The organism is Hymenobacter cavernae, assembly GCF_014641455.1.
Lineage (GTDB): Bacteria > Bacteroidota > Bacteroidia > Cytophagales > Hymenobacteraceae > Hymenobacter > Hymenobacter cavernae.
The window spans coordinates 169,745-283,401 of the sequence record NZ_BMHT01000002.1 but is presented as its reverse complement, the minus strand read 5'-3'; the positions used below and the strand labels follow the sequence as shown (position 1 = coordinate 283,401).

The 113,657-nt window shown below is 56.5% G+C and carries 101 protein-coding genes and 1 tRNA gene (2 of these 102 running past the window's edge); 50 read left to right on the top strand and 52 right to left on the bottom strand.

What is annotated here, in order from left to right:
- The 3 genes from prfA to IEX74_RS05640 all read left to right on the top strand — a co-directional run.
- Positions 1 to 91 carry the final stretch of a peptide chain release factor 1 gene (gene prfA, locus IEX74_RS05650; RefSeq protein ID WP_188811952.1) on the top strand. 980 nt of this gene lie to the left of the window's left edge, so only the last 91 of its 1,071 coding nucleotides appear in the window; its start codon lies off the left edge, out of view; it ends in the stop codon at positions 89 to 91.
- A 130-nt stretch (positions 92 to 221) separates the two neighbouring features.
- Positions 222 to 1,760, top strand: coding sequence for a hypothetical protein (locus IEX74_RS05645; RefSeq protein WP_188811949.1), 1,539 nt, complete (start codon positions 222 to 224; stop codon positions 1,758 to 1,760).
- 78 nt (positions 1,761 to 1,838) lie between these two features.
- Entirely contained in the window at positions 1,839 to 2,264 is a 426-nt protein-coding gene (locus tag IEX74_RS05640) for a secondary thiamine-phosphate synthase enzyme YjbQ (protein ID WP_229755128.1), read from the top strand.
- Positions 2,265 to 2,290: 26 nt separating this feature from the next.
- Here the strand turns inward: IEX74_RS05640 and IEX74_RS05635 are convergent, their stop codons facing one another.
- Positions 2,291 to 2,875: a hypothetical protein gene (locus IEX74_RS05635; RefSeq protein ID WP_188811947.1), complete on the bottom strand. Its 585-nt coding sequence runs from the start codon at positions 2,873 to 2,875 to the stop codon at positions 2,291 to 2,293.
- Complete coding sequence (gpmI, locus tag IEX74_RS05630) at positions 2,868 to 4,424, bottom strand: 2,3-bisphosphoglycerate-independent phosphoglycerate mutase (RefSeq protein ID WP_188811945.1); 1,557 nt, start codon at positions 4,422 to 4,424, stop codon at positions 2,868 to 2,870. The genes IEX74_RS05635 and gpmI overlap by 8 nt, the downstream gene beginning before the upstream one ends.
- A gap of 154 nt (positions 4,425 to 4,578) precedes the next feature.
- On the opposite strand from gpmI, the gene IEX74_RS05625 reads away from it, so the two are divergent.
- From IEX74_RS05625 to IEX74_RS05600, 6 genes are all read left to right on the top strand, one after another.
- On the top strand, positions 4,579 to 4,983 hold the full coding sequence (locus IEX74_RS05625) for a DUF4783 domain-containing protein (protein WP_188811943.1): 405 nt from the start codon (positions 4,579 to 4,581) through the stop codon (positions 4,981 to 4,983).
- A 137-nt stretch (positions 4,984 to 5,120) separates the two neighbouring features.
- Positions 5,121 to 5,981: a carboxylating nicotinate-nucleotide diphosphorylase gene (nadC, locus tag IEX74_RS05620; RefSeq protein WP_188811941.1), complete on the top strand. Its 861-nt coding sequence runs from the start codon at positions 5,121 to 5,123 to the stop codon at positions 5,979 to 5,981.
- 142 nt (positions 5,982 to 6,123) lie between these two features.
- Complete coding sequence (locus IEX74_RS05615) at positions 6,124 to 6,744, top strand: YcxB family protein (RefSeq protein ID WP_188811939.1); 621 nt, start codon at positions 6,124 to 6,126, stop codon at positions 6,742 to 6,744.
- A gap of 133 nt (positions 6,745 to 6,877) precedes the next feature.
- Positions 6,878 to 7,249 (top strand): hypothetical protein, encoded by a 372-nt coding sequence (locus IEX74_RS05610; protein ID WP_188811936.1) that lies wholly within the window; start codon positions 6,878 to 6,880, stop codon positions 7,247 to 7,249.
- A 9-nt stretch (positions 7,250 to 7,258) separates the two neighbouring features.
- Positions 7,259 to 7,543, top strand: coding sequence for a heavy metal-binding domain-containing protein (locus tag IEX74_RS05605; protein ID WP_188811934.1), 285 nt, complete (start codon positions 7,259 to 7,261; stop codon positions 7,541 to 7,543).
- Between the two features lie 120 nt (positions 7,544 to 7,663).
- The gene (locus IEX74_RS05600; protein WP_188811932.1) at positions 7,664 to 8,398 is read left to right on the top strand and encodes a ZIP family metal transporter; all 735 of its coding nucleotides are present in this window, start codon (positions 7,664 to 7,666) and stop codon (positions 8,396 to 8,398) included.
- Positions 8,399 to 8,501: 103 nt separating this feature from the next.
- Here IEX74_RS05600 and IEX74_RS05595 read toward each other — a convergent pair whose 3' ends face one another.
- From IEX74_RS05595 to IEX74_RS05585, 3 genes are all read right to left on the bottom strand, one after another.
- Positions 8,502 to 8,837 (bottom strand): chaperone modulator CbpM, encoded by a 336-nt coding sequence (locus IEX74_RS05595; protein ID WP_188811923.1) that lies wholly within the window; start codon positions 8,835 to 8,837, stop codon positions 8,502 to 8,504.
- A 49-nt stretch (positions 8,838 to 8,886) separates the two neighbouring features.
- Positions 8,887 to 9,816, bottom strand: coding sequence for a DnaJ C-terminal domain-containing protein (locus IEX74_RS05590; RefSeq protein WP_188811921.1), 930 nt, complete (start codon positions 9,814 to 9,816; stop codon positions 8,887 to 8,889).
- 154 nt (positions 9,817 to 9,970) lie between these two features.
- Positions 9,971 to 10,309 (bottom strand): DUF3140 domain-containing protein, encoded by a 339-nt coding sequence (locus IEX74_RS05585; RefSeq protein WP_188811919.1) that lies wholly within the window; start codon positions 10,307 to 10,309, stop codon positions 9,971 to 9,973.
- A gap of 173 nt (positions 10,310 to 10,482) precedes the next feature.
- Here IEX74_RS05585 and IEX74_RS05580 point away from each other — a divergent pair, with 173 nt between their 5' ends.
- On the top strand, positions 10,483 to 10,890 hold the full coding sequence (locus IEX74_RS05580; RefSeq protein WP_188811917.1) for a DUF6799 domain-containing protein: 408 nt from the start codon (positions 10,483 to 10,485) through the stop codon (positions 10,888 to 10,890).
- Positions 10,891 to 10,998: 108 nt separating this feature from the next.
- Here IEX74_RS05580 and IEX74_RS05575 read toward each other — a convergent pair whose 3' ends face one another.
- The 3 genes from IEX74_RS05575 to IEX74_RS05565 all read right to left on the bottom strand — a co-directional run bounded on the left by IEX74_RS05575 (position 10,999) and on the right by IEX74_RS05565 (position 12,518).
- Positions 10,999 to 11,193, bottom strand: a complete 195-nt coding sequence (locus IEX74_RS05575) for a hypothetical protein (protein WP_188811914.1) — start codon at positions 11,191 to 11,193, stop codon at positions 10,999 to 11,001.
- Between the two features lie 72 nt (positions 11,194 to 11,265).
- Positions 11,266 to 11,646, bottom strand: a complete 381-nt coding sequence (locus IEX74_RS05570) for a septal ring lytic transglycosylase RlpA family protein (RefSeq protein WP_188811912.1) — start codon at positions 11,644 to 11,646, stop codon at positions 11,266 to 11,268.
- Positions 11,647 to 11,690: 44 nt separating this feature from the next.
- Positions 11,691 to 12,518, bottom strand: a complete 828-nt coding sequence (locus tag IEX74_RS05565; protein WP_188811910.1) for a glycoside hydrolase family 25 protein — start codon at positions 12,516 to 12,518, stop codon at positions 11,691 to 11,693.
- Positions 12,519 to 12,667: 149 nt separating this feature from the next.
- On the opposite strand from IEX74_RS05565, the gene IEX74_RS05560 reads away from it, so the two are divergent.
- Both IEX74_RS05560 and IEX74_RS05555 read left to right on the top strand, forming a co-directional pair.
- Positions 12,668 to 12,949, top strand: a complete 282-nt coding sequence (locus IEX74_RS05560; protein WP_188811908.1) for a VF530 family protein — start codon at positions 12,668 to 12,670, stop codon at positions 12,947 to 12,949.
- 101 nt (positions 12,950 to 13,050) lie between these two features.
- Positions 13,051 to 13,374: a hypothetical protein gene (locus IEX74_RS05555; RefSeq protein WP_188811906.1), complete on the top strand. Its 324-nt coding sequence runs from the start codon at positions 13,051 to 13,053 to the stop codon at positions 13,372 to 13,374.
- An 89-nt stretch (positions 13,375 to 13,463) separates the two neighbouring features.
- On the opposite strand, the gene IEX74_RS05550 is transcribed toward IEX74_RS05555, so the two are convergent.
- From IEX74_RS05550 to IEX74_RS05535, 4 genes are all read right to left on the bottom strand, one after another.
- Complete coding sequence (locus tag IEX74_RS05550; RefSeq protein ID WP_188811904.1) at positions 13,464 to 13,847, bottom strand: Hsp20 family protein; 384 nt, start codon at positions 13,845 to 13,847, stop codon at positions 13,464 to 13,466.
- A 258-nt stretch (positions 13,848 to 14,105) separates the two neighbouring features.
- Entirely contained in the window at positions 14,106 to 14,744 is a 639-nt protein-coding gene (locus IEX74_RS05545) for an Hsp20/alpha crystallin family protein (protein WP_188811902.1), read from the bottom strand.
- 144 nt (positions 14,745 to 14,888) lie between these two features.
- Complete coding sequence (locus tag IEX74_RS05540; protein ID WP_188811900.1) at positions 14,889 to 16,691, bottom strand: PAS domain-containing protein; 1,803 nt, start codon at positions 16,689 to 16,691, stop codon at positions 14,889 to 14,891.
- A gap of 592 nt (positions 16,692 to 17,283) precedes the next feature.
- Positions 17,284 to 17,694: an acyl-CoA thioesterase gene (locus IEX74_RS05535; RefSeq protein ID WP_188811893.1), complete on the bottom strand. Its 411-nt coding sequence runs from the start codon at positions 17,692 to 17,694 to the stop codon at positions 17,284 to 17,286.
- Between the two features lie 144 nt (positions 17,695 to 17,838).
- On the opposite strand from IEX74_RS05535, the gene IEX74_RS05530 reads away from it, so the two are divergent.
- On the top strand, positions 17,839 to 18,609 hold the full coding sequence (locus tag IEX74_RS05530) for a PPK2 family polyphosphate kinase (RefSeq protein ID WP_188811891.1): 771 nt from the start codon (positions 17,839 to 17,841) through the stop codon (positions 18,607 to 18,609).
- A gap of 159 nt (positions 18,610 to 18,768) precedes the next feature.
- Here the strand turns inward: IEX74_RS05530 and IEX74_RS05525 are convergent, their stop codons facing one another.
- The gene (locus IEX74_RS05525; protein WP_188811889.1) at positions 18,769 to 19,623 is read right to left on the bottom strand and encodes a pirin family protein; all 855 of its coding nucleotides are present in this window, start codon (positions 19,621 to 19,623) and stop codon (positions 18,769 to 18,771) included.
- 290 nt (positions 19,624 to 19,913) lie between these two features.
- The gene (locus IEX74_RS05520) at positions 19,914 to 20,132 is read right to left on the bottom strand and encodes a hypothetical protein (RefSeq protein WP_188811886.1); all 219 of its coding nucleotides are present in this window, start codon (positions 20,130 to 20,132) and stop codon (positions 19,914 to 19,916) included.
- Positions 20,133 to 20,514: 382 nt separating this feature from the next.
- Between IEX74_RS05520 and IEX74_RS05515 the strand changes: the two genes are divergently transcribed.
- Positions 20,515 to 20,772: a hypothetical protein gene (locus IEX74_RS05515; RefSeq protein ID WP_188811884.1), complete on the top strand. Its 258-nt coding sequence runs from the start codon at positions 20,515 to 20,517 to the stop codon at positions 20,770 to 20,772.
- Between the two features lie 24 nt (positions 20,773 to 20,796).
- Here the strand turns inward: IEX74_RS05515 and IEX74_RS05510 are convergent, their stop codons facing one another.
- From IEX74_RS05510 to IEX74_RS05495, 4 genes are all read right to left on the bottom strand, one after another.
- Complete coding sequence (locus IEX74_RS05510; RefSeq protein WP_229755127.1) at positions 20,797 to 21,876, bottom strand: hypothetical protein; 1,080 nt, start codon at positions 21,874 to 21,876, stop codon at positions 20,797 to 20,799.
- A 229-nt stretch (positions 21,877 to 22,105) separates the two neighbouring features.
- Complete coding sequence (locus tag IEX74_RS05505) at positions 22,106 to 22,651, bottom strand: DUF4136 domain-containing protein (protein WP_188811881.1); 546 nt, start codon at positions 22,649 to 22,651, stop codon at positions 22,106 to 22,108.
- Between the two features lie 149 nt (positions 22,652 to 22,800).
- Positions 22,801 to 23,091, bottom strand: coding sequence for a hypothetical protein (locus IEX74_RS05500; RefSeq protein ID WP_188811878.1), 291 nt, complete (start codon positions 23,089 to 23,091; stop codon positions 22,801 to 22,803).
- A 178-nt stretch (positions 23,092 to 23,269) separates the two neighbouring features.
- The gene (locus IEX74_RS05495; protein ID WP_188811876.1) at positions 23,270 to 27,664 is read right to left on the bottom strand and encodes a hybrid sensor histidine kinase/response regulator transcription factor; all 4,395 of its coding nucleotides are present in this window, start codon (positions 27,662 to 27,664) and stop codon (positions 23,270 to 23,272) included.
- A 504-nt stretch (positions 27,665 to 28,168) separates the two neighbouring features.
- Between IEX74_RS05495 and IEX74_RS05490 the strand changes: the two genes are divergently transcribed.
- From IEX74_RS05490 to IEX74_RS05460, 7 genes are all read left to right on the top strand, one after another.
- Positions 28,169 to 29,299, top strand: a complete 1,131-nt coding sequence (locus IEX74_RS05490; RefSeq protein WP_188811874.1) for a glycoside hydrolase family 88/105 protein — start codon at positions 28,169 to 28,171, stop codon at positions 29,297 to 29,299.
- A gap of 170 nt (positions 29,300 to 29,469) precedes the next feature.
- The gene (locus IEX74_RS05485; RefSeq protein ID WP_373285544.1) at positions 29,470 to 30,714 is read left to right on the top strand and encodes a DUF2264 domain-containing protein; all 1,245 of its coding nucleotides are present in this window, start codon (positions 29,470 to 29,472) and stop codon (positions 30,712 to 30,714) included.
- Between the two features lie 108 nt (positions 30,715 to 30,822).
- Complete coding sequence (locus IEX74_RS05480) at positions 30,823 to 31,779, top strand: glycoside hydrolase family 43 protein (protein ID WP_188811869.1); 957 nt, start codon at positions 30,823 to 30,825, stop codon at positions 31,777 to 31,779.
- Between the two features lie 159 nt (positions 31,780 to 31,938).
- Complete coding sequence (locus tag IEX74_RS05475) at positions 31,939 to 33,984, top strand: glycoside hydrolase family 127 protein (RefSeq protein WP_188811867.1); 2,046 nt, start codon at positions 31,939 to 31,941, stop codon at positions 33,982 to 33,984.
- A gap of 165 nt (positions 33,985 to 34,149) precedes the next feature.
- The gene (lacZ, locus tag IEX74_RS05470; RefSeq protein ID WP_188811865.1) at positions 34,150 to 37,305 is read left to right on the top strand and encodes a beta-galactosidase, LacZ type; all 3,156 of its coding nucleotides are present in this window, start codon (positions 34,150 to 34,152) and stop codon (positions 37,303 to 37,305) included.
- Between the two features lie 131 nt (positions 37,306 to 37,436).
- Positions 37,437 to 38,273: a glycoside hydrolase family 16 protein gene (locus tag IEX74_RS05465; protein WP_188811863.1), complete on the top strand. Its 837-nt coding sequence runs from the start codon at positions 37,437 to 37,439 to the stop codon at positions 38,271 to 38,273.
- A 211-nt stretch (positions 38,274 to 38,484) separates the two neighbouring features.
- Positions 38,485 to 39,804, top strand: coding sequence for a BNR repeat-containing protein (locus IEX74_RS05460; RefSeq protein WP_188811861.1), 1,320 nt, complete (start codon positions 38,485 to 38,487; stop codon positions 39,802 to 39,804).
- Between the two features lie 69 nt (positions 39,805 to 39,873).
- Here IEX74_RS05460 and IEX74_RS05455 read toward each other — a convergent pair whose 3' ends face one another.
- Together IEX74_RS05455 and IEX74_RS05450 are read right to left on the bottom strand one after the other, a co-directional pair.
- Positions 39,874 to 40,284, bottom strand: a complete 411-nt coding sequence (locus tag IEX74_RS05455; protein ID WP_188811859.1) for an STAS/SEC14 domain-containing protein — start codon at positions 40,282 to 40,284, stop codon at positions 39,874 to 39,876.
- Between the two features lie 145 nt (positions 40,285 to 40,429).
- On the bottom strand, positions 40,430 to 40,873 hold the full coding sequence (locus IEX74_RS05450; protein WP_188811856.1) for a hypothetical protein: 444 nt from the start codon (positions 40,871 to 40,873) through the stop codon (positions 40,430 to 40,432).
- Positions 40,874 to 41,085: 212 nt separating this feature from the next.
- Here IEX74_RS05450 and IEX74_RS05445 point away from each other — a divergent pair, with 212 nt between their 5' ends.
- Entirely contained in the window at positions 41,086 to 41,712 is a 627-nt protein-coding gene (locus IEX74_RS05445) for a NanQ anomerase/TabA/YiaL family protein (RefSeq protein WP_188811854.1), read from the top strand.
- Between the two features lie 84 nt (positions 41,713 to 41,796).
- Here IEX74_RS05445 and IEX74_RS05440 read toward each other — a convergent pair whose 3' ends face one another.
- Complete coding sequence (locus IEX74_RS05440) at positions 41,797 to 43,119, bottom strand: TPM domain-containing protein (RefSeq protein WP_188811852.1); 1,323 nt, start codon at positions 43,117 to 43,119, stop codon at positions 41,797 to 41,799.
- 251 nt (positions 43,120 to 43,370) lie between these two features.
- Here IEX74_RS05440 and IEX74_RS05435 point away from each other — a divergent pair, with 251 nt between their 5' ends.
- The 3 genes from IEX74_RS05435 (at position 43,371) to IEX74_RS05425 (ending at position 44,949) form a co-directional block, all read left to right on the top strand.
- Positions 43,371 to 43,814 (top strand): hypothetical protein, encoded by a 444-nt coding sequence (locus IEX74_RS05435; protein ID WP_188811850.1) that lies wholly within the window; start codon positions 43,371 to 43,373, stop codon positions 43,812 to 43,814.
- A 180-nt stretch (positions 43,815 to 43,994) separates the two neighbouring features.
- Positions 43,995 to 44,396 carry a nuclear transport factor 2 family protein gene (locus tag IEX74_RS05430; protein WP_188811848.1) on the top strand — a complete coding sequence of 134 codons (402 nt, stop codon included), beginning with the start codon at positions 43,995 to 43,997 and terminating at the stop codon, positions 44,394 to 44,396.
- Between the two features lie 193 nt (positions 44,397 to 44,589).
- Entirely contained in the window at positions 44,590 to 44,949 is a 360-nt protein-coding gene (locus tag IEX74_RS05425; RefSeq protein ID WP_188811846.1) for a hypothetical protein, read from the top strand.
- Between the two features lie 87 nt (positions 44,950 to 45,036).
- Here the strand turns inward: IEX74_RS05425 and IEX74_RS05420 are convergent, their stop codons facing one another.
- On the bottom strand, positions 45,037 to 45,633 hold the full coding sequence (locus IEX74_RS05420) for a carboxymuconolactone decarboxylase family protein (RefSeq protein ID WP_188811844.1): 597 nt from the start codon (positions 45,631 to 45,633) through the stop codon (positions 45,037 to 45,039).
- A gap of 519 nt (positions 45,634 to 46,152) precedes the next feature.
- Here IEX74_RS05420 and IEX74_RS23330 point away from each other — a divergent pair.
- From IEX74_RS23330 to IEX74_RS05410, 3 genes are all read left to right on the top strand, one after another.
- Positions 46,153 to 46,284 (top strand): hypothetical protein, encoded by a 132-nt coding sequence (locus IEX74_RS23330; RefSeq protein ID WP_262892024.1) that lies wholly within the window; start codon positions 46,153 to 46,155, stop codon positions 46,282 to 46,284.
- Between the two features lie 387 nt (positions 46,285 to 46,671).
- Complete coding sequence (locus tag IEX74_RS05415; RefSeq protein WP_188811842.1) at positions 46,672 to 47,199, top strand: hypothetical protein; 528 nt, start codon at positions 46,672 to 46,674, stop codon at positions 47,197 to 47,199.
- A 484-nt stretch (positions 47,200 to 47,683) separates the two neighbouring features.
- Complete coding sequence (locus tag IEX74_RS05410) at positions 47,684 to 48,142, top strand: CHRD domain-containing protein (RefSeq protein WP_188811841.1); 459 nt, start codon at positions 47,684 to 47,686, stop codon at positions 48,140 to 48,142.
- Between the two features lie 113 nt (positions 48,143 to 48,255).
- Here IEX74_RS05410 and IEX74_RS05405 read toward each other — a convergent pair whose 3' ends face one another.
- The 5 genes from IEX74_RS05405 to IEX74_RS05385 all read right to left on the bottom strand — a co-directional run bounded on the left by IEX74_RS05405 (position 48,256) and on the right by IEX74_RS05385 (position 54,960).
- Positions 48,256 to 48,816, bottom strand: a complete 561-nt coding sequence (locus IEX74_RS05405) for a glycosyl-4,4'-diaponeurosporenoate acyltransferase CrtO family protein (protein WP_188811839.1) — start codon at positions 48,814 to 48,816, stop codon at positions 48,256 to 48,258.
- A gap of 377 nt (positions 48,817 to 49,193) precedes the next feature.
- Entirely contained in the window at positions 49,194 to 49,487 is a 294-nt protein-coding gene (locus tag IEX74_RS05400; RefSeq protein WP_188811837.1) for a hypothetical protein, read from the bottom strand.
- A gap of 130 nt (positions 49,488 to 49,617) precedes the next feature.
- On the bottom strand, positions 49,618 to 51,159 hold the full coding sequence (locus tag IEX74_RS05395; protein WP_188811835.1) for a hypothetical protein: 1,542 nt from the start codon (positions 51,157 to 51,159) through the stop codon (positions 49,618 to 49,620).
- A gap of 95 nt (positions 51,160 to 51,254) precedes the next feature.
- On the bottom strand, positions 51,255 to 53,633 hold the full coding sequence (locus IEX74_RS05390; RefSeq protein ID WP_086592346.1) for a ribonucleoside-diphosphate reductase subunit alpha: 2,379 nt from the start codon (positions 53,631 to 53,633) through the stop codon (positions 51,255 to 51,257).
- Positions 53,634 to 53,997: 364 nt separating this feature from the next.
- On the bottom strand, positions 53,998 to 54,960 hold the full coding sequence (locus IEX74_RS05385; RefSeq protein WP_188811833.1) for a ribonucleoside-diphosphate reductase small subunit: 963 nt from the start codon (positions 54,958 to 54,960) through the stop codon (positions 53,998 to 54,000).
- Between the two features lie 482 nt (positions 54,961 to 55,442).
- Here IEX74_RS05385 and rplU point away from each other — a divergent pair, with 482 nt between their 5' ends.
- Together rplU and rpmA are read left to right on the top strand one after the other, a co-directional pair.
- On the top strand, positions 55,443 to 55,748 hold the full coding sequence (gene rplU / locus IEX74_RS05380) for a 50S ribosomal protein L21 (RefSeq protein ID WP_188812981.1): 306 nt from the start codon (positions 55,443 to 55,445) through the stop codon (positions 55,746 to 55,748).
- 111 nt (positions 55,749 to 55,859) lie between these two features.
- The gene (gene rpmA, locus IEX74_RS05375) at positions 55,860 to 56,150 is read left to right on the top strand and encodes a 50S ribosomal protein L27 (RefSeq protein ID WP_188811831.1); all 291 of its coding nucleotides are present in this window, start codon (positions 55,860 to 55,862) and stop codon (positions 56,148 to 56,150) included.
- Positions 56,151 to 56,342: 192 nt separating this feature from the next.
- On the opposite strand, the gene IEX74_RS05370 is transcribed toward rpmA, so the two are convergent.
- From IEX74_RS05370 to hemW, 4 genes are all read right to left on the bottom strand, one after another.
- Complete coding sequence (locus IEX74_RS05370) at positions 56,343 to 57,113, bottom strand: cyclase family protein (RefSeq protein WP_188811829.1); 771 nt, start codon at positions 57,111 to 57,113, stop codon at positions 56,343 to 56,345.
- A gap of 24 nt (positions 57,114 to 57,137) precedes the next feature.
- A complete protein-coding gene (locus IEX74_RS05365; protein ID WP_188811827.1) occupies positions 57,138 to 57,821 on the bottom strand; it encodes an alpha/beta fold hydrolase in 684 nt (227 codons plus the stop codon).
- Positions 57,822 to 57,835: 14 nt separating this feature from the next.
- A complete protein-coding gene (locus IEX74_RS05360) occupies positions 57,836 to 58,261 on the bottom strand; it encodes a hypothetical protein (RefSeq protein ID WP_188811825.1) in 426 nt (141 codons plus the stop codon).
- A gap of 103 nt (positions 58,262 to 58,364) precedes the next feature.
- On the bottom strand, positions 58,365 to 59,507 hold the full coding sequence (hemW, locus tag IEX74_RS05355; RefSeq protein WP_188811823.1) for a radical SAM family heme chaperone HemW: 1,143 nt from the start codon (positions 59,505 to 59,507) through the stop codon (positions 58,365 to 58,367).
- 172 nt (positions 59,508 to 59,679) lie between these two features.
- Here hemW and IEX74_RS05350 point away from each other — a divergent pair, with 172 nt between their 5' ends.
- The 4 genes from IEX74_RS05350 to IEX74_RS05335 all read left to right on the top strand — a co-directional run bounded on the left by IEX74_RS05350 (position 59,680) and on the right by IEX74_RS05335 (position 64,703).
- Positions 59,680 to 61,548 carry a BamA/TamA family outer membrane protein gene (locus tag IEX74_RS05350; protein WP_188811816.1) on the top strand — a complete coding sequence of 623 codons (1,869 nt, stop codon included), beginning with the start codon at positions 59,680 to 59,682 and terminating at the stop codon, positions 61,546 to 61,548.
- Positions 61,549 to 61,696: 148 nt separating this feature from the next.
- Positions 61,697 to 61,769: transfer RNA gene (locus IEX74_RS05345), tRNA-Met, on the top strand.
- Between the two features lie 618 nt (positions 61,770 to 62,387).
- On the top strand, positions 62,388 to 63,785 hold the full coding sequence (locus tag IEX74_RS05340) for an undecaprenyl-phosphate glucose phosphotransferase (RefSeq protein ID WP_188811814.1): 1,398 nt from the start codon (positions 62,388 to 62,390) through the stop codon (positions 63,783 to 63,785).
- 183 nt (positions 63,786 to 63,968) lie between these two features.
- Positions 63,969 to 64,703, top strand: a complete 735-nt coding sequence (locus IEX74_RS05335; RefSeq protein ID WP_188811812.1) for a WecB/TagA/CpsF family glycosyltransferase — start codon at positions 63,969 to 63,971, stop codon at positions 64,701 to 64,703.
- A gap of 121 nt (positions 64,704 to 64,824) precedes the next feature.
- Here IEX74_RS05335 and IEX74_RS05330 read toward each other — a convergent pair whose 3' ends face one another.
- Complete coding sequence (locus IEX74_RS05330) at positions 64,825 to 67,521, bottom strand: T9SS type A sorting domain-containing protein (protein WP_188811810.1); 2,697 nt, start codon at positions 67,519 to 67,521, stop codon at positions 64,825 to 64,827.
- A 1,474-nt stretch (positions 67,522 to 68,995) separates the two neighbouring features.
- On the opposite strand from IEX74_RS05330, the gene IEX74_RS05325 reads away from it, so the two are divergent.
- Positions 68,996 to 70,105, top strand: a complete 1,110-nt coding sequence (locus IEX74_RS05325) for a glycosyltransferase family 4 protein (RefSeq protein ID WP_188811808.1) — start codon at positions 68,996 to 68,998, stop codon at positions 70,103 to 70,105.
- 50 nt (positions 70,106 to 70,155) lie between these two features.
- Here IEX74_RS05325 and IEX74_RS05320 read toward each other — a convergent pair whose 3' ends face one another.
- The 10 genes from IEX74_RS05320 to IEX74_RS05275 all read right to left on the bottom strand — a co-directional run bounded on the left by IEX74_RS05320 (position 70,156) and on the right by IEX74_RS05275 (position 83,652).
- Complete coding sequence (locus IEX74_RS05320; protein WP_188811807.1) at positions 70,156 to 71,445, bottom strand: hypothetical protein; 1,290 nt, start codon at positions 71,443 to 71,445, stop codon at positions 70,156 to 70,158.
- A gap of 11 nt (positions 71,446 to 71,456) precedes the next feature.
- Positions 71,457 to 72,296 carry a glycosyltransferase family 2 protein gene (locus tag IEX74_RS05315; protein WP_188811805.1) on the bottom strand — a complete coding sequence of 280 codons (840 nt, stop codon included), beginning with the start codon at positions 72,294 to 72,296 and terminating at the stop codon, positions 71,457 to 71,459.
- A gap of 46 nt (positions 72,297 to 72,342) precedes the next feature.
- Positions 72,343 to 73,629, bottom strand: a complete 1,287-nt coding sequence (locus IEX74_RS05310) for a glycosyltransferase family 4 protein (RefSeq protein WP_188811803.1) — start codon at positions 73,627 to 73,629, stop codon at positions 72,343 to 72,345.
- Positions 73,626 to 74,663, bottom strand: coding sequence for a nucleotide-diphospho-sugar transferase (locus tag IEX74_RS05305; protein ID WP_188811801.1), 1,038 nt, complete (start codon positions 74,661 to 74,663; stop codon positions 73,626 to 73,628). The genes IEX74_RS05310 and IEX74_RS05305 overlap by 4 nt, the downstream gene beginning before the upstream one ends.
- Positions 74,664 to 74,708: 45 nt before the next feature.
- A complete protein-coding gene (locus IEX74_RS05300) occupies positions 74,709 to 75,938 on the bottom strand; it encodes a glycosyltransferase family 4 protein (protein WP_188811799.1) in 1,230 nt (409 codons plus the stop codon).
- A gap of 88 nt (positions 75,939 to 76,026) precedes the next feature.
- Positions 76,027 to 77,322, bottom strand: a complete 1,296-nt coding sequence (locus IEX74_RS05295; RefSeq protein WP_188811797.1) for an O-antigen ligase family protein — start codon at positions 77,320 to 77,322, stop codon at positions 76,027 to 76,029.
- Between the two features lie 53 nt (positions 77,323 to 77,375).
- Entirely contained in the window at positions 77,376 to 78,635 is a 1,260-nt protein-coding gene (locus IEX74_RS05290) for a glycosyltransferase family 4 protein (protein ID WP_188811795.1), read from the bottom strand.
- Entirely contained in the window at positions 78,635 to 80,239 is a 1,605-nt protein-coding gene (locus IEX74_RS05285; protein WP_188811783.1) for a lipopolysaccharide biosynthesis protein, read from the bottom strand. Before IEX74_RS05285 ends, IEX74_RS05290 begins: the two co-directional genes overlap by 1 nt.
- 198 nt (positions 80,240 to 80,437) lie before the next feature.
- Positions 80,438 to 82,819, bottom strand: a complete 2,382-nt coding sequence (locus IEX74_RS05280) for a GumC family protein (RefSeq protein WP_188811781.1) — start codon at positions 82,817 to 82,819, stop codon at positions 80,438 to 80,440.
- Positions 82,820 to 82,866: 47 nt separating this feature from the next.
- Positions 82,867 to 83,652 carry a polysaccharide biosynthesis/export family protein gene (locus tag IEX74_RS05275; protein WP_188811779.1) on the bottom strand — a complete coding sequence of 262 codons (786 nt, stop codon included), beginning with the start codon at positions 83,650 to 83,652 and terminating at the stop codon, positions 82,867 to 82,869.
- 655 nt (positions 83,653 to 84,307) lie between these two features.
- Between IEX74_RS05275 and IEX74_RS05270 the strand changes: the two genes are divergently transcribed.
- From IEX74_RS05270 to IEX74_RS05260, 3 genes are all read left to right on the top strand, one after another.
- On the top strand, positions 84,308 to 86,431 hold the full coding sequence (locus IEX74_RS05270) for a M13 family metallopeptidase (RefSeq protein WP_188811777.1): 2,124 nt from the start codon (positions 84,308 to 84,310) through the stop codon (positions 86,429 to 86,431).
- 307 nt (positions 86,432 to 86,738) lie between these two features.
- On the top strand, positions 86,739 to 88,694 hold the full coding sequence (locus IEX74_RS05265) for an endo-1,4-beta-xylanase (RefSeq protein WP_188811775.1): 1,956 nt from the start codon (positions 86,739 to 86,741) through the stop codon (positions 88,692 to 88,694).
- Positions 88,695 to 89,004: 310 nt separating this feature from the next.
- Entirely contained in the window at positions 89,005 to 89,766 is a 762-nt protein-coding gene (locus tag IEX74_RS05260) for a TerC family protein (RefSeq protein ID WP_188811773.1), read from the top strand.
- Positions 89,767 to 89,787: 21 nt separating this feature from the next.
- On the opposite strand, the gene IEX74_RS05255 is transcribed toward IEX74_RS05260, so the two are convergent.
- From IEX74_RS05255 to IEX74_RS05235, 5 genes are all read right to left on the bottom strand, one after another.
- Entirely contained in the window at positions 89,788 to 90,753 is a 966-nt protein-coding gene (locus IEX74_RS05255; RefSeq protein ID WP_188811772.1) for a cation diffusion facilitator family transporter, read from the bottom strand.
- Positions 90,754 to 90,911: 158 nt separating this feature from the next.
- The gene (gene leuB, locus IEX74_RS05250) at positions 90,912 to 92,030 is read right to left on the bottom strand and encodes a 3-isopropylmalate dehydrogenase (RefSeq protein WP_188811769.1); all 1,119 of its coding nucleotides are present in this window, start codon (positions 92,028 to 92,030) and stop codon (positions 90,912 to 90,914) included.
- Positions 92,018 to 92,614: a 3-isopropylmalate dehydratase small subunit gene (leuD, locus tag IEX74_RS05245; RefSeq protein WP_188811767.1), complete on the bottom strand. Its 597-nt coding sequence runs from the start codon at positions 92,612 to 92,614 to the stop codon at positions 92,018 to 92,020. The genes leuB and leuD overlap by 13 nt, the downstream gene beginning before the upstream one ends.
- A 65-nt stretch (positions 92,615 to 92,679) precedes the next feature.
- Positions 92,680 to 94,071 (bottom strand): 3-isopropylmalate dehydratase large subunit, encoded by a 1,392-nt coding sequence (leuC, locus tag IEX74_RS05240; RefSeq protein WP_188811765.1) that lies wholly within the window; start codon positions 94,069 to 94,071, stop codon positions 92,680 to 92,682.
- Positions 94,072 to 94,197: 126 nt separating this feature from the next.
- Entirely contained in the window at positions 94,198 to 95,364 is a 1,167-nt protein-coding gene (locus IEX74_RS05235) for a 2-isopropylmalate synthase (protein WP_188811763.1), read from the bottom strand.
- Positions 95,365 to 95,519: 155 nt separating this feature from the next.
- Here IEX74_RS05235 and IEX74_RS05230 point away from each other — a divergent pair, with 155 nt between their 5' ends.
- Both IEX74_RS05230 and IEX74_RS05225 read left to right on the top strand, forming a co-directional pair.
- Positions 95,520 to 97,064 (top strand): hypothetical protein, encoded by a 1,545-nt coding sequence (locus IEX74_RS05230; protein ID WP_188811745.1) that lies wholly within the window; start codon positions 95,520 to 95,522, stop codon positions 97,062 to 97,064.
- 270 nt (positions 97,065 to 97,334) lie between these two features.
- Complete coding sequence (locus IEX74_RS05225; RefSeq protein WP_188811743.1) at positions 97,335 to 99,185, top strand: NPCBM/NEW2 domain-containing protein; 1,851 nt, start codon at positions 97,335 to 97,337, stop codon at positions 99,183 to 99,185.
- A gap of 244 nt (positions 99,186 to 99,429) precedes the next feature.
- On the opposite strand, the gene IEX74_RS05220 is transcribed toward IEX74_RS05225, so the two are convergent.
- Positions 99,430 to 100,371, bottom strand: coding sequence for an NAD(P)-dependent alcohol dehydrogenase (locus IEX74_RS05220; protein WP_188811740.1), 942 nt, complete (start codon positions 100,369 to 100,371; stop codon positions 99,430 to 99,432).
- Between the two features lie 296 nt (positions 100,372 to 100,667).
- Here IEX74_RS05220 and IEX74_RS05215 point away from each other — a divergent pair, with 296 nt between their 5' ends.
- A complete protein-coding gene (locus IEX74_RS05215) occupies positions 100,668 to 101,168 on the top strand; it encodes a cupin domain-containing protein (protein ID WP_188811738.1) in 501 nt (166 codons plus the stop codon).
- Between the two features lie 6 nt (positions 101,169 to 101,174).
- On the opposite strand, the gene IEX74_RS05210 is transcribed toward IEX74_RS05215, so the two are convergent.
- On the bottom strand, positions 101,175 to 102,155 hold the full coding sequence (locus tag IEX74_RS05210) for a helix-turn-helix transcriptional regulator (RefSeq protein WP_188811736.1): 981 nt from the start codon (positions 102,153 to 102,155) through the stop codon (positions 101,175 to 101,177).
- Between the two features lie 456 nt (positions 102,156 to 102,611).
- On the opposite strand from IEX74_RS05210, the gene IEX74_RS05205 reads away from it, so the two are divergent.
- From IEX74_RS05205 to IEX74_RS05180, 6 genes are all read left to right on the top strand, one after another.
- A complete protein-coding gene (locus IEX74_RS05205; protein WP_188811734.1) occupies positions 102,612 to 103,502 on the top strand; it encodes an AraC family transcriptional regulator in 891 nt (296 codons plus the stop codon).
- Positions 103,503 to 103,569: 67 nt separating this feature from the next.
- Complete coding sequence (locus IEX74_RS05200) at positions 103,570 to 104,307, top strand: SDR family oxidoreductase (protein WP_188811732.1); 738 nt, start codon at positions 103,570 to 103,572, stop codon at positions 104,305 to 104,307.
- A gap of 175 nt (positions 104,308 to 104,482) precedes the next feature.
- Positions 104,483 to 105,082, top strand: a complete 600-nt coding sequence (locus IEX74_RS05195) for an RNA polymerase sigma-70 factor (protein ID WP_188811730.1) — start codon at positions 104,483 to 104,485, stop codon at positions 105,080 to 105,082.
- A 78-nt stretch (positions 105,083 to 105,160) separates the two neighbouring features.
- The gene (locus IEX74_RS05190; protein WP_188811728.1) at positions 105,161 to 105,883 is read left to right on the top strand and encodes a head GIN domain-containing protein; all 723 of its coding nucleotides are present in this window, start codon (positions 105,161 to 105,163) and stop codon (positions 105,881 to 105,883) included.
- 86 nt (positions 105,884 to 105,969) lie between these two features.
- Positions 105,970 to 107,028 (top strand): FecR family protein, encoded by a 1,059-nt coding sequence (locus IEX74_RS05185; protein ID WP_188811726.1) that lies wholly within the window; start codon positions 105,970 to 105,972, stop codon positions 107,026 to 107,028.
- A 30-nt stretch (positions 107,029 to 107,058) separates the two neighbouring features.
- The gene (locus IEX74_RS05180) at positions 107,059 to 108,798 is read left to right on the top strand and encodes a DUF4974 domain-containing protein (RefSeq protein WP_188811724.1); all 1,740 of its coding nucleotides are present in this window, start codon (positions 107,059 to 107,061) and stop codon (positions 108,796 to 108,798) included.
- A gap of 134 nt (positions 108,799 to 108,932) precedes the next feature.
- Here the strand turns inward: IEX74_RS05180 and moaA are convergent, their stop codons facing one another.
- Positions 108,933 to 109,943: a GTP 3',8-cyclase MoaA gene (moaA, locus tag IEX74_RS05175; protein WP_188811722.1), complete on the bottom strand. Its 1,011-nt coding sequence runs from the start codon at positions 109,941 to 109,943 to the stop codon at positions 108,933 to 108,935.
- A gap of 150 nt (positions 109,944 to 110,093) precedes the next feature.
- Here moaA and IEX74_RS05170 point away from each other — a divergent pair, with 150 nt between their 5' ends.
- Together IEX74_RS05170 and IEX74_RS05165 are read left to right on the top strand one after the other, a co-directional pair.
- Positions 110,094 to 110,336 (top strand): MoaD/ThiS family protein, encoded by a 243-nt coding sequence (locus IEX74_RS05170; protein ID WP_188811720.1) that lies wholly within the window; start codon positions 110,094 to 110,096, stop codon positions 110,334 to 110,336.
- Between the two features lie 134 nt (positions 110,337 to 110,470).
- On the top strand, positions 110,471 to 110,887 hold the full coding sequence (locus IEX74_RS05165; protein WP_188811718.1) for a molybdenum cofactor biosynthesis protein MoaE: 417 nt from the start codon (positions 110,471 to 110,473) through the stop codon (positions 110,885 to 110,887).
- 70 nt (positions 110,888 to 110,957) lie between these two features.
- On the opposite strand, the gene IEX74_RS05160 is transcribed toward IEX74_RS05165, so the two are convergent.
- Both IEX74_RS05160 and moaC read right to left on the bottom strand, forming a co-directional pair.
- Positions 110,958 to 112,151 carry an NTP transferase domain-containing protein gene (locus IEX74_RS05160; RefSeq protein ID WP_229755126.1) on the bottom strand — a complete coding sequence of 398 codons (1,194 nt, stop codon included), beginning with the start codon at positions 112,149 to 112,151 and terminating at the stop codon, positions 110,958 to 110,960.
- Positions 112,141 to 112,629, bottom strand: coding sequence for a cyclic pyranopterin monophosphate synthase MoaC (moaC, locus tag IEX74_RS05155; protein ID WP_188811715.1), 489 nt, complete (start codon positions 112,627 to 112,629; stop codon positions 112,141 to 112,143). Before moaC ends, IEX74_RS05160 begins: the two co-directional genes overlap by 11 nt.
- Positions 112,630 to 112,770: 141 nt before the next feature.
- Here moaC and IEX74_RS05150 point away from each other — a divergent pair, with 141 nt between their 5' ends.
- Positions 112,771 to 113,657, top strand: partial view of a molybdopterin molybdotransferase MoeA gene (locus IEX74_RS05150; protein WP_188811713.1) — the 5' portion only. Its footprint extends 334 nt past the window's final position; the window shows 887 of its 1,221 coding nt (coding positions 1–887); its start codon is at positions 112,771 to 112,773; its stop codon lies beyond the right edge, outside the window.

The following is a 113,657-nucleotide window of genomic DNA, read 5'->3' as shown; positions in this document are numbered from 1 at the left end:
GTCGAGTGTGATGGACGGCAACATTGACGAGTTTGTAGAGCAGTTGCGTATCGCCGAGAGCGCCGAGCGTTTGAAGGAAGGCGTAGCGTAAGCGTAGAAAGTGTAGCGTGCGCCGCATCATCGAAGTACTTTCGGTGGTGCGGCGCACGTTTGTGTTCAGGTTCTCTTATTTGTTGCGCGGCCTGATTGGTGCAGCGTAACTTACTACCTAGGTCTGGTTTATGCGCTACTTTTTACCCGTTCTATTTCTCTTTGCCTGCGCGCTTTGCCTGCTGCCCGGCTGCGAGCCGAAAGAAGACATCGTTACAAAAGATGGCGGAGCCAAGCTAGCATTCTCGACGGATACTGTCTTCTTCGACACGGTATTCGTGCAGACGGGCTCCGTAACGAAGCGGCTTTGGGTGTACAACCGCAACAATCGGGCAGTGAAGGTAGAGCAGATAGGGCTAGGTGCACCGACCAACTCGCCTTATACGCTCATCATTGGTGGGCAACAAGGCACTGCCGTGCAGAACGTTGAGATTCGCGGCAAGGACAGCTTGCTGGTGTTGGTACGCACAAGCATTACGCCGGGGCAGGAGGATAAACCCTTTGTAGTGGAAGACCAGCTGCGCTTTCGTACGAACGGCAATGATCAGGACGTGAAGCTGTTGGCGTATGGCCAGAATGCTTATTTTCACCGTGGCCTTGAGTACGTAGCCTGCAACAGTGTTTGGCGCAGCGATAAGCCACACGTTGTATTAGACACTGTGGCTGTCGGGCAGGGCTGTACACTTACTATCGCGGCCGGGAGCCGAGTGTACTTTCACGCCAATGCGGCTATTGTGGTGCAAGGTCGGCTATTAGTAAATCCGGATTTTAATCCGGGCACAGATTCAGTCGGCGAGAACAACCCCAACATCGTGCGCTTTGCCGGCGACCGGCGCGAACCGTACTACAACGATATTCCAGGTCAGTGGCGTGGTATTCAGTTCGATGCGACGAGTCGAAACAATGTGGTGCGTTATGCTGAGATAAAAAACGCTTCCTTCGGCTTGCTCATTTTCAATCCTAAGAACCTAGCTCATCCAAAAGTAAGGGTTGAAAATACGGTCATTAAGAATATATCGGGGGCTGCCATTTCCTTTGCTAATGGTAAAGAAGGCTTCGACGGCGCGGGTATCTTCGGAATCAGCGGCGACTTCGACCTGGTAAATACGGTGCTGACTAACTGCGGCGAGTACGCCATCAGAGCCATAGGTGGCGGCGAGTACAACCTGAACTTTTGCACTGTTGCTAACTATACACCACAGTTTAAGCGCGAAACTGCCTCGCTTCGCTTCAGCAACGCGTCCTTTTTGCAGGAGGTAAAAGACCCATTGCCCATGCGAATTGATATTCGCAACTCGATCATTTGGGGGATTAATTCGGGGTTTGTAAAGGATGAGCTGCTTTTTGAAGGGAGCGACAACTACAAGAATAGCCTCAGCGTCCGTAATAGTCTGCTTCGTACCACCGCCTACCAGGCTGCTACCGACGCACCTGACAAGCCCGGCCTAGGTCGCGCCGACTACCAGAACGTGCTGAACCAACCGCCTAACTTCAAGCGCGCCTCCGACAGCGAAATTCCGGCCTATGACAAGCTTGATTTTCGTCTTAACACGCCTTCGCCGGCCAGCAACCGCACCGCTTACGAGTCCATCATCGCCCGCGACTTGCGCAACAATCTACGCGACCCGAAGCTGCCCGACTTAGGTGCCTACGAGCAGGTAAACCCCTAAGCAAGTAACAGAGTAAAGGAGTAACTGAGCAATATCCTGAACAGATCACTCAGTTACTCTTTACTCCGTTACACTTTTATGATTTGGCTTCAAAAAAGATTGCGCTTGCCGGCGGTGCGTCGGGGCTTTCACCTCATCACCGACCTGCTCACGGCCGAACTGCCGGAGCTAGAACAGATTAAGGTAGGAACGGCGCACTTCTTCATTCAGCACACCTCCGCGAGTCTGAGCATCAACGAGAATGCCGACCCCACTGTGCGCCATGATTTCGAGGAGTTCTTCAACCGCACGGCACCCGAGAATGCGCCGTACTTTCACCATAACTCAGAAGGTCCGGATGATATGCCAGCGCATCTAAAAGCTGCCATGCTAGGTACTTCCGTCACGATTCCTATCACGAATGGGCAGCTAGCCCTAGGTACCTGGCAAGGCGTGTACCTAGGTGAGCACCGTAACCACGGCGGGCGGCGCTGGGTGGTTGCTACGCTGATGGGGCAACAGTAGGCTTCGCAGAAAAGTATGCGCCGCTTTTACTGCGCTTGTACCCGAACGGCAGCCGAATAGCGAAGCGTATCGAACAGGATCAGCTTCTGCACGCCATTCACTTGGTAATTGTTCAGCAGGCCCTGAGCAGCCCGCAGAAGTAGGTCTTTACGTGAGAAGAACAAAGCATTGTTCTGGCTAAGCGTTGCCGTTACCTCGCGCACACCTTGCGGATCAGAAAGCACCGTCAGCCGCTCCACGGCGTTTTCAACGTCAGGTTTGCGCCTGTAGGTTTGTCGCTGTAAACCACCGGCAACTTGCACGGGCGGCTCAATGGTGTACGCTCCACGCAAAGCCGACTTGTTGATGTCGGCCTGATAGAAGAGCTGCAGCTCCTTGCGCCAATCGGTGTGGGGAACCTTAGCGGTTTCCTGCTGCCCGGTCCGTAGCTGCACCTGCTTCACCACTACCGGGTTGCGGCGGCTGAGTAGCTGCGTCTGCGTGTCCAGGAACCCCTTCAGATCGAAGTACAGTGGCTTGCGCCTAGCCGCTGCTGACTGACTGGCACCACCGTCGGAATCGCACGCGGCAACGGCTACTAGCAGCAGACCTAGCAGCCAGCAGTTACGCATTAGCAGCTAGGTTTAAAACAGGAGCGGGCTGCAACAACGACTGGCCGTTCATCTCAGCCGGCTGCGGAATGCCCATCAAGGCCAGCACCGTCGGGGCAATGTCACCTAGCTTGCCATCAGCCAGCGTACCACGGTAATCGTTATCCGCCAAGATGCAGGGCACCAGGTTAGTAGAGTGGGCCGTGTTAGGCGAGCCGTCCGGGTTAAGCATCACGTCCGCGTTGCCGTGGTCGGCGATGATGATGCAGGCGTAATTGCTGGCCAGAGCCGCTTCTACCACGTCCTGGGCGCAGGCATCTGTGGTTTCGACTGCTTTTACCACCGCATCAAAGACGCCCGTATGGCCCACCATGTCGGGGTTAGCGAAGTTGAGCACCACGAAATCCGCGGATTTCTGCTGTAGCTCCGGCACCAGGGCGTCGCGCAGGTCGCCGGCGCTCATTTCGGGTTGCAAGTCGTACGTAGCAACTTTGGGTGAAGCACGCATAATGCGGTTTTCGCCCTCAAACTCATTTTCGCGGCCACCCGAGAAGAAGAACGTAACGTGCGGGTACTTTTCAGTTTCGGCAATGCGAATCTGTGTCTTGTGATGCGCCGCTAATACTTCGCCCAATGTATTTTCCAGGTTGTCCTTGTCGAAAATCGGGGTGACGCCAGCGAACGTGGCGTCGTAGTTCGTCATGGTCAGGTAGTGCAGGTTCAGGCGGTGCATCTGGAAGGCGTGGAAATCCTGCTGCGTCAGGGCCTGCGTGATTTCCCGGCCCCGGTCGGTGCGGAAGTTAAAGCAAAGCACCACGTCGCCTTCCTGGATGGTGGCCAAAGGTTGCCCATCAGCACCTACCTTCACGATTGGCTTCATAAACTCATCGGTCACGCCCTCTTTATAGGAGTCGAGCATGGACTGAATCAGGTTCTGCGAAGGCGTGCCTTTGCCGTTTACCAGCAAGTCGTAGGCTACTTTCACCCGTTCCCAGCGGTTGTCGCGGTCCATGGCGTAGTAGCGGCCCACGATAGAGGCAATCTTGCCGCCGTTGCGCTCCAGGTGTTTTTCCAGGTCGTTCACGTAGCCGACGCCGCCCTTAGGATCCGTGTCGCGGCCATCGGTGAAGGCGTGAATGAATACTTTATGTACATCTGCGTCGTGGGCCAGCGTACAAAGTGCTTTAAGATGGTCGATGTGGGAGTGAACACCACCATCCGAGAGCAGGCCCATCAGGTGCAGGGTCTTACCGTTGGCTTTGGCGTAGTCGAAGGCTTTGGTCAGCGCTGGGATGGTACCTAGCTTCCGTTCCCGGATGGACTTGTTAATACGCACCAGATCTTGGTACACCACCCGGCCGGCGCCAATATTCATGTGGCCAACTTCGGAGTTGCCCATCTGGCCTTCCGGCAAACCCACTGCTTCGCCAGAAGCCTGTAGCCGGCTGTGGGGAAAACGTTGGATAAGCGAATCGAAAAACGGCGTTTTAGCATGATCAATGGCAGAAATCTCCTTGTTCTGCCCAAGACCCCAACCGTCCAAAATTACCAGCAATACCTGTTTGTTCATGACTGCAAAGATAGGCGGTGCGCCCGGAATGACTGCATTTCGTCTGTGTACGTTCAGTGTAACTTAAGGTAGAATAAATTGTGCGGTAACCTTTTTTTATAATCAGTAGTTGGCATAATTTTAGCAAACGATATGACGCATTCTCTACTCTAGTATGAAACCTACTTTATTACAAACCCTTGCCATTGCGTGGCTGATGCTGCTGTCCGTAGTTGTTCAGGCCCAGGGTGAGGCATTTGGGCCTCTCGGCGGTGCGATCCGTAACGGTTCGTCCAAAGATCTGGCTCAATATTTCAGTTCCTCTGTCGAGTTAGGCTTCGATGGCGACAAGCAAAGCTACAGCGCCACCCAGGCTGAATTCGTGATGAAAGACTTCTTTGCCAAGAATCCACCGGCTACTTTCGACTTTATCCACTACGTTAATGGCGCCGAAGGTGCGAAGCTGGCGGTGGGCAAGTACAACGGCAAAAATGGGGCATACCGCGTGTTTGTGAAGGTAAAGCCCGATCATGGCACGCTGGTCATTGATGCCATTGACTTCACCAAAGGCGGAGAGTAAATCTTGATCCTAATAGTAGCTGTTTGATATAGAAGCACTTACCAACGACTGACAGCTATTGCTTCACTCGCCTTTCTATTCTTATAGCCTGAAAAAAGGTCCCGGCGGAAGTCGGGGCCTTTTTCTATTTTTGCATCGTGCAAAACACCTCCTATCTTACACCAGAAGCGCTTTCTACCTTCATCCGTGCGGCTTTGGCCGAAGACGTCGGAAATGGTGACCACTCATCGTTAGCGGCCATCCCGGCCGAAGCCCGCAACCGCGCCAAACTCCTGGTGAAAGGCGAAGGGGTGCTGGCCGGTGTAGAGCTGGCGCAGCTGATCTTTCGGGAGGTAGATGCGACCCTAGGTATGGAGCAGCTGCTCGCCGATGGGACCCGCGTAAAATACGGTGATGTAGCTTTTATCGTAGAAGGACCCGCCCGTAGCATTCTGACGGCGGAGCGCCTAGTGCTCAACTGCATGCAGCGCATGAGCGGCATTGCCACTCACACGGCCTACCTCACGACCTTGCTAGGTGATACGCACGCCAGACTGCTCGACACCCGAAAAACCACTCCTAATTTTCGGATTTGCGAGAAATGGGCGGTACTCATCGGGGGCGGCGTGAATCATCGCTACGGCTTGTTCGACATGATTATGCTCAAGGACAACCACGTAGACTATGCCGGTGGTATTCGGGCGGCTATTGAAGCAACGCATGCTTATCTGGCGCGTACGAACCGTGACCTAGGTATCGTCATTGAAACCCGGACACTGGCCGAGGTGCAGCAGGTACTGGAAACGGGTGGCGTCGACCGGATTATGCTGGACAATATGCCCGCCGAGCAGCTGCGCGAGGCAGTGGCCTTGATAAACGGCCGGTTCCCGACGGAAGCCTCTGGTGGCATCACGGAGCAGACGATTGCCGCCATAGCCGCCAGCGGCGTAGACTACATTTCCGTGGGGGCCCTGACGCACTCCGCCGGCATTCTGGACCTGAGCCTGAAAGCGTTTTAAATGTGCTGATTCATGAACGTGTTGATGTCCTGATTGTACCTAGGTAGCGGTTATTTATTCCCGGTAAGTCCCATCAGCACATCAGTAAGTCAACACAGTAGCCCATCAACACACCAGCCTTTAAGAAATCAGTACATCAACTATGATGCAGCCTAATCAACGTGGATTCCGGCAGGCGCAAGGGCCTTCTCCTCTCGCTATCCGGACCAAGAAATATCAGCTTGACACAAATACATACACCCGCATGGCCATGGCGCAAGTATGGCGCAAGGAGTGGCCATATGCCCTTATTCCGCTGGCGCTGGGGCTAGCTCCGGCACTCATCTGGCACTCGTGGTGGTGGGTGCTGCTAGCTATTGTGCTGGTGTTGCTGTTTGTGCTGCTGCGTTCGGCTCAGATAACCGGCGTAACGCAGATGGAGCAAAGCAAGCCGCTGTTTGAGCGCCTGAGCTATGAAATCGATCAGCGCCAGATCCTGATGCGCCGTAATGAGCGGGAAGGCATGAACCTGACCTGGGATATGATTGCGCGGGCCGTGCGCGAGCCGGATGCGTTTGTGCTGTACCTGAAGCAGGGCGAAGCGCCGGCAGAGCTAGCCGGCTGGCGTCGTTGGATAGCCACCACGTTCGATGTGCCGGTATTCTTGCACCTGCCGCTGCGCATCTTCAACTCGCCGAACGATATCAAGCTGTTCGACTCGATGCTGCGGCGCAAGAGCTTGCTGCCTGCCATTGAGGCTACGGCTGGGTCAACGCCCGCGTAACTTTCAAGCGACACGGGTGGTATCTCTAACTGGTTGAATGGCTGAATAGCAGACAACGACAAGTTGCACCTAGCTTTATTCGCTAGTTAACGCCCGACCACTGAATAATTTAACCATTCAACATTTTTTACTAATGACTAAGAATCTTCTGCTCTCTGGATTGGCTCTAGCTACCCTGGCACTGAACGCATGCAGCAGCGAACCTTCCGATTGGCGTCCGGACAAGAAAGTTTCGGTAGATATGGTAGCGCCCGGTACCCGCACCGACGAAGACTTTGACAAGGGCTCTGATCACGAAACAAATCAGGCCAGGGGCGGCGCTATTGCCGAGCCGATCAGCTCGCACGCTACCTTGGATGCCCGGCCTAAGCCTTCGGCGGAGCAGGCGACTTCCGCCAACGCAGAAGAAGTGATGCGCACCAAAGACAAGACCGACGCGGGTAAGCGCCAAGCTAAACCTAGCCAGGAGGATACGACTGCGGGCGGCCACGAAGTGCAGCGTTAATATAGGAAAATGCTCGTAAATAAAATGAAGCTAGCCATCGTCGGTAGTATGCTGGCGGCGGCTACGACTTTAGCCGGATGCAGCTCGCAACCGGCAGGCACGGCAGAAAAAGCGGAAGCTCCAGCCGGGCAAGCTGCTGGTAGTCAGGGCGCTGCTATGGCTTACCGCTGCCCGATGGGGTGCGAAGGTAGTGCCAGCAACAAGCCCGGCAAATGCCCGGTGTGCGAAATGGAGCTAGAGCGCAACCCCGGCTACAAGCCAGCCGCTGGCACCGCCGCTACCGACTCTCTATAAGGCATAGGTCATCTGATAAGCGGCTTTTGTGTAACATTGTTGCATAAAAGCTGGTTATCCGGTGACCTGTGTTTTTGCCGGGCCTCATCCTGGCTAGTGATTTACCTAATAGTTAAGTACATGTGGTTTGCCGTTCTGCTGTTATTTTGCACCGTGTTGGGCGCTGGTTGGCTCACCCGGCTGATGCCAACGGCACGTACCACCTGGATGAAGCCGTTGCTGGCTTTCAGCGGGGCCTACCTTTTCACGCTTACCATTACGCACCTGCTGCCGGAAGCGCTAGTGTTATCATCTGATCATCACCGAATTGGGTACTTCATCCTGGCTGGCTTTTTCGGACAGCTGCTGCTGGAGGTGTTTTCGCAAGGCGTGGAGCACGGGCATGTGCACCATCATACCAGCCACGCCGGGCACGTACCGTTTCTGCTGCTCTTCTCGCTGGTTATTCATTCCTTTCTCGAGGGTAGCATCCTGGTGCCGACGCCGGCTACAGGCGAGGTGAGCGAGAGTTTTTACGCTATTCTGGCAGGCATTGCGCTGCACCATATTCCGGCGGCCTTTGCCCTAATGGCCGCGTTGCTGCTGCGCCTGGGCAGTTTCCGGCGCGCGTTGCCTTACCTGGTGCTGTTTGCGCTAGCGGCGCCGGCCGGTGTCGTTGCCAGCAACTATGTGGTGCTATCGGAGCTGTTGCAGGGCGGCTGGTACGCGGCGTTGCTGGGCTTGGTAGCGGGCAATTTTCTGCACGTTTCCACTACTATTTTATTCGAAACCAGCCCGGAACACCGACTCAACCTACCCAAGCTTACTGCTACCTTGGCTGGTATGCTGCTGGCGTTAGCCGTTGATTTAGTTTAAAAAAGCTGTTAGCTAATAGCTGTTGGCTGGTAGCTTTTTTCATCACTCTAAGCCAATCTAGGTTTAACCATCAAAGTATATCCTACCAGCTACCAGCTACCAGCTACCAGCTCAGCCAGTCGTCGGCTTCGAGGGTGGGGCCGGAATTGTGCAGGTTGCGTTCCAGCTGTGTGGCGCGGGCGGTCTGATGCGCGAGTGCCTGCTGTAAGTGTAGCAAGCGGCGGCGCATTGCCAGAATAATGTCAATGCCTTCCTTATTGATACCTAGGTCGTGGTGCAGGCGCGCAATGCGTGCCAGCTGCTCGGGTTCCTCGCGCAGAGAATCCGGCGCTTCCGCGGCGCGCAGCAAACCTAGGTCTACAAACTCGCGCAAATCCTGCTCGCTCAGGCCATACGTCGCGGCACACTCGCGGTAGGTGATGGTGATATGCGTTTCCATAGCCGATAATTCTACGTTCGGGTCGTGGACTCAGCTGCTGCCTGGCTATCTACTCGCCACGGAGAGCCGCCAACTGCTTGATGAGTTCTTTCTCCTGCGTGGTGAGGTTTTGGGGTAAAGCTAGGTTCAACCGGAGGTATAAGTCGCCGAACTGGTCTGCCTGTTTGTAGACGGGGAAGCCCTTGCCACGCAATCGTAGGCGCGTACCGTTCTGAGTTTCAGGCTTAATCTTGATCTTAACCGGGCCGGACAGCGTTTCGACCACTTGCTCACCGCCGAGCAGGGCTTTGTAGATGCTCACCGGCACATCCATCGTCAGGTCGTTGTCGGTGCGGGTGTAGCGCGGGTCGGGCAGAATGCGGAACGTGATGTACAACGAGCCGTGGGGCCCACCGCTACGGCCGGGGCCGCCCTGGTCGCGCAGGCGGATTGTTTGGCCGTCTTCTACGCCGGGTTGCACGGTCAGGCGCAGGTTTTTGCCGTTGACGGTAATGGTGCGCGGGCCGCCGCGGTAGGCTTCTTCCAGCGTCAGCTCTAGGTCGGCCTGGTAGTCTTGCCCGGCGCCGGCACGGGTGCTGCTCGCACGCCCACTGCCCATACCGCCGAAGATATTGCTGAAAAAATCGGAGAAGTCGGCGCCCTCGAAGCCACCGGCATCACTGAAGCCGCCAAAGCCACCGCCCGCCGGACTGCCCTGCGCGTACTGCGACCAATCGAAGCCACCAGCGCCACGGCCGGCGCCGGCTTGCTGGTAGCGCTGCCAATCGGCGCCGAGCTGGTCGTACTTCTGGCGCTTCTCGTCGTCGCTAAGAACTTCGTGCGCCTCATTTACTTCCTTGAATTTTCGTTCAGCCTCCGGATTATTGGGGTTCACATCAGGGTGGTACTCCCGCGCCAACTTGCGGTAAGCCTTTTTGATCTGGTCTTTTGTGGCCGATTTATCGAGCCCCAAAATCTTGTAATAGTCTTTATAGTCCACCGGTGGCGAGTTGATGGGTTAACGTGCTGATTGAGTGATGTGCTAGTGTGCTGATGAGTTAATGAAAAGATGAGGTATTTTACCCAATAGCGTGTTCTGGCTAAGTATTTAGATCAGCAGCAAATTAACGCATCAGCGCACCAGCCTATCAACGTCATTTTTTAAGCGGGTCGTGGCCCCAGTTCATAAGCGAATAGCGCCAGCGGGAATGCTCCACATCGTGCGCCGGACCTTGGGCCAGGTGGCGGCTAATGTAGGAGTGTACCTTGTGCATGTGCGCTTCGTCGGCTTCGGTGAGGTCAGCTTTCTTTTTACGCAGAATCTCGATGATGTGCTCGCCCGACTTGTGGCCGATGCTTTCCCCGTCGCCACTGTCCTGGCCTACCGACCTAGATTCCTCAGTCGTCAGCCATTTCTCTAGCTCGGCCGCCGTCATGTTTACCTGTTGCTTGAATTCAGCGTAAATAGTATCCGGTGTCTCTTGGTTGCTCATGGCTGTGGTAGGGAGTACGAGCGCTCTTCAGTGAAGAAGGCTGTTCTGGATTCTACTACTTAACGAATGCCTGACCATAGGGGTTGCTAGCTCCTGGCAGTGAGCCTCGTACACTGACCCGACTACTTGTTTCGTTGCAAGAACAGTTCACTCCCACCCAACCGTTTTGTTCTATGACACACCCCATTTTACGGAGCATTATCCTGCTGCTGACGCTCGGCAGTGTAGCCGCGCAGGCCCAAACTAAAGTGCCCGCTCGTAAGCCCGCCTCCCCCAAGCCACGTATGGTAAGCAACGGCGCTACCATGAAGGACGGCGTAATGATGAAGGACGGCAAAGTGCTGCTGACTCAGCAGGGCCTCACTAATCCTTTAACGCAAGATCTGACCCTCACCAACGGTACCAAAGTCAGCCCGGTGGGGGCCGTGACGTTGGCAAATGGCACGACCACGACACTGAAGGAAGGCGACATGATGTCGTTGAGTGGCCGCATTACAACCGCCACCATGAAAGCCGAGCAGGATAGCCTGCTGACGGCCAGCAAAGAGCCGGGCAAAGGCAAGGCGAAAAAGAAAAAATAGCTACTTCAGCTAACCCACGCGCCGCGGGCGCACAGCAACCTAGGTTGTTGTGCGCCCGCGGCGCGTGGGTTAATCGGATAGGCTAACCTAGGTTTAACTAGCTGCGCTTCAGTGCTGCGTATAGTCTTGCAGGATGACGGCGGCTTCGGCATCGTCGGCCGCCTCCACGATTTCATTCATCACAAACTGGATTTCGGCTTCGGTCCAGCCCTGCGCTTCCGCTGCTTTTACGAACAGCCCCAGGGCCTCAAACCGGCTGGCAGCGGCAGGCAACGGCCACTTTACTTTCTTTCGGATTCGCATAGTTGATAGGTTAGGAAGAAAGCCTGGTTATTGAGTCTGAAAACCTAGCTTTCAATACAGTATAAAGCACAGCTACCGCGCCGCGCGCACTACTTTGAGCTGCACGGGCGCAACACCGGCTTGTACCAAGCCAATTTTGCGGGCGGCTTTGCGCGAAAGGTCGATAACACGGCCCTTGGCGTGCGGGCCGCGGTCGGTGATTTTTACTTTAACGGACTGATGGTTCCGGGGATTCGTGACGCGCACAATGGTGCCGAATGGCAGCGTGTTGTGGGCTGCAGTTCGTTTGCTGGGTCGGTACGTGCTGCCGCTGGCTGTTTTCTTTCCTTTGAACTTATCAGCGTAGTACGAGGCCTGACCCGACTGAGTGAAGGCATTGCGCCCGGTGCCGCAGCCCGCGAGCAGCAGCCCACCGACTAGCAGCAAACAGCGAAAAGGAAGCAAAAACGTCATTAAGGGCGGAAACAGGGGAAAGGTGAGGGGGAAAGCTAGCTAGGTTAGTTGCGCGGCGCGTCAGCCTTTGCCGGAATACGCAAGGAAAGCAGATTCTGAAAATTGCCCTGAAACACGTTGAAGTCGACGGTGCCACGGATGCCGGGCACGTATGATTCGTCGCTGTGCTGCCAAATGATCCATTTTTCCTTAGGCAACCTGGGGCTAGACACCTCATAGTGCGCCAGCCACAACGGGTATTTGTCGAAGTGGCCGGCCAGGTGGCGCTGGTAGAAGCTGTAGTTAGAGTACAGAATAGGCCGCACGCCGTAATGTCGTTCCATCAGCCGCAGCCAGGTAGCTACGTTGCGCCGCATAAGGGCTACATCATGAAATTCAGGCGCTTCTACGTCGAGCACGGGTGGCAAGTCGCCGGGCAGTAGCGGCACAGTGCGGGCAAATAAGTTCGCCTGCTTAGCGCCGCTGTAGTTGGGCTGAAAGTAGTGGTACGCTCCGCGCACGATGCCGGCTTCGTGCGCTTTGTGCCAGTTGCGCTGAAAGCGAGGGTCGCGCAGCGTAACGCCTTCGGTTGCTTTGATAAACGCAAACTGCACCTGATGGCTGGCCACCAGCTTCCAGTCGATGTTGCCTTGGTAGGCCGAAACGTCGATGCCGTGCACGGAGTAGCCCGGCAGCAGCGGCGATTTTTCCCGACCCGTGAGGCGGCTGCTGGTGAGGCTGGCGTAGGTGCGGCGCACGTAGCGGTTGAACTGTCGCCAGTGCCGGCCATAGTAGGCCAGCCCCGCCAGCAAAAGCACCAACAAGGCGAGCGGAAGCAAGCGGCGCGGAGTGGCGGCGCGTTGGGGGGGAACGGAGCGGCGAGGTTGATTCATCAGCTTTACCATCCCAAAGATAACGTACGGTATCCGGCCCATGGTGCCTGCCGCACAGCAAAAGCTAGGTTATACGCGTAAAAACTTGGATAAAAACCGCGCGCCTACGTACTTTTTCTGACCTTTGCCTACCTAAAACCTCCGTTCGCATGGCCACTCCCACTAATCTGTCCGACGCCCGCGACGAATCCGGGCACCTCATCCGCGAGCTGCACGGCGTGACGCTGGCGCAGATTCTGGAATACCTAGTGGCTCGCTACGACTGGACCGAGCTGGACCGGCGCATCCGCATCAACTGCTTCGCCGTGAGCCCCAGCATCAAGTCCAGCCTGACCTTTCTCAGGCGCACGCCCTGGGCCCGCGCCAAAGTCGAGGAACTCTACATCCACACCCGTTCGGAGGAAGTATTACGGAAAGCAAACAGCAAATAGTCAGCGTGTAAACCCGTGAATAGCTGCCTGGCTTGACTGGCCCCACTCACTCATTTATAACTTGACGAACTCACCACCTCACAAAATCACCATCTCACTGCATGGCTGATGTCGCACAAAAGTCGAGTGGCGCCGCACTGGTTGTGGGCTTGCTGCTGTTCTTGGCCTTCGAAACGGTGACGTACTACGTGCTGCGCTTTGCCACCTCTGGCCTAGGTATGCCCGATCAAATGCAGCCGGAAAATACCATCGTCAGCAACTGGGTCAAGACGGTGGTGTTTCTGTTGCTGCACTTGCTGCTGGTAGTGGTGGCCGTGCTCATTCTCAGCAACCGGCTGCCCCGGCGCTACCGCGGGCAGGTGATGGGCTGGTTTTACTTATCACTGCTCACGGGTTTCTTTCTGCTCATTCCGCTGTTTGGCTAGCCTTAAAATGGAAAAGCCACTGCGGGGCAGTGGCTGTGATGGAACAAAATGGCCGGTCGGTCCCGGCGTTATATATAAAAGAGAACAGCTTAGCGCTGTTTGATTTCAATTTCGCGCTGCTGGCTGGCGGCGTCTTTGTAGGGGATGCGCACGCGCAGCTCGTTGGCTTCGTGCACCGCATCAATTCGAGCTAGGTCGAGGTTGGCGGGCAGATCGATGGTCTGGGCAAACAGCGGAGCGGCTAGCTCGTCGCCGGGCTCGTGCCGGTACTCGCAGTACACCGTCAGGCGGTTATTGTTGAGTACCACGTGGAAGTTTTCGGGGCTGACCGAAGGAACGGCCACGCGCACTACCACGCCTTTGTCACGCTTATCGACGCGCAGCATCGCCTGCGCCGTACCGCCGCCCAGGGTATTGAGCAGGTCGAGTTGCGGAGCGATGTTGCGGATAAATTCTTGGCTGATCAACTTCATGGCTTTCTTCTCTCTTGTGATTGGTAAGTGCTTAAAATCAAACGACGTACCAACCTCTGAAACGGTCTTTTAGGCCTCTTTTAGCGTCATATTGTCGGTGCTTTCAGCTGCGGTTTATGCCGTTTTTAGCCATAATGGCAGTAGCCGCTAACGACTGAAAAATGCGCTTCACCGAGTGACTTTCAGGCTATAAATACAACAAAAGGCACCCGCTTTGGGTGCCTTTTGCAAGGGAATTAAAAGAGTGATAAACCTAGCTTAGGAGCCAACGCCGGAGCCGTGCATCGTGGTGCTCACGCTGCCTTGTCCGTTAGGCTGAGTAGGCTGACTGGCCGGATTGCTGTTGGGCGAATTAGTGCTGTCATTTTGCTGGCCACTGTCTTGCTGCACCGGAACATCGGTGGCTTGCTGACCTAGGTGGTCGGAGAGCTGACCGTTTTGGCTGCTGCCACTTTGGCTGCCGCGCACCTGAATCTGGTGGCGCATCGTTTTCTGCTCGTCCTTGGGCACCGTTACGTGCAAAACGCCGTCTTCAAACGAAGCCTCAATCTTGCTCGGATCAACGGTGTCCGGGAGCTGGAACGAGCGCTGGAACGAACCGTAAGAGCTTTCCACGACGTGGTAGCGTCGCTGGTCTTGCTCGTTGCGGAACTGCCGCTCCCCCGAGATGGTCAGGCGGCCCTGGTGGAAGTCAACCTTGATGTCTTCCCGCTTCATGCCGGGTAGGGCGGCTTCTATCTCGTAGCCCTTCTCGGTTTCGTAAGCATCGACCTGGGGCGAGAAGCTGGACGCGCGGCCACGGGCAGCCAGCGAGTCATTGAAGAAGCGGTCGAGCATGGAGCTGAAGCTTCCCGGCATCATGTCGGAAAACGAATCCTGATACTTCTGAATAGCCATGATAGTAGGTGTATTTAGAGGTTAAAACAGGTTGTCGACTGACAGGCCATCTTACTAATTCTATTACACCTAGGTTTCAAAAAACAGCGTTTCAAGCTCGTGAGTGCTATTTTTTCTGTAGAAGCGGGGCGTTTCCTGTGCTGCTCAGGCCCCAAAATCGGGGGTGGTCAGACCTGGGTTGCCAAGTAATGGCGGGGCTTTGCGAGTGGTCAGAACGATCAGCGCTTCTTCCGCGTCGAGCGGCGTGCACCGCACTTGGTACGACAGCAGCAAACCGTCGGTCTGTGGTAGGCTGAACGACGTTTCGGTGCGCTGACCGGTGCGCAACATCTCCGTGAGACTGGCTAAGATGGGCTCAGCGGCGGCCTGCGACAGTACATCGGCCAGGTGATTACCAATGAGCTGGTCGGCGGCCTGGCTGAGCAGCGAGTCGTCACCTAGCTTAGCGTCGTGCACAAAGCCCATGCGGCTCGTCACCAGAATAGTATCGGGCAGGGCCGTGAGCAGGGCCCGCACCCGGTGCTCGCTGGCGCGGATGCGGTCTTCGGCCTGGCGCCGGGCCGTAATATCAGCGCCATAGCCAATGACCATCTCTAGGTGGCCGTCGGGTCCAAACACGGGGTAGAAGTAGTGCAGCGAGTAGCTCAGGGTGCCATCCGGCCGCGGCGTGGTTTCCTCCCAACTCATCTGGCGGCGGTTGCGCACGGCTTCTTCAAACAGGAAGTGCCGCTGCTCGGCGGTAGTGCGACTCCGCTGCTGGCGCAGGAAGTACTGAAAATCATCTTTGCCAATGAGCCACTCGCGCAGTTCCGGGTCGCGGATGGCTTGGGGGTTGATGTAGCGGTAGCGGTGGGCCGCGTCGAACACGGCAATATCGGCCGGCATGTGGTTCAGAATCGCCGCGTAAAATGCTTCCTGCTCCTGAATGCGTTGTCGCGCAACTTCCTGATCGGTAATATCTATGCTGTGCCCAATGACGAGTTGCAGCTGCCCGGCGGCATTCCGGATGGGCTGTAGCGTACGAAGCAGGTAGCGCGTAGCATCCGTGCCGATAATCGTCTCGGTCCAGTGCACGCGTGCGCCGGTAGCCACCACCTGCTCGAAGTAGCGTTGCCGCTGCTGCGGTAAGCTACCTAGGTTGGCTGGCTGCGCGGGGTGCTTGCTGCCGAGCAGGCCCTCGCGCAACGTGGGTTGCGCTTCTGCCTGGGGATTCAGGAAGTTGTACTGATTGGTCGTTGTATCTATGGCGAATACTTCGGCGGGCAGCTGGTTCAGAATGGCTTCGTGGAAAGCGCGCTCCTGCTGCTGCTGTTGTCGCTGGCGATGCGCTTCCGTGACATCGCGCAGCCGCAGCAGAAAGCCAATGGAGGCCACAGCGCCGGGCGCGGCTTCGCTGGTGGGCAGGTAGTCCCATTCCAGCACGCGGCCATCGAGCATGAGCAACTCCTGACCTAGCACGGCCTGCCCACCCTGCCACAATCCTTGCACATTGTGCTGAAAACCAGTTGGGTCGGCTGTCTGCTCCTGCAACCAGTTGGCAATGTTGCGCACCGAGTAGCCTAACCAGTTGCTGGCGGGCAGAGGCAGGCCGAACAAGTTGCAGCAGTGCTCGTTCAGCAGCGCGATGGTACCTCGCGGGTCAACCATCAGCAGACCCTCGGGCAAGTAGCTCGCAAACGTAGCGAGCCGGGCCGTAGCCGTTTGGGCGGTGTAATTGGCCTCATCCAGCGCCCGCCGCAATTCGGCGTTGCGCATCTCAGCCTGTACTAGCGCGGCCTGGCTGCGGGCCAGCTGCTCGGCCAGCGAGCCAGGCACAGAAGCAAAGGAATGACCGGACGAGGGAGCGCCAGCAGCTGAAGCCAGAGAGGGCGGCTTAACGGTTCCCATCTGCGGCCGCACATCCGCCGGAGAAGCATCCGGAATGGAAAATGGGCGATGCTGATCCATTGGTGTTGCGTAAACCAAATAGGTGGTACTAAATAGGGCAGGACAAAAGAGCGCGGGGTAATCTGGCTGGTAGTAGGGGAGCTAGCGTCAGACTTCGGGCTAAGGTTGCAAGAGCCACTCAAGGAAGTAGGATGAGGCATAGCAAAAGGTAGTCAGTAGCGAGGCACTCGTTTGGGTTCAGGCTTGGGCAAAGCCAAACAGATCAAACGTAAGCAGTTTATAAAAGAATTTAGGTATTAATTAGGATAACACAAATTAGCGTTAAAAATCAATTAATATATATAGATGTTTTATATACAAAGATGAGATAAGCAAAAAGTAGAATTGCTGGTAGCTTGACGAGTTAAAATCACCACTGGAATAGGAGGCGCTTGGAATTAGACAAAGTTAAGACTGGATGTTGATCTGCAAGCACGTTTGAAGCGGGAACTTATAATGAAGCTTAACCATGATGTGGCAGAAAACATGGAAGCGTTAGTTGTCCAGGGGCTAGTAAGCAGATGGTTACGAGCCGGTCTAGGCTGCCACGCAGGGACCAGAACCTAGCCCACAAAAGGCTAGGTTCTAGGTTCACGCAAAGTGTGCTGTGCTACTAAGACAGGATTTTAACCGGCTTCTTGTCCTGGTCGATGGCGACGAAGGTGAACAGGCCGGTTACGGCTTTCTCGCGCTCCTCGGAGTACATCTGCTCCACGAACAGCTCCACCCGCACTTGCAGGCTGCTGCTGCCCACGCGCACAACCGTGCCGATCAGCTCGACGAGCGTGCCGCCGGGAATAGGGTGCGTGAAGTCGACGCGCTCGGAGGAGACCGTCACCATCTTCAACCGGCTGAAGCGGGTAGCCGTGATAAAGGCGACCTCATCCATCATCATCAGCGTTGTGCCGCCGAACAGGGTATCGTAATGGTTAGTGGTATTAGGGAAAACTGCCTTAAAAATGCGGGTTTCCGAGCGGGCAACTCGTTCAACGAGGGCGGGCAAAGTAAGGTCAGTTTCAGCCATAGGGCAGTAAAATGGGTGAAAAATGGTTCAGCTTGCACAAGCACAAAGAGGCCTAACTAGTTTGGTCGGGCATGAAGAAAAAGAGGGGAGAGCAGCCTTTTGCAGGCTAGCTTCGTACGCTAAGGCTTTCAGCTACGCCGCCGTATGAAAACTCCCGACGCCTACGATCTGCTCAAAGTCCCGACCCGCTCGCCCAAAGATTGCCGGAAAGAGCCTACACTCCGCGAAACCGAAAAAATTCGACAGGAGCTGGTGGAGCTGCAAGAGCGCCTCTACGCCGAAAACCGCCGCAGCGTGCTGGTGGTGTTGCAGGGCATGGATGCCAGCGGCAAAGATGGGCTGATTCGCAAAGTATTCAGCGGCCTCAACCCGCAGGGCGTCACGGTGCACGCCTTCAAAGAGCCTACCGATGAGGAGCTGGCCCACGATTTCCTGTGGCGCGTCCACGCCCAGATGCCGCGGCACGGCATGATCCAGGTCTTCAATCGCTCCCACTACGAAGACGTGTTGGTGACGCGCGTAAATGGCATCATCACGGATAAGGAGGCCAAACGCCGGTTTGCTCACATTAATGCCTTCGAACAGCTGCTGCAAGACGCCGGCACAACGGTTCTGAAATTCTACCTGCACGTATCGGAGGAAGAGCAGCGCAAGCGCTTGGCTGAGCGCATCAACGACCCAGCCAAGCAGTGGAAATATGAGGCCGGCGATGAGGATAAGGCCAAGCAGTGGCCCCAGTATCGCGAGGTCTACGAAGACGTATTCAAGCATTGTAGCCCTGAGTCGTGCCCTTGGCAGCTCGTCCCATCCGATCAGAACTGGTACAAAGCCTACTTCGTGGCGCAAGCCCTCCGCGACGCCCTGCGCAAGCTCGACCCACAGTTTCCGCCTTCCAAACACGAGCGGCCTTCTTAGTAAACCTAGGTTGGGGCAGATAGGACGCCGAAAAGCCGTCATGCTGAGCTTGCCGAAGCATCTCTACCGCCAAAGTAAATGATGTTACTACTGCGGGCGAGATGCTTGGACAAGCTCAGCATGACGTTCTTTTAACTCACTTCTGCCAGATTACCTAACCTAGCTTTTCCAGGTGCCGAACTTGCCTGCCTGGTACTCGCGGTAGGCTTGCTGAATCTCTTCCTGCGTGTTCATCACAAAAGGGCCGTACGCCACGATCGGCTCTTCGAAGGGCTTGGCATGACCCAGCAGCACTACGGCATCCGTGTGAGCTTCCAGGTGCAGGTCGTCGCCGTCGTAGTTGAACTCCGTCAGGCGCAGGGCTTCTGTTTCCTGGCCATTCACGCGGAGCTTGCCCCGGATAGTGTAAAAGAAGATGGTATGGTCGGCCGGAATGATAAGATCGAGCTTGCCGCCGGCTTGCAGGTTGATGGTAGCCAACTGAATATCCGCCAACGGCTGCACGGCGCCCTTCGTGCCGCCCCATTCCCCCGATACCGCGTGAATCTGTGCCCGGCCTTCGTCGAGCGTTACGGTTGGAATCTCGGGTTCCTGGAGGCCGATGTAGCGCGGCGCGGTGAGCTTGTCTTTCGCGGGCAGATTGACCCACAGCTGCAAGATCTCCAGGTCGCCGCCCGTGCGCTTGAAGGCTGGCGACGATACCTCGGCGTGAATCAGGCCGCTGCCGGCCGTCATCCACTGAATACCACCGGCTTCGATGATGCTTTCGTGGCCGCCCGTATCCTGGTGCATGATGTCGCCGGCCAGGATAAACGTGACGGTTTCGAAGCCCCGGTGCGGGTGCGGGCCAAACGGCAGCCCACGGTTATTGGGACTATAGTGCTGCGGACCATGATGATTGAGAAAAAGAAACGGGTCGAGGTGCTCCACCGATTGCGTTGGAAGTGCCCGGTACGTAATTAGGTCGGCTATGGGGGCGCTAACGGCGCGGTGTTGCTGCTTGATGGTGCGCATAAAAGGGTGGACTTAGTGGCAAGTGAACCTAGGTTATGCCAATACTACCGACCTGCCCGGATAGTTTTGACTCTCCCGCGAGAGGTGCTCAGGTATCAACTTGTTTCAGGTATTACTACAAGCTAGGCTACAACTGGCGGCGGTGCTACAAGGAAGCCGCTTGAACGCAGCAGGCCTGCGCTTCTCAGCTGTTACTTGCTGAAAAAGCGCAGGCCTGCTGCGTATGAAAGAACTCCGTGGGTTTACTCAGGCAGGTGCGCGCATCTTGCCTGAAAACCAAATGCCGGCCGCTACTTGGCTTCGGTGGCGTAGACTATTTCCAGGGAGTAGCTAAAATCCTGCTCAGCAGAGACCGAAACATAATTTTGCCATGAATCCTGGCTCGGCTGCTCCTGGCTGCTCCGGCTCAGCGCTTTGGTCTCAAGATGCAGCGCAACCAGTACAAACAGCGAGAACAGGCTACAATAGGTCCAATAGGAGGTAGCCAGGAGTAGGAGGACGTTCATCATGTTACAATAATACAAAAATGAGCGTGAGCAGCAAGAATATCCTACTTAAAATTTTCAGGTCTTGGTAAGTGTAAATTAATTGTGCTTTAGTAAGAGGATAGGAAATAGCGCTTTACGAGTTTCATACTACTCATAACGCTCTTGGAAAGCTAGGTTAGCAGACTATTAAATACTGAAATAGTTAAATTAAGCTGGACTGGTCAACCCAGCCTAATTATCTTTCAGAAGCTATAGATGCAAATAAAAAGCTGCTTCAGAACCCATGCAGCACCGAGAAGCTAATGGCAACCAGCTTCATTGGTTCAGACAGCTATAGCGTGTTGGAAGCTGTGGCGCTTGGGTACGCATTTTGCCTGATCCCGCGCACTTCATTTCAACTCGTATGTATAGAATCTTGTTACTGTTTTGGGCGCTGCTTGTACTGGCGTCTTCCTCCTTGTTGGCTAAACCGGGCACTCCTTATGCCCGCGCAAAAGCCAAGGGCCGCGTGTATGTGCACCGACCCAGCTACAAAACCTACCGCGGTTCGCGGCATCGGCGGCGCCGCACCCACGTATTTAAGCGGACCAGCCACAAAAAACGCCGTACTACTACACCGGTGCAACATCGCAAATCAGGCCACACAACCCTAGGTAGGTAACAAAACCTAGCCTAGCAAGCTGGGCTAACGGGAGTTGGCCGCCATCAGGGCGCGTAGCTCATTATCAATGGTACGGTTCCAGCGCTCCTGCGCGGCGGGGTTGCCGTGCGTTTCATCATCGTATTGATCCTGCAGTCGGTTCATCTCCCGAAACGACTGCAGGTATTGATACTGTAAGTTGCCCTGATAGTAGTCCACGTTCATCAGCGAATCGGCCTGCACGCGCTTCTTGAAGCGCTCCACCACCAGCTTCACGATATCGAAGTGGCGCTGCTCGTGGTTCAGGTTGTAAGCGTCGCGGCCGGTGGGGCCCACCCAGGAGGAGCTGCGCACCACAAAAACCTTCATCTTGACATCCAGGCGGAGCTTGCCGTGCGCCAGCGTTGGCAAGCCCTGGTAGGCAAAGCTGGAGTACACGACGGCCGCGGCCTTGCCGGGGCGGGGCGCGCCCCGAAAATCATCCCAGGTCAGCGGGCGCTTTGGGTCGTAGAATACGGTGTCATCCTCGGTGTTATCCGTGTAGTCGGAAAAGGAAAGCTGGAGGCCGGTCGCCAGCCGTAGGCTGCGTGGGGCTTCCTGGTTCATCCAGGTATTCAGGTAGTTAAGCGCTGACACTAAGGACTGCCGTAGCACCGGCTCCACAAGCACGGCTTGCGTTGCCGGCCGCACATAGCGCGCCGAACCCTGGTAGTCGGTGAGGTGGATCATCTTGCCGCTGCGGGGCCATTCGAAGCTCATTTTCAGCGTAACCTTACCTTCAACCTGCCCCGTAGCACCCGGCACTAGCGATTCTTTGAGCTGGTATTCCCGCAGGCGGATCGTGAGCGGGCGCAACGATTTATCAGCCGGAAGACTTTGCCGGATGAACTGCTGAATGGCCGCATGCGCGCCGCCTTGAAGGTCAACAGGTTGCGGAGTAGCGGCAGGTGTCGTGAGCGGCACGGGCAGCAGATACGCAACCGCTTTGCGGTCGGGGCGCTCATCTACTATGTTGGCTACGTAAAACTCTTTAGGCGTGAAAGCCAGGGGCGCGGCGCGCAACACAATAGGCGTTGGGGTAGCCGGCCGACCCGCCGCCAGCAAACCCAGGCCTGCGAAAGTCAATAAAACGCAATAACCAAAGCGGAGCCAGGTCCAGCCGAATTCCACCCGGCGCCACAAACGGACTGTTTTTATAAAGCTAGCTGCCAATGAATTGAAAGCTTAAGAAAGGATGTGTACACTGTGGCTTTGTAACACATCCTGGCCTGCTACTAGTGCAATGGCCAGCTAACTTTTCGTGGCATTCCCACCTAGGTTGAGCAGGCGCCTGGTGCTGGCTTATACCTAGGTTTTACGGCTTCGGTGGCACGGGGTACTTGTTGAATAAGCTTTGCATGGCCTCATTGATGCGCTTTTCGAGCTTGTCGCTGTTGCGCGTGATGGTGCTGGCCACGGCTCCACTCCAGATTCGCTCGTTGCGGGCCGCATCCACCAGCTCGACCGTTGCGGTGCCTTCTTCGTACTGATTTACAACTACTTCCTGGCTTTGCCAATGGTAGTTGCGCTGCCCGATGTAGCGGGGCGCATCCCGGATGTTAGTTTCGCGCGTCTGCACGCGGTCTTGCACCACCACCCCAATATTCACCCACAGGTCGGGTTGCGCCGCCTGCTGGTAGCCGCGTCGCTGAAGCTGCGCCGCGACGGCCTCTTTCAGCTGGTACGTAACGCCGCCGGGCCCCGGAAGCGCGGCCTCACTACGAGCCGTCACATCCAGGAAGTTGTAGGTTTTGTAGGACGAAAAATCGACGCCCGGTTGCACATCCGTGGAAACAACCCGCACCGGAGCGCAGGCCGCGACGGTAAGCAGGAACAAAAGCGGAAGCAGCACCTTTTTCATAAGCAGCAAATAGGGTAAAGGCTTGCAAAGCAACACGTAACGCGCTACGTGCTTTCCCTGTCCTAACGTTTGCGGCCCGGCGGGCGTTGCAAACGCCAAAAGCTAGCTACTACTGGCAGCTAGCTTTTGGCGTTAATGAACACAGCAATTTATTCCGCGTATTCAGCTTCTATGCACTCCACCTGCAGCAGCAGATTGTACAAGCCGCTGGAAAGCTTCAGGATGGAATCAGGATCGGCTTCAACCTCCTTGAACTGGTCGAGCACGTTGTTCATGATGCCCATGAGCGCATTTACAATCAGGGGTTCGTGCTTGCTGAACTTCTTAGCTTCTAAGGTTTTGCGAATGATGGTGCAGGAAAACTGATGGTAGTCCTGGTTTTTGAACTGGGTGACCAACGTGGAGGATTCGCGTTCGTCGAATAGTAGGCTTGGTGTCATGGAGAAGAGAGTGGCGGTTGTCATGTAAAGATACGGACAATAATTTGTACTTATTATATGATTAAATAGTTACATCGTTATTCTTGAAATAACCTGCGAATACAAAAAAATCGTCTGAGACTGTAGTCCCAGACGATTAGAGAAGTGCCGCAGCTAGAAAAGGTATTTTTATAAAAGCTTAGTACTCAATATGCTCGGGCGTGCTGCTCGTCCGATGCTGCTTCGCGTACTCGGAAGGGGCCATGTTGTAGATTTTTTGGAAAGTCTTGCGGAAATACTTGCTGTCGTCGATGCCGACCTGATAGGCTATTTCAGAGATGCGCAATTGCGTGTGGGCTAAAAGCTGGGCGGCGCGCTTCATACGCACATCACGGATAAACTCAACCACCGACTGCCCCGTGATGCCCTTGAGGCGCCGGTAGAACACCGATTGGCTCATGCCCATTTCGCGCACCAGCACCTGCACGTTGAACTCCGGCTCGGCCAGGTTGGCTTCGGCGATGCGCATGGCTTTTTCCAGGAAGGCTTTATCGGCGTCCGGCACGGTTACTTCGGTCGGTTCTAGCAAAATCTGTCGCTGGTAGTACTCGCGCATCTTGTCGCGGTTTTGCAGCAGCGTTATCACCTTCACCTGCAATAACTTGGCGTTGAAGGGCTTGGCAATGTAGTCGTCGGCGCCGTGCTCCAGGCCTTCCTGCTCGTGCATGGCCGCCGTGCGGGCCGTGAGCAGCACCACCGGAATGTGCAGCGTCTTGGGGTGCTGCTTGACTTTGCGGCACAGCTCCAGGCCGTCGCTGTGTGGCATCATCACGTCGCTGATAATCAGGTCGGGGAGCAGCGTAAGGGCTTTTTCCCAGCCCTCCAGACCGTCGGCGGCGGTTGTCACGACGAAGTCAGTCTCGAAAAGCTGTTGCAGGTAGCGGCGCACTTCGTCGTTGTCTTCGACCAGTAGCAGCTGACAAGGCCCTTGCCCGCTGGCCGATAGCGGTATCGGCGGCAGGGTAGCAGTGCCGTCGGACTGAGAACCTAGGTCGACTGTGAAGCTGGCATCAGCCATAGCCAGGTCGGAATCCGGCGTGTCGGTTTGCAGGTCGGCGGGCGCCAGGTGGGCGCGGCCCAAGGGCAGGTGGAGCGTGAAGGTGGTGCCCACGCCTTCCTGGCTTTGCACCAGCACATGGCCCGAATGCCGCTCGACAAACTGCTTCACCAACGACAGCCCGATGCCGGTGCCCACCATGCGCAGGTTCTCGGTTTGGGGTGCCTGAAAGTACACGTCGAAGATCTTGTCCAGCACCTCGGGCTTCATGCCCATGCCGCAGTCCTGCACCTCGATACGCAGGTAGTTATCCAGCAAGTTGCCTTGCCGGATAACGGCATTCTGCTGGGCACTGCCTACTACCTGCATCGCCACGCGCACCTTGCCGCCTTCCGCCGTGTACTTGAAAGCGTTGGCCAGCAGGTTGGTAAGCACCACTTCCAGCTTGCTGCGGTCGAAATACAGGCTGATGGCTTCGTCGGGTGCTTCCAGCGTGTAGTCGAGGTGGCGCTCTTCGGCTTTCAGCCTGAAAATCAGAAACACTTCGGTCAGGAAGCTGACCATATCGCCGTAGCTGGCCCGCAAAGGCACCTTGCCTGATTCCACTTTGCGGAAATCCAGCAACTGATTCACCAGGTCGAGGAGCTTGCGCGTCTGGCGGTGCATGAGCATGACTTTGTTGCGCTGCCCATCCACCGGGCGCAGGGCGCTTAGCAGCTCCTCCATTGGACCTAGGATGAGCGTGAGCGGCGTGCGCAGCTCGTGCGACACGTTGGTGAAGAAATCCAGCTTCAGATCGGTCAGCTCTTTCTCCTTCTCTACCAGCGCTTTCTCCAAAGCTAGCTTGTTCTGCAAGGCCTGCTGTGCCATTTCCATGCGCCGGTAGAAGGCCAGCGTACCCACCACCACGGTAGCGTAGAGCAGGTAGGCCCACCACGTTTTCCACCACGGCGGCAGCACCACAAAGTGCAGCACGGCCGGCTGCTTCGACCACACGCCGTCGCCGTTGCTGGCTTTCACCATAAAGGTGTAGTCGCCGGGCGGCAGGTTGGCGAAGCTGGCCGTGCGCTGCCCGAGGGCGGGGTACACCCAACTGCCGTTGTAGCCTACCAGCCGGTAAGCGTAGCGGTGCTTCCTGGGGTTGGCGTAGTTCAGGCCAACGAACTCGATGGCGAAGTCATTCTCATTGGCCTTAATATCAATGGTTTGGGCGTTGGTAAAGGCTTTAGTCAGCAGCACGCGGCCGTTGATGGTATCACCCACCACTACGGGCTGATTGGTAATGCGCAACCCGGTAATCTGCACCACCGGCGGGAAAGGATTTGGCTTGATGGCGCGCGGATTCAGGTAGGTAATGCCATTGATGCCGCCAAAGTACAGGGTGCCATCCTGGGCCCGGCAGGCTGAGCCGATCTTAAACGAGTTGCTTTGTAGGCCGTCGGCTACATCGTAGTGCAGATACTGCCGGGTGGTGGGGTTGAAGCAGTAAAGCCCCATGCCACCTAGCCACAGGTTGCCGTCTTCATCGGGCAGGATGCTTTCGATGTCGCTTTCGGGGAGCCATTGCTTGTCACGCTGAACGACTTCCTGCCCGCGCGCATCGGTGGCAAGGTGGTGCAGTCCGCCGCCGATGGTGCCAATCCAGAGCGTGCCTTGGCGGTCCTGAAAAAGCGGCCAGGTGTAGTTCACGCTGAGGCTATGCGGGTTATTGGCTTCATACTGAAACTGCTTCAGCAGCACCAGCGAGTCGGCCGAAACGCGCAGCTTCAGCAGACCGGCATCGCGGGTGCTGGCCCACAGCACATCCTGCGTGCGGTCGTAGAGGAGGTAGGTGAAGGAGTTGGTCGGCAGGGCGCTGTTGCCGGTGTGATAGTGCTTGCGAAACTGTCCCGTGGAGCTGAACTGGCTGATGCCAGAGCCGAAAGTGGCAACCCACATAGTGCCGTGGCGGTCTTCGGCCAGGTCTTCCACCACGGCATTTTTCCAACCTAGGTTTGCCGGCAGCGCCGGGAAGGTCTTGAGCGAATCGTGGCCGCGGTGGCGCTCTAGGCGGGTTACGCCATTGTTGCGGGTGCCAAACCACAGCGCGCCGTCGGAGGCCTGTGTAATGGTGGATACATCGACGCCGCTGGTGCTGGTCGGGAGCTTCCAACTCAGATACAGGTAGTTACGGTACGTCTTCTTGGCCGGATCGTAGCAGGAGAAGCCGTTACGGGTACCAATCCAGAGCAGATTGTGCGCCTCTTCCTTGTAGATGGCGTTGATGTAGTTGTTGGGCAGCGTCGGCTGGTCGGTCTGCTGGCGGCGGAGGTAGCGGAAGGGCTTTTGGTACAGATCTACCTTGTTCAGTCCGCCCGCCGAGGCCGCCAGCCACAGAATATGGTTCTGATCTTCAAATACTTGGTGTACGCGCTCGGAGTTGATGCTAAACGGAGCATTATCGAGTGGCAGGAGTAGCGTCGGCTGGTTGAGCCGGATAGGCGGGGCGGCAGCCTGCGCCGGAGCCGCGGCCCACACATGCAGGCCGAAATTGGTCCCGATCCACAGCCGCCCGAATGAATCCAGGTAGATGGTTTGCAGCTCCTGGTAGGTTTGCGGCAAGGCGTAGCTGGCACCTAGGTTCCCGGCTCGCCGGTTTTGGGCCGACACCCAAAGCACCTGCTGATCGGCGCCAAGCCACAGGTCGCCGCGGCGGTCGAGGTGCAGGGCCAGGATGGGCGTATTAGCCAGCGCTGTTGGTTGGGCCAGCAGCGCCGAAGGCAGCGTGCGCGACGCGGTCAGGGTTCGGAGGCCGGCGTCGGAGGTGCCGAGCCACACCTGGCCTTGCGCATCCACGCCCAGACTGGTGACGTGGTAAGCAGTAGATTTAGTGCCGGCAAGTGGTATCTGGCGGATAGTCAGCTGGTCGGCCTGACCTAGGTCGAGCACGAAAGCACCCTGCCGGGCAGTGCCGATCCAGAGGCGGCCGAGCGAATCGGAGGCGAGAGCCGTCACGTGGGACTGACCCAGCACGCGGAGCAGCTGGCGGGAGACAGGCGTAGCGTAGTGGGCACTGACATTCACGAAGCGGTCATGATCGGCGTCGTAGAGGCTGAGCCCGGCGCTTTCGGAGCCCACCCATAGGTGCCCGGCCCGGTCGACGTGCAGCACTTTGATGCGGTTGCTTGATAAGCCGTTCAGCGTATTTACGGGCAGAAAATACTTCTTCAGCCCGTAGCCATCGTAGCGGTCGATGCCGCGGTTCGTGCCCACCCAGATGAAGCCCGCGTGGTCCTGCGTGACGGTCATGGCGTCGCTGTGCGAAAGCCCGTCGTTGACGGTGAGATGCTCGAAGCGAAACTCGGCCGGGTCGCATTGCGCCAGGGCAGGCTGATGGTGCCAGCCCAGCAACAGCGCGCAGACAACCCGCACAAACACCCAGGCCAAACGCTGCGGGGAGGCCTCAGGCTTGTGCTCAGCGGAAAGGCTCAGGGAGCTATGTGCAAACGTTTGCACTTGTTGCTCAGAAGAAAGGAAGTAGCTATTGCCCAGACACATTGTGCAGTAAATGGCTGTGGGAGAAGCAGCAAAGAGAAGAACAAAGGGGCCGGAAAAGCCTGCTGCCTTTTTTACTAGGAGACTAATTTACTCCCTTTTTTCGACTAAAAAAGCCCCCGCCGGTGCTATCGGCAAGTTCTACCTTTAAACTATTCAAATAGTGCTTGTAACAGGCTGACGAAAGCGGGCAAGAAATCATGACGTAAATCCAGTGACCAGGCTCCGGCTCAGCCCGCCGAAAACCTAGGTTGCGCTGGCAACATTCAGCCCGTAGCTATTGCTGAAAATCGTTCGCCGGAGTGTGGGATGCCGGTGCAGCGAGCGTGGTAGTGCCAATCGTCGTGAGGGGTTGGTACTACCACAACCAGCACTTTTTCTGCTCCCCGCGTGAGTTGATCTGATGATTAAGGTTAGCATTGCACGCGAAATGCTTCGGCCGGCGCCTCAGCATGACGTTCTTTTCTAAGTTCCGCTGTCTGCTCTTCCCACACTTCATCTCACAACATGACTGTTCTTTCCCTAAAATCGCTGCTGCGCGCTGGCGGTCTGAGCCTCTTGCTAATCACGAGTGCGGCGCACGCCAAAGACGCCAAGCCGGCCCCAGACGACAAGCAGATTTTTAGAGCCAAGTACATCAAAGCTAGGTTGTTACAGGTCACGCAGTGGCAGCTGGCTCACTCCAAGCATACCCTTGTCGATTGGACGAATGGTGCCTTTTACTCGGGCGTATTTGCCGCCTATGAGACCACCAAATCGAAGGTTATCCTGGATTCGCTTATGGCTATGGGGGAGCGGACCAAGTGGCAGCCCGGTAAGCGCTACGACCACGCCGACGATATTGCCATCTGCCAAACCTACCTGAACCTCTACCGGCTGAAAAAGGATAAGCGCATGATCCAGCCGACCATCGACGTGGTGAATAAATTTCGTCGGGAGCCGGGGCCGGAAACGCAAAACCACAACATTGCCTGGTGGTGGTGCGATGCCTTGTTTATGGGTCCGCCCGTGCTGCTTAAGCTAGGTGGTATCCTGAATCAGCCAGCGTATTACAAGACCAACGACTCGCTTTATCAGCAGACCTACAAGCTGTTATATAATCAGCAGGAGCACCTGTTCACCCGCGATGCGTCTTACCTCTGGAACGAAGCAGGGGAGGGCAAAAAGGAAAGCAACGGGCAGAAGATTTTCTGGTCGCGGGGCAATGGCTGGGTGATGGGCGGCCTAGTACAAATCCTGAGCGAGCTGCCCAAAGACTACCCCAACCGCAGCTTCTACGTCACGCTGTTTCAGCAGATGAGCGCCCGCCTGTTGCAGCTTCAGCAACCCGACGGCCTGTGGCGCTCCAGTCTGCTCGACCCCGGCGCGTACCCCGGCGGCGAGGGCTCCGGCTCCGGCTTCGATTGCTACGCCATGGCCTGGGGCATCAACCAAGGTATCCTGGATAAGCAGCAATACCTGCCCGCCGTGCAAAAAGCCTGGGTTGCCCTGAACAAGCTGGTTTCGCCGGAAGGCCGCGTGGGTTGGGTGCAGCCCATCGGCGCCGACCCCCGCCGCGACTTCTCCGCGGATAGCTGGGAGGTATACGGCACCGGTGCATTTCTACTGGCTGGCTCTGAAGTGATTAAGTTGAAGTAATTGTTTGACTGATACCATTTTATATAAACCGTTTTCATCCTGACGAAGGAAGGGCCTATTGCCCGGCGCGCAGTTCTTCGCAATGATTCCGTTCAACTGGCAGTAGGTCCTTCCTTCGTCAGGATGACAGACGGCTTCCCAATTCCTAACTCCTAGCTTCTCCCCTAATGATAAAGCGCCGAACGTTTTTCTACCAAAGCGCTTCTTGCTTGTCCGTGCTGGCATTGCCGGGAATAGCCAGCGCCGAAAGCAGCGCCGCACCAACAGCCGCGCCCGCCAACGACCGCGCTTATTGGCTGCAAACTCTGCTCAAGATCGTAGACCCGGTACTAACAGCGGCGGCCCGCGGGCAGCTGAAAGCCAACATGCCCATAGAAGCCGCCGCTGGGCAGCTGGAAGGCCGCAAAGCGGTGTCGCACCTGGAAGCGCTGGGCCGCACGTTGGCCGGGCTGGCTCCCTGGCTCGAACACTCGGCTAGCTCCGAAGCGGAAAAGGCTCAGCAACAGCGCTATGCCGTGATGGCGCGGCAAGCTATTGCGCTGGCCGTCAACCCGGAGTCACCGGACTTTTTGAACTTCAACCAGGGAGGGCAGCCGCTGGTGGATGCCGCGTTTCTGGCGCACGGACTACTGCGCGCACCCACCCAATTGTGGAGCCAGCTGCCGGCCGCCGCCCAGGCGCAGGTCGTGCAAGCATTGCAGAGCAGCCGCGTCATCAAGCCGGTATACAGCAACTGGCTGCTGTTTACGGCGATGGTGGAAGCGGCGCTGCTCAAGCTCACCGGCACTGGCGACGTCGTGCGAATGGACTACGCCATCAAGCAACACCTAGCCTGGTACAAAGGCGACGGCACCTACGGCGATGGTCCTGATTTTCACTGGGATTACTACAACAGCTACGTCATTCAACCGATGCTGCTGGATGTGGTGCGCACCTTGGTAGATGCCAAGAAAGAATCGCCGGCTTTGCTGGAAACCCTGGTGGCACGGGCTCGCCGCTACGCCGTCGTGCAGGAGCGCCTGATTGGGCCGGATGGCTCCTTCGCGGCGTTTGGGCGGTCGTTGGCGTATCGGTGCGGAGCATTTCAATTGTTAGGGCAAATGGCTCTGCAGCAGCAGCTTCCGCCGGAGCTAGGTGCCGGACAAGTGCGGAGCGCCCTCACCGCCGTCATCCGGCGCACGATGGAGCCTAAGGGCACGTTTGATGCGAAAGGCTGGCTCCAGATCGGCTTGTGCGGCCATCAACCTTCCATTGGCGAAACCTACATTTCGACGGGCAGCCTTTACCTCTGCACGGTAGCTTTTCTGCCCCTAGGTCTGCCCGCCACGGATGCGTTCTGGACCAGCCCCGCCGCCGACTGGACCGCCCGCAAAATCTGGTCGGGGCAGGATGTGAAAACGGACCACGCGCTTTAGCCTAGGTCGTCAGAGCGAGGGCGAACCGGATGGAGCAGGATGCACCCGCCCGCGGCCGTGTTTACCTTCCGGCCGGGTTCCGTTCTTACTCCTTTCGATTACTGCTATATGCTTACTAATCTGCGACAAACGCTGTGCGCCGGGGCGCTGCTCTTCAGCTCTTACGTGAGCTTGGCGCAGCAGCCGCTGAAGAAAAACGAAGTGCTGCTCTTTGCTTACTTCAAAGGCAACGGCGAAGATGGCCTGCACCTGGCCAGCAGCCCCGACGGCTACAAGTGGACGCCCCTGCACAATGACAGCACCTTCCTGCGGCCCACCGTGGCAAACGATAAGCTCATGCGCGACCCCTGCATTATTCGCGGTGTTGATGGGCAGTTTCACATGGTCTGGACGGTGAGCTGGAAGGATAAAGGCATCGGCTATGCCAGCTCCAAAGACCTGATTCACTGGTCGGAGCAGCAGTTTTTACCCGTAATGGCGAAGGAAGAAGGCACCCGCAACACCTGGGCACCGGAAATCACCTACGACCCGGCCAGCAAGCAGTACATGATTTATTGGGCCAGCACCATCACCGGGCGTTTTCCCGAAACCCAAACCTCCGCCGACGCCAGCTACAACCATCGCCTTTATTACGTCACGACCAAGGACTTTAAAACGTATTCGGAAACGAAGCTGCTCTACAATCCCGGCTTCAACTCCATCGACGCCACCATCGTGCCCGATGGCAAGCGCTACGTGATGTTTCTAAAAGACGAAACCCGCGAACCGGCTCAGAAAAACCTGCGCGTGGCAATCGGCAACCAGCTAACCGGCCCCTACGAGCTGGCCGCGACACCCATCACGGGCAAGTACTGGGCGGAAGGACCAACGGCGGTGAACCTAGGTGCTAAGTGGCTGGTTTACTTCGATAAATACACTTTGCACAAGTACGGCGCTATTCAATCGACGGACCTGAAAAACTGGACTGATGTCTCCGATCAGGTGCACTTCCCGGCGGGCGCCCGCCACGGCACCGTGCTGCGCATCACGAAAAAGGAGCTGGATAAGCTAAATAAGAACATGTAGCGCGAACCCAAGGAAGGCGTAAGCCAAGCTCCCGCTTCGCGCATCGTTGAACGACTTGCACCTAGGTTTTCAGACGTCATCGTTCAACGATACGCGAAGCGGGAGCTTCGCGCTACAACCTGCTAATCCCATCCCAAAAGCAACCAACCTCGCTCTTTCATGAAATCCACCCTTCTTACCGCCTTCACGCTGACCCTAGGTCTGAGCACGGCCGCGCTGGCGCAGCACTCCGATTACCCGATTCAGGCGGTGTCGTTCACCAAGGTGAAGCTCACAGATAACTTCTGGCTGCCCCGTCTCAAGACGAATACCGACGTTACGATTCCGGCTTCTTTTCAGCGTTGCCAAGCCACGAACCGGGTGAAGAACTTTGAAATGGCGGCGGCGAAGAAAGGGAAGTTTGCCACCACTTTCCCCTTCGACGACACCGACATCTACAAGACCATCGAGGGCGCTTCGTATTCGATGAGCTTGTACCCGGATGAAAAGCTAGGTGCTTACGTCGATGCGCTGATTGCGAAAGTGGCGGCGGCGCAGGAACCCGACGGCTACCTCTACACGGCCCGCACCATCGACCCGGCGCATCCGCACGCCTGGGCGGGGAAGGAACGCTGGGAAAAGGAGCGTGAGCTGAGCCATGAGCTGTATAATTCAGGCCACCTTTATGAAGCGGCAGTGGCTCATTATCAGGCTACTGGCAAGAAGAACTTTCTCAACATCGCCCTGAAAAACGCCGACTTGGTGTGCTCGGTTTTTGGGCCAGGCAAGCGTAGCGTGGCGCCCGGCCACGAGATTGTAGAAATGGGTTTGGTGAAGCTCTACCGCGTGACGGGCAAACCTGAGTACCTGAGCACGGCCAAGTTCTTTCTTCAGCAGCGGGGTACCTACAAAGGCTACGACCCCAAGAGCCCGGATGTATGGAAAAACGGCTCTTACTGGCAGGACGACAAATCGGTGTACGACCAGCGCGAAGCCATCGGCCACGCCGTACGCGCCGAATACCTCTACTCGGCTATGGCCGACGTAGCTGCGCTGACCGACGACAAGCGGATGCTAGCTTCCGTGGATAGCATTTGGGAGAACATGGTTTCGAAGAAGTTCTACGTGACCGGCGGCACGGGTGCGGTGCCTGGTGGGGAGCGGTTTGGCAAAAACTACGAGCTGCCCAACACCACCGCTTACAACGAAACCTGCGCCTCCGTGGCCGATGTGTATTGGAACCAGCGCATGTTCCTCTTGCACGGCCAGTCGAAGTACATCGATGTGATGGAGAAGGTGTTATACAACGGCCTGATTTCGGGTGTGGGGCTGGATGGCAAGTCGTTCTTCTACTCGAACGCCATGCAGATTAAGAACAGCGCCAGCTTCCCGCAGACGGAGCCTGCTCGCGCCGGCTGGTTCGACTGCTCCTGCTGCCCCACGAACCTAGCTCGCCTGTTCCCGTCGCTGCCCGGCTACGTGTACGCCCAGCGCAGTAACGACGTGTTTGTGAACCTGTTCGTGAGCGGCAGCACCGAGCTGCTGGTCAACAAAAAGAAGGTGCAGCTCACTCAGCAGAACAACTACCCGTGGGATGGTGGTCTGAAGTTTACCGTGAACCCCGCTTCGGCGACCAACTTCAACCTCCGGGTGCGCATTCCCGGCTGGGCTCGTGGCCAAGCCATGCCTTCCGACCTCTACACCTTCGCCGCGCCTTCCGAGAAAACGGTGACCATTCGGATCAACGGCAAGCCGCAGCAATACTCCGTGCAGGATGGCTACGCGGTGCTAACCCGCAAGTGGCAGAAGAACGACGTAGTGGATGTGGAGCTGCCGATGGAAGTGCGCCAGGTGGTAGCCAACCCGCTCGTGCGAGACGACCTAGGTAAGGTGGCTATCCAGCGCGGCCCTATCGTCTACTGCGCCGAGTGGACCGACAACAGTGGCAAAACCAGCAACCTCATCGTGCCATCTAACACCGCCTTTACGGCCGCCTACAAGCCCGACGTGCTGAACGGCGTAATGGAGCTGACGGCCAAAGTGCCGGCCATCAAAGTGGATGCGGCCAGCAACTCCGTCAGCACCGTGTCGCAGACCATGACCGCTATTCCATACTACGCCTGGGCTAACCGTGGCAAAGGTGAAATGACCGTGTGGTTTCCGCGTCAGGTTCTGGACATCGACCTGATTACGCAGCCGACAGCGGAAGTGACAGTTGGTAAGTAGGCGCGCTATAGCGCGAAGCTCCCGCTTCGCGCTATAGCGCGCTACATTTCTGCTCCGACGAATATACACCTGCTAATCTCCTAAAATCACCCCCTGCCGGGCGCGCAGCGCAGCCTATTATTGTACCTGTTCAATAAGGCCTGTTCTTACTTACTATTCCACCCAATGCGCGTTCCTAAATTCCTGGCTTTTATTCTATTATGCTCGCGGCAGCTTCTGGCGCAGACTACGCCCAGCGAGTGGGAGAACCCGCGGGTGTTCGAGCAAAACAAGGAGAAGCCCCACGCGAGCTTCATGGTGTACGATAAGGTTGCTGATGCCAAAACCAACGACTATCACCGCTCACCTTACTATCAGTCGCTGAACGGCACCTGGAAATTCAACTATGTGGATCGGCCCGCCGATCGACCGCTGGACTTCTTCCAACCTAGCTTCAACGACGCCGCCTGGAAACCCATTCCGGTGCCCTCGAACTGGGAGCTGGAGGGGTTCGGCATTCCGATTTACACCAACATCGTTTACCCTTTCCCGAAGAACCCGCCCTTCATTGATGGGCGCTATAATCCCGTCGGGAGCTACCGGCGCACCTTCACGGTGCCGGCGGGTTGGGCTGGCCGCGAGGTGCTGCTGCACTTCGGCTCGATTACCGGTTGCGCGTTCGTGTATGTGAACGGGCAGCGCGTGGGTATGACCAAAGCATCTAAGTCGCCCGCCGAGTTCGACGTTACCTCGTACCTGAAGCCCGGCGAAAACCTGCTGGCTGTTCAGGTAATGCGCTGGCACGATGGCAGCTACATGGAGGATCAGGACTTCTGGCGCCTCACCGGGATTGAGCGCGACGTGTTTATGACGGCCCTGCCCAAGCAAACGGTGTGGGACTTCTTCCTCAAAAGTGACCTAGACCCTAGCTACAAAAACGGCGTCTTCAATGCCGACGTGACCTTGCGCAACTTCGCCAAGGCTCCTACTGCCGCCACCCGCGTAACGGTGGAAGTGCAGGATGCGAGTGGCAAAACCGTGCTGCGGCAGCAGCGGCCGGTGCCGACTTTTGGCGCCGCTACCACCCAAGTCATAAACCTGGGTGGTACCGTGAAGAACGTGCGGCCGTGGAGCGCCGAAGCGCCGAACTTGTACCAGTGCATCCTTACGTTGGAAGATGCGCAGGGCAAGCCGCTGGCCGTGACGAGTGCCAAAATTGGCTTCCGCAAAGTCGAGATAAAGAATGCGCAGCTGATGGTGAATGGCGTAGCCGTGGAAGTGCACGGCACCAACCGCCACGAGCACGACGATGTGCACGGCCACGTTCCGAATGAGGAGCTGATGCGCAAGGATATTCAACTCATGAAGCAGTTCAATATCAACGCAGTACGCACGAGCCACTACCCGAACGCCGAGCGCTGGTACGAGCTCTGCGACGAGTACGGCCTGTATCTGGTTGACGAGGCCAACATCGAAACGCACGGCATGGGAGCTAGCTTGCAGGGTCGCTTCGATGAAAGCAAGCACCCTGCTTACCTGCCCGAGTGGGCGCCCGCCCACCTCGACCGCATCGAGCGGCTGCTGGAGCGCGACAAAAATCACGCATCCGTCATCATCTGGAGCATGGGCAACGAGTGCGGCAACGGCCCCGTGTTTCACGACGCCTACAAGTGGCTGAAGCAGCGCGACCCGAGCCGCCCCGTGCAATTTGAGCAAGCCGGCGAAGACGTGGACACCGACATCGTGTGCCCCATGTATCCGGGCATGAACTCGATGAAGAAGTACGCCGAAGCTACCGATAAGAAGCGCCCTTATATCATGTGCGAATACTCGCACGCCATGGGCAACAGCAACGGCAACTTTCAGGAATACTGGAGCTTAATCCGCAGCAAGCCGCACATGCAGGGCGGCTTCATCTGGGACTGGGTTGACCAAGGCATCAAGACCAAGGCTGATAACGGTCAAACCTTCTGGGCCTATGGCGGCGACCTAGGTGGCTACAACCTGCAAAACGACGAGAACTTCTGCGCCAACGGCTTAGTAGCCGCCGACCGCACGCCGCACCCTGGCCTGTACGAGGTGAAGAAGGTGTACCAGGACATACGTTTCAGCGCAGCACAGCCGACTACGGGCCGCATTACCGTAATCAACGGCTTTGCTTTCCGCAACCTGGATAACTACGCCTTTCGGTGGCAGTTGGTGAAGAATGGAAGTGTGGTGAAGGAAGGCAACTTCACGGTGAAGCTAGCTCCGCAGCAGCAGAAAGAGGTAAAGCTGCCGCTGCCGAACCTAGCTTCGGAGCCGGGCGCGGAATACGTGCTGAATGTATTTGCGCAAACCAAAGCGGCCGCTCCTATGATACCCGCGGGGCATGAAGTAGCGCGTGAGCAGTTTGTGCTGAGCAAAGGCAATACCTACTTCGCTAATCGCACTTCGGCAGCCAGCAATAGCTTGCAAGTCAAGCGCGAAGGCGACAAGCTGACCTTCACGGCCGGCAACGTGAGCGGCGAATTCAACACGGCGCAAGGGCGGCTGAGCAACTACCGCCTGCGCGATAACCAAGTTATCAACCAGTACCCTGAGCCCTACTTTTGGCGCGCGCCCACTGATAATGACTTCGGGAGCGGCATGCCTCAGAGCCTAGGTGTGTGGCGTACGGCACACGCCAACCGCAAGGTGCAGCGTGTGAGTGTAGGCGAGCAAACGCCTGCGGGCCTGCCCATTAAAGTAGAATACCTGCTGGCCGACATTGGCGTGCCATACACTGTGGCGTACCTCATCGGCAACGACGGCGCCGTGCAGGTAATGGCTTCTATCGATATGACCGGCAAAGAGTTGCCGGAGCTACCTAGGTTTGGAATGCGCATGGAGCTGCCCGGCCGCTACGACCAGCTGCGCTACTATGGCCGTGGCCCCTGGGAAAACTACAGCGACCGGAACACGGCTTCTTTCCTGGGTACGTACCAGGACTCGTTGAGCCGCCAGTTTACCTACAGCTACATCCGGCCGCAGGAAAATGGCTACCGCACCGATGTGCGTTGGGTGTCGCTGACAAATGCCGCCGGCCAGGGCTTGCGGATCGAAGGGCTGCAACCCATCTGCTTCAGTGCCTTGCACGCCCGCTCCGAGCAGATGGACCCCGGCCTGACCAAGAAGCAGCAGCATCCCACCGACGTAAAGCAGAACCCTAATATCTACCTGCAAGTGGACCTGAAGCAGCGCGGCGTTGGCGGCGACAACAGTTGGGGCGCCTTGCCGCACGATCCTTATCGTCTGCTCGACAAAACGTATTCCTACAGCTACACTCTGCGGCTGATTGATGAGAAAAGCCCGCAGCTATGATCAACTGTAGAGACGCGACACTTGGCTTACGCCTTCCTTCGGTTCGCGACTCCTCTTTGAACGGCCTACCTAGGTAAACAACATCAGCAATGACGAGACGCAAAGTATTGCGTCTCTACAGCCCTAACCTTATGAAGCTTGCACTTGCTGCCCTGCTCGGCGTTCTGTTTGCTCCTGATGACCTAGGTAGTCCTCCGCAAACTACGCCTGCTTGGAAGCTGGTGTGGGCCGATGAGTTCAACACCAACGGCGCGCCCGACCCGAAAAACTGGCGCCAGGAAACCGGCTTCGTGCGCAACCATGAGCTGCAATGGTACCAGCCCGATAATGCGTGGTGTGAAAACGGCATGCTCATCATTGAGGCGCGCAAAGAGCATCGGGCTAATCCTAACTACCAAGCAGGCAGTACCAACTGGAAAACCAGCCGCGAGTTCATCGACTACACGGCGGCTAGCCTGAACACGGGCGGCGGGCTGCACCAGTGGCAGTACGGTCGCTTCGAAATGCGGGCCCGCATCAACACCAGTCCCGGCATGTGGCCCGCTTTCTGGACCCTAGGGGTAAGCCGGCCCTGGCCCAGCAACGGCGAAATCGACATTATGGAGTATTACCAAGGCAAGCTGCTGGCCAACGTAGCGGTTGGTACGGGCACGCCTTACACGGCTAAGTGGTTCAGTACCAGCAAGCCTCTGGTTTCATTCGCAACCCCTGACTGGGCGAAAAGCTTCCACATCTGGCGTATGGATTGGGATGCGCAGGCTGTCCGGCTGTACGTAGATGATCTGCTGCTCAACGAAGTAAAGACGAGCGAAACCGTCAACCAGGATGGTACCGGCTTCAACCCCATGCAGCAACCGCATTACATGCTACTGAATCTAGCTATTGGCGGCGACAACGGCGGCGACCCTGCCGGAACGACCTTTCCCAACCGCTACGAGATTGATTATGTGCGGGTATATCAGCATTAATCAGCCTGCTCTAGTAGGGCTCAACAGAAAATAGGGCGTCATTTCGGCCAGCGGGAGAAATATCGCGTGCTGACGCTAGAACGTCATTTCGACCAGCGGGAGAAATCTCGCGGGCAATGGTAACTCTAATCGCCAGGGTTTACCATTGCCCGCGAGATTTCTCCCGCTGGTCGAAATGACAGTTTGAAGGTGTTGTTTTTAAATGCGAAATATGAAATCCACTATTACTTCCCGGAGCCTGCGTCTACTTTGCTGGCTATTCGTTATTAGCCTTTTAGACCTAGGTCGGGCCGCTTACGCCCAAACGCCTGTGGGGCTAGGTTGGGCCAAAAACAACGTGAACGGCGCTGTCTTTCGCAAGAACTCGGTGGTGTCGCATAAGAATGAGCAGTACACCGCTTTCTATGATTCAGTGGGTTATGTGGTGCTGGCTAAGCGCGTACTGCCCGCCGGTAGTTGGCAAGTGCAGCGCACCAAGTACAAGGGTAAAGTAGCTGATGCTCATAATATTATCAGCATCATGGTGGATGGCACTGGGTACCTGCACCTGGCTTTCGACCACCACAACAACCCGCTGCACTACTGCCGCAGCGTGGCGCCCGGCTCGCTGGAATTGACCGACATGATGCCCATGCTAGGTCAGCAAGAAGGCAAGGTGTCGTACCCGGAATTTTACCGTTTCCCGAGCGGCGACCTGCTGTTCCTTTACCGCGACGGCGGCTCCGGCAACGGCAACCTGGTCATCAACCGTTACGACGTGAAGACCAAGCAGTGGACTCGCCTGCACGACGTGCTGATTGATGGGGAAGGTCAGCGCAACGCCTACTGGCAAGTGGCGCTTGATGCGAAAGGCACCATTCACGTCTCGTGGGTGTGGCGCGAAAGCCCCGATGTGGCCTCCAACCACGACATGGCCTACGCCCGCTCCCTGGACGGCGGCCGCACCTGGCAGAAAAGCACCGGTGAAACCTACAAGCTGCCCATCACGGAAAGCTCCGCCGAGTACGCTTGGCGCATTCCGCAGCGCAGCGAGCTGATCAACCAAACCGCCATCAGCGCCGACGCGGAAGGCAACCCCTACATTGCTACCTACTGGCGCCCCGCGGGCACCGCCGTGCCGCAGTACCAGCTGATTTATAAAACGGGAAAGCAGTGGCAGGTGACGCAGGTATCGAAGCGCACAACGCCCTTCAGCCTAAGCGGCGGCGGTACCAAAAAAATACCGATTTCGCGCCCGCAACTCGTTGTGCGTAAGCAAGGTAGCAAAACAGGTGCCTACCTCATCTTCCGCGACGCCGAACGCCAGGACCGAGTATCATTGGCCCAGTGCCCCGACCTGCGCAAACCCAGCTGGTCCATCACGGACCTGACCACAACTTCCGTCGGCAACTGGGAACCTAGCTACGACACGGAGCGCTGGAAAAGCGCGGGCATTCTGAACCTATTCGTGCAGCGCACCGGCCAAGGCGACGGCGAAACCCTGGAAAACCTAGCTCCCCAGCCCGTCTACATCCTGGAGTGGAAGCCGTAAGGAGTATTGAATGTTGAATTAGCGGATGAGAATCGCTGAAAAAGAATTATTCAACATTCAACACTCTCTTTACTCCCGCGAAAACTGCCGCAGCCAGGCTTTGGCAGCATCAAGATCCGAGAATACTTCGGCCTTGAATGCGGTAAGCTTCTCGTAGAAAGAAATAGCGGAGGTGTCGGCCATAGAAGCGGGCGTGACCACCATGGCAAAGTGCTTGAGGCCGGCCGCCGCCGCATTCGGAGCCCATTCGTTTACCACCCACTCGATGGAGTGCTCCCAGGGGCCGATAACGCCACGTGTGTCGTTGAGTACGCAGCTGTAGTTGGCCTTGGCCAAGGCCTCGGTGTAGGCCAGCGCGCCGGTCTTTATGTTTTCGGCGGTCAGGTAACCGCGCCAGTCGACGTGAATCCAGCGGTTCGCTGGGTCCGGTTCAATGGTTAAAAATGCCCGGCCCAAGGAGCTTTTGAGTTCTTGCTTCATAGTAATGTTGTATGCCAGTGCTCTCAGAAACAGGAAGTAGAGAAAAGCGTGAGATGCAGATGAGAGCAGGCGAAGTAGCTGTTGGTAATACGAAATAGAAAATGCGTGAAGTTGCCTGACAAGGCCCGCTGTAGAACCCGGCAACCTAGGGCTGAGTCGTCGGCAGCACTTCTTGCAGCCATTCTTTAGTTTCCTGCGGGGAAGAAAAGTTGCGTGTTTCGAACGTGTAGCCGTCGCTGTGGAGCACGTTGGTCACGTACTGCTGCACCGCAATCTTGCCGAAGATGCTCTCCGGAATCACGATGCCGATGTGGCGGATACCGGCCGCATAAGCGCGCGGGTTCCAGTCAGTATCGCACCAGTTCTGGTCATCGGGGGTGAGGGCGCTGAGCTGACGCGAGTCGGCTATCCAGCCCAGCGGCCGGGGGTGGTGCGCTAGTTCCGTCTGGTAGGCCACCAAAGCCCGGTCCATGAGCGAGCGAAACTGCTGACGATTAGCGAAACTATGCCACTGAATGGTGATGCACGGCACCGCGGGAGTAAATAGAATAGACCCGTAAGGTTCCGAGATAAGCGTAATATCAGTCATGAGAAAGACAGGAGTAGAATAGGGGCGGCCCCCTTCATCATTACGGAGCCAGCAACCGCAGGTTCTGACAGTAAACAGGTCACCGGAAGTGCCCGATTTGCCAAACCTCCTGTGCAAGCTAACTTAAATCATCGGCTCAGCGGCCGCAAAGAACCGCAAATACCGCTCGCCTGCCTATTTTTACGCAACACCACTCCCATTCCAGCTCTACCATGAACCACTACGCTGCTATGCCGCTGACGCTCCTGCTCGGAGCGGCTCTGTTTGCTTCCTGCTCGCTCAAAATGGCGACAACCACCCACGATGGAACCACCAAAAGCGCCGAAAAATGGGTGAAAGGCGGCACCTGGAAAAACGGACTGAAGCTGGACGTATACGCCGACGTAGATGCCGTGGAGTTTGCCCGCGAGTACCAGGCCAACAAAGCCATCTGGGACCAGGCCTTCGCCTACATGCGCGACCACGACCTGGCTTCTTTGCCCAATGGCTCCTCCAAAATCGACGGCGACCGGCTGACGCTTTCCGTTACCGAGCCGACCTCCAAGGAATTCGACAAAACACAATGGGAGTCGCACAAGAAGTATATTGACTTACAATACATTGTGCGCGGCAAGGAAAGGATGGGCGTGGAAGAGTTTCCCAAGCTCACCGTCACGGACCCCTACAACGAAACCAAAGACGTGGCGCACTACAGCGGCAGCACCGGCAAATACTATGTCGCGGAACCCGGCACGTTCTACCTGTTCTTCCCCCGCAATGCTCACCGCCCTTCCATCAAAGTAGAAGGCTACGACGTCGTGAAAAAGGTGGTCTTCAAAATCCGGGTGGCCGGAACCTAGGTTTTCCTTCTTGCTACAACCAAAACGGAGCCGCCGGCACTGCCAGCGGCTCCGTTTGCTTTTAATGGCAAGCTCTTCAGTGGTTTACCACGAGCCGCTGTTGTCGCTGTCATCGTCGAAGCCACCGCCGCCGGTGTCATCCGACGACTGGTCGTCGTAAGAGCTGTTGTCGTCGGCGGAGAAATAGTCACCGGAGTCGTCGGCGGCATAGTCGCCCGAGAAGTAGTCGGGAGCAGCGTTGTCGCCGCTAAAGTCGTTGCCCGCAGCACCACCCAAAGCCGGAAACTCACCGGAAGGCGTGCCGCTGTAGTTGGTCGGCGGATCGAGATTGTTGTTGGCAGCACCTAGGCCAGCCTGTGACAAACCATTGCCGGCTGTGTCATGATCGTTGCCCGAGGCCATGCGGTTGCCTAGGTAAGCGCCCGCCGCCGCCGCCGCGCCCGTAGCCAGGATGCCGCCAATGCCGCTGCCACCACCACCCATGTTGCCCATACCGCCCATCATACCGCCGCCCGTAGGCTGGTTGGGGTAGAAGTTTGGCGCCGAACCATTGCCCTGCGGCCCCGCTGGACCGCGATTGTAGCCGCCACCGGTGGGCCCGTTGCCCCGGTTAGTATAAAAGTCAGGCGTGTTGCTGGGGGCGTTGCCGTAGGGAGTATTCGGGGTGGAGGTTGCACTACGATTGCGGAACATCCGTACCAAAAACCAGATTACGCCACCAATAAGCAGCGCCCCGATGAGCAGCGTGCCAATACCAAGGCCACCTAAGAGTGTAGAAGGTGCCGGCGTGTACGGATCTGCTTGTGGCGCCGGAGTAGTCGTTGCCAAGTCGTTGTTCAGATCAGCGTTGGTGGTTGCGGCACTGCCCATCGCCGTCGCCGGGGCAGTAGCGGGCTGCGTTTTAGGTGGGTTCGGATCGGCCGCGGCCATCAGCGTATTCAGGCCCTTGCGCAGGCCCGCGAAGTAGTTGCCCTGCTTGAAGCTAGGGGTCATGTCCTGGTTGATGGCCCGCGTGATTACGTCCGGCGAAATCTTGTTCTGAAGACCGGAGCCGACCTGAACGCTTACTTTGTGCTCCTGCCCGGCCAGCAGTAGCACCACGCCATTGTCTTTGCCGCGCTGCCCCACACCCCACGCTTCGCCCAGGCTGCGGGCGTAGTCGGCTACGTCGCGGCCGCCCAGGGTGGGCACGGTCACCACCACGATCTGGGTGCCTTTATCGTCGGCGTAGTGGCGCAGGCCATTTTCCAGGGTTTTCGCATTAGCCAGACTCAGCAGTTTGGCTTCATCGGTCACGAAGCGGAAGGGCGAAGGACGAGCCAGCACCCCATCGGCGGGCGCCGCCGCGGCCGGCCAGCCTAGCCCGGCCGACACAAGCAGCAGGAAGAAAAACAAGAAACGGTGCATGGTAGAAAGGTGTAGTGGGAGAGTAAAACGAATACAACTGCCTTGTACGTTTCTCACTATCAGTTGGCTACATTTCATCTTCGGGAAAAAGGAAGTGCCGGCCCGAGCACGACCATCAGAGCGCCGCTGCTCACCAGCAACTGCCACCTAGGTTTGGCAAGGCGAGCTACCAGCAGAAGCCGCGAAATTATGCTTGACAACCAGTGAAAAACACCCTTGGGAAAACCATATAGCGCGGATGCGTTATACCTTTGTATCCACAAGAAGACATGGAGCTGCTCACGCGATATTTTCAGAACGCCGCCGGCGAATTAGTACAGGATTCCGCCGGATTTCTGCGGGCAAACTGGTATAGCAAGTCGCGTACGCTGGCCGATACGCAGGCGCTGTTCAACCATATGCTGCTGGCGCTGCAGCGCAACGGCTGGAGCCGCATTTTAATCAATCAGGTCGGGATGCAGCCCTTCTCACCCAAGGAGCAGGCCTGGGTTGCCCACGAGTGGGTGCCCAGGGCAGTGCGCGAAGGCGGCTATCGGTACGGCGCCGTGGTCGTCTCGCCCAATGTGATAGTGCGCCTGGCTACCGCCTACATCACCACCCACGTTCAAAACCTGCCCCTCACATATCGTTCTTTCGATGCTGAGGCAGACGCAGTAGCGTGGCTCTTACAGCAGCCGGCCTCAGCCCGGTTGTAGGGCCGCTACCTAGAGCACTGGCAACTGGCGGCTCGTAGGCGCCGGTGGTAAAAGCTGGTGGGTAGCCGCTACAAAAGTCAGAGTAATATTTTTAGCCCTGCTCGGGTGGGAAATAAGCATCCCATTTTCCCAGTAACATCTTAGCTATCTTGCAAGTCTACACACCTAGTTCATCCCCTCATGAATGCGCATCTTGACGTTATTGCTACTTACCTCGATCTAGTACAGTCCCTGAATACCGACCCGGCCGCCTATGCCGCAGTGCTGCACCCGGAAGTGGAACAGACAGAGTTTCCTAACTTCCTGAATAAGACCATTCAGCGCCGTTCCTTCGACGAGATTCTGCGCAACCTGCGGGCTGGGCGGGAGCTGCTGCGCGACCCGGATTTCGATGTGCAGCATATCCACTGCGCGCCTAGCGGTACCGTCATTGTAGAAGGGCTCTGGCAAGCCACGGCCATCAACGATATGCTGCCCATCATCCGGGGACATCGTATCACGGCGCAGCTCAGCCTGATTTTTGAGTTCCGCGACGATAAAATCTACCGTCAGCGCCGCTATCCGTGCTTCAACTTGTTTTAAGAAAAACCTGGCCACTGCCCGCTTGGCAGCCAGACTAGGCAGCGTGCAGGCGCCTTTGGGCTAACAACCCGGAGGCGCTTTTTTGCTTATTTCAGGGCAGCGTCTGAACTCAGGCCGGAGACCAGCCGTAGTTCTGTTAGTGCTGCTCTTTCCCACCGTCAGTCTACCTAGGTACTGCCGATGCTGCGTCGGCATGCTCCTGCTTTCTCACCCATTTTGCCCGTCTGCCATGCTGCGCCTCGTATCCCTTTCTCTGCTGCTGATTGGCGGTGCGGCGAGTGCCGCACCGGCCCAAAACCGCGCCCCTGTTACGCCTGCCCAGCGCAACCCCACCGAACGCGTAAGTCCGCTGCCCGGCGTGACGCTGCCCAATGGGGTGGGGCAAGGCAAGGCCGAGCCCTTGCCTATGCCGACACAGGTGCGCCCCAACGGCGTGCTGCCGCAGCCCTACATTCCGAGCGGTAAGGTAACGGCCGGCCCGGTTGATACGCTGCCGAGCCCAGCTGCCAACCGCCGCACCGCGCCCGCTCAGCCCCGCGCTACGCGGCCATAACCTAGGTGCGGCTTCTACAGCCTGCTTTGTTAATCACTACCGAAGCAGCAACGACTGACAAAACAAACGGAATAAGGTCGGAGCCAGCTACTGACCAGGAGCTGGCACGGCGAAGGTATTGAGCAGCCCGCTGATGGTCATGTACTGGCCCGCCAGGTAGATCATGTCCACAATGCCTTTTTCGCCGAAGGTTACCAGAGCCCGCTCATAAAGCGCCGCCTCAATCTGGTGTGTGGTGGTGAGACGCCGCACAAAGTCGTAGGCCACGTCTTCTTCTATGGAGAGGCCTTCCGGTTTTTGCCCGGCCGCCAGCAACTGAATCTTGTGCTCTTCTATTCCGGCTTTCTCCGCCACAGCTGTGTGCGCGTAAATCTCGTAGGCCGCCTGCCAGGCCGCGCCCACGGTCAGGATAACCACTTGCCGTACCTTTTCGCTGAGCGAAGTGTGCGTGCCCTCGGCGGCAGTTACGCTCATCAGGGCTTTGCTGATAGCCGGACTTCGCAGCATCGCGTTGAAGGGACCAATCAGCTTGCCGTCAGTGGTTTCCGCCTGGAAGCCCGACTTCTTGGCCCAGGGTACCATCGTGGCTTGCAGCTCGGTATAAAGTGTGTGCTGGTCTGCTTTGAGCTCGTCGGAGTCGAGCAGCGGCAAGCGTCCGCCCAGGTCGTTTTTAGAAGGTGTCATGCAATGTGAAGAGAAGGTAAGAGGATCGGGAAGCTGCCAATCAGTACGCGCAGATTACAAACCCGGCCAACTAAATCAGCGACTCCAGATCGTCGCTACTTGGTAGCGTGCCTGCGCGATGCTACTCTGGTGATGACAGATGACACGAGGTTTCATAAACCTAGGTTGGTTGAGAATGGAGGAGGGAAGTGTACCTAAGCGTCCTCACAGACGGAGCCTGGGCTACGCCAGGCACAATTTGGATGCGAGTAGTTCAGTTTCTAGCACATATAGGTACTCGGCTCTGGCTTAATATTTGAATTTCGCCATGCTCCCTTTACCTACGTATTTCCCATCTGATGAAAGCATTCCTCGCCGCCGCGTTCCTTACGCTGGCCGCCCTTGCCCTCGGTTCTGCGCCAGCGCATGCCCAACAAATCAATATCAACATCGGCCAGCCCGCGCCTCCGCCTCCTCGCTACGTGGTAGTGCGCGAAGTGAAGCCCGTACGGGTGTATCGGGCGCCCAAGCACCGACGACATGCGGTCATGCTCGTGCCGGCCGGTCCTGCCTATTACGCGCCTCATGAGCATGGTCATGGCCATGGACGCGGGCATGGGCATGGGCATGGGCATGGGCATGGGCATGGACACGGTAAGCACTAGAAGATAGCAGCACCAGCAAAAAAGGCTTCCGCAATGTGCGGAAGCCTTTTTTATGCCTGATAGATTCAGTGCAGATCTGCTAAAGCTAGGTTATGTGCCAGCGCCGCAGCAAAGCGTATCAAAAGCGAACGATCTGTCTGGAAGCGGACAGTTTTAGGAGGATTAGAATCCAGGTGTGTATCTACAACTATTTGATATTGAGTAAATTGTGTACATGGCACGCGCCTTGGCTATATCCTTATACCGCGTACCTAAAGCTGTTCAGAAATGCGCATGTGCTGCCCACAGAACTGAGAACCTAGGTCAGCGGCTCCGCTGCTTCTACTGGCTCCCAAGCCTTCCTGATCTGAGTAGCGGTCAGCTTGATCAGTTCACTTCTTCAAACCTTACAACCATGAAAAGCCTTCTTCCTTCCGCTCGCCTCAACGCCCAACGTACTGCTGCTAACTCATCCGCGGATGTCAGCACGAAGTACAGCGAAGTACCAGCTAGCTTTGCCGCTAGAGCAATGCGCCGCTATCTGCAAAAAGCTAGCTTCGTACTCCTGACGCTTGGTGGATCTTTCCTGGCTGCCCCAGCCCTGGCGCAGCACCCGCAGCCAGTAGCCTTACAGAAAGTAAACGATACCACTTTTCGCCTGCGCATCCAAGACCCCATTCAGCAGTCTGGTCGGGTTCGGGTGGTGAGCCTTGTCACCGGGCAGACGTTGCTTGATCAGCCATACAACGCCCCTGCATACGGCTGCAACCTAGACTTCCGCGATTTGCAGAAAGGCCAGTACCGGCTTATCCTGCAAGTGGGCCAGAGCAAGTACCGCTACATTGTGCAGGTGCAAAGCCAGCCCCAAAGCTACGCTGCCTTGCGCACGCTCACTGTGAAAACGCACCTGCCGGAAATGAGCCCGGCTTCGGCTTCGCTGTAGAAAAAGCTAGCTTTTCCGGCAAATGCCTGCAAAAAGGCTTTCGCACGCCGCGGAAGTCTTTTTGTGTGCGTTGCCGGCCCGCGCCCAAGGTTGCTAACAGCGCGCCTGAGCCCTGCGCAGGCAGCAAACAGGTGTGAAATCACGGAAGCGCCAGGCTGTCGGGCCTCACCGAACACGAGGCCCTGGCTACCTAGGTTCGTAAACTGACGCAGCACCCGCAACCTGGCTCGAAGCCTAAGTACTACATGGCGTAATTATTTCAAGTAAAACTTGATCTTTTTATATACCTTACTGTAGTTCAGCTAACTACCGGGCGCTACTTGCGTGAGCCACTACCGTACCGGCCGGAAAGCCAGTTGTGCGCACAAGCCGCCTTGCTCTTTATTATAAGCCGATGTGCCGGCTCTCCAGCACCCAGCCGAAGGTCTTGCTTTTTAGTATCGTCAGCCTGCCTCTTTGTCAACCCACTCAACCCCATACCATTATGCTTAAAAAACTAATCACCGCTTCCTTGCTGGCTACCGCCGCCATAACTTTCACTGGCTGCCAGGAATTGCTGGATGAGATTATCCTGATCGGCAATCCTCCGGCCAGCACCAAGGTAAACCTGACAGCCACGATAAATGGGTCGCAGGAAGTACCAGCCACGCCTTCTGCCGCTAGCGGCACGTTCACCGGCGTGTACGACAAGTCAACTAAGGTGTTGACCTACACCATTACTTACCAAGGCCTCACGCCCACGGCCGGCCACCTGCACCGGGGCGCACCCGGCACGAATGGCCCGGTTGTGTATCCATTTGCCAGCCTAACGTCTCCCGTCTCGGGTACGGCCACCTTCACCCAGGCCGATGAGGACTTGCTGCTGAACGGCGGTTTCTACGCCAACTTCCACACGCCTGCATATCCGGGCGGCGAAATCCGGGGCAACATCGTCAAGAAATAGCGCCAAACAGTTTACCAGTAAGTACTTACCAATAGCAGCGTCCGCCTACCTGTCGTAAGCGGACGCTGCTATTTTAGCACCAGTCTTATTGACGACCCAGGAAGCCGCCCGGTTTATTTATCCGGTTTTGGCGCCCCAGCCAGGCGAAGCCGCAGGTACTGCTGCAGCCACATCGGGTACACGTTGTAGAGAACGTTGAGGAAGGTCAGGAGCATGGCCCAACCTAGGTTGCCACGCACTACCGCGTAAACGCTGACAAGCAGGAAGAACACGAACATCACCAAATGGAACTGCTCCTGGTAGTAAGTAGCTCGCGCAAAGCCCGCCAGCGAAGCGCGGGTACGCACGCGCCGGTACTGCGGATACTGGCGTCGAATCAGCCAGTTGATGAGCGTGCCGTGCTGCGTGAAATGGTTGAGCCTCGGCACACCTAGCTTTTGGTAGAGGCCAACGCTAGCACCCAGCTGCAAGCGCCGGAACCGCGAAAAAGGCAGCCCATACGCAAGCAGACTAACGATGATGAACCCATAGAGCCACGGCCGCGCTACGTGTTGGTAGCAAAAGATGGTAAGCGGCACAAGGCCCAGCGCCGACCACAGCAGACTCGGCACCGCATTGTAGAAACCCAGCAAGTACGGGGAAGGCGCAGCGGGCTTGTGGCTAGGCGTTGGCACTAGCGTGGGTAAGCATTGCTGGCGCGAGTTTAGCGGCAGCGTAACTCGTTCCTTCCTTGCCGTGAGGCTGTGCCTCACCCGCTAGAACAACTTGCGTCTGCTGGCTAATGGCCCGATACCAGCTTGCCGCTGTGCGGCAGTGAAGGTGCAACCTCCACCGAAAGCTAGGCACGAGTTACGTCGCCGCTTGATGCGCGGAATGCTAAACGCGCGCCAGTTAGGCCAGTTGGAGGCCAAGCTACTCCGCTTGCTTTGTCTCCTGCTCAGGTGGCAGCTTGCCAATCTTTTTCAAGTAAGCTCGAAGCTCTCGGTCAGTGAGTGGACCGCTTAGCCGCCCTTGCGCCCACTCTTCGGGTGTTTTACCGTTCATCGAAAGATTAGTCGGTGTCTTCGAGGAACTGGCGGATGACAACCTCTCGGATGGCTTCATAGTCGGCTAGGTTTACGTCGTCAATGACAACTTTATGATCTACTAACGTCAGTTGTACCGCTATAAATTTCCGATAGCTGGCGGTATATCCTACTCGCTCAAACTGGTTGGCAGCTCTAATATACGTCCAGGCTCTATCAGGTTGTTGTAAGAGTTCCTGGATTTCAGCTAGTTCAATCCTGACGTCGTACAACCAGTTTAGATTAAGCTTGCCAAAGTCAGGTTCGTAGTTCGCGAACATGTAAAAGAGTGGTTGAAAACAATAGTGCAGTGCAGGCTTGCTACTATGAGGCAAATAAGGTACAGTCTCATCCCAAAACTAGGTGAGAGTTACGCTGCGCTAAATGCACGCTAATTAGAGTATATATTAGCTATGCAGGAAACATTTTATCATACTCAAAATTATTTCTCCAATAATGATTCCAATTGAAGAATGCGCCTTTGTAAACTTCTGTTTTGCTATCCATAAGATTGATATTTCCTACTTCATTAGTTGTATTTATCTGGATAGTGCATATTCTATTTGGTTTAATTCCGGTAGTTCGTAATTCTCTTGTTCTTTTATCACTTTCGAAAATGCTGATGCAAATGTATTTTAAAGGCATCTGCCTGTGATTGTATATTTTGGTAAGTTCAATGCTTTTTTCTTTCGTATGTTCAATTAGTTTGTATAAGGAGTCCTTTATTGAATTTATTATATTTTCATTATTGGCAACATCTCCTATGTAGACATAATTAGCATCTTTTACCAAAAGGTATTTGTTATAAGTGCTTGCATGTTGTTGTATATCTTTGAATAAAAAATCGTTTATAATTTCTTCTTTATAAATAGATATACCTTTGAATTGTAAATCTTTCGGAAACGATTTGAGATCCATGCTAACAGGCATATCTTTGCTAAATCCATCTAAAAACCATTCCAGTGAATCAATAGCTGCGTCTAAATAGCGCTGCTTTGTTGCTGTTAAGGGATCTATGTTATTTATTTTGTTTACGTCAAATTTTATGAAGCCAGGAAATTTGTTATGTGTAATATGCAGGTATATTATATCGAAACTATGCTTAATCAAATTGGCTGATTTTGTTACTGTGTTTATAATTCTATCTTGCAAATCAGATTGACTTTTGCATCCAGATTCAATAATAATTGCTAATTGGTTTTTATTTAAAATCGTTTGATTAACTACGCTTGTTAAAGTCCAGTCATCAGAAGAAGATCTTGATTTTATTTCGTCGAATATTGCCTGGCGCGGTAGATTGATCCCTGTTGCGTGTTTATTATTTAAAATGAATGTAATATATGCTAGTGTAAACCCATTTAATACATCTATTAATTCATCTAGTTTTCTTACAAACTGGTAGAAATACATGACTTTTACCTGGCCGCGTTTATCTATGTATTCGGCCTTGGTTTCATGGTAAACTATTTTACCGTGTCCTATGCCATTTCTTAAGTTGTGATCATAAAGAGATTCAATGTATTTTAAATCACCTTTGTTTATATTATTAATGCATGTATACAGGTCTAGATTGTCAGTGCCCTTCCCTTTGTTTACTAATTCTACATAAGCTGCAAGTTGCATGTAAGGCAGCAATACTCCTTCAAGAAGCTGTAAATAACTATAGTTTACATATTCATCAATGAACCATGCGTCTTTATCGCTTATTTGATATTCATGAATGTCTTTGGTGTTTATGTTTTGAAGTAATTTGTATGCAATATTAAATGCTTCTTCTTTTTCTAAAAGAAGCTGGATGAGATTGATTTTATTATTTGTCAAACATTCGTTTAGGAATTTTGTGTATGTGTCATATGATATTTTACAGAAATATTTTTCTGGTGAAGAATTAAAATATTTCTGTATTATGTTGTATTCTTGTGTAAGGGGTAATAGAGAACTGATATTTCTCATGATACCTTATGTATGGGTAGTAGTTAAATATACTTATTGCATAAAAAAGGCGAGGTAATTTACCTCGCCTTTTTTATTTCATCTCTCTTTATTTCTTACGAGCCGCAGGCCTCGCAAGCGTCTGGATTATCCAGCGAGCAAGCCATGTCGCTTTGATTCTGGGCGGCTACGTTGAGCGGCTCCAGCGTCTCGGCGGCTTGTTTCTGCACCGTGAACTTGATGGCATCCACGGCCGACTTGGTGCGCAGGTAGTACATGCCGGTTTTCAGGCCGCGCTTCCAGGAGTGGAAGTGCATGCTGGTGAGCTTGCCGAAGTTCACGTTCATCACGTGTAGGTTCAGGCTCTGGCTCTGGCAGATATACGCGCCGCGGTCAGCCGACATATCAATGATCCGACGCTGCGAGATTTCCCACACCGTCTTATACAGATCCTTGATGTGCTGCGGCACCCGGTCGATGTTCTGCACCGAGCCGTTGGCGGCAATGATGTCCTGCTTCATCTGCTCGTTCCACAGACCTAGCTTCACCAGGTCTTTCAGCAGGTGCTTGTTCACCACCATGAACTCGCCGCTCAGCACGCGTCGCACGTAGATGTTGGAGGTGTAAGGCTCAAACGACTCGTTGTTGCCGAGGATCTGGGCGGTGCTAGCCGTGGGCATCGGTGCCACCAGCAGCGAGTTGCGCACGCCGTGTTCCATCACCTCCTGGCGCAGGCTGTCCCAATCCCAGCGGCCCGAGTCGGGCGTCACGTCCCACAGGTCGAACTGGAATTTGCCTTTGCTCAGCGGTGAGCCTTGGAAGGTTTCGTAAGCACCATCCTTCTTAGCGAGGTCCTTCGACGCCGTCATGGCCGCGAAGTAGATCGTCTCGAAGATGTCCTTGTTCAAGCCGCTGGCCTCGTCGCTCTCGAACGGCATGCGCAGCGCGATGAACGTATCGGCCAACCCCTGGATACCTAGCCCAATCGGGCGGTGACGACGGTTCGACTTCTCGGCTTCCGGTACCGGATAGTAGTTGATGTCGATAACCTTGTTCAGGTTCTTCGTCACGTGGTAGGTTACCTCATACAGCTTCTGGTGGTCGAACACCAAGCCTTTCGGGCCCTCCGTTACGAAGCGAGGCAGCGCCAACGAAGCTAGGTTACACACCGCAATTTCGTCGCGGTCGGTGTACTCCATAATCTCGGTGCAGAGGTTGGAGCTCTTGATGGTACCTAGGTTCTGCTGGTTCGACTTGCGGTTGGCGGCGTCCTTGAACAGCATGTAGGGCGTGCCGGTCTCGGTCTGGCTTTCCAGGATGGCAAACCACAGCTCTTGGGCTTTGATGGTCTTGCGGCCGCGGCCTTCGCGCTCGTACTTCAGGTATAGGCGCTCGAACTCCTCGCCCCAGGTGTCGCCGAGGCCGGGGCACTCGTTGGGGCACATCAGCGTCCAGCTGCCGTTCTCTTCCACGCGCTTCATGAACAAGTCGGGCGTCCAGAGAGCGTAGAACAGGTCGCGGGCGCGGTTCTCTTCCTTGCCGTGGTTCTTCTTCAGATCCAGGAAGTCGAAGATGTCGGCGTGCCAGGGCTCGATGTAGATGGCGAAGGCGCCTTTGCGCTTGCCACCGCCTTGGTCCACGTAGCGGGCCGTATCGTTGAACACCTTCAGCATCGGGATGATGCCGTTGGAAGTGCCGTTGGTGCCCTTGATGTACGAGCCGGTAGCGCGCACATTATGAATGCTCAGGCCAATGCCACCAGCCGACTGCGAAATCTGGGCGCAGTTCTTCAGCGTGTCGTAAATGCCCATGATGCTGTCGTCCTTCATCGTGAGCAGGAAGCACGAGGAAAGCTGCGGCTTCGGCGAACCCGCGTTGAAGAGGGTAGGCGTAGCGTGCGTAAACCACCGCTCCGACATCAGGTTGTAGGTTTCCAGCACCGACTCGATGTCGTTCTTGTGGATGCCCACGGCCACGCGCATGATCATGTGCTGGGGGCGCTCCACCACTTTGCCATCCATGCGCAGCAAGTACGAGCGCTCCAGCGTCTTGAAGCCGAAGTAATCGTAGCTGTAGTCGCGGTCGTAGATAATGGCCGAGTCGAGCGTATGGGCATGGTTATGAATAACTTCCCACACGTCTTTGGCGATGAGCGAAGCGTTTTCGCCCGTCTTGGGGTCTTCGTAGGTGTAGAGGCGCTTCATCGTCGAGCTGAACGACTTGGAAGTCACCTTGTGCAGATTGCTCACCGCGATGCGCGCCGCCAGAATGGCGTAGTCGGGGTGGCGGGTGGTGAGCGACGCAGCGGTTTCGGCCGCCAGGTTGTCGAGTTCTACCGTTGTCACGCCGTCGTAAATCCCATCAATCACCTTCTTGGCGACCTCAATAGGAGAGACGAACAGCATGTTCAGCCCGTAGCAGAGCTTTTCAATGCGGGCGGTTACTTTGTCGAACTTGACCGATTCGCGGCGGCCGTCGCGTTTGATTACCAACATAGGCGTAGCGGTTTGAAGAGAGTTGCTATTAAAAATGCCTGCTTTATAAGGCTAGGCAGATAAGGCAAATAGATGGTGCAAAAACAGGAGTGAACAGGAACTTTCTGGGTTCATTCCTAGCGGAAGATATTTCTATCTGGCGTGTAGGACAAACCTTCTGTTCAGAAGTTTTCCACATAAGCGGAACCATCACTGTATGAGGCGTTTTTAAATTATCTGCTGCGCTGGTTGCGCCTAATTATGTTAGCAAAATCAGGTTGTTCATTTGCCCTGAAAAATGTATGCTAGGAGGCAGCTGGCCGTTAAACAAAAAGGCTCTGCAACTGAAGTTGCAGAGCCTTGGAAAAGCAGTTGTCTTTAGACCTTAAAAATCCTCGTCCAGCGAGAAGACGTTCTGGTCGCGGTCGGCCATCACGCCGGCTTTCTGGTACTCGGCCACGCGCTTCTCGAAGAAGTTGGTTTTGCCTTGCAGCGAAATCATTTCCATGAAGTCGAAGGGATTCGTGGAGTTGTAGATCTTCGAGTAACCTAGGGCCACGAGCAGGCGGTCGGCCACAAACTCGATGTACTGCGACATCGCAGCGGCGTTCATCCCGATAAGGTTCACCGGCAGCGCGTCGGTCACGAACTCCTGCTCGATCTGCACCGCGTCGCGGATGATTTCCTGCACCCGGGCTTCAGGCAACTTGTTGACCAGGTGGTCTTTGTAGAGCAAGCAAGCGAAGTCGCAGTGCAGGCCTTCGTCGCGGCTGATGAGCTCGTTGGAGAACGTTAGGCCGGGCATCAGACCGCGCTTCTTCAGCCAGAAAATCGAGCAGAAGGAGCCCGAGAAGAAAATGCCTTCCACGGCGGCGAAGGCAATCAGGCGCTCGGTGAAGTTGTCGGAGTTGATCCACTTAATGGCCCACTCGCCTTTCTTCTTCACGCAGGGCACCGTTTCGAGGGCGTTGAAAAGACGGTCCTTCTCCTGTGGGTTCTTGACGTAGGTGTCAATCAGCAGCGAATACGTTTCGCTGTGAATATTTTCCATCATCACCTGGAAGCCGTAGAAGCAGCGCGCTTCCGCCGACTGCACTTCCTGCATGAAGTTGACAGCTAGGTTTTCATTCACGATGCCATCGGAGGCGGCGAAGAATGCCAGTACGTGGCTGATGAAGTGCCGCTCGCCGTCGTTGAGCGACTCCCAGTCTTTCTGGTCCTGACCTAGGTCGATTTCTTCGGCCGTCCAGAACGAGGCTTCCGCCTGCTTATACATCTGCCACATATCGTTGTGCTGGATCGGGAACAGCACAAAACGGTTGGGATTTTCAGTCAGTAAGGGTTCCATAACAGGGAAGTTGAGAGAGTAAGTAACCTGAACAAGGGCGAAAGCCGGAGGCTTGCAAACCCCAGGAAAGCAGAGTTTGTTCGATGCGCTGTAAAAAAGCAGGAGCGCGGTTATGAGTCAAAGATAACCAACCTGCCGGCTAGGCAGCCCGCAATGGAGCGCTTTTTCTCCACAAACTTTTCCACAGGCACCTAGGCTCCACAAACCAGCAGATTCCCCGGACTGGTATCTTAAAAGCGACATATGAAGCCATTTTTAAGAAGTTATCCACATTTTAGGTGTGGACAATCGTGTTTATCCACAAAATTATTATTCGCGTACCCGCTACGCGTTCCTTGAATAGGCGACTTCACCATACAGCAACGGGAAGCGCAACCTATTGATCCGACGCGAGTAAATGATGATTAGCAAGTTAGAGTTGGAAATCTGAATAGAAACTTCTACTTTTGCCTCCCATTATTTCAGAAACCGCGAAGACGCCGATGTACGCAATCGTCAATATAGCTGGCAAGCAGACGAAAGTCGAAGCCGATAAATTTGTTTATACTCACAAGCTGGCAGGTAATGTCGGCGACTCAGTTGAGCTAGGTAACGCACTACTGACCGAGGACAATGGTACGGTAAACATCGGCGCTCCAACGCTGGACGTGAAAGTGACCGGTACCATCCTGGCCCACGTGAAGGCCGACAAAGTTCTGGTGTTCAAGAAGAAGCGTCGTAAGGGCTACCGCAAGCTCAACGGCCACCGCCAGGACTACACTAAAGTAATGATCAACAGCATCGGCTAGTTAAAAGCTGTTAGCTGATGGCTTTTAGCCGTTAGCTTCTGCTTTTTTCGAACCGTTTTTCCTCGAACATAAGCTAACAGCCAACAGCTAGTAGCTAAAAGCTCCAATACAATGGCACACAAGAAGGGCGTCGGCTCATCCAACAACGGCCGCGAATCGCATTCCAAGCGTCTCGGCGTGAAAATTTTCGGTGGTCAGGACATCATCGCCGGTAACATCATCGTGCGTCAGCGCGGCACCAAGCACCACCCCGGCCAGAACGTGGGTATCGGCAAGGACCACACGCTGTTCGCAATGGTAGACGGTATCGTGCAGTTCCGCAAGGGCCGCAACGAGCGTTCGTTCGTATCGGTAGTACCGGCTGCTACCGCTCAAACGGAAGTAGCAGAAGTTGCTGCTTAGTTTGATCTGAACTACGGATTAATCGGATTTCACGGATTTTGTAGTCGAGCCGCTTCGGCTCTTTCCGCGCTTTTCCTGATTGATTCAACAAAAAAGCCTTCCCACTGCTGGGAAGGCTTTTTTGTTGACCAGAAACTAGAACCTAGGTTATTGCTCGTTCACAAAGTCCGATTAATCCGTCGAATTCGTGGTTCAGATGAGTCGGTATAGCACCGGCTTGCTTGGACTGGCGTCGAGTACTGAGCTGGTTACCTGAAGGTTGAGCAAATACAACCCATCTTGCACGACATCGGGCACAAAGATAAGTTCGGTGATGGTAGCCTCGTGGCGCGTAGCGTGTGGGTACTGCCAAAAGGCATGATGCGCGAGTAAGGCACCGCCATCTTCTTCCCGGTCTACGCTGGGCAGGTCGAGAAGTAGGTGCTGGACGTGGTGCTCGGCCAGGTACTGCGCCAAGCTAGGTTCTATGTATGTTGGGTTGGTGCCAGAGTAATGGCGCGTCTGCTTCGTCTCGTCGTTCGGTAGCGTGCGCAGGATAAGAGCTTCTGGAGTCAGTTCAACATGTGAACCTAGGTTCTGGAAAGCGACTTGAACATCCGCGAGCATTACCACCTCATCACCATTATCTTGCCGACGAGGCGCTACCGAAATCAGCTTTGCGACAAACAGAAAACGACGCAGGCAGCGGTCGAGGGTAGCGCTAGGCTCAGCGGAAATGTGGCCGTAGCATTCTGTGTGCGTGCCATTGCCGTGCGGCGTCAGGTGGACGCGCTTATAGTTGGTGCTGCCGCCTTCGGCCACGCTGCCCACAAAGTTGCCCACCCGGATAGTTTCGAACTGCACCGGCTCCGCCCAAAAGCAATTTACTTGTTGGTCGCCGGGGGCCAAGGGCAAGGAAATGTCGATGGGTGCGGCCGGATCGAAGGAGAAGGTACGGCCCTGATAAGGGTAGGTAGCGAGCATGAGCGCGGCGTTTTTAGGGCGGGTTTAATCCCAGCGCACGAGCGGGGCAGCGTCTGGGTTCGTAGCTAGGTTGTTGAGGATCTGACTTATCTGTGTTGCGTGGCTCAGCACCATGAAGTGGCTGCCACCTTTGATAAGGTAATCAACAGGAGCGGGGCCGGGCGGAAACACCCGATCGGCGGAACCTAGGATTTGCAGGCAGCGCCCGACACCGGCGCTGTCCCAGTGCAGTAGCCGATGGATGGCCCATCGCGTGTAAGTGGGCTCCATATCCCGCAGGATTTCTCGGAAGAGCTGGTACTCTTCACCATTCTTTATCCCGAAATACCACTGCCCGGCCCGCGGAAACAGCTTCAGCAACTGCGGCGGAACGAGCTTATAAATACCCGTTGCCCGAATCAGGCGTAGCAAAGGCGGGAGGCAATCAGCATCCGGAATGCTGGAAATTAGGACAGCCCGCGCCTCGGGGCGCATCCGACAGATTTCCAGCGCCATGGTGCCACCAAACGATACACCGACTACCCAGCAAGTTTGATCAGGCGGAATAGCCTCGGCCATGCGCCGTGCATACGCATCGATCTGCTCATTTGGCTGCGGAGTAAACCATTGCAGAACAGTGACTTGCCCATGCAGAAGCGGTTGTAGGTTCCTAAAGATGCGCTCATCGGCACCTAGGCCAGGGATGAGGTAGAAAATGGGAGCGGGCACGGCAAAGGGCTAGGTTACGGCTCGATGCGCAGAAAGACGCCTTCCAGGTAGAAGATGTTGTGCGGCATGGCATCCTCGTCAGGCTCTTCGCCCTCTTCCGTGGCGGGGTAGGTGCAGGAGAGCTTCAGCGCCACGCCTTGCAGCGGCACCGGCGGCTTCTCTTCGGTGGCGTATTCGAGCAGGCATGGCCACTCGGTCACAGTAGCTAAGGCGTCTGCAACTTCTTCCTGTAGCGCTTCGGCCCGCTCGCCGGCTAAGCGCAGCAGCAGGTCGAGGGACGAAAACTGAAGCCCTAGGTGGAAGAAATACAACTCGTCGTCGAAAATAGTGGTGGCCCACACCGTGACATCATCGGTGTTATCGAACACAATGGCCGTAATCTGAACCTGTTCGACAAAAAAATCGGTGTCATCGGCAAGAGCCTCAATCAAGCGTTTCATAGCAACAGATTTACGCTGATTTTCTTGATTTCGCTGCGCTTCACGACTACTAATCTATAAGCTACAGACGGCTAGGAGGCTACAGGTACAGAAAGGTGCCGGGCTAGGTACTGGCCGGCTGGAACAGCTCCAGCGTAATCTGATCGGCGAGCAGCTTGCCGGCGTCGGTGAGTACGAGCACTTCATTGCGCAGCGTGGCCCAACCGTTGGCCGCCAGCGTTTGCAGGTAGTCAGCCTGCTGAGCAGCCAGGTCGACGCCCAAGGAATCGCGCAGATAACCTAGGTCGCAGCCGCGGGCAGTGCGCAGGCTGGTCATCAGGTACTCGTTGGCGCGGTCGGTGGGGGAGAGAACCTCGTGGGTGGCCGGTACTTCGTTGCGCTCCAACAGGGCCGTGACGTACTGGGTGTTGTTAGCCACGGCATATTGTCGGCTTACGCCATCGAAGGAATGGGCGCTGGGCCCCAAACCTAGGTAGGGCACGCCGCGCCAGTAGTTGGCGTTGTGGCGCGACTCCCGGCCGGGTTGGCAGAAATTGGAAATTTCGTACTGCTCGTAGCCGTGCGCACGAATCCGGGTGAGCAGCAGCTCAAACTGCTGGGCAACAAAATCATCGGGCGGCGCCACGAACGTGCCTTTGCGCAGGCGGCGGCCGAATACGGTATCGGGCTCGATGGTGAGGGCGTAGCAGGAAAGGTGCGGCACACCTAGGTCGAATACTTGCTGCATATCCTGCTCCCAGATGCGGTGGTTGGGGGCAGGCACGCCGTAAATCAAATCGACCGAGATGTTCTCGAAGCCGGCATCCTGCGCCAGCCGCACGCCCGTCAGCGACTCGGTGGCGGAGTGGGCGCGGTTCATCAGGCGAAGGTGCGGCTCGTGGAAGCTTTGCAAACCGATGCTCAGACGATTAACAGGCGAAGCAGCCAGCTCGCGCAGCTTCGCGGGGGTCAGATCGTCGGGGTTGGCTTCGAGCGTAATTTCCGCCTGCGGGGCCACGTTGAAGTGCCGGTGAATAGCCGCGAAAATTGTATCCAGCTCCGCTGCGGTGAGCAGAGAAGGCGTGCCGCCGCCGAAGTAGATGGTGTCGAGCGTAGGCGCCGGACCTAGGTAGTCGCGGCGTAGCTCCATCTCATGCACCAGCGCATCAACCAGGCGGCTTTTCAACGCCATGGACGTGCTGAAGTGAAAGTCGCAGTAGTGGCAGGCTTGCTTGCAGAACGGAATATGAAGGTAAAGTCCGGGCACGGAAGATCAGGGGAAAAGGATAGCTAGGTTCCTAACAAGCAGGAGCCGGCAATAAGTTTACGGCCACTTGCTAGCCGGAAGAAAGTGGCGCGGCGAAGCGGCACGCGTTATGTTGCGTAGCTTTAGCTACTGATTTAAAATTAAGTACGTCGTGCCGACGTTCTTCCCGCAAATGTACGTCCGCCTCTTCTTTCTGAGTCTGCTTGCGTGGTGGCTGGGTGGCGGCATGCCGGTGGCCTGGGCGCAGATTACCGCTCCCGGCGCTTCGCCTTCGCCCAGCCAAGTGACCACCTCGGGGATGCCGGCCCCCACGCCGGTCGCGCGCGACACCACCCGCCGGATTGTGCGGAAGCCAGTGCACCCGAAAGTGGTGCGTCTGCAAACCGAAGCCGCCGACCGGCCGGTGCTGCGCCACTACCGCTACCGCACCACGCTGCCCGACTCGGTTTCGGCGCTGCATGAAGTACGCGACCTGCTGCTGGCCATGCAGGCTGACGCGTACCTGACCGCTTCCGCCGATACCATGCACTGGCGCCGCGATACGCTGGTCGTGCAAGTATATGTAGGAGAGAAGTTTCGGTGGGCTAGGCTGCGCAACGGCAACCTAGGTGACGGCCTGCTGACACGGGCGGGTTACCGCGAGAAGTTTTTCCGGAATCAACCTTTTCTGCCCGCCGAGTGGGCCCGCTTGCAGGAGCGCATCGTGGATGAGGCCGAAAACCAGGGGCATCCTTTCGCCACTGTGCGGCTGGATTCGGTGCAACTGCGCGGCGCTGACATTGATGCACGGGTAGTGTTGGACCGCGGCCCGGTCATCCTGTTCGACTCCATTCAGATTGTGGGCAATTCGAAAACGAAGAAACGCTTCCTGACCAAGTACTTACAGATCTTTCCCAACCAGCCCTACAACCAGCAGCGCGTGAATGCGGCGGCGCAGCTGTTGCGCCAGCTGCCCTACGTGCAGGTGAAAGGCAACCCCGAAGTGCGGTTTTCGCGAGGCCGGGCGCGGGTCTACCTCCTGATTGATGACCGCAACGCCAACCAGTTTGATGCTATTATAGGCGTGGTGCCGAACTCGACGACGTCGGTGGGGCAGAGCAAACTACAGCTGACCGGCGACGTGACCATCAACCTGCGCAACTTGCGCGGCGGCGGCAAGCAGATCGGCTTGCAGTGGCGCAAAGTGGATGTGGCCACGCAGTCGTTGGATGCGCACTACCTGCACCCCAACTTCTTCGGGACGCCCCTGGAGCTAGGCGCTAGCTTTAACCTCTACAAGCAAGCCAACGCCTTTCTCACGGTTCGGCCGCGCTTGCAGGTGACATATCCGACGGCGCAGGCCGGACGCATTGCGTTTTTCACCGAGCGCCGCGGCTCCCGCCTGCTCGATCCGGCCCTGAAAGAGCGAACCTCTCTGCCCGATACCATCGACTCGCAGTATAATTCCTACGGCGTGTCGTACGAATGGAATCGGCTGGACGATCTGTACTTCCCACGGCAAGGCTTGCTGGTGTATCTGCAAGGCGCAGTGGGCACGAAGAACATCAGCAAGAACCCGGAGCTGAACGATACGCTCTACCGACGGATAGCGCTGCATTCCAATCAGATAACGCTGAGCGGCCGGCTAGAGCAGTACGTGCGCGTAGGCCGCAGCGGCGTCTTTCTGGCGCGGGTGCGCGGCGAATCGCTGCTCAACCAGCGCTTGTTCCTGAACGATATGTTCCGCATCGGTGGCTTAGCTACGCTGCGTGGCTTCAGCGAAAACTTCTTCTACACCAACAGCTACGCGGTGGGCACGGCCGAATTCCGGCAGTTTACGGGTACTGATGCGTACGTGTTTGTCTTTCTGGATCAGGGCTACTTGCGCCGGGATCTGGCGAACGACAAGTTTTGGGACGCACCCACCGGGCTAGGTGCCGGCCTGAGCTTTCGCACCGGCGCGGGTGTTTTTCAATTCGTTTATTCCATGGGCCAAGCCAAAGGTCAGCGGCTAGCTCCCAATGCTTCCAAGATTCACTTCGGTATCACCAGCCGATTTTGAAAACTTAGGTGCATTGCTGACCTGTGTTTGCAAGTAGTTGGAAAAATATTCTTATTGATAATCAGGCTGAAAGCCTCTGGGTAGAGCTTTTTATTAGGGTAGATTACCTTTATCTCAATAATGCTCGTACATTTGCAGAACCAAACAGTGCGGGGTGGAGCAGTTGGTAGCTCGTTGGGCTCATAACCCAAAGGTCACTGGTTCGAGTCCAGTCCCCGCTACCTCAGAAAAGCCGGTTGTCTACCCAGACAACCGGCTTTTTGCTTTTAACCTGTTTGCCCACTCAATTGCCGGCAAAGAACCAGCTGTAAAGCATCAGTTTAGCTTAAGCAACGAAGCTGAGCGCCTCGCTGAGTACCCTTGGCTTGCGCCTAAGTCGGTGCGCAGGTTAACAGCGCTAAGCGCATGTATTTTGTCCGATAGCAGCCGTAGCTTACACCATTGAGTTTTTCGCACTGTTACAAGCTTTCTATTGCTTTGAATAGCAGTTTCTAGCAATGCAAACGTTCCCGCAATCCTTTTTTAGTTAAAAATAGATTCTTTCTATACTAGAAAAGGAATTTTGGTAAGAAAGGTGAAATGTTGAAAATGTAACACCTTGATATTCAGAGTATATAAAGTTTCAATAAAAAGTATTTTAGAATCATTGCAACATAACGCGGGGCAAAAGGCGTATAACTAAGCTGAGTTATGATTTGACTTTACAAAAAAATAATCATAATTCTTATTGATTAAAGTATAAACAAGCCTAACTTAGGACTGTGATTGTCACCACGCTCTACCGCCCTTACTTCCATACCCACCTGGATTGTTGCTAGTTGATCACACACTCTGGATCTATGGAACGCTACACACACTACACAAATGCTAACCGGGTAATTTTGCCCGTACTTGACGTACTCATCATTTTCGGGGCTTTCCGACTGGCTGGTTACGCGTACCTAGGTAACTGGCAGTTTGCGGGGTACTATCCTTTATTCTACGCGGTTTTTGCGCTGCTCTGGTGGATATTATCGGTGCAGTACGCCAACGTGTACCGGGCTGGTGAGCTGATTTCGTACCCGGAGCGGTTCCGCAACCTAGCTCGCACGTTCCTGCTGCACGCGGGGCTGCTGCTATCGGGGGCGATGCTGCTGGACGTGTACTGGATGCCCGCGCGCTACATCGTCATTGTCTACAGCTTCGTGCTGGCGGGTGTGGTCGCCGGACGGTTTCTGCTGGCATTCTTCCGGCGTGCTTACCAACGACACCTAGCCCGGCCCTATAGCCGCTTCGTGATTGTCGGTACCAGCCCGAGCGGGCAGGAGCTTTATCGCACCCTGACGTCGTATGATCCGGTGGGTAACCAGTTTCGTGGTTTCTTCACCGATGAAGCCGCGCCGAGCAATCTGCAGCCGCTGGTAAAAGGTGGTATCGCCGAGCTGAAGGAGTTTTGCAAAAACGAGCAGATCGATGAAATCTACTTCGCGCTGCCGCTCGACCAACGTAGCCTGATTCAGGACCTGGCCAAGTTCGCTGACGACCACTTCGTATCGTTTCGCATCATTCCGGACTTCAAAGGCACAGTGCAGACGGATGTGAACGTGTACTACTACGACCACATGCCGATCCTGACGGTGCGTCAGAACCCGTTGGCTTTCCGGCCCAACCAACTGGCTAAGCGCGTGTTCGACATTGCGTTTTCGAGCCTGGTGATCTTCGGAATCTTCCCGATCATCATGCCAGTTCTGGCCTTGCTGATTAAGCTGGATTCGCCCGGCCCGATCTTCTTCAAGCAGCTTCGCCCCGGCAAGCGCAACCAGCTTTTCCCGTGCTACAAGCTGCGTACCATGCGCACCGACCTCTCGGGCACGGAGCTGCAAGCTACCAAAGGCGATGCCCGTGTAACTCGCATCGGCCGTATTCTGCGCAAAACCAGCCTCGATGAGCTACCACAATTCTTCAATGTATTGCTGGGTCATATGTCGGTAGTGGGGCCGCGTCCCAACATGATTTCGCAGTTGGAAGAGTATTCCAAGCACATTCATACCTACCCGTTGCGGCATGCCGTAACGCCGGGCATCACGGGCTATGCGCAGGTGAACGGCTACCGGGGCGAAACCCGCGCACCACAGGCCATGGAGAAGCGTGTGGAATACGACCTGAAATACGTGGAAAACTGGTCGTTCAAGCTGGACATGAAGATCATCGGCCAGACCGTGTGGAATATGGTGAAAGGCGAAAAGAACGCCTACTAAACCTAGGTTCAGCTCCGCTTCTTTTAAATATATAATAAATAGAATCTTTTGCCATCGACTTTCCGTAGACCTAGCTTTAAGCTGAAACGGCACTAACGGAATTTGCTACTACTTGACCAGAAGCTCCATTGTGATTCCGTAAAGCGCGGGAATGCAATGGAGCTTTTCTAAATCTGACTTTTCATGTTGCCTAAAAAACGTGTTCTGGATGCGGGCATTTCGACGGGCTCCTCCTCCGAATTCGTAGATACAATCTTGCGGCTGGGTGCTGCCCGCTCCTCGGCCTACGTGTGCTTCGCCAACGTGCACATGGTAGTAGAAGCCCACAAAGACCCGGAGTTTCGAAAAGTGCTCGACGAAGCCAGCCTCGTGACCCCGGATGGTAGTCCGGTGGCGGCAGCGCTGGGCCAGCCGCGGGTAGCAGGCATGGATCTATTGCCGGTGCTACTCGCTGAGGCCGCCCACCGTGGGCAATCGGTCTACTTCTACGGCACCACCAATGAGGTGCTGGACGCTATTGTGGCACGGGCAAAGCGGGAACTACCTGGCTTGAGCATTGTCGGGGCGTATTCGCCGCCTTTCCGGCCGCTCACACCCGAAGAAGATGCCGCGGACGTAGCCGCCATCAACGCGGCCGACCCGGATCTGCTGTTCGTGGCCCTGGGTTGCCCACGGCAGGAGCGCTGGATGGCGAACCACCGGGAACAGGTGAAAGCTTGTATGCTCGGGGTTGGGCAGGCTTTTCTGGTGTACGCAGGGCTAGAGCGCCGCTTGCCGGTGTGGGCGCGCAAGCTGTGGCTGGAGTGGGCATACCGACTGTGGCTGGAGCCGCGCCGCTTGTGGCGGCGCTACCTCGTCACCAATTCGCACTTCGTGTACCTGATGGCGCGCAAGAAGCTGGCTAGCGCCTTAGGCTAAACCTAGGTTTTTGGTTAAGCCAGGTTCCGCCGCGTGTGCTGCTGATCGTATAAAACAAAAGCGCCCTTTGCCGAAAGACAAAGGGCGCTTTTGTGTTGACTATGAGCTGGGAACCTAGGTTTTAACGCTCTACTGCCAGGCGTTGGGTGCGCACTTGGGCGCCGTCGCGGAGCTGGAGAATGTAGGTGCCTACAGGCAGATCCGAAATGTTGACGCGCACCTCGTTTGTGCCAGCCTGCACGTATGGCTGCTGGTGAGCCATCTGCAAGCCTTGCAGGGTTGTGATGGTGATGTCTACGGTGCCGGCCTGCTCGAACGCTGCCCCGATAGTAACCTGGTTGTTCGCCGGGTTCGGATAAAGGCTAATTTCCAGCGGAGTGGCGCTGCGGCCCTGATCTTGCTGCACTAGCTCCACGTCATCGAAGTAGAGCCACTCACCAGCGTCGGCGTCGGAGTAGAAACCTAGCTCGCATTGGCCGTTTGTAACCTGGACGTTATCAACTATCACCTGCTTCCACTCACCATTTACGCCACCTGGCGTCGAGGGAATGTTGGTCGTAATCTGACCGCCACCGTAGTTGCGAACGTAGATCTGGCTCTGATTGGCGGCGCTCTTGGTCCAGGCACGCACACTATAGCGGCCGTTCGGCAAGCCAGTCAGAATCTGGAAGGTGTAGACCTGGTAGCGGTTAGGGCGGTAATGAGTGCCGTGGTAGGTACCGGTGTGGGCGCTGGGGTAGGTTTCGGTGTAATCGGCATTGTCGGCCGTGCCACGTCCGGTCCAGGTCTGCCAGCCCTGAATATCCTGTACGCCTTGCCGGTCGGCTTCGAAGCCAGGATTACGGGAGTAGTTGGTACCATTGCTGGGCGTTGGGGTAGGTGCATTTACCGTGAGGGTGGCAGCCGTGGAAGTGGTGGTAGCGCCGCTGTTATCTGTAGCACGCGCTGTAAGCGAGTAGCTGCCCGCCGAATTAGGCGTCCAGCTGAACTGGAAAGGCGCCGACGTGTCTTCTCCTAGCTTGGTGTCGCCGCTGAAGAACTCCACTTTGGCAACGCTGCCATCTGCGTCGGCGGCGGTAGCCGCCAGGTTCAGCTGCGAGCCGGTTGTGAGGCGGGTGCTGGAAAGCGTCAGGCTTACGGTTGGGGCCGTGTTGGAGGCCGGAGCACCTTGGCGGACTAGCTCCACATCATCGAAGTAGAGCCACTGACCACCATCGGCATTCGAGTAGAAACCTAGCTCGCACTGGCCGTTCGTAACCTGAATGTTGTCGACCACTACCTGCTTCCACTCGCCGTCTGAAGTAGCCGGGATGGCAGCCGTGAGCTGGCCGCCACCATAGTTCTTGATTTGAAATTGGCTTTGATTATCAGCGCTTTTAGTCCAGGCCCGTGCGGTGTAGGTGCCGTTGGCCAAGTTCGTAACGCTCTGGTACGTATACACCTCGTAGCGATTGGGCCGGTAGTGAGTGCCGTGGTAATTGCCGGTGTGCGCACCAGGGTAGGTTTCGGTGTAGTCGGCATTGTTAGCCGTGCCGCGCCCGGTCCAAGTCTGCCAGCCTTGAGGCTCTTGGGTAGGTGCCTGATCAGCCTCGAAGCTTGGATTGGCAACTAAGTTGGAAGAAGTAGGCGCTGGAGTCGGCTCCGGCGTAGGCGTAGGGGCAGATCCTTCAACGCCTACTGTAATGCCATTCTGTTGAAGCTTCTGCTGCCACAGCGACCATTCATTCTGCTCGGTTTGCAGCGTAATGGGATTGGGCAAGTGGTTGTTGCCCGACATTGGCATTTGGTTCTGCCCTGTTTGCACATCCTGATCCTGGCGGTCGGTGTAGGGGAAGTTAGCGCCTTTCTTGGTATAACCAATCAGGTTATTCTGCACGCGGTTGTTGAAGAACACGGAACCTAGCACGTTGTACCCATTGAAGATAGAAGTAGCGGCGTAGTTCGAGTTGAGGTTCGTGCCATCGGGCAGCAAGCCGCTGGTTACCATACGGTTGTCGTGGTAGTAGATGTCGTGGCCGGCGGCAATGTTCATGGCTGCGTTGCAGGTCGCTACAAACTGATTGTTGTAGGCTTCCAGGTAGCCGGTGGTCAGGTTCGGGAGCAAACCATCGCCATCGGTGGTCATGCCGGTGCCGGTGAAGTTGCGGTCGGTGGCAGGATACGGGTAAGCGCCCTGCACCAGGTTATCGTGCACGCGGATAGGACTTTGCGAGGTGCCCGACGAGTTGTAGAAGTTCAGGTTGTCTTCCACCGCGCTCTGGTTCGGAAGATTGCGGAACTCGTTGTAGCTGATTTCAATGCCAGCTAGGTGCTGCACGGTGTTCAGCTGAATGAAGCTGCGGTGCTCTTTGCCTCCATTGCGGTAGCGCCCATCGCAGTTCAAGCCCTTGTTGTAGCGAATGGTAATGGTTTGCTGGGCCGAGCCATTGCCACTCCAGCGGTTGGCCAGAATGCCCGTGGTCTGCTCTAGGTAGTTATGCTCAAGCACCAGCTGCTTGGCCTGCCATGCATCCACGAAGCGGCCACGGGGGCGGTTGTCCTGGCTAGGCGTGAGGCCGTAGCCGCTACAATTGCGAACGGTAAGATCTGCGCCGCCACCCGTCACGATCAGGTCGCCGGCCCCGGCTAGGGTGCAGTTGAGGAGCACAACTGGCTCTGTGGTGACTATCCGTATGCAGGGCGTGCCCGAATCCAGGCTGCGGTAGTTGCCGGTGTAAGTGCCACCCCGCGAAATAGTTATGGGCCCCGAATAAGCTAGCTCCGGTGCCTGCGCCCGCACGGTAGTAGCACCGAAGGTCAGCAGGTGAGCCAATAGCAAACTGAGAAGTACTAATGGATTAGTGAAAGTGCGTGAATACGATTTTGAGATAAAAGCGGTGCTACCTCTTTGCATTTTTAGGTGTTTAAGGTGACGAGTTTTAGGCTGTGGTCGTGGTGGGATGGAAAAGCAGCGGAGATTATCAGGAAATAAACTTTGTTCTATTTCTGCCCTCTGAATCAAGGGAAGTAGAACTGTTAAGAAATGAGCAAGATCCGGGAAGGTCTGCCTTCTTTCTGCTGCGGGGCGCCTACGAGCAACAAAGGCTCATTTAGACTAAAACCAGGAAAACTGCCCCTAAAAAGCTACAAGTGAGCTTCGCTTTGGATAAACCGAATAGAAAGTGCTGCGGGAGAGTGCAGCCGTGCTCCTTATTGGGCTCAGGACAAGGGTGAGCATAGGTCAACTGACCAGCCTATTCCTTCTTCGAGCGAAAGACGCTTTTCGGCGTTTGCTTAAAAAAGTTATAGTTGTCAGCCGCTGAACAGTACAAAGGTAAACAAGAAATCCTTGTCTGGAATAGATTTGAAAGGCCTAGCGTTCAATGCTTGAATAGTAAAGAATTATAATATTCTATTATTTACTGAAGGCGCGATGTCACGATCTGATAGTGGATTTGTTATAAAATTTAGTTGTGTGGCCTTACAAAATAGGGGGCTTTAAAAGCTTGCGTAGGATAGCTCTGCGCGCAAAAAATATGCACTATAAGCTTAAAATCCGGTTTTTGCACGCAGTGCCTTGACTGTACCGGCGCAGGTCCGAACGGCGCAACACAGGTTGAAGACAGAGCGCTTAAATAGGGTAAAATCAGGACGAAAATCGACCTTGTATTAAGGGTTTTGCGGCAGCATAATGCCCAAATTTTGTAACAACTTATTTTTATAAAGGCAGTAGCAGATAACCTTTTATGGGTTCAAAACGGGACCTTTTATGAGGTTCTGCGCGCTTTGTCTGGCGGCATTTATGGCACACGCGTCATACATTTATAATTATAACTTAACATAGGCGCCACCTGTCGGTAGCAGATTGAGCGACACCAAGTTAGCGTTGAAGGCCGCAGCTAAGCATGACTTGGCTTATCACAATATGCCTGCTGCGTGGCAATGTGAAGAAGGCTAGGTCTGGGCCAGGTTTCATGGGGTAATAAAAGCAGCTTAGCTGAGCCGGGCGGCAGCTAGGGTAGCTACTTGGTAGCTAAGTAGTTGCCATTGAAAAAGATAGGTTTTGCTTGGCTGTTCTACTGATATATTAGTTAAGTGCAGCAATTAGCTGTAACCAAGTTTAGGAAATTAAGGTAGTAGTATTAAATCCTGCTGGTAGTGTAGGTGAGCTGCTGCAATATGGCTGAGGTTGAATTATCCTGGTCCGGAATAATCGTAGTGTGCACATTATAATACTATCGGCTTCGATTAAGCTGTTCGCCACTCTGCAAAATTCCTCAATCTGCCACCTATTTTTATTCTTGCCTTTCTATATGAAAGTTTTGTACGATCACCAGATTTTTTTTGAGCACAGCTTTGGAGGAATTAATCGTTACTTCAACGAATTAAAGCTGCTGAAAAAGGAAGGCGTTGAAGTGGAAAGTATTGACCCGGAGTTGCTCCGACGGACGCCTTTACACTTATTATTGAAATCGAATTACAAGCTTTTTTCGCGGGGCAAGCGCTTCTTGAGGCGTAAGCTAGGTTTAGAAGAAATAAACGAATTTGCAAAGCTGCCGAAAGAAGTATCGAGTATATTTTCCGAAAGTAAGTTTGATATCTTTCATCCAACCTACTATAATCCTTATTTCCTGAATTTCACGAATAAGCCGTTCGTACTCACCGTGCACGACATGATTCATGAGATCTATAAGGAGTATTTCCCGCTGATAGACAGTACCTCACGAGATAAGCTGCTCTTGTGCAAGAAAGCCAGCCAGATCGTTACGGTTTCGCAGAAAACCAAAGAAGATCTGCTGGATATATTTAAGTTGCCCGCTGATAATATTCATACGGTGCCGCTCGCGTCCAGCTTTGCGGATGTGGTGCCGAGCCGCCCGAAAAACGCCGAGCAGCTGACGAATTATATCTTATTTGTAGGTAATCGGAATAATTATAAAAATTTCTACTATGCCACTACGGCATTAGCAGAGATATTAAAAGGTGACAGGCAGTTAACTATTCTGTGTACCGGAGTCCCATTCAAAAAGCAGGAGTTACAGTTTTTTGAAGACCTAGGTATTCGAAATCAGATGCGCCATATTTATTTAAAAGATGATGGTGAACTGGCCTGGGTTTATCAGAATGCGGAGCTATTTATATTTCCGTCTTTGTACGAAGGATTTGGATTTCCCCTGCTGGAGGCCTTTGCCAGTGAGTGCCCGGTTATTTCGAGCAACGGCGGCTCTCTGCCGGAAGTTGGCGGAGATGCGGCGCTTTATTTTGATCCGAAGAAAATAAGGCAGATTCAGGATGCGGCTGCCACGGTGCTCTACGATACTGACGTTCGGAATAAGCTGATAGCCAAGGGGACAGAGCGCTACAAGCAGTTTAGCTGGGAAAAATTCAGAGCCGAAACCAGAAAAATCTACGAGCTGGTTTAGCGTTAGAAGCTCTTCTCAGCCAAAGCGGCACGAGTGAAAGGAGGAGCCAGCTACGATCTGGATCTTTCCTTCAGGGCTGGTTTTGCTTTGGTGGGTCCGCCAGCTGGCTTGCTGCCTACGCCTACGTAGAGGTGGAGTTTCTTTAGCTTTTGCTGCCAGAGCTTCTGCTCGTTTTGCTCCACTTTTATCGTAACGGGGTTGGGTAAGTGCTTGGTGCCGATGCAAGTAGCGCAATCGGGGCTGAGGTCCTGGCGGTTCGGGTAGGGGCTGGCGGCACCCCAGCGCACGTAGCCGATGGTGTTGTTGGCCGTGCGATTGTTGAAAAAGACAGAGCTAGGTTGCTTGTAGTAGTTGAAGACGGCCGTGGCCGCATAGGTAGCCCGGAGCTTGGTGCCATCTGGCAGTAAACCGCTGGCTACCATGCGGTTGTCGTGGTAGTAGATATCGTGACCGGCGGCAATGTTCATGGCCGCGTTGCAGGTGCCCACAAACTGATTGTTGTAAGCCTCAACGTGGGCCGTAGTGGTTGCGGCGGTGGTGCCGTCGCCGTCGGTGGTCATGCCGGTACCGGTGAAGTGCTCGGCGGTGGCGGGGTAGGGGTAGGCACCCTGCACGTAGTTGTCGTGCACGCGGGCCGGGCTTTCGGCAGTGCCCGACGAGTTGTAGAAGTTGATGTTGTCTTCTACCGCGCTTTGGTCGGGTAGGTTCTGTACTTCGTTGAAGCTGACCTCGATACCGGCCAGGTGCTGCACGGTGTTCAGGAGCAGGAAGCTGCTGCGCGTGCTGCCGTTGCCATTGCGAAAGCGCCCATTGATGTTGTGGGCTAGGTTGTAGCGCACGGTGAGCGTCTGTTGGGGCGAGCCATTGCCGCTCCAGCGGTACACCACAATGCCGGTAGTTTGCTCTAAGTAATTATGTTCCAGCGTTAAGCGCTTAGGTTGAGCAATATCGAGGAAGCGGCCACGGGTCTGATCATCAACCGACGGCGGCAGGCCGTAGCCACTGCACCCACGCACAATCAGGTCGGCGCCGTTGGTGTTTGCCCGAATAAGGTCGCCGGCGCCAGCCAGAATGCAGTTTTCCAGCACCACCGGCTCCGTAGTAGCAATGCGAATGCAGGGCACCGACGAATCGGAGCTGCGGTAAGTGCCTGAGTACGTGCCGCCTTTCTCGATTACAATGGTGTGGTCGTCCTTCGCCACGCTCGATGGCGTGCAGGCGCTGATTGCCCAGGCGAAAAGGCTCGAAAGCAGACTGCCGGTAAGCGTATCCATGAAGTAGAGCATTGGGTCGCAAAGGTGTGGCTTGCCGGCTAGGTCGTGGTAGGTCGTCGGACCCACCACGACCTAGGTTAGTGCAGGAAGTACCCGACCACCCGCCGCGCGTAGCCGTTGAGCAGGAAGTAAGGCAGGTAAGGCTTCGGGCAATTCTTCAGCGCGAAGTGCGTGAAATTGACCATGTTGCCGCCGCCACGAATACCGAATAGATGCTGAAAGTAGCCTTTAAGGCTGCGGTGCTTGCGGGTAAGGGTCTGGCCGCTCTCGTCGGGGTAGGTGCTGAGGCGGGCGTCGTAGTTGCAGTACACAGGGAAGCCGGCGCGACGCGCTACGCTCGTGTAGTCGAAGTCGGCGAGGTAGTGCGGCAGGCGCTTTTCGTCGAACAAGCCGATCTTATCAATCACGGCTTTGGGGATGAGCAAGCCCCGGCCGGGCAGGTAAGTAACGGGGTGCAGGCCTTGGTACTGCTCCGGCTTCAGCTCATCCAGAAGGTCGCGGCGGGTGTTGGTGCGGAAATCCAGGATTTCGCCGCCGTAGATAGGCTTGCCGGTGGCAATATCCAACTCCAGAGCGCCGAGCACGGCCGTCGGATTCTGGTCGGAGGCAGCCAGCATTTGGGCCACAAAGTCGGGGTCCGTCACGAGGTCGTTGTTGAGCGTCATGATGCGGGTGGCACCTAGGTCGAGGGCGCGGCGGATACCGGCATTCACGCCAGCCGTCCAGAACAGATTACCATCACCAGTCACCACTTCCACTTCGGGAAACTCGGTGGCGAGCATCTTATCGGTGCCATCAGTCGAGCCATCATCAACGACCACCGTGCGAAAGCGCTGATCGGTTTGCTTGCGCAACGACAGCAGACACTCGCGGGTGAAATGGGCACGGTTGAAAACGGGAATAACAATGTACAACATAGTCGTAAGGCCCTGACAGACAGAAGTCAGGAATACAAAAGGTGAGCTAGCCCGGAATGGGGTAAGAGGTTGAATGAGAACGAGGCGCTGGCGCAGTCGCCGGCGTTTTGACGGCTTCGGAAGCTAGCTGAAGCAACCGGCTGACGCGCTTGGGCCACACCTGCGTGAGGGCAAAGGCGTAGCCCGCACGGCCCATGTTTTCGCGGGCGGCGGGGTTGTCGTAGAAGTGCTCCACGGCCCGCGCCAGGGCCGCAATGGTTTCTTCCGGCGTCGTGACGGGTACTTTCAGCCCGGCCCCAGCCGGAATAAAGTCGCGGGCGCCCTGGTGATTGAGCGTGATGATGGGCAGGCCCGTAGCCATGGCTTCCAGAAATTGCGCGGCAAAGGAATCGCGCAGGCTCGTGAACATAAAGGCATCGTGGGTGAGGTAGGCCTGTCGCACTTCGCTCCAAGGCAGCGTACCTAGGGTTGTTACTTTGCCTTCGAGGCCATATTGTTGCAGCAAGCCGGGCAGTAGCGGCATCATTGGCCCGTCGCCTACGATGGTCAGGTGAAACCGCACGCGCGGATCCACCTGGGCCAGGGCCGCCAGCACGAGGGGCAGCGCCTTGCGGCTGATGAGTCGACCTAGCCAGAGCAAACGCAGCTCGGGCGCGGGTTGGCGCACCGGAAATTGGTCCGGAATAAAGGAATCCGGTAGGCCAGAATCCAGGAACAGCTCCACCCGGCGGGCGCCTAGCTTGCGGGCCAGCGCCGCCGTTTCCTGGTTGGTAGTCAGCACCATCGAAGCGTGGCGCAGGTTCTGCCGCACGTTCGGGTCAAAAGTGACGAGCAGCCAGCTGATGAAGGTGCGCGGAATTTCGGTCTTGTACCAGTTGGGCAAATAGGCCTGGAACGCCTTGGGCGCGTGCTGCCCACCGCCAACCGGCCCGAAGATCATAGGCTTGCCCAGGCGCCACAGCCACGACGTCATTTGCAGGCTGCCGTAGGTGGCGTGGTGCACTAAGTCGAAGGGGGTGCTTTGCTCCAGGCGGCGCGCCGTGCGCCAGGCTAGGTACTGCCACACCATGTAGTGCAGGTAGATGCCAAACTGCCAGCGTGCCAGAAAATCCACCCACTTCGGAACGGCCACGTACTCAAATTGCAGCCGACCAGCCGCGCCGTTCGGCTCCTGATTAGCCAGGTGGGCTTCAATGTTGGCCCGCCCAACGGGGCGCGTAAGGCACCGCACGGTGTGCCCTTGCTGCGCCGTGTTCCAGGCCCAGCTGAAGCCAAAGCCTTCTTCACCGCCACGAGTCGGGTCGCAGGCGTAGGCCGATGTCAGAATGTTCATGAGGGTACTGCCTTGGCGCGTTCGGTTGCGGCTGGCGCAACGGGGCTAGGTTTGGGCGTCATGTACTGCGCCGCCTTCTGCGGGCTGCGCGTGAGCACACGCCGCACCTTCGCGGTAATTCGGCTGAAGAGGAACTCGTTGAAGCGCCGTTTATCACGCTGGTAGTCAACCATCACATGGTCGGGGTGGCGCAGCGGAAAGGTCAGGTCAGAGCTGGAAACGGTGCCGAACAGGTCTCCCGCGTCGAAGGTGTGCGTCGAGTCGTCGCCGAAGCCGATGTTGCCCACCAGGTTCACGGCTGGCACGATGTACAGGCCCGAGTTAACGGCAATGGTGTATTCCCATTGGTAATCCCACACGTCGGCGGGCTGCGGCAGGTGAAACACGCTTTCCATCTTGCCCAGGCGGTAGCGCTTCTCCAAACGGCTGCTGAACACGCCATCGAAAGCACCTTCGGCTACGAGCTTATGGAAGTCTTTCTGATGGTAGTCGTACAAGCTCCAGGCCCGGCGCCAGGTGGCCCAGCCCCAGCTGTTGCGCTGCCCCGAGAAATAGTAGGAAGGCCCGTTGGGGTCCAACGGTTGGCGCGCTTCCGAGCCGTAGTTGTTTCCTCCTATGTGCATCACGCGGGTGTCGTGGCGGTAGCGGGCCAGCAGCTCTTCGCAGAAGCGGAAAAAGCTAGGTGCCGGCACGCAGTCATCTTCCAGGATGATGCCTTCCTCTTCGTGGCTGAAAAACCAGTCCATAGCCGTAGCCGGGGCCACGCCGCAGTTCAGGTTTTCGGTGCGGAACAGCGTAAACACCTCGCAAGGCCAATCTACTTCCGACACCACGGCGCGGGTGGCGGCGCAGCGGGCAGCATCGGTCGGGTGATTAGCGCGCGGACCGTCGGCGGCTACGTAGAGGCGCGTGGGGCGAGCTTTGCGAATGGTGTCAAACACGCGCCGCGTGGTGTCGGGGCGGTTGAAGATGAGCAGAAGAATCGGAGCTTGCAGCGCCGTGCCCGGCTGAGTATCGTCGGAAGGCAAGGGCATAAAAACAAACAGGTTGGCGTTGAAAAGCTAGGTTAAGAAGACGGACTAGGCGAGCTGAAGCTGAACCGACGAACCGGCGAAAGTTGGCGGCGGATACAGCTTAGCCTCCTGAAAAGATTGGCGGACAGATTCGTAAATAGCCAGGGTCTGCTCCACGATGGCAGCTGGGTCGTGCCGCTGCCGGGCCTCCGCCTGGGCCTGCTCGGAAATGCGGCGTTGGAGGCGAGGGTCGGCGTGCAGGCGTAAGGTTTGCTGAGCCAGCGTTTCGGGCTCAAGGGTGCAGAGCAGGCCCGTTTCACCTTCCGTAATCAGCGAGCTAACGCCGCCCACATCGGAAGCCACCACGGGCAAACCCACGAGCTGCGCTTCGCATACGCTGTTGGGACTATTATCGATGTAAGAAGGATGTAACAGGCAGAATGACTCGCGGTAGAGGGCCGCTAGCTCGGCAGCCGTCTGGAAGGGTCGGCATTCCACATCATCGGGACCGATGTGACCTAGGTTGTATTGCTCGATAACCTGCTGCACGTCGGCTTGCTCAAGGCGGCCTACGATGATGAGCTTGATGTCGACTTTCGCCCGAATCAGGTTGTAGCCCATCAGCATCTCCTTAAAGCCTTTAATGACCTGACTGCCACCCACAAATAAGGCTTGCGGCCGTTTGGTAGGAGTGGGCCTAGGTTGGTCGGCAGCGGCGAAGAACTCCGGCCGGATCGTCTCCCAGTTATGGTAGATGCGACAGCCGGGGCTCAGCCGAGCCGTGTGCTTTTTATCCCAATGCGTGCGGCAGATGAAGTTCTTCACTGTCGGCAGGTACTTGCGCTCGTAGTAGCCGGCCATCGTCCAGAGGAATTTCAGCATGGAGAACGTATTCGGCACCACCTTGGCGTATTCCGACACAATGCCCTGCACTGACAGTACCATCGGGGCGGGCAGTCCGGCCGTCATGACGGGCAGCTGTAGCTCCGAGCCGTGCAGGTGCAGCACGTCGTATTCCTGGTAATGGTTGCGCAAGTACTCACGCACAATGGCGATGCGCCGCTGGTAAAGGGTCAGAATATCCTTGCGCACCGTCGGCACTTTCAGGTAGATGAAGTGCATCCCGTCGCGGTCAAACTCATCGACTGGGGTGCTGATGCGGTGGGTCCAGTTCAGAATAGTCAGCTCAACGGTTGGCTCCTGGCGCAACAGGTTGGCCAGGGTGCCCACCCACGGCACGGGGTGCGCCGCCGTTTCGAGCGGATGAGGATAAGGAGCAAGCCACAGGATTTTCATAGAGATAAGCAGTACAAATAGGTAGAGGGCAGTTTATCCCGAAAATAATGGATGTTTCTAATATAGGCGAATAATATTTCCAAGAAAATCAGAAGGTTACCGGTGCAAGCGGTTCCGCAATGGATTGCGGAACCTCCATAGCTGGCACATATTCCGGCTCTGGTTCGGGCGCCCGGAGCGGCAGCGAAGCCAGCATCAGACCTAGCATCCCGAAGTGGTAAGTGGCCCAATCGTACGAAGCCGAGTACACCAGCAGGCAGAAGAAATAGGCAATGAAAGCGGCCGTTTCAGGTACCAAGGGCGCCCGCTGCAACAGCCGCCGTACTACGCTGATAATGGGCACCACCAGTACCAGCATAATACCCAGGATGCCAAAGTAGAAGGCCCGGTCGAGGTAGAAGTTGTGGAAGTGGTGGCCGGTGCGGTCGGCCCACATGGGCTGGTCGCTGCTGGGGTCGTAGAACTGCATGGGTACCTCAAAACCCTCTAAGCGCCAGCCAGCTACGGGGCGCTCCTGTACCAGCGGCATATACGATTCGATCTGCTTGAGGCGCCAGCTACCAGTGCCCTGCTTGTCGGCATTGCTGATGTCCTCAATGCTGTCTTGCAGGCGCTGCACAATTTCGGGGTTGTCGAGCACCACGGCCGTGACGCCGATAGAACCTAGGATGGCGGGCAGCACGATCAGCATCACGAGCTTGGGCAGGGAGAAGCGCACGCCCGGCACTCGGCGCAGCAGCAGCACGTTGATCGGAATCGCTACGGCCGTCGCAATCCAAACGGAGCGGTGTTGCAGGAAGATGATGAGCGGCAAGCAAAAGAAGAAGAACAGCAACGAGCTGATGCGGCCTTTCACCAGATAGCTATTCAAATTGAACAACGTGATGGGTACGAACAGGTAAGCCGCCGCCGCGCCGTAGCCGCGCTCATTTTCCACGAAAGCACTAGCGCTCAGTGAGTCGCGGTGAAAAACCAGCAGGTCGGCCAGCAGCACGATGGTCAGTACATTGAAAAGCTGCCGGAGCGGCGGCATCCCAAAACGGCGGTAGAAAGTGTAGATGCCGAACAAAATCAGCAGCACCAGCAGCTTGCTGAATACGTGCGGGTACACCATCACCAAGCCCCAATTGCCGTACGATTCCAGCATGAGCCCACCAATACAGGCCAGCGTAATTAGTATCCACAGGCGCATAATAGGCGCTATGTGGCGCCAATACAGCACGATGCAGCCCATAGAAGCCGCAAACAGCATGTAGGTATAAAGCTTGATGGCATCCGGCTCCTGGTCGACTTGCGGGCCGTAGACGAATTCCCAGAACGCCGCATTCGTCGCCAGCACGGCCAGCATGGGCAACAGCAGCAAAAAACGTAAGCTGATTTTCATAATCCGGGGCGCTAGTAAGCTGTACTCAAGAAATGCAGCGTAGCGAAATAGGGTTAGCCTACTTCTTTGGCAGAAGGAAGTGCTTCGAGGTAAGAAGGTTGTGCCGTGTTGGTAGTCTGCCCTGGGGCGCTGGCGGGCACTGGTTGTTGGTGCTGTCGAGCCTGCTCAAAAAACGCCACGGTGCGTGCGACCATCGTGCTGGCATCGAATTGTATTTTACCGAATTTGTGCTGTTGTTGTTGCATTCGGTTCAGGGCATCCGGCGAGGCTAGCAAGGCACGTAGGTGCTGAGCCATTACGGCGGGTTCGGTGGTCACCGGCACCAGCGCGTCGGGCGTCGAGGCGAGCAGCTCCGGAATGCCGCCCACAGCCAGCGCCACGGCGGGGCAACCGGCGGCCATTGACTCCAGCAGCACCAATGGGCAGTTCTCGCGTGTGGCGGCGTGTACGTACAGATCGGCGGCGTGCAGCAGCGCTACTACGTTGCGGTGGTAGCCGAGCAGCACCACGTTCTGTTCCAGCTTCGCCTCGGCTATCATCTGCTTTAGCACTGGTTCGTCCTCGCCTTTGCCCACCAGCACCAGCACAAAGCTAGGGTCGTGGTGGCGCAGCTCGGCGGCAACCTGCACGAGGTAGCGCTGGTTCTTGCGCGGCTCCAGGTGGCCAATGTTCAGCACGATTTTGCGGCCTGGAAACATAGCCCGCAGATCAGGCACGTCGGTCGGAGCCGCGTAGGCCGCCGGGCGGGCTAGCTTTGCCATGTCCACACCGTTGTACACCACCGTGTGCAGCGCATCAGCAGGCAGCCAGGGCAGGGTGCGCTGAAGTACGTAATCCGACACCCCAATGAAGTAGCGGGTGCGGCTCAGCAGGAAGTTGTACCAGCGGTGCAGAAAGCTAGCCGTTACCCCTTTAAATCCTTGCTGATGAACCAGCTCCTCGGCCGGGTGGTCGTTGAAGTGGCCTGTAATTACCACCGGCACCCGGTCGCGAAAGGCAAGGCGAGCGGCCCAACCGCTGCTCACGTCCTGGGCATTCACCACATCGTAGTGGGCGCTACGGTCGATGGCGAAGTAGATTTCAGCTACGCTGCCTAGCTCGATGGCAAGCTGCAAGCCGAACTTGCCTAGCGCCAGCTTCAGGCCCCGGCGCACAGCCCCGATGGTCTTGCGAATGCCGGGGCGCAGGTTATCCTGAGTTATTACCGTAACGGTGTGGCCCTGCTGGCGGAGCTGTTCGGCAAGGCGCTCATAGTGCACCCGCACGCCCGAGGGAGCACCCGGCACCATCAGCGAAGTCAACAGAATGTTCATTAGACCAGATTCTTAGAAAGCGGCTCAAATGTGGGGAAAACCACGGCAGCATTGTCTAGGTACGTTGTATAGCGCGTGAGCAGATTTTGAGCCGCAGCAGGCAAAGCTCGCAGGCCTTGCAGCTTTTGCAGGATCTGCTGCAAGCGTGGGCGCAGCTCGGCCGAGGGCCAGCGCAGGACCACCGCGCTCAGCACCAGCGCACCCGTGAGCATTTGGGCCAGCAACGTGAGCACATAGGGGAGATGGAGCGGCCGCACAGCCAGCGAAACCGCCAGGATACCTAGCCCCACGGCTGCCGCATTCAGCAGCCCCGGCAGGTACATGGCCAGCATGCGGCGGTAGGGCAGACCTAGGTCGTTGTGGGTGATGCGCATGTAGAGGAAGGTGCGCACCACTTCGCCCGTGCCGATAGCCGCGGCAATACCGCGCAAGCCGTAGCCTTGCAGCAGCCAGAACAAGCTAGCCAGCAGCACCATAAACTCCAGGTTCAGCACCACTTTGCGACCTAGGTTGGCGCGAGCGTCGGCCACAATGCCGGCAAACATGGTCGTCATGCTCAGCGGAATCGAGATGCACAGCACCCGCAGCACCGGCACCGAGGCCAGCCATTTCGGCCCGAGCAGCGTCTGCACCATTTCGGGAGCCGCGACGGCCACGCCCGCGCACAGCGGCAGCACCACCGTCGCGACCAAGGTGCTGCTGGTCAGGTATAAAGTCCGGATGCGCGGTACGTCGTCCTGCACCTTGCTGAAGGCTGGAAAGGCTACCCGCGCCAGGCTGTTGGTGAGGAAATACATCGGTAGGTACAGCAGCATGTAGGCGCGGTTGTAGATGCCGAGCAAAGCCGTGCCGAGCAGCCGCCCGATCAGCAGCGTGTCGAGGTTGCCGTTGATGAATTCCAGAAAGCTGATAATCGAAACCCGGCTGCCGTAGCCAAGCAGCTGCTTGTAAGCGTTCCACTTAAAGATAAACCGCAGCGAGTGCCGCACCACCAGATAGCTCATGAGCGCCACCAAAAGCTGCTGCGCCAGGCTAGCTGCAATCAGGCTCCACACGCCGCTGATCGGCAGCAAGCCGCGGCTGGTAAGCCAGGCCAGCGTGACGCCCACGCCGCCATAACCTAGGATGTAAGCCGCTACTTCAATCTTGGCCAGCACTTCAAAGCGCATCTCGCGCCGCAAGAGACTGGTGGCCGTCATACCTAGCCCCACGAAAACGAAGCCCAACGATTGAAAGCGCACCAGCGGAATTACCGCATCATTCTTCAAAAAGAAAACCGCCAGCGGTGCCAGCAAACAAGCCAATCCGGCCACGCCCACACCTAGCCCCAGCGACGCCGTGAAAGCGGCCCGCACGTCCTCTTTGCTGATGGTAGACCGCTGCACAATCGCATGACCTAGGCCCATTTCGGCGAAGTACGTACCGAAGCGGAGTACCACGCCTGCCATAGCTACCAGGCCAAACGCGGCCGGGTCCAGCAGGCGGGCCATGACGGCGGTGTAGCCGATTTGCATAAGGGCCGTCAGCACCGAAGCGGCTGTGGTCCACTGCACGCCGCGCACTGCCGCCGACGAGAGACTTTTGGAACTAGTAATAGTACTCATAGAATAAGCAATAAAACGAGCAAGAAGGTGTGTGAGCAGCGGAGTTCCGGTTCTGCGCGCGGGGAGAGAGTGGCAGGAGCGGGGTAAAAGATAGGTAGGGTAAGCACAGTTTGTCATTCCGAGCGAAGCGAGGAATCTGAGTTTCAGAACCTAGGTATTTACCTCAGATTCCTCGCTCAGCTCGGAATGACAAATAGGTTAGTAGATCGATGATTTGCCTTTGTAGCGGTACTCGTAGGTTTGTGCGAAGTGCACGTCATTGATAATCATATAGATCTGCTTCACCTTCTGGTCGCGGTGCAGCTCGCTGATCTGGTTCACCAGGCCGCGGTCGGTGTAGTTCTGGCGCACCACGTAGATGTTGGCATCGAGGTAGCGCAGCAGCACGAAGAACTCGGCCACGTAGCCCATCGGCGGAATGTCGACCAGCACGTAGTCGTAGTCTTCCCGAAGCTGGTGCATCAGGTCGCTCAGGCGCTTGCTTTCCAGCAGCTGCGTGGGGTTCTCCGGGATCGGGCCGCAGCACACGGCGTCCAGGTTCGGTACGTCGGTGGCAACGCGGGCTTCCTCCAGGGTGCTGGTGCCGGCTAGGTACGTGCTCAGGCCATGCTCCCGGCGCGTATCGATGCCGAAGTAGCCGGCCATCGTCGGGCGACGCATGTCGCACTCCAGCAAGATCACGCGGCGGCCACCCTGGGCTAGCTCAGCAGCTAGGTTCACGGTGCAGAAGGTTTTGCCCTCACCCGGGACCGATGAGGTGACGCCGATGAACCGCTTATCCGGCCCTGTAGACAGGTACTGCAAGCTCACCCGAATCGAGCGGAAAGCCTCCGAAATCGGGCTGCGCGGGTCGTGCAGCATCAGCTGCTTATCGGCGCTGGTACCATGCGGCACTACACCCAGCAGCGGAATGTTGGTAACCTTCGAAAGGTCTTCCTTGCTCTGAATACGGCGGTTGGTTTTAGTGCCTAGCAGCACCACACCGATCGGGATGGCCACGCCGGCCAGTAAGGCTATCAGCGCCACCAAGCCCGGCTTCGGGGCCGACGGACCGATGCCGTTCTGCTTGGCCGGATCAACTACTTTCTTGTCAGTGGTGTTGGTAGCCAGCGCAATAGCAGCTTCGTTACGCTTCTCTACCAACATGTTATAGTTCTTGTCGGTAAAGTTGCTACGGGTTTGCAGGGCCGCCAAACGGCGCTCGTTTTCCGGCATCTGGCTGATCTGGGTGCGCACCTGCGCAAGTTGCTGGTTGGCATCGCGCAAGCCGATATTAGCCGTGTGAATCAGGTTACCTAGGGTCTGAATCAGCGCCTCCTTCGTAGTGCCAATCTGCTCATCCAAGATGACAAGCTGCGGGTTGATAGCGCTGGCATTAACTGCCAGCGTAGCGCGCTCTGCATTGAGCTTAGCAAGCTGCTGCACCAGGGAAAGCACCGCCGGATCGTCGATGCCCGCGCTGCTGGGCGAAGCCACTTGCCCGGCAGCCCGCTTCGACCGCATGTAGCCCAGCATGTTTTGGTAATACTTGAGGTTGGTAGCCAAGCGCGCCTGGGTGGTTTGCAGCTCGCCCTGGCGCTGAATGCCCGCGCCCGATTGTGCGCCCGCATCCACCACGCCCGCCGAAGCCCGGAAGGAGCTAACCGCCTCGGCCGCACTCACGCGAGCCTGCGAGATTTTATCGATTTCGTTGTCGAGGAAAGCAATGGTCTTGCGGCCAATCTGGTTTTTCTGATTCAGGTCCTCCTCCACGTACACGGCCATCAGCGTGTTCAGAAACTGCGTTTCCTTGCTAGGTACTGAGCCTTGCGTAGTCAGTTCCAGAATGCGTGATTCATGGTCAATGGGGCGAACCTTCAACCGGTTTTGATAGTCGCCTATCAGGCCGGGCATGTCGTGGAGCTTGAAGAAGTAGCGTTCCTTGGTCGGAATGGCCGGGTAGTTCGGTTCGGCAGCAATAACGGCCGTTAGCAGCGGATTACTCAGAGTTTCACCGGCTCGCACGGTCTGGTCGAGCTCGGTATCTGTCACTTCCCGCACCAACTCGCCCGAAGCCAACTGGTGCAGCTCGCCTTTCTTCACCTCGGCGTGCACGCGGTAGCGCCCATCCGAAAGGGGCTCCACATAGATTGGCACGCCCACGAGCTGCGGCTTGCCGGCCACCGGCAGCACCCGAAACGGTACCGCCCCAATGGCCTGCTCACGTACCTTGAGCTTCTTCACCGAGTTCAGCCACGAATCGGGCACGGTGTAGTACGATACGTCGAAGGGTAGGCGCGTCAGGGTACGGCGCAGCATGTCGGTCGAAGTCAGTAAGCCGATTTCGTCCTCCAGCTTCATGCCTTTGTCCTTAGGATCAAGGAGTTGCAGAAGCTCCTGGGCCTGCTTGGAGCCCGTGCTCTGGTTGCCTACCAGCAGCGTCGAGCGAAAATCATAAGTGGGGGCTTTCACTTGCAGATACATCCAGGCGCAAAGGCCGGCGATGAGCAGGGAAGCCAGGAAAAGCGGCCAGCGCTTGCTGAGCTTGAAAAACAGCTCGTGCAAGTCAATTTCGTCGGAAGCTGTATGACGTGATTCCATACCAGCGGATTAGAGAGTGAAGGGAAAGTAGCGGAACAGCTAATTGATTACTTGTTGATTACGAAATTCAGCAGCAGCACCACGGCCGAGATACCCGAGAAGATGAGGGCTAGGTTGGTGGCGTTGCCGCGCGCGGTGCGGGCCCGCAGCGGCTCTACATATAAGGCATCATTCGGCCGCAGATAATAGTACGGCGACTCCAGTAGCTTCGGATCTGTCAGGTCCAGCAAAACCACTTCCGAGCCCTTAGACGTCTGCCGGATAAGCTTGACGTTCCGGCGGTTGCCAAACTCAGTGAGGTCGTTGGCCATGCCTAGGCCTTCCAGTACCGTTGCCTGGGGATTGTAGATGAAGTAGCGCCCCGGCGTGCGCACCTCCCCCAACACCGTAATCTTGAAGCTCAGCAGCTTCACTAGCACGTTAGCATCGCGCACGTAGCGGGCCACCTGCTGCTGCACCTGGCGCTGGGCCTGGTCGAGGGTCAGGTTCCGGACCGTCACTTTGCCCACCGTAGGCAAGGTGATGTTGCCGGTTTCGTCGACCGGGTAGCCCGACAGGTACAGTGTGCCTGGCTCGCCGGAGTAGATGGATTGGGTGCCGGTTAGATTAAAAAGCTCGCTGAGAGCGGGTTGCGCGCTCTGCACCCGAATGCTGAGCACGTCGTTGGGTTGAATATGGTAAGCCGGTGGCGCATTATCGACGGAAGTAGGCGTTTGCGTGGAATACTTACGCCCTTGCAGGTACGGCAGCTTACCTTGCGTTACGCAGCTTTGCAAACCTAGGAACACCAACAACAAGCACAGGATCGACCCAGTTTTCTGGACTTTATGCATAAAAAAACAACAGCAAAAGCATAAAAGCCGCTGACCAAGATCGTAGTGCTTGGCTGAATGGACCAAACTCTACATAGGACAGTAGCGAATATAGCTTTTTCAAAAACAAATTGTATTAACTTCCTGGTAATTAAATTTTTTCACCGAAAACTTGAATTCGTAAAGCTCGGTAGTTGGAAGGGTGTCTTTGGGAAGCAGAGTGTTGCATAAACTAGGCGGTTGAAAGGTGTGAATTGAACGGAGAAGTACAGGTGATGACAAGAATTAACGAGGTACCGATCTAGGAAGACCTTCCTGGTAGAACCGGCGTCAACCCGTACGAAGAACTGCACAATTAAGTTAAAGTAATTATAGATTAAGATACATAAATATTTAATGTATTGTTGGTTGATTGTTGGTAGTCAATGGATTGAGCCTTTATCCAAGAAGCCGTACTAAGCCGCGTGGTTGCGGGCTGGTCAGTTGCATAGTCGCGGAGTGGCTTGCTGGCCGGAACGTCCGCGTGGGCAGAACAGCGAGAGGTAACTACAAAAAGAGTAGAAGCAACCTAGGTTCCTGCTCGTACCGGAAGCAACCTAGGTCGGGTGCTCGGCGACTTTGACCACCATTCTATTCAGCTTTCGTACTGCGGACTTTGTTGCAATCCGCATCCTCTATGAAGAACTATAACCATCTGCTTTTGGCCGGTATAGCCGGCGCCAGCCTGGCCTTGGCTGGCTGCGCAACCAGTACCAAGGCGCCCCAGGATACCACCGCCAGCGTAGGGTCCACGGCCGTTGCTCCTGCTCCTGCCAAGGAAGGCCCCGTGCTGAAAGGCGTGGGCCTGGACATGGCTGACCTCGATCGTTCGGTGTTGCCGTGCGACGATTTTTTTCAGTATTCGGGCGGCAACTGGCTGAAGAACAACCCCGTGCCGGCGTATGCTTCCAGCTGGGGCCCGCGCAACCTGCTCGGCGACCGAACCCAGGCGCTGCTGCGCCAGATTCTGGAAGAAGCGGCCGCCAACCCGAACGCGCCGCAGGGCAGCAACTTGCAGAAAGTAGGAGACTTCTACGCGGCCGGCATGGATACCGTAGCAATTGAAAAAGCCGGCCTAGCGCCGCTGCGGCCGGAGCTGAACCGGATTGCCGCGCTGAAAGACCGCAACGGCCTACCCAACCTAGTGGCCCGGCAGAAGCTGCTGCAAACCGGCGCCTTCTTCCGCGCTAGTGTCGATGTAGACGATAAGATTTCCACGCAGTATGCAGTAGGGCTGGCTCAGGGCGGCCTCACCCTGCCTGACCGCGACTACTACTTCAAACAGGATGGCCGCACCGAAACCATCCGGGGCGCTTACCGCACGTATTTGCGCAATATGTTTGGCTTGCTCGGCGACGATGCCGCTACGGCGCAGAAGAATGCCGCGGCGGTTGAGCGCATCGAAACGCGCCTTGCCAAAGCTGCCCGCACCCGCGTGGAGCTGCGCGACCCGCAGGCCAACTATAATAAGCTAACCGTAGCCGCCGCCCAGAAGCGCTACCCCAACCTAGGTTTGCCGCGCCTTCTCGCTGATTTACAATTAAGTAAAGCTCAGGAAGTGATTGTCGGGCAGCCGGCCTTTTTCGATGAGGTAAACACCGTATTCAAAACCGAGCCGCTGGCCGACCTCAAAACCTACATGCGCTGGCATCTGGTGCGCTCGGTGGCTACAGCATTGCCCAAAGCGTATGTCGATGAAGCTTTCCGCTACCAGCAGGTGCTGGCCGGCACCAAGCAGCAGCCCACGCGCTGGAAGCGGATGCTGGCCTCAACCGACGCCACGCTTGGCGAAGCGTTCGGCCAACTGTACGTGGACAAGGCCTTCTCGCCGGCAGCGAAGAAAAAGGCGCTGGAGATGGTCGGCAACATCAAGGCATCAATGGCCGAGCACATTCAGACCAACACCTGGATGAGCGACGCCACTAAAGCCGAAGCCCTGAAAAAGCTGAATGCGCTGCGTGTAAAGATCGGCTATCCGGATGTTTGGAAGGACTACTCCGCTCTGACCATCACCCGCGAGTCGTACGTGAAAAACCTGCTGGCGGCGCGCGTATGGGAGTATCAGAAGGAAGCCAGGAAGTACGGCGGCCCTATCGACCGCAACGAGTGGGGAATGACGCCCTCCACGATCAATGCCTATTACAATCCGCCGATGAACGAAATCGTGTTTCCGGCGGGCTACCTTCAGCCACCCTTCTTCGACCCGAACGCCGATGATGCCGTGAACTACGGCGCTATCGGGGGCGTGATGGGCCACGAAATGACCCACGGCTTCGACGACCAGGGCCGGCAATACGACGCCGACGGCAACCTACGCGACTGGTGGACACCCGCCGACGCGGCCGAGTTTACGAAGCGCGCCGCCGTGGTGGGTCGCCAGTACGACGCCTTCTCGCCGCTCGATTCGGTGCACGTAAACGGCAAACTGACAATGGGCGAGAACCTGGCCGACTTCGCTGGCCTCACCATTGTGTACGGCGCCCTCGAAAAGCAGCTTCAGCAGAAGTACGGCAATAACCCACGTCCGCTCTACGACGGCTTCACGCCCGAGCAGCGCTTCTTCCTGAGCTGGGCGCAGCTACGACGCCAGAACATCCGCCCGGAAGCCCTGCGCCAGCAAATTCTGACGGACCCGCACTCGCCGGGCCAATACCGCACCATCGGGCCGCTGATGAATATGCCGCAATTCTACGATGCCTTCGGCTGCAAGGAGGGCCAGAAGATGGTGCGCGCCACCACTGACCGCGCCAAGATCTGGTAGCGCAAGCTAGGTTTGCGTTAGAAAAAGCACTGGCTCTGGCTGGTGCTTTTTGTTTGGTACCTAGGTAAGCCCGGATAGAATCTATCCTAGGTGCTGGACCTGCTTACCACTAGTTGCAAACGTTTTCTAAGCCTACTAAAAGGTTTTCTAACTATCACAAACGTTTGCGAGAAGAAATATGGTTTATGGAGCTGTTGTGTAGTAGTGAAGCTCGTATTTCCTCTTTACTTTTAAAGTGGTATTAGAATCTTGCAATACAGTTACCTGCTATTTGTCCCACACTTTTCTCACACATTCTCTCTTCAGCATGAAGAAACATCGACTCTTAACTTTTGCTTTAGTGACGGCGCTTGGCAGTCACTTTACGCTCTCCGCTCAGAACCTGCCCGTGGTGGTGGAAGCTGAGGCCGGCACCTCTACCACGCCGCCCGCTACCGGCGCTACTACCGGCGACTGGGCCGTGCGGACGATAGCTGCAAACGGGACCACGCCGGCTATTACGTATGCTACTTCGCTCTCCGATGTAGCCTCTGTACCGAGTGGGGGCTCAGCGCCTGGCACTGCCGCACGAGTATTAACCTTCACAGTTACTTTCCCTGGACCTGGTACCTATGACCTTTACGCTCGCATGCGAGTGGGTTCGGGCGGAGCCAACGACGACAGCTACTTCTACGCCAAAACATTCGGCTCCAAGGATTTCTCTGTTACCAGCGCCGATTGGGTAACAGCCAATGGCCTTAACAACGTCGGTTACATCGCTGGCAACAGCTTGGCTGTTGATGGTGCTGGTGGTGCAGGCACTGGGGTTTGGAAGTGGGTCGATATGTCGAAGTTCACGGTGAATGGCAGCGCAGCTACCACCTTCACCGTGCCTGCTGGTGCTCTGACGCAAACCTTCCAGATTGGTGCTCGTGAGGATGGCCTCGATTTCGACAAGTTCGTGTTTGGTACTACCGGACTTTATTTCACAGTGGCTAACCTCGACGCTGGTCAGCAGGGCTCAACTACGCCGCCGGTAGCCTTCGTGCCTAATGGTCCGCCTCTGGCTACTGGGAAATCGAAGTACCTAGGTTCTGCCTACAGCTTGCAGCAGTCCTTATACTTCCAGAAATACTGGAACTCGGTAACGCCCGAAAATGGCGGTAAGTGGGGCAGCGTGGAAGGCACTCGTGGCTCTTACAACTGGACCGAACTGGATAGCGCCTACAACCGGAGCCGCAAGATTGGCGGCCCGTTCCGGATGCACACGCTCATCTGGGGTTCTCAGCAGCCAACCTGGCTCAAAGGATTGTCGGATGCCGACCAACTGGCGGCCATCACTGCCTGGTTTTCGGCCGTAGCAACTCGTTACCCCAACATCGACTTCATTGATGTTGTGAACGAGCCGATTCACACTCCCCCCACCGGCTTGGTAACAACCGGAGGAGGCAGCATACCAGTAGGCTCCCCAGATCCGTCTGGTGGCGGCTACATCAACGCGCTGGGTGGCGCCGGCACTACTGGTTACGACTGGATCATCAAGTCCTTCACGATGGCTCGCCAGTACTTCCCAAATGCTAAGCTGGTGCTGAACGAGTACAGTGTGGAAAACGAACGGGTGAATGCAGAGAAGATGGTCACAATGATCAATCTGCTCAAGGCCCGCAACCTGATTGATGGTGTCGGCATTCAGGGCCACGCCTTCTCAACGGCTTCTACGTCGGTAACGACGCTGAAATCCAACCTAGATATTCTGGCAGCTCCAGGAGTACCGCTTTACATCACCGAGTACGACTCGGATGGCCTGACTGATGCCGCGCAGTTGGCCGAGTACCAGCGCGTGTTTCCGTTGTTCTGGGAGTATCCAGCCATCAAAGGTGTAACGATGTGGGGCCACCGCATTGGTCACTGGCGTACCGCCCAGGGCGCTTACCTGGTGAATGCTGATAACACGGAGCGGTCGGCCCTGGTGTGGCTGCGCGAGTACGTGAAGAACACCGTGCTGGGCACCAAGGCTGCCAGCGCCGCTAGTGCGTCTATCTTCCTGTACCCCAACCCGGCCGAAAGCGGCCGCGTGTCCCTGAGCCTGCCTGCCAACCTGACCCGCCAAGCCATTGACGTGTCATTGGTGAACACGCTGGGCCAGTCGGTGCGGCACCAGACGCTGCCAGCTTCGGCCGAAACGGTTCGTTCGCTGGAGCTAGGTAGCGTAGCAGCCGGCGTGTACACGGTGCGTCTGCAAACGGCCACCGGCACGTACAGCCAGCGCCTGACCGTCAACTAAGCTTCTTGGTAAGCAACGCCAGTTTCCGCTGGTGACAAAGCAGCCCTTGGCGTTCGACGCCGGGGGCTGCTTTTTTGTTAAAATAAGGGCAAAAACGACGGTCTGTATGGAGAAGGCAGCTAGTCGTTTTATGTTTACGGTTAAAAGCTTTTCGCTTTTCTGCCGGATTGCCTGCTACCTAGGTTCTTCTGGTGCTTGCCCCGCGCGCAAACAAGCAGTAGCGCGCAGTGCTTGATTTCTTAACCTTCCATCTTGGTTGGCGTTTGTAGCTGGCATTTGCCCCTGCAAACACCGACAACCCGATTTCTGCATGAACGCTCATCTTCAGGATATTCTCACGCACCCGTTGCCCTCGCTGGCTATTATTGGCAATCTGGTTATCATCGAAAGTCTGCTCTCAGTTGATAATGCGGCTGTACTCGCTACGATGGTGAGCGATTTGCCGCGTGATCAGCGCTTCAAGGCTCTCCGTTATGGCATCATCGGGGCGTACGTGTTCAGGGGCATCTGCATTCTGTTTGCGTCATTCCTGATTGAGTTCTGGTTTCTGAAGCCCTTAGGTGGCTTGTACCTTTTGTATCTGGTTTATAGCTACTTCAAAGCTGAAAAGTCGAGCGAAGAGGAAGTGCCGGACAAAGACAGGAGCTTGGTATACCGCTACACCCTAGGTCTGTTTGGAAAGTTCTGGGCCACGGTAGCACTCATCGAGCTGATGGACCTAGCTTTTTCCATCGACAACGTGTTTGCAGTGGTGGCCTTCACCGACAATCTTATTCTTATTTGCGCTGGCGTCTTTATCGGTATTCTGGCCATGCGGCTGGTAGCTCAGGCCTTCGTGACGCTGATGGGTAAGTATCCCTTCCTGGAAGTAGCTGCTTTTCTGGTGATTGGTCTGCTAGGTTTGAAGCTGGTTCTTTCCTTGTTCGAGCATTTTCAGCCGCGGCATCCGTTCAGCCAATTTCTGGGCAGCCACACCGCCGACCTAGGTCTGACAGTGCTGACAGTAGGCATGTTCCTGGTACCGCTGGCGTGGGCGTATTTCTTCAAGAAGACTAACAACCAGGAATCCTAAGAGCAGCTGCTTATTCGCCGACTACAAAGCAGGGGCGGTGCTCGGGGCAGTAATAAAATCGGGCTGGATATAAAGATGCTTTACATCAGCGTGACGCGCCTGAATGGTTTGGGTGAGCCGGCTGATAGCTTTCGTCACCTGCTCCGCCGACAGCGCAGGCTGAAACTCGGCGCGTATCACGACCAGAATATCGTTGGGGCTGAGGTAGGCCGTCATGGGAGGAGCAACGCGGGTTACGGCTTCGTCGGCCTGAGCTAGGTCCGTGAGCTGTTTCAGCAGTGCTGGCTCGGCAGTTTCACCCAGCAGCAAGCTCTGGCTTTCCCGAATCAGCAGAATGGCTATCGTAATGAGGATCAAGCCGATAATAAGCGATGCAATGCCGTCCAGGTACGGATTTTGAAGCTGATGACTCAGGAAAACGCCCAAGAAGGCGACGATCAAGCCCAGTAAGTCGGCGGTATCTTCGAACAGCACCACGAACGTAGCGGGGTCCTTGCTGCGCCGAAAGGCCGACCAGAACGATTGGCTGCCGCGCGAGGCGTTGAACGTACGCCGGGCGAGCAAAAAGCTAGCTCCGTCAAACAGAAAAGCTAGCCCGAGCACAATGTAGTTCCACTTCGGGTCAGTCATGGGGCTAGGGTGACGTAAGTGGCTGATCCCCTCATAAATGGACATGCCGCCGCCAATGGCAAAAATGCAGATAGAAACCACGAACGACCAGAAATACAGGTCGCGGCCGTAGCCAAACGGCCGCTGCTCGTCGGCGGGGCGCTGGCTGCGCTTCAGCCCGAGTAGCAGCAGCCACTCGTTGCCAGTATCTACCACAGAATGAATACCTTCTGAAAGCATGGCCGAGCTGCCCGTAAAAGCCGCGGCCACAAACTTGATAATCGCAATAGCCAGGTTGGCCGCTAGTGCCCCGAAAATCGCTGTTTTGGACGAAGGCTGCTCGGCGGATTGCGGAGGGGAAGTAGATAAGCTGGTCAAGGTGCGAAAGGCTAAAAGCGAAGGTCGAAATGCTTCTAGCCTAGTACGGTACCTAGCTTTTTTGGGTGAGAGCTCCGTCGGTTTTAACGAATACTAAAAAAGAAAAGCCACCTCATGCGAGGTGGCTTTTCCACTTGTTGATTCGCAAGGAAGTTGAGTTAGATAATCGTGCTCAAGCCTGCCTTGATGTTGTCGCGGTGGAGCTGCGAGGTGGGGAAACCTAGCACGCACTGCGCGATGTGCGTCCCGACCTGCTCCGTAGTCGACGGCGATGTGGCGTTCAGCTCAGGCGTCAACACATTCTGCACCAAAGCATCCTGCACGGCTTCTTTTACCACGTTGGCGGCTTCCTGCAGGCCAAAGTGTTCCAGCATCATTGCCACCGACAAGATGGTGGCAATCGGGTTAGCAATGCTCTTGCCTTTGGCCTGCGGGTACGAGCCATGAATAGGCTCAAACAGTGCGGCTTTATCACCCACCGAAGCAGAGGGCAGCAGACCTAGGGAGCCAGCAATAACCGAAGCCTCATCCGAAAGGATGTCGCCGAACATGTTCTCCGTGAGCATTACGTCGAACTGCTTGGGGTTCAGGATGAGCTGCATAGCCGCGTTGTCTACGAACAAGTAGTCTACGGCAACGTCTGGGTAGGCAGGAGCTAGCTCCTGCACCACTTCGCGCCACAAGCGCGAGGTTTCCAACACGTTGGCTTTGTCCACGAGCGTTAGCTTCTTGCGGCGGTTTTGGGCCGACTGAAAAGCTAGGTGCGTGATGCGCGTAATTTCGGGACGGGTGTAGGTGCAGTGGTCGAAGGCGCCATTTTCGGTGCGGCCTTTCTCCCCGAAGTAAATACCGCCGGTCAGCTCCCGATAGATCAGCATGTCGGCGCCTCTGATGCGGTCAGCCTTCAGCGGCGAGTGAGGTAGCAGTATATCATAGGCCGTAACGGGGCGAATGTTGGCGTACAGACCTAGCTCCTTGCGCAGGCGCAGCAAGCCTTGCTCCGGGCGCACTTTGGCCGCGGGGTTGTTATCGTACTTGGGGTCGCCGATGGCACCAAGCAGAATAGCGTCGGCGGCGCGGCAAGCGGCTAGCGTCGATTCGGGCAGCGGGTCGCCCGTCGCATCGATGGCGCAGGCACCCATCAGCTGATAGTCGTAGGTGAAGCGGTGGCCGAAGCGTTCGGCTACGGCGTCGAGTACCTTGATGGCCTCGTGACAGACTTCTGGTCCGATACCATCACCGGCCAGTACGGCAATTTTCTTTCTTAATATGCCCATGCGCGTGTGGTTTCGTAGGCGGCAATAGCCTCCTTTTGGTTGACTAAAAAATCGATGTCGTCGTAGCCGTTAATCAGGCACTCCTTCTTGTAAGGATCTAGGTCGAAGTGGATGCTTTCGCCCCAGGCCGGTACCGTCAGGGTTTGCTCCGGCAGGTTCACTACCAGCTCCGTTTGCGGGTCTTGCTCCACTTGGTCGAGCAAGCGTTGGAGCACTTCGTCGGATACTTGCAGAGGCAACAAGCCCGTATTCAGGGCATTACCGCGGAAAATATCGGCAAAGTAGCTCGAAATAACGGCTTTGAAACCGGCATCATACAGCGCCCAAGCGGCGTGCTCGCGGCTAGAGCCGCAACCGAAGTTCTTGCCCGCTACCAAAATATGGCCGCCGTAGCGCGCGTTGTTTAGCGCGAAGTCAGCCTTGGGTGTGCCTTCGGAAGTATAGCGCCAGTCGCGGAATAGGTTTTCGCCGAAGCCTTCCCGCGACGTCGCCTTCAGGAAGCGCGCCGGGATAATCTGATCCGTATCGATATTCTCAATCGGCAACGGGATGGCCGTCGTGCGAAGGATCTGGAATTTTTCCATATGCTAGAAAGCCGCAGCCCCTAGGTCCTGCTCACCGGGAGCAACACCTAGGGGCTGTGCGTTAATTAGTTCAGGTACTGGGTAATATCGACAATGCGACCTTCCACGGCCGTAATAGCGGCCACGAGGGGCGAGGCCAATAAGGTGCGGGCGCCGGGTCCCTGTCGGCCTTCGAAGTTGCGGTTGGAGGTAGAAACGCAATACGCGCCCGCCGGAATTTTGTCCTCGTTCATGGCCAAGCACGCGCTACAACCAGGTTCGCGCAACTCAAAGCCAGCTTCCGCCAAAACCTTGTCTAACCCCTCGGCAATGGCTTGCTGCTCCACCTGTTTCGAACCGGGCACGATGATGGCCTCCACGTTTTGGGCTTTGTGCTTGCCTTTCACGTAGCTCGCCACCGTGCGCAGGTCCTCGATGCGGGAGTTGGTACAGCTACCGATAAATACGTAGTTGATTTCTTTGCCCAAAAGCGACTCGCCCGGCGCAAAGCCCATGTACTTGAGCGAGTTCTGGAAGCTCACGGCTTCGCTGCTCGATACTTCCGTCGGAATTAACCCGTTGAGCGCGATGCCCATGCCAGGGTTGGTGCCGTAGGTAATCATCGGGTAAATATCCTGGGCATCAAAGTGATACTCCGAATCGAACGTAGCGTCGGGCTCGGAGTAGAGGGTGCGCCAGTAGGCGAGGGCCTGCTCCCAACGTTCGCCTTGCGGGGCGTAGGGGCGGCCTTCCACATAAGCGAAAGTCGTCTCGTCGGGGGCAATCATGCCGCCGCGGGCGCCCATCTCGATGCTCATGTTGCAGAGCGTCATGCGGCCTTCCATGCTCAGGCCCCGGATGGCGCTGCCGGCGTATTCCACGAAGTAGCCCGTGGCGCCGCCAGTACCTAGCTTCGAGATGATATAAAGCGGTAAATCCTTGGCTGTTACGCCACGGCGCAGCTCGCCATCTATGGTGATGCGCATGCGCTTGGGCTTGCTGATGAGCAAGCACTGCGAGGCCATTACCTGGGCCACCTGGCTCGTGCCAATACCGAAGGCAATAGCCCCAAAAGCGCCGTGCGTAGAGGTGTGGCTGTCGCCGCACACGATGGTCATGCCGGGCTGGGTGAGGCCTAGCTCTGGTCCGATAACGTGCACAATGCCTTGGCGCTCATGGCCTAGGCCATATAGCTCCACGTCGAACTTCGCGCAGTTTTCCGTCAGCTTGTTTACCTGCGAGCGGGAGAGGGGCTCCTCAATGGGCAGGTGCTGGTTGCGCGTGGGTACGTTGTGGTCGGCGGTGGCGAGCATCTGGTCTTTGCGGAACAGGGGCAGGCCGCGCGCAGTCAGTTCATCAAAAGCCTGGGGGCTGGTGACTTCGTGAATGAGGTGTTTATCAATATAGACGACGGATAAGTCGCCGAAGGACTTCACAACGTGAGCGTCCCAAATCTTATCAAATAGGGTCTTTGCCATGGGGTGGTGGGGTGTAGCGCGAAGCTCCCGCTTCGCGTACCGCTGAACGACTCAGGCTAAGTCGTCACAACGATGATTATTCAACGAAACGCGAAGCGGGAGCTTCGCGCTACAACTGCTTACAAGCTAGCTTGCTGCAACCAAGTTTTCTTGTTCGACCAGAATGTGCAAATCTTCGTCCACAACTTCCTTTTTGCGGTCGGCTAGCACCAAAAACGATGCGTAGGCCTGATCTAACACGCTCTTGTTGAATGCGTAGCCAATTTTCTGCAACCGATAGCCTAGGGCAGCGCGGCCCGAGCGGGCCGTCAGCACGATAGATGAATCGGGGGCGCCTACTTCGCGCGGGTCGATGATTTCGTAGGTCTCGCGGTGCTTGATCACGCCATCCTGGTGGATGCCGCTGGAATGCGAGAAAGCATTAGCGCCCACAATGGCCTTATTGGCTTGCACCGGCATGCCCATCATGTGCGACACCATCGTCGACGTTTCGGTGAGCAGCTTGGTGTTGATGTTCGTGTCGAGGTTCAGGTAGGGGTGCTGGCGCAGAATCATCACGACTTCTTCCAAGGCCGTGTTGCCGGCCCGCTCGCCGACCCCGTTGATGGTGCACTCGATCTGGCGGGCGCCATGTACTACGCCGGCAATGGAGTTGGCCGTAGCCAGACCTAGGTCGTTGTGGCAGTGGGTGGAAAGCGTCACATTCTCAATGCCTTTCACATTCTCCCGTAGGAATCTGATCTTGGCGCCGTACTCCTCGGGCAGGCAGTAGCCGGTAGTGTCGGGGATGTTGAGCACGGTGGCGCCGGCCTTTATAACGGCTTCGCACACGCGAGCTAGGTACACGTTGTCGGTGCGGCCGGCGTCTTCGGCGTAAAACTCCACGTCTTCCACGAAGGATTTAGCTAGCTTCACGGCGGCAATGGCTCGCTCCAATACCAATTCCTGCGTCGAGCAGAGCTTGTACTTCACATGCAACTCGGAAGTACCGATGCCAGTGTGAATGCGCGGATAACGCGCTAGCTTTAGGGCCTCAGCGGCTACCCGAATATCGTTTTCTACGGCCCTAGTTAGGCCGCACACGGTGGCTTCTTTGGTCTGAGCAGCAATGGATTGCACTGCCGTAAAGTCGCCGGGGCTCGATACAGGGAAACCGGCTTCGATAACATCTACGCCTAGCAGTTCAAGCTGCCGGGCAATAACAAGTTTCTCTTCCCTGTTTAGCTTGCATCCTGGCACTTGTTCCCCATCGCGCAGGGTTGTGTCGAAGATTTGGATTCGTTGAGCCGTCATCGTGTCGTTGCTGTTTGCTTACAGAATTCAGTATGCAACATCTCGGTTAAAACCCAGCTACAAAAATGAGTTTTAAAAGGCTTTACTATTTCTAATACTTTAATCAACTGCTAAAAACAGCTGTTAATCAGAAAGTTGCCCTTTTTATACGTACAATGCCTAACGGAAACACAGATCCAGTTTTTAGCTTAGTCAATTCACTGACGCGTTCCGAAAAGCGCCACTTTCGCCTGTTTTGCAATCGCCAAGGCTCGACGGAGGGCCTGAAGTTCTTGCAGCTCTTCGACGCCCTCGATAACCTAGAGCAGTACGACGAGGAGCGGATTCTCACGCAGGTGCCGTCTATCAAGAAGATTCAGCTGGCGAACTTAAAGGCCAATCTTTACCGGCAGCTCCTGTCGAGCCTGCGGGTGTACCAAGCGCACCAAAACCCTGATATTCAGCTACACGAGCAGCTCGATTATGCTCGCGTGCTCTACAACAAAGGCTTCTACCAGCAGAGCTTGAAGATGCTGGAAAAGGTGAAAGCCGCCGCCCAGCAGGCCGAAATGCCTCATGTGGCGCTCATTGCCATCGACTTCGAGAAGATGATTGAGTCGCAGTACATCACGCGCAGCTTGCAAGGGCACGCTGAAGTGTTGGCGGCGGAAGCCCAGGACACGGTGAAGCACCTAGGTCAGCTGCACGACCTTTCTAACCTGTCGCTGCGCATGTATGGATTGTACCTGAAAGTTGGTCACGCCCGCAATCAAGAAGACCACGAGGAGGTGACTAGTTTCTTCAAAGCCAACCTAGTGCCACTGTATTTGCAGGAGGCGGGCTTTTTCGAGAAGCTGTATTACTACCAGGCCCACGTGTGGTACTACACCATCGTGCAGGATTTTAAGGCGTGCTACCGCTACGCGCAGAAGTGGGTCGACTTGTTCGAGGCCGCGCCCGACATGAAGGAGGCGCAGACCATGCTCTACATCAAAGGGCTGCACAATCTGCTGGCAGTGCTCTACAACTTGCTGTACTACAGTAAGTTCATGGAAGTTCTGAAGACCCTGGAAGAGTTTGCCGCCGACCAAGACCGGCGCACCACGCCAAATACGGAGATTCTGTTGTTTCTGCACATCTACCAGCACCGCATCAACGCCTACTTCATGGAAGGCCGCTTCACCGATGGCTTAGCCATCGTGCCGGAACTGCTGGAAGACATGCATGAGTACCAGCGCCAACTCGATCCGCACCGCGTGCTGGTACTTTATTATAAAATAGCTAGCCTCTACTTTGGCAGCGGCGACAACCGCCGGGCCATCGAGTACCTCGACAAGGTGATTCACCACCGCGAAGGCAGCTTACGCGAAGACCTACAGTGCTTTGCGCGCATCCTGCGCCTCATTGCCTACTACGAAGCCGGTGAGGACGACGGGCTGGAATATCAAATCCGGTCGGTGTACCACTTCCTGGGTAAGATGAACAACCAGCAGCAGATGCAGGTCGAAATCTTCCGCTTTCTGCGCAACCTAGGTAACGTGGAGCCGACGCGGGTGAAAGAAGCCTTCATCAACTTGAAAGAGAAGCTGATCAGCATTGCGGATAATCCCTTCGAGCGCCGGCCCTTCCTGTATCTGGATATCATCTCGTGGCTGGAGAGTAAGATTGAGGGTGTGTCTGTGCAGGATATCATGAAGCGCAAGGTGCTGCAGATGAAGTAGGAGGTGGATACATAACATAGTAGAACGTCATGCTGAGCTTGTCGAAGCATCTCACGTGCTTTTCCAAGACGTCATTTCGACCAGCGAGAGAAATCTCGCGTGCTGATGTGGTGGTAAACCTTGCCAATTAGAATAAGCATTGCACGCGAGATTTCTCCCACTGGTCGAAATGACGTTCTTTTTATTTATGCTTCCCCTTTTACCTTGCTTACCCCTCCGCAAAAGCTACCTAGCTTTCGTGATGCCCTATCCTACCCACTCACGACCCGAATGAACCTCAACCGTACGCTTCTATTCAGCAGCGCCTTGCTTGGTCTCGGACATGCTGCCTCCGCCCAAAAAGCTAGCCCCAAGCCGACCGACTTCCACCAATGGGCCGCCACGCCGCCGATGGGCTGGAACAGCTGGGACTGCTACGGCCCGACGGTAGTGGAGAAAGAAGTAAAGGCCAACGCCGACTACATGGCCAGCAAGCTCAAAGCCTACGGCTGGGACTACGTGGTGGTGGACATCCGCTGGTACGTGGGCAACGACACGGCCCACGGTTACAACGAGAAAAATCCGGAGTATAACATCGACCAATACGGCCGCTTCACACCGGCGCCGAATCGGTTTCCGTCGGCGGCAGGTGGCAAAGGCTTCAAGCCGCTGGCCGATTACATGCACAGCAAGGGGCTGAAATTTGGCATCCATATCATGCGGGGCGTGCCGGTGGAAGCGGTGAAGCGTAAGCTGCCGATCCTAGGTACCAAAGTCACGGCGGCCGACATTCATACCCCGGAAGGGCAGTGCAACTGGCTCCACGATATGTACACCATCGTGGCCGGTAAGCCCGGCGCGCAGGAGTACTACAATTCCATTTTTGAGCTGTACGCTAGCTGGGGCGTTGATTTTGTGAAGGTTGACGACTTGTCGGAGCCCTATCACACGGCTGAAATCGAGATGATCCGCAAGGCCATCGACCGCACCGGGCGCAAGATCGTGCTGAGTATGTCGCCGGGCGAAACACCCATTGCCGATGCCAAACACGCCCAGCAGCACGCCAACATGTGGCGCACCGTGGGCGACTTCTGGGACAGCTGGGAGCAGCTAAAAGAACACTTCGAAGTGTGCGAGCGGTGGGCGCCGTATAGCATGCCCGGTGCCTGGCCTGATGCCGACATGCTGCCCCTCGGCCGCCTAGGTATCCGGGCGGAGCGTGGCGACGACCGCATGACGCGCTTCACCAAAGACGAGCAATACACGCTTATGACGTTGTGGAGCATCTTCCGCTCCCCGCTCATGTTTGGCGGCGACTTACCCAGCAACGACGCCTTCACCTTATCGTTGCTGACGAATAAGAACGTGCTGGCCGTCCATCATAACAGCAAGAACAACAAGCAGCTATTTCGCAACGGCGACGCCGTTGGCTGGGTGGCCGACGACCCGCAAACCGGCGACAAATACCTAGCTCTGTTCAACGCCGCCGACCAGAAACCCGCTGCTGAGCAAGATGCCAAGTGGGTGAGCAGCCAGATTACGCGGCAGAACGTTAGCCAGACAGTAGACATCGATATTACCGGGGCCAAGAAGCTGTATCTGTGCGTGCGCGGCGGTACGGACGGCACCGCCTGGGACCACGCCAACTGGCTCAACCCAACCCTCACCAACGGCGACAAGACCTTGCCGCTCACCAGCGTGACCTGGAAAGACGCCTCGGCCGGCTGGGGCAAAACGACGGTGAACAAATCTGTGTCCGGCGGGGCGCTAACCGTCGATGGTAAGGTGTACGAAAATGGTATCGGCACCCACGCTAACTCCGTGATGGAATACGACCTGCCGGCCGGCTACACGCGCTTCAAAGCCACGGTAGGGCTCGATAAGGCAGCTGCCGGGCAAAATACTGGCGGCACGCTCAAGTTTCTAGTATTTACTACGAGCCCGATGCAAGCCATGCCACCTGACTCAGCGCGCGTATCGGTGGCGCTCAAAGACCTAGGTTTCCCTGCCGGCGTTACAGTGCAGGACTTATGGACGGACAAGAAAGTGGGCACGTTCACGAAAGGTTTCTCGCCTTTTATCCGGCGGCACGGTGCGGGCTTCTACCGGATTTCGGCTGGTGGCAAAGGCAAGAAATCCTAGCTTTGATTGTTCTGAAGAGGGCAGCTAAGCCGAGGCGCGCGGGCTACGGTGACTTCAATGGCGGGGGTAAGGAACCTAGGTCTTCTTGTAGGATGGGACAAGAGGCGATGCCTGTACGGTAGGTAAGTGTTCCTGCTGGATGGAGCCGTCTTTATCAGGGAATGTTCCGTTCTTCCCTGATAAAGACGGCTAGTAAAATCGCTGCTAATCAATTTCTTCTAAAGTGTACTTCGGAGAAATTGCCTCAGTTGAGCACCAGCACCGCTTTGCCCCGTACCTTGCCTTGGCTGGTTTCCCCGTAGGCCTGCCGGACGTGAGCTAGGTCGTACACCTTTTCCACCGGAATCTGCAGCCCATCCTGCGCCAGAGCGGCTAAGGCGTTTAGTCCTGTGGCGGTGGGCTTAAGGATGAGAATCTTACGCTTTCTGGACGAGAACAGGTTATGGAAAAATGACCCTGCCAACCCCAGCGGCGACGGCAGCATGCTGACAAATGTGGCCCGGGGCTTCAGCAGCTCTTTGGCCGCTTTGAAGGCCAGCTTGTCTGATAGATCTATAATGGTGTCAAACCGCTGCGGTAGCTGGCTGATGCGCTGCTTGGTGTAGTCAACCACCAGATCGGCGCCCATTTGGGTGGCGCGTTGCAGCCCCGCCGGGCCGGTCACCGCCGTGACGCGGGCGCCGCACCGTTTGGCTAGCTGGATAGCAAACAGGCCCACGCCGCCGGCAGCCCCATTGATGAGTACCTCGTGGCCTTGGCCCACAGCGGCCAGCTGGTCGACAATCTGCAGGGCAGCCAGGCCGGTGACTGGCAGAGCTGCCGCCTGGTCAAACGAAATGGTGGCAGGCTTAGAAGCAATAGCGGCCTCGGCGACCACCACATAATCGGCCAGCGCCCCACCTTTGAAAACATCCAGGAAGCCAAATACAGCGTCGCCCACCTGGTAGCGCGCGACGCCGAGGCCCACCTGAGACACGATGCCGGCAAAGTCGATGCCGACGCCTTTCGGGAATTTTGACCCCGACAGGAGCTTCATCTCGCCGTGGTAAATTTTCCAGTCCAGGGGGTTAATAGACGCCGCTTTCACTTGAATCAGCAGCTGATCTTTGGCGATGGCAGGGGTCGGTTGCTCCCGCACCTCCAGAACCCGTTCGTCGCCAAACCGGCTATACAGTACTTTGCGCATGGTGGTGTTTGATTTAAAGTATGTGCTGTTGCATCGGGCTGCTCTCGAAAGCCGCGCCCGGCGTCGTCACTGCGCAGTTGCCTGAAACCTAGGTGTTCGTTCTGGCTGCCGCGGGGTGGTTATTGCCTTGCAAAGGTGAGCGGATTGCGGCCTCTGGTGCTACTCCAAAAAGGCGCAAAAACAGTCCGATACGGCGGCACAGCGCGGCTGCCCGATCGGACTGTTTTTGCGCCTTTTTGGAGTAGCACCGAGGCGGTTGCCGGTTCACCTTTGCAGCACACTTTCAGGTAAACAAAATGGACACGCACAAACAAGCCCCCACCATTCTGGGCCCCCAACAGGGTCAAACTCTGGCCGTGATGGGCAGTAACTACCGCATCCTGGCCAGCGGCCAGGACACAGACGGCGCCTACGCCACCATCGACATGCTGGTGCCGCCCGGCGGTGGCCCCGGTCCTCACGCCCACGCCGACATTGAGGAAACCTTCTTTGTGGTAGAAGGCGAAGTGGAAGTCAAATCTGAGTACGGCACGCACCTGGCCGCCGCCGGCTCGTTCATCCGCATTCCGAAGGGTGGTGTGGTGCACGGCTTCAAAAACAAGAGCGCGCAGCCGGCCCGGCTGCTGTGCACGGTAGTGCCGGCAGGCCTGGAGGAGTTCTTTCAGGAAGTCGGCCAGCCGGTAGCCCCCGGCCAGTTTCTGCCGCCACCGGTGCTCGACGCAGCGGCCATCCAGCGCATCCAGGCCCTGGCTCAGCAGTACGGGCAGCAGGTGTTTCCGCCTGACTACCTCGGCTAACGCTCCCTACGACTGCGCGTAACGCTTGGGGTTGAGGCCGTAGTGCTTTTCGAATAGTCGGCTGAAATGGCTCAGGTTGGAAAAGCCCAACTCGTAGCCTACCTCAGCCACGGAGTGCTGCCCCTGCTTGAGCAGAAAGGCGGCCTCCTTCATGCGGGCCTGCTGGTAGTAGGTGTACACCGAACTGCCGAAGGTTTGCTTAAAGAGCTGCTTGAGCTTGGTTTCGCTCATGGCTGCCTGCTGGGCTAGCTCCCGTAGCACGGGCGGCGTACTTAGGTCGGTGAGCAGCTGATTGTGTACTTGCAGCAGCCGTTCCGCGTCGGCGCTATTGATGGGCTGGTACGGGGCAGCGTCGCGCAGCACTAGCTGGCGAAACACCAGGTACAGCAGCTCCTGCACCTTCACCTGCGTGTAGAAATGGCTTAAGCTGTCGTGCTGGTTTACCTCCGTGATGTGCTTGAGCAGCAGCTTGGCTTCGGCCGTCATCCGTTCGAAAAACAGAAAGGAGCTGCCCGCTTCTGTCAGGGTATCCAGCACCGCGTGGGGCTCACTACCCGCCAGCAGCGCCTTCAACCGGGGCGCTTTGATGGCTACCACCAGGTAATGCACGGCGTGGTGCGCGGGAAAGCAGATGGTTGAGCTCAAATCGTTGGACGTGAGCTGAATAGCCGACTCATCGCGCTGAGAAAACCGGACCTGCGGATGGTTGGTGTAGGCAATGTCCAGCGGCTGCTCGTTGTTGTAAAAGAAGATGGTAATCTGGTCGTTGCCCCCTTCGAATGCCTGGCGCCTGATAATGAGGTCTTCGTGTAGTTCGTAGCGATGGATGATGAGCTTGAAGTCGGCTCCAAAGAGCAGCTTGCGGACGTAGCCTTGACCTAGGTGCGCGGGCAGGAGAAATCGGTCGTTGTGCGCCGGCACCTGCAGGTGTTGCGCAAACTGGGTGATAAAGTCAAAATCGGGCGTCGCAAAGAAACTAAACGTCATGCTAGGTAACGAGAGGATAGCGGCTATTGACCAAGGGCCGTGACGCAATGTGCTGCCCCCAAACTACCCTGCCGGAGCAGGGGTAGCAAGGGCACAGCTCGGGGATGAAAATAGGGGATTGTCGACAATAACCGGCCGCCTTCTTACGCTGAAACACCCACCGCACGCCGCGTCAACTCCACCAGGCGCTTGTTCCGGTCTTTCCGCGACTGACCGGCTTCACTCGCAGGCCTTTACTACCAGCTAGTGGCGCTATTCAGGGCGTAGTAGATTCTTATTGCTGTCGAGGCTACCTGGCAGAGCTACTACTGGGATTTCGGCAACAGCCACGGTAGTTTTGTTGAACAACATAGGAACAAAACAGTCTTTGTTGTGCTAAGATGCGGATAGGGGGCTTAGCAGGACCCTATTTGTTCAGGCAAACCAGCCTTTCTGTGACTTCTCAAAACAGCTTTCATGCACACGCTTAGTAGCACGCAGCAGATACCCGTTCATGCCTTTGAGCCAGACGAAGCCGTTGGGAACAAGTCGTTTACTATCGCCCAATCAGAGGGCGGCTTGGTCTACGAGCCCAATCTGCTGACGCCGCACCGCAAGGCGTATTACTTGATGGTGTTTCTGAAGCACAACCGCGGCCGGCATTGGGTAGACATGGTGCCCTACGACCACGAAGACAACATCTTCTACTTCACAACCCCGCACCAAATTCTTATCAAAGAGGAGCCTAGCCCCACCTGGGGTTCCCACCTAACGTTTACCGACGAGTTTTTGGCCTTGCAGCAAAACGCCGCTTTGCGCGAACTGCCGCTCATCCAAAACCCCTACAACGGCCACCAATTGCGGCTGTCGGCGGCGGATGTGGCCGTGGTGGAGGAGCTGCTAGCGAAGATCCAAGCCGAGTATACCCGCCCTGGCGAATGGCAGCACCAGATGCTCAGCGCCTACCTCACGGTGCTGCTTACGTACTTGAGTCGCTTGTACACCGAGCAGTTTACCGCCGCCGAGCCCTCAGATGATAAGCTGCTGCTGAAGACCTATCAGGCGCACATTGAGGAGTATTACCGCGAACTGCACGAGGTGGGCGCGTACGCGGGGCGGCTCCATATTTCGGCGGGGCACCTCAGTGAAGTGGTGAAAGCTCAGAGCGGCAAACCGGCCATCAAACACATTCACGAGCGGTTGGTGCTGGAGGCCCGGCGCCTGCTGTTTCACACCCAGCAGTCGGTGAAGGAAATTGCCTTCGACCTAGGTTTTTCGGATGCGTCGTACTTCAACCGCTTCTTCAAGCGGGAAACCGGCGTCGCGCCGGCCGAGTACCGCACCTCCATCCGGAAAATGTACCAGTGATACCGCAGAATGGGCAACAGCCACGCCAAGGGCGTCCGGTAGTTTTGTATTGTTAATCTACTCGACCATGAAAACAGCACTCATTACAGGGGCCAACAAGAGCATTGGCTTCGAAGCAGCCCGGCAGCTTCTACAAAACGGCTACTACGTGTACCTAGGTAGCCGCGACCTACAAAGAGGCCAACAAGCCGTTGATCAACTGCAAACGGAAGGTTTGTCGCAGGTAGAACCCATCCAAATCGATGTCGCCGATAGCGCCTCCGTCGCCGCTGCGCGCGAGACCCTAGGTCAGAAAACAAAGGTGCTCGACGTGCTCATCAACAATGCCGGCATTCTCGGCGACCCCTCGCAACCGCCTCTCACCAGCAGCGTCAGTATGATCAAAGAGGTGTTCGAGACAAACGTGTTCGGCGTGATTGCCGTGACGCAGGCTTTCATCGATCTGCTGCGGGAATCGCCCGAGCCGCGAATCGTTAATGTGACGTCAGGGCTAGGTTCGCTTACGCTGCACAACGATCCTTCCTGGAAGTATTACCCGGTGAAAGGCGCTGCCTATCAGCCCTCTAAAGCGGCCTTGAACGCCTACACCATTATGCTGGCCTACGAGCTGCGGGATACGCCCTTCAAAGTTAACGCCGTAGACCCTGGCTACACCGCCACCGATTTCAACCATCATAGCGGCCCCGGCACCGTATCCGACGCGGCCGCTCGCCTGGTGAAGGCTGCCATGCTAGGTCCGGACGGCCCAACCAGCCAGTTCTTCAGTGATGATAATGCGCCGGAGACGGGAATAAGCCCGTGGTAGTCAAAGAATAAAACCAGAACGTCATACTTCGACAAGCTCAGCATGACGTTCCATTAAAGCTGGTGACCAAAGAGGGCTTATCACATGCTTATGTGATAAGCCCTCTTTGTTGTGTAGTCTACTTTTGTAACGCCTTAATCAACAGATTAATGCACTCACAAAAGTAAGGCTAGCTATGCCGCCCGAGGATAACGCTGACATACTGGAAAGCCGGCTGGCGACGCTGCAACAAGCTGATGGCGAAGTCTTCATGGAGCTGTTGTTTCGCTCGTTCTACCAGCCGCTGGGCAACGTTATCTACCGGGTAGTGCAAGACCGCGCCGTTGCCGAAGACTTGGTGCAGGACCTCTTCCTGAAGGTCTGGAACAACCGCGGCACGCTCGTCATCACCACGACCTACAAAGCGTACCTCTACCGCGCCGCCATGAATACGGCCCTGCACCACCTGCAAAAGCACAAGCGGCAGGTGGCCTGGGATGATGCGCGCGTACCCGAACCTAGCCGCAATGCCACCGCCGAATACCTTGATGGCGAGGAAACCGAGCTGGCCGTGGCGGGGGCGTTGGACGCCTTACCGCCGCAGTGTCGGGCCGTGTTCGTGATGAGCCGGGAAGAGGGCATGAGCTACCGCCAGATTGCCGAAGCCCTGAACGTGGCCCCCAAAACCGTCGAGAACCAGATGGGCAAGGCATTGCGCCTGCTGCGGGAGCGGCTAAGTGGCTTTCTGTCAGGCATGAGCATGTGCGTGGTGATTATGGTTGAAAATATTATTTAAGGCGGCGTGGGGGTAAAAGCTAGGTTCTGGGTCCTAGAATCAAAACCAGCTTTTCTAACCTAACCGCCTTTCCAAGCAATGAAAAAAGTACTGCTCTCTATGCTGCTCCCCATGTTGTTCCTCTCGGCCTGCGACAACGATCTTGTATCACCCAACGTGCGCGGCGTCGGGCCAACGGAAACGGAAACACGCACCCTGAATAGCTTCAGCAAGGTAGAGTTGAAGATTAATGCGGACGTCGTGCTAACGCAAGGCCCCACGCAGGAGGTGCGCATTGAAGCCCAGCGCAACATCCTCGATGTTCTGGAAACAGAGCTTTCCGGCGACAAACTCGAAATCGAATACGGGCACTACAACGTGAGAGGCCACGACCCGGTGAAAGTGTACATCACGGTGCCTTCGCTCTCCGAAGTAGAAGTGGCCGGCTCCGGCAAAATCCGAAGTGCCGGGCCCTGGACGGCCAGCAGCTTCCGCACCCACGTATCCGGCTCGGGCGAGATTATCATGAGCTTCGCGAAGGTCGATGGCCTGCGGACGAACGTATCGGGTTCGGGTGAGGTGCGCCTGAGCGGCGTGGCGCAAAGCCATAACACTACCATCAGCGGCTCGGGCAAGATCTACGCCTATGAGCTTGCTAGCCAGGATACTTACGCCTCTATCAGCGGCTCGGGCCGAACCTACGTAGCGGCTGCCCGCAACCTGGAAGTTGACCTCAGCGGCAGCGGTTCGGTGTACTACCGCGGCAATCCGAAGGTAAGCTCCCGCATTTCTGGTTCGGGGAAAGTGGTGCCTGAGAACTAAGCTGTAGCGCGGACTCTGTAGTCCGTGCAATGAACGACCTAGGTGCGGACTGCAAAGTCCGCGCTACTACCTCTGCTACTCGCACTATGGCCGATTTTTTACCCGAGTCCGGTGTTCCGTGGGAGCTGCTAGCCAGGCACTTGGCTGGCGAAGCTTCTGCGTCGGAACAGCAGCAGTTGCACCAATGGCTGGCCGCCGAGCCCAGCCGGTTGCAGCTGCTCACCGACGCCACACGGACCTGGGAGCGGGGCGGAAACGCAGCCAAAGTATTCACGGAAGCCGACGTAGAGCCGGCTTGGCAACGCTTCCGCGCTACGGCCGGCCTAGCGCCGGCGCCGCAACCAGTCGAAGCTAGTCCGGCGCGGGTTGTGCCGATGTGGTCGACGCCGGCCGGAATCATGCGTATTGCGGCGGCAGTGGCTTTGCTCGTTGGCGTGTGGGGAATGGTGCGGACGTGGCTGCCCAAGAAGCTAGGTAATCAAGAAGTTACCGTGGCAGCTGGTCCCGAAATTCAGCTCGCCACCTTGCCTGATGGCAGCCGCGTGTGGGTCAACCGCAACTCCACGCTCACCTACGGCGCCGACTTCAACGGAGCGGTCCGTGAGGTGCATTTGCGAGGTGAGGCGTTTTTTGAGGTGAAGAAAGACTACGTCCGGCCCTTCATGGTATTTGCCAACGACACCCGCACTCGGGTGCTCGGCACCTCTTTCAACGTGCGCGCTTACCCCGCCGAAGACTCCGTGGAAGTCGCCGTCGTAACGGGTTGCGTCTCCTTCCAACCTAGCTCCCGCACAAAGCCAACCGCCAACGATTCGCTGCTGCTGCCGGGACGGCGGGGCGTTATCTACAAGAAAGCGCCGCTCGTAGCCGTGCAGCACGCCATCACCGATTCTAACTTTCGAGCGTGGCAGCGCCAGGAGTTAGTATTTGATAATCAATCACTCAGCGAGGTAGCGCACGATTTGGCGCGCTACTACGGTGCGCCCGTCAAGCTAGCCCGGCCGGCGCTGGGCGAGTGCCGCTTCACGGGCTCTTTCCGGGAAATGACCTTGCCGCAGGCGCTGCACATCGTCAGCCTTTCGGCGGGTCTTACCGTGGCGCAATCTGCCGACGGCTACGTGCTCGATGGCGCGGGCTGCCGCTAGGCTTTCTCCCTTCTATTAAGTCTTTTCGTTATGATAAACACTGCGCAAAACTGCGTATGCCTGGTTCTGGCTGCGCTGTGCTTAAGCATACAGCAACCCCTCATCGCGCAAACAAAACCTAGCCCTGTGCTGGAGCGCAACGTGTCGGTAGATTTTCAAAAAGTACCGCTCGAATCGGCGTTGCGCACCTTGCGCCAGCGCTACGGGGTCAATCTTTCCTACAGCAACACCGCCCTGGACTTGCGCCAACCCGTGACGTTGCGCTTGCAAAATCAGCCGCTGCGTACCGTGCTCGATAACCTGCTGCGCGATACCAACGTCGGCTACCAGTTGGTGGGCAACCAGGTGGTGCTGCACCCGGCACCTACGAAGCCAACCACCATAACCGCTTCGGCTGCTGGTACGACGGCCAGCACGGCAGCACCCACACGCACCGCAGAACCTAAGCCAGCGACGGACGAGCCGACGGCACCAAACAAGCCTGCGTCGCAAACGACACTGGTTAAACCGGCAACCGTGCCCGGTAAGGAGGCGAGCAAACCCACGCCGCGTAAGCCAACTAGCGCTACGACCGCGCCGAGTGCCGGCAAAAGCACGGTGAGCAGCAACTCACCAAAACGTACAAACACGCCAAGAGCAAGCGGCACTACAGAGCCTAGCTCGTCAGACAGCAACGGCGTAACGGCCTCCACGGCGCCAGCTACCGCCGTCCTTAATCAGCCGGCGGCTCCCGACTCAAGTGCGCAGCCCACCAGCACGCCCGAGGAAAAAGCCGATTCCGAGGAAGCAAACCGCGCGACTATCACCAAGCCCGTGCAGGTATCCTTCTTCTGGCCTTTAGGCTCGAACGGGTTTAGTAGCGGTCGTACCGTCAACAAACTTTCCCTCAATGTACTAGCGGGGTACCAGGCGGGGGTCGACGGCTTTGAGGCAGCTAGCCTGCTTAACGTAGACCGCTACGACGTGAAAGGAGCGCAGGTAGCGGGTGTCGGCAACGTTGTCGGGAAGCAACTCACAGGCTTTCAGGGAGCTGGGGTGATGAACGTGCTAGGTGGCGAAGCAAATGGCTGGCAGGCTGCCGGCGTGCTAAACCTAGCCAAGAACTCAGTGAGCGGCGGGCAAGCGGCGGGAGTCTTCAACGCCACTTTAGGAGAAATGCGCGGGGTGCAGGCAGCAGGCGTGTTCAACGTGGCGCGCTTGGTGCATGGGGTGCAACTGGCTGGGGTAGTGAACATTGCTGATTCGGTGGACGGCATCAGCATTGCGCCCTTCAACCTCGTGCGACACGGCTACCATCGGCTGGAAATCACGAACTCGGAGACGTGGCCGGTGAGTGCCGCCCTGAAGCTAGGTGGCTCGTCGGCGTTCTACACGTTCGTCACTGGCGCTTACGATGACTTTGGGAGCGGCCCGCGGCGTTGGGCGCTTGGCTACGGGTTCGGTACCGAAGCGTGGTCGCGCAAGCGGCTGAGCCTAGCCTTGGACGCAGTGGCGATGCACGTAAACGAAGAGCAGCGCGGCTGGACGGACGAGCTGAACCTGCACAATCAGCTGCGGATAATGCTAGGGTTTGCGCCCTTCAAAGCGGGCAGCCGACTGCGCATTGTGGCCGGCCCCACAGTAAGCGTGCTGGTAACGGAGCGCTACGACTCTGGCGAACAGAAAATCTACTCCAACCTCACGAAAGGCCGTAAGCTCTGGCTGAATGAAGGCTCCGCCAGAACGCGGGTACTCGGCTGGTTTGGCTACAGCGCCGGCGTTCGGTTTTAAGGTTGTAGAGACGCAACATCTTGCGTCTTGTCGTTGCTGATGTTGTTTACCTAGGTTGATCTAGATGCCAATCGTTCAACGATGAAACGCAATATATTGCGTCTCTACATCAGGTAAAGAAGTAAACAGGCAACCTAGCCTCCAATCGTCGACATCGACTCGAAGCTGAGCTGGTGCAGCGGGCGCTTTTGCTCCGCCTCGAAGCCATTGGCAGCGCGGTAGCGGAACGCATTGGCAAGCGCCTCTTGCACCTCTACATCGGAAGCGCCGCCACGCAGCAGGGCGCGCACGTCGAGGACGCCTTGGTCGTAGAGGCAGGTTTTCAGGCCGCCTTCGGCCGTGAGACGAATGCGGTTGCAGGTTCCACAGAACGTGCGCGAATACGCCGCAATGATACCCACCCGACCTAGGTGGCCAGGGATGGTGTAGTCAGTAGCGGTGGCGCCGGGCTTGGAAGCCACAGGCATCAGGCCGGGGAAATGTTCGGCGAGGTGCTCCCGAATACGGCGGTGGTCCCAAGGTATGCCGATGGCGGCGTGGCTGCCGCCGTTAAAGGGCATTTCCTCGATAAAGCGCACATCGACGGGCAGCTCACGGGTGAGTTCGGCTAGCGGCACGAGGTCCTGGGTGTTCTGCCCGTCCATTACTACTGCGTTGATCTTCACCTGAATACCAGCAGCCAACAGGGCATAAAACGTGTCCAACACCCGCGGCAGCTCGTCGCGGCGCGTGATGCGGTGGAAGCGGTTGCGGTCGAGCGTGTCGAGGCTCAGGTTCACGGCTTTCACGCCGATGCGAGCTAGCTCCGGTACGTGCGGGGTGGTAAGCACGCCGTTGGTAGTCAGGCTGATATCTTCGATGCCGGGGATTTCGCTCAGCCTTCCGATAAACGGCACTAAGTCGCGGCGCACGAAAGGCTCGCCGCCGGTCAGGCGCACTTTGCGGACACCGAGGCCGGCCAGGATGCGCACCGTGCGCTCCATCTCCTCGTAGCTTAGTAGCTCATTTTTAGGCAGATACTCGATGCCTTCGGCGGGCATGCAGTAAAAGCAGCGCAAATTGCAGCGGTCCGTAACGGCCAAGCGCACGTATTCGAGCGGGCGGCCGTGGTTGTCGAATAAAACGGACGGAGTAGCGTGAGCCATAAAGAGCAACAAAAAGCGAGGCGTGCAGCGTTAAACTACCACACAAAGAGAGGAATATCCGTAAGGACGAATTCTGAACAAAAAACGTTTAGCGTGCTTTGCAGTTACGAGCTGCCCGGCGTATACGAAACGTTACTGGCTATAGAACAAATGAAACTAAAAATTGCCCTTTTCGGCATCACAAAAGAAATCGTCGGTAAGCCGGAGCTGGAGTTAGAAGCTTCCGCCGAGCAGTCTGTAGCTGGTCTCATAGATCAACTTCGTGAGAAATATCCGGCCCTGAACGAGCTGACCAGCTTCGCCGTGGCCGTGAACAGCGACTACGCCGCCGACGATTACCAACTCCACGAGCACGACGAAATTGCCCTGATTCCACCCGTAAGCGGCGGCTAATTTTCATTTACCAGTTAACAATTAACAGGTAACTGGTATCATCTACCAGTTACCAAAGCGTACCTCTCTGACACCTAGGTTAGTGGTGCCGTGATAACTGATGACTGGTAACTGATAACTGACAACTGATTCTCATGCATATAGAACTTACCGGCGAACCAATTGACGTCGCCGCTGTGCTGGCCATGGTAGAAGCCGACGGCGCCGGCGCCGTGAATGCCTTTGTGGGCACCGTCCGCAACCAATCGACTGGCAAGCGCGTGGTGCGCCTGCACTACGAAGCCTACGATGCCATGGCCGTTGGGCAGATGCGGCGCGTAGCTGAGCAGGCCCAGGAAAAGTGGCCCATGCTGCAAAAAGTAGCCGTGGTACACCGCAAAGGCACCCTCGAAATCGGCGATGTGGCCGTGGCTATTGCCGTCTCTACGCCCCACCGCGCCGAGTCGTTCGCCGCCTGCCAGTTCATCATCGACACCATCAAGAAAGTGGTACCGATCTGGAAGAAAGAGGAGTACGAGGACGGCGCCGTGTGGGTAGCCGCGCATCCTTAGAAATGTTGAGTGTTGAGTTTTGAATGTTGAATTGAGAATGAGAAATCTTAAAAGAAGAATTATTCAACACTCAACATTCAAAACTTCTAAGCTCTCGTTCAGCTGCTTCGCGCTCCTGCGGCGTGTTCACGTTGCGTAGCTCTTCCGGCTTAGGGGGCGTAATCAACTCAATATCAGAGTTTATCAGCGCTTTACGTGGGCAGGAGTAACCCAGGCTCATAAAACGCAGGAGCACGCCATAGCTACGCGGCTCCCAGATGCTGGTGAGCGGCTCGGGAAACTCATTCTCGGGGCTTTGGAAAGCCGTGGCGACTTTACCCGCGTTCCGATGCTCCACCAAATACTGCAAAGTAGCAGTCGATAAAAAAGGTAAGTCGCAGGGCACGGCCAGCCAGGCCGAGTTCGGATCGAGCTGAAGCGCCGAGAGAATGCCGCCTACCGGACCTAGGCCAAGGAAGCGGTCGGGGAGAGGCGTGAGGCCCTGCGGCAGCTCCGTAGCCTGCTCCGGGCGGCACGAAACCATTACATCGGTGCAGAATTCTGACAGCAGCTGCGCGGTATACTGACGCTGTTCCAGGCCGTGATAGTGCAGGCGGCCTTTGTCGGTTTGCATGCGTTGGCTGAAGCCGCCGGCTAGCACCAGGCCACGTAGCGGCGGACGGCTCTCGTGCCACCATTGTTGCACAAAGGCGGCAATAGCAGCCGTATTGGCTAGAGCTAGCACTGGCAACTGCTCAATTTGCGGCAAGTGCACCCGCAGGTACTCCGGTAGTTCCGTCACGCCTTCGGGCAGCAAAATGGCGCGCACATCCGTCAGGCGGTCGAGCTTGCGGTCGAGGGGCTTGGCGGGGTCGAGGATGATGAGTTGCTGTTTTGCACGGAAATGATTGCCATTCACCAATACAATGCTTTGGTTGGCCAGCAGCTCTTTCTGCGTGAAAGGATCAAGCGTAAGCCGTTGATCGACACGGCAGAAGGTGATTTTGTCGGTCAGCTCGGCAGAGGCCCCGGCCAGCATAATAGGGCTAGCGCCGCCGGCGCCGCCACCCGCGGCATCGTCGCCGGCGGCGTGGTCGGCATCCACGTAGGCTACGCTGAGCGCAGGAGCCAGGTGCGGCAGCAGGCGCGCCACCAACTCCTTGATCTTGCCGCACGGCGCGCCCAAAATAGCTAGCTCGTGGCGGCCAAACTCGCCAAGGTGGGGCCGGGCCATTGGGGGGTGTTTGGTGTGCTGGGCAACGCCCGCCGTGATGTTAGTCGACATGATGAAAATCTTGTTTGCCGCCCGTTTTGTCGAGCAGGCGGGTTTCGGCAATAACAATGTCGTGCGAGAGAGCCTTGCACATATCATACACGGTAAGCGCCGCCACGGAAGCACCCGTTAGCGCCTCCATCTCCACGCCGGTTTTGCTGGTTACGGTGGCCGTGCACTCGATGATAACGGCGTCAGGTGCAGCTACTTCGATTCGAATCTGGCAGTCGTCGAGGCCGATGGGGTGGCAGAGCGGAATAAGGTCCGACGTTTTCTTGGCTGCCATGACGCCGGCGATGATAGCCGTCTGGAACACAGGGCCTTTACGCGTGGGGAGGTCGCCGGCCTGCACCAGCTGAATAATTTCGGAACCTAGGATAACCCGGCTCCGGGCGCGCGCCACGCGCCGCGTCACGGTTTTGCCGCCCACATCGACCATGGAAGGCTGGCCGGCGTCGTTCAGGTGCGTTAGTTTGGGAGTGTCAGACATGAAAAGTAACGTAGAATGTAGCGCGAAGCCTGTGCTTCGCGTATCGTTGAACGATAAAGTTAGCACGGCAACCTAGGTGCTAGTCGTTCAACGATACGCGAAGCGGGAGCTTCGCGCTACATTCCCCCCTCTTTTTTCTCTATGCTCTCTGTCGAAGAAGCCACGCGCCGCGTGCTTGCTACCGCTCGTCCGCTGCCGCCCGAAACGGTGCCGTTTACCGCTGCCCTAGGTCGGGTGCTGCGCCAGGACATAACCGCCGACCGCGACTTTCCGCCCTTCAACCGGGTAGCCATGGATGGCATTGCGCTGGCTTATAGCGCCGTAGCAAACGGGCAAACGCGCTTCGTTATTGAGAAAACGCAGTTTGCCGGTCAGCCGCCCGTGCCGCTCTCCGACCCTGCTGCCGCCATCGAAATCATGACCGGCGCCGCCCTGCCACCGGGCACCGACGCCGTCGTGCGCTACGAGGATATCCTCATCGAAGAAGACGGCAGCGGCAACCGCTTCGCCACCTTGCAAGTGCCGCCAACCGCCAGCGGCCACAACGTACACCGCCAGGCCTCCGACCGCCAACAAGGCGACGTGCTGCTGCCCGCCGGCACCTTGCTAGGTCCGGCCGAAGTAGCCGTAGCTGCCACCGTCGGCGCCGTGGATTTACTGGTAGCCCGGCGCCCGAAAGTAGCCGTGGTAAGCACCGGTGATGAGCTGGTTGATATCGGAGAGCAGCCCTTGCCCCACCAGATTCGGCGCTCCAACTCCTACATGCTGGCCGCCGCCGTGCAACAGGCCGGCGGCACCGCCGAAGCCTTTCACTTCAACGACGACCCCGAAGCGCTCCGCACCGGCCTCCCTAGCCTGCTGCGCGACTACGACGCGGTGCTGCTCAGCGGCGGCGTATCAAAAGGCAAGGCCGACTTTCTGCCAGCGTCGCTGCAAGAAATTGGCGTTGAGCAGATTTTCCATGAGGTGCAGCAGCGGCCGGGCAAGCCGTTTTGGTTCGGGCAGCACCCCGATGGCGCCGTGGTGTT

Excerpts from the sequence above, each read along its gene's own strand:
- moaC (WP_188811715.1), bottom strand. The coding sequence starts at position 112,629 with ATGTCTGACACTCCCAAACTAACGCACCTGAACGACGCCGGCCAGCCT.
- IEX74_RS05555 (WP_188811906.1), top strand. The coding sequence starts at position 13,051 with ATGGCTGATGTCGCACAAAAGTCGAGTGGCGCCGCACTGGTTGTGGGC.
- IEX74_RS05600 (WP_188811932.1), top strand. The coding sequence starts at position 7,664 with ATGTGGTTTGCCGTTCTGCTGTTATTTTGCACCGTGTTGGGCGCTGGT.
- IEX74_RS05455 (WP_188811859.1), bottom strand. The coding sequence starts at position 40,284 with ATGAAGCAAGAACTCAAAAGCTCCTTGGGCCGGGCATTTTTAACCATT.
- IEX74_RS05445 (WP_188811854.1), top strand. The coding sequence starts at position 41,086 with ATGAACCACTACGCTGCTATGCCGCTGACGCTCCTGCTCGGAGCGGCT.
- IEX74_RS05310 (WP_188811803.1), bottom strand. The coding sequence starts at position 73,629 with ATGAACATTCTGACATCGGCCTACGCCTGCGACCCGACTCGTGGCGGT.
- IEX74_RS05520 (WP_188811886.1), bottom strand. The coding sequence starts at position 20,132 with ATGATGAACGTCCTCCTACTCCTGGCTACCTCCTATTGGACCTATTGT.
- IEX74_RS05205 (WP_188811734.1), top strand. The coding sequence starts at position 102,612 with ATGCACACGCTTAGTAGCACGCAGCAGATACCCGTTCATGCCTTTGAG.
- IEX74_RS05315 (WP_188811805.1), bottom strand. The coding sequence starts at position 72,296 with ATGTTGTACATTGTTATTCCCGTTTTCAACCGTGCCCATTTCACCCGC.
- IEX74_RS05210 (WP_188811736.1), bottom strand. The coding sequence starts at position 102,155 with ATGACGTTTAGTTTCTTTGCGACGCCCGATTTTGACTTTATCACCCAG.
- IEX74_RS05265 (WP_188811775.1), top strand. The coding sequence starts at position 86,739 with ATGAAGAAACATCGACTCTTAACTTTTGCTTTAGTGACGGCGCTTGGC.
- IEX74_RS05580 (WP_188811917.1), top strand. The coding sequence starts at position 10,483 with ATGACACACCCCATTTTACGGAGCATTATCCTGCTGCTGACGCTCGGC.
- IEX74_RS05570 (WP_188811912.1), bottom strand. The coding sequence starts at position 11,646 with ATGACGTTTTTGCTTCCTTTTCGCTGTTTGCTGCTAGTCGGTGGGCTG.
- IEX74_RS05635 (WP_188811947.1), bottom strand. The coding sequence starts at position 2,875 with ATGCGTAACTGCTGGCTGCTAGGTCTGCTGCTAGTAGCCGTTGCCGCG.
- leuB (WP_188811769.1), bottom strand. The coding sequence starts at position 92,030 with ATGGGCATATTAAGAAAGAAAATTGCCGTACTGGCCGGTGATGGTATC.
- IEX74_RS05225 (WP_188811743.1), top strand. The coding sequence starts at position 97,335 with ATGAACCTCAACCGTACGCTTCTATTCAGCAGCGCCTTGCTTGGTCTC.
- IEX74_RS05560 (WP_188811908.1), top strand. The coding sequence starts at position 12,668 with ATGGCCACTCCCACTAATCTGTCCGACGCCCGCGACGAATCCGGGCAC.
- IEX74_RS05585 (WP_188811919.1), bottom strand. The coding sequence starts at position 10,309 with ATGAGCAACCAAGAGACACCGGATACTATTTACGCTGAATTCAAGCAA.
- IEX74_RS05385 (WP_188811833.1), bottom strand. The coding sequence starts at position 54,960 with ATGGAACCCTTACTGACTGAAAATCCCAACCGTTTTGTGCTGTTCCCG.
- IEX74_RS05605 (WP_188811934.1), top strand. The coding sequence starts at position 7,259 with ATGCTCGTAAATAAAATGAAGCTAGCCATCGTCGGTAGTATGCTGGCG.
- IEX74_RS05475 (WP_188811867.1), top strand. The coding sequence starts at position 31,939 with ATGAAATCCACCCTTCTTACCGCCTTCACGCTGACCCTAGGTCTGAGC.
- IEX74_RS05465 (WP_188811863.1), top strand. The coding sequence starts at position 37,437 with ATGAAGCTTGCACTTGCTGCCCTGCTCGGCGTTCTGTTTGCTCCTGAT.
- IEX74_RS05420 (WP_188811844.1), bottom strand. The coding sequence starts at position 45,633 with ATGACACCTTCTAAAAACGACCTGGGCGGACGCTTGCCGCTGCTCGAC.
- IEX74_RS05170 (WP_188811720.1), top strand. The coding sequence starts at position 110,094 with ATGAAACTAAAAATTGCCCTTTTCGGCATCACAAAAGAAATCGTCGGT.
- IEX74_RS05275 (WP_188811779.1), bottom strand. The coding sequence starts at position 83,652 with ATGCATAAAGTCCAGAAAACTGGGTCGATCCTGTGCTTGTTGTTGGTG.
- IEX74_RS05305 (WP_188811801.1), bottom strand. The coding sequence starts at position 74,663 with ATGCCCTTGCCTTCCGACGATACTCAGCCGGGCACGGCGCTGCAAGCT.
- IEX74_RS05180 (WP_188811724.1), top strand. The coding sequence starts at position 107,059 with ATGATAAACACTGCGCAAAACTGCGTATGCCTGGTTCTGGCTGCGCTG.
- IEX74_RS05370 (WP_188811829.1), bottom strand. The coding sequence starts at position 57,113 with ATGCTCGCTACCTACCCTTATCAGGGCCGTACCTTCTCCTTCGATCCG.
- IEX74_RS05390 (WP_086592346.1), bottom strand. The coding sequence starts at position 53,633 with ATGTTGGTAATCAAACGCGACGGCCGCCGCGAATCGGTCAAGTTCGAC.
- IEX74_RS05160 (WP_229755126.1), bottom strand. The coding sequence starts at position 112,151 with ATGTCGACTAACATCACGGCGGGCGTTGCCCAGCACACCAAACACCCC.
- lacZ (WP_188811865.1), top strand. The coding sequence starts at position 34,150 with ATGCGCGTTCCTAAATTCCTGGCTTTTATTCTATTATGCTCGCGGCAG.
- IEX74_RS05350 (WP_188811816.1), top strand. The coding sequence starts at position 59,680 with ATGTACGTCCGCCTCTTCTTTCTGAGTCTGCTTGCGTGGTGGCTGGGT.
- IEX74_RS05285 (WP_188811783.1), bottom strand. The coding sequence starts at position 80,239 with ATGAGTACTATTACTAGTTCCAAAAGTCTCTCGTCGGCGGCAGTGCGC.
- IEX74_RS05460 (WP_188811861.1), top strand. The coding sequence starts at position 38,485 with ATGAAATCCACTATTACTTCCCGGAGCCTGCGTCTACTTTGCTGGCTA.
- IEX74_RS05645 (WP_188811949.1), top strand. The coding sequence starts at position 222 with ATGCGCTACTTTTTACCCGTTCTATTTCTCTTTGCCTGCGCGCTTTGC.
- IEX74_RS05260 (WP_188811773.1), top strand. The coding sequence starts at position 89,005 with ATGAACGCTCATCTTCAGGATATTCTCACGCACCCGTTGCCCTCGCTG.
- IEX74_RS05565 (WP_188811910.1), bottom strand. The coding sequence starts at position 12,518 with ATGAATCAACCTCGCCGCTCCGTTCCCCCCCAACGCGCCGCCACTCCG.
- IEX74_RS05395 (WP_188811835.1), bottom strand. The coding sequence starts at position 51,159 with ATGAGAAATATCAGTTCTCTATTACCCCTTACACAAGAATACAACATA.
- IEX74_RS05335 (WP_188811812.1), top strand. The coding sequence starts at position 63,969 with ATGTTGCCTAAAAAACGTGTTCTGGATGCGGGCATTTCGACGGGCTCC.
- IEX74_RS05545 (WP_188811902.1), bottom strand. The coding sequence starts at position 14,744 with ATGGCTATTCAGAAGTATCAGGATTCGTTTTCCGACATGATGCCGGGA.
- IEX74_RS05280 (WP_188811781.1), bottom strand. The coding sequence starts at position 82,819 with ATGGAATCACGTCATACAGCTTCCGACGAAATTGACTTGCACGAGCTG.
- IEX74_RS05360 (WP_188811825.1), bottom strand. The coding sequence starts at position 58,261 with ATGAAACGCTTGATTGAGGCTCTTGCCGATGACACCGATTTTTTTGTC.
- IEX74_RS05530 (WP_188811891.1), top strand. The coding sequence starts at position 17,839 with ATGAAAACTCCCGACGCCTACGATCTGCTCAAAGTCCCGACCCGCTCG.
- IEX74_RS05550 (WP_188811904.1), bottom strand. The coding sequence starts at position 13,847 with ATGAAGTTGATCAGCCAAGAATTTATCCGCAACATCGCTCCGCAACTC.
- leuC (WP_188811765.1), bottom strand. The coding sequence starts at position 94,071 with ATGGCAAAGACCCTATTTGATAAGATTTGGGACGCTCACGTTGTGAAG.
- IEX74_RS05440 (WP_188811852.1), bottom strand. The coding sequence starts at position 43,119 with ATGCACCGTTTCTTGTTTTTCTTCCTGCTGCTTGTGTCGGCCGGGCTA.
- rpmA (WP_188811831.1), top strand. The coding sequence starts at position 55,860 with ATGGCACACAAGAAGGGCGTCGGCTCATCCAACAACGGCCGCGAATCG.
- IEX74_RS05500 (WP_188811878.1), bottom strand. The coding sequence starts at position 23,091 with ATGACACCAAGCCTACTATTCGACGAACGCGAATCCTCCACGTTGGTC.
- IEX74_RS05490 (WP_188811874.1), top strand. The coding sequence starts at position 28,169 with ATGACTGTTCTTTCCCTAAAATCGCTGCTGCGCGCTGGCGGTCTGAGC.
- IEX74_RS05340 (WP_188811814.1), top strand. The coding sequence starts at position 62,388 with ATGGAACGCTACACACACTACACAAATGCTAACCGGGTAATTTTGCCC.
- IEX74_RS05595 (WP_188811923.1), bottom strand. The coding sequence starts at position 8,837 with ATGGAAACGCATATCACCATCACCTACCGCGAGTGTGCCGCGACGTAT.
- IEX74_RS05195 (WP_188811730.1), top strand. The coding sequence starts at position 104,483 with ATGCCGCCCGAGGATAACGCTGACATACTGGAAAGCCGGCTGGCGACG.
- IEX74_RS05185 (WP_188811726.1), top strand. The coding sequence starts at position 105,970 with ATGGCCGATTTTTTACCCGAGTCCGGTGTTCCGTGGGAGCTGCTAGCC.
- IEX74_RS05610 (WP_188811936.1), top strand. The coding sequence starts at position 6,878 with ATGACTAAGAATCTTCTGCTCTCTGGATTGGCTCTAGCTACCCTGGCA.
- IEX74_RS05495 (WP_188811876.1), bottom strand. The coding sequence starts at position 27,664 with ATGTGTCTGGGCAATAGCTACTTCCTTTCTTCTGAGCAACAAGTGCAA.
- IEX74_RS05270 (WP_188811777.1), top strand. The coding sequence starts at position 84,308 with ATGAAGAACTATAACCATCTGCTTTTGGCCGGTATAGCCGGCGCCAGC.
- IEX74_RS05165 (WP_188811718.1), top strand. The coding sequence starts at position 110,471 with ATGCATATAGAACTTACCGGCGAACCAATTGACGTCGCCGCTGTGCTG.
- IEX74_RS05415 (WP_188811842.1), top strand. The coding sequence starts at position 46,672 with ATGAAAAGCCTTCTTCCTTCCGCTCGCCTCAACGCCCAACGTACTGCT.
- IEX74_RS05290 (WP_188811795.1), bottom strand. The coding sequence starts at position 78,635 with ATGAACATTCTGTTGACTTCGCTGATGGTGCCGGGTGCTCCCTCGGGC.
- IEX74_RS05615 (WP_188811939.1), top strand. The coding sequence starts at position 6,124 with ATGATGCAGCCTAATCAACGTGGATTCCGGCAGGCGCAAGGGCCTTCT.
- IEX74_RS23330 (WP_262892024.1), top strand. The coding sequence starts at position 46,153 with ATGCGGTCATGCTCGTGCCGGCCGGTCCTGCCTATTACGCGCCTCATG.
- IEX74_RS05230 (WP_188811745.1), top strand. The coding sequence starts at position 95,520 with ATGCCTAACGGAAACACAGATCCAGTTTTTAGCTTAGTCAATTCACTG.
- IEX74_RS05640 (WP_229755128.1), top strand. The coding sequence starts at position 1,839 with ATGATTTGGCTTCAAAAAAGATTGCGCTTGCCGGCGGTGCGTCGGGGC.
- IEX74_RS05300 (WP_188811799.1), bottom strand. The coding sequence starts at position 75,938 with ATGAAAATCCTGTGGCTTGCTCCTTATCCTCATCCGCTCGAAACGGCG.
- IEX74_RS05450 (WP_188811856.1), bottom strand. The coding sequence starts at position 40,873 with ATGACTGATATTACGCTTATCTCGGAACCTTACGGGTCTATTCTATTT.
- IEX74_RS05325 (WP_188811808.1), top strand. The coding sequence starts at position 68,996 with ATGAAAGTTTTGTACGATCACCAGATTTTTTTTGAGCACAGCTTTGGA.
- IEX74_RS05295 (WP_188811797.1), bottom strand. The coding sequence starts at position 77,322 with ATGAAAATCAGCTTACGTTTTTTGCTGCTGTTGCCCATGCTGGCCGTG.
- IEX74_RS05400 (WP_188811837.1), bottom strand. The coding sequence starts at position 49,487 with ATGTTCGCGAACTACGAACCTGACTTTGGCAAGCTTAATCTAAACTGG.
- IEX74_RS05235 (WP_188811763.1), bottom strand. The coding sequence starts at position 95,364 with ATGACGGCTCAACGAATCCAAATCTTCGACACAACCCTGCGCGATGGG.
- IEX74_RS05525 (WP_188811889.1), bottom strand. The coding sequence starts at position 19,623 with ATGCGCACCATCAAGCAGCAACACCGCGCCGTTAGCGCCCCCATAGCC.
- IEX74_RS05220 (WP_188811740.1), bottom strand. The coding sequence starts at position 100,371 with ATGCGCAAAGTACTGTATAGCCGGTTTGGCGACGAACGGGTTCTGGAG.
- gpmI (WP_188811945.1), bottom strand. The coding sequence starts at position 4,424 with ATGAACAAACAGGTATTGCTGGTAATTTTGGACGGTTGGGGTCTTGGG.
- IEX74_RS05625 (WP_188811943.1), top strand. The coding sequence starts at position 4,579 with ATGAAACCTACTTTATTACAAACCCTTGCCATTGCGTGGCTGATGCTG.
- leuD (WP_188811767.1), bottom strand. The coding sequence starts at position 92,614 with ATGGAAAAATTCCAGATCCTTCGCACGACGGCCATCCCGTTGCCGATT.
- IEX74_RS05190 (WP_188811728.1), top strand. The coding sequence starts at position 105,161 with ATGAAAAAAGTACTGCTCTCTATGCTGCTCCCCATGTTGTTCCTCTCG.
- IEX74_RS05410 (WP_188811841.1), top strand. The coding sequence starts at position 47,684 with ATGCTTAAAAAACTAATCACCGCTTCCTTGCTGGCTACCGCCGCCATA.
- IEX74_RS05480 (WP_188811869.1), top strand. The coding sequence starts at position 30,823 with ATGCTTACTAATCTGCGACAAACGCTGTGCGCCGGGGCGCTGCTCTTC.
- IEX74_RS05200 (WP_188811732.1), top strand. The coding sequence starts at position 103,570 with ATGAAAACAGCACTCATTACAGGGGCCAACAAGAGCATTGGCTTCGAA.
- IEX74_RS05535 (WP_188811893.1), bottom strand. The coding sequence starts at position 17,694 with ATGGCTGAAACTGACCTTACTTTGCCCGCCCTCGTTGAACGAGTTGCC.
- IEX74_RS05430 (WP_188811848.1), top strand. The coding sequence starts at position 43,995 with ATGAATGCGCATCTTGACGTTATTGCTACTTACCTCGATCTAGTACAG.
- IEX74_RS05540 (WP_188811900.1), bottom strand. The coding sequence starts at position 16,691 with ATGGATCAGCATCGCCCATTTTCCATTCCGGATGCTTCTCCGGCGGAT.
- IEX74_RS05505 (WP_188811881.1), bottom strand. The coding sequence starts at position 22,651 with ATGAAAAAGGTGCTGCTTCCGCTTTTGTTCCTGCTTACCGTCGCGGCC.
- IEX74_RS05215 (WP_188811738.1), top strand. The coding sequence starts at position 100,668 with ATGGACACGCACAAACAAGCCCCCACCATTCTGGGCCCCCAACAGGGT.
- moaA (WP_188811722.1), bottom strand. The coding sequence starts at position 109,943 with ATGGCTCACGCTACTCCGTCCGTTTTATTCGACAACCACGGCCGCCCG.
- IEX74_RS05575 (WP_188811914.1), bottom strand. The coding sequence starts at position 11,193 with ATGCGAATCCGAAAGAAAGTAAAGTGGCCGTTGCCTGCCGCTGCCAGC.
- IEX74_RS05515 (WP_188811884.1), top strand. The coding sequence starts at position 20,515 with ATGTATAGAATCTTGTTACTGTTTTGGGCGCTGCTTGTACTGGCGTCT.
- IEX74_RS05425 (WP_188811846.1), top strand. The coding sequence starts at position 44,590 with ATGCTCCTGCTTTCTCACCCATTTTGCCCGTCTGCCATGCTGCGCCTC.
- rplU (WP_188812981.1), top strand. The coding sequence starts at position 55,443 with ATGTACGCAATCGTCAATATAGCTGGCAAGCAGACGAAAGTCGAAGCC.